Raw genomic sequence first — 110,011 nt, forward strand, 5'->3', positions numbered from 1 at the left:
GCGCCTGAAGGGCGACATTGGTCGTCTGGCGCGCTTGCATCGACCATCCGACGATGCGGCGCGAGAAGAGATCGAGCACGACCGCCAGGTAGGCGAAGCCTTCGTGCGTGCGGATGTAGGTGATGTCGGGCGTCTCAAGGAGGGCGGCGAGAATGCCAATGCGCTCGTCAAGGACCTATGCCAGAAACTCAAGTCAGACATCGCTCCCGAGACCCGCCGTGCGCTGCTACTGGCCGTCATCAGCGTAGCCGGCCGCCTCAAGGAGGGTGGCGAGGAAGTCAGTGCGCTCGTCGGGAACCTCCGCGACGAACTCACCAAGGGAGGCGATGAGCCCGAGACGCGCCGCACCCTGCTGTCAGCCGTCGCCAGCGTGGCCGGGCGCCTCAAGGAGGGCGGCGGCGGCGAGCACCTATCTGCGCGGCGACATGACCTGGTCGACGCCCGCGGGCGGGGGCGGGGCGACGGATTTCTCCGGGCTCACCGGCGCCGCGTCGCTGGCGCAGATACCCGCAGGCGGCGACACGACGAAATTCTTGCGCGGCGACAAATCGTGGGGCGTCCCGGCCGGCTCCTACCAGACGCCGTTCAACGTCAAGTTCCCGACCTACGTCGGCGCTGTCGCTGCGGCCGGCGACGGCGTGACCGACGACACCGCGGCGATCACCGCGACCGTGCGCGCGGCCTATGCGGCCGGCGGCGGTGTCGTGTTCTTCCCAGCCGGCGTCTACCTCATCAACACGACGACGGGGAACCCGCTCGGCAACATCCTCACGCAGAACCCGAACACGCAGGCGGGATCGGTGCGCATCGTCTTCGCCGGCGAGGGCATGGGCAATTCGATCCTGCGTTTCGCCAGCGGCGCGAACCCCGGATCGCCCGTGTTCATGCTGAGCAGCCCGACGGCGTTCAATTCGCTGATCGGCTGCGCCTTCTACGACCTCGGCTTTCAGGGCGTAGCGCCGGACGTCGACGGCGGCTGGGCCTATTCGTCGATCCGATCGAACACCTATTTCATGAAGCTGTCGGGCTTCGACAGCCCGAGCGTCCAGCCTCAGGCGTTCAAGTTCTTCCGCGTCGGCGTCTATGGTTTCGGGACGAACTTCTGGTTCGACGGCAACGCCGTCTGCTCCGAAATATACCATATGCAATGCGAGTATAAATTCGCGCAGAGGCACTACAACATCAGTAACGCGCAGTCGCTCAATCACGTGCATGTCGGCTGTTCTTGCGAGCTGATCATGGGACCGCTGGTCCAGATCAATCCGAACGGCAGCGGCTACAACCCCGGCCTCGGCGGCGGCGCGGTCCATTTCGTCGGCGGCTCCATCATCATGGGGAATTCGACGGGGCCGGGCGTCGATTTCTGGGCGCTCGACATGCCGTCGGCGCTGATCTCCGACGCCTGCTCGTTCAGCGACAACCGCTTCGAGCTGCGCGGGGCCAACGCCAAGCTCCTGCGCATCGCTGACCAGGGCATTCTCGCGGTCAGCTTCCGCAACATCACCATCCTCGAGACGGCGACGACGGCGAAAAGCGCTTGGTGCACGATCGGCCGCGGCGCGCGCGCCTCTTTCTCGAACATGCAGCTCAAGGCGGACTACCAATGCTCCTTCGTGGTCAACGCGGGCAGCGTGCAGGGCTGGGGCGGCTCGATCCTGTTCGACGAGTGCACGGTTCCTCAGGATTTCGCGACATGGTGCTCGTTCGCCGGCTTCGCTGGCGGCGTGATCTCCGGCACGCGCATGCGCGGCGTGAACAACAGCGGCGGCCTCGACACCTGGGCGAATGACTTTCAGGTCAGCGCGGCCGGCTCTTCGGGCGGCTTCACCTCCGCGCAGGCGGCGGGCGCGGGTGGGACGTCCGAGGCGCAGCCGCGCAAGAAATACGCCTACATCAAGAATTTCGCCCAGTACTGGCCGTCGAGTTCAGGCGACGAGAAGCGGCTTATCCTGCCGCCGGGCGCCGTCGTCACCGCGATCATCGGCAAGTTTCCGGCGTCCGGCTTCTCGGGCCTGACCGGCGCCTACCAGCCAATATGCGCGGCACGCGACAGCGACCACGAACGCCACCTCAGCGACCGTCGCCGTCTTCAGTTATGACTATGCTGCTGCCCCAGCGCAGGGTGGCGGGGCCACCATCGTGCAAGGCGGCAAGATCAAGATGGCGATCCGCGAGACGGGGACGCCATCTCAGATGATCAATATCGGCGCGCCTACGAACGCTATCAAGCTGGACCTTGATGTTTCCGTCGATGTTGTGACAAGCCTCGGCCTCGTGATTATGGGCCGCGCAGCTAAAAACTGCCTCGCCCGGGTGCGGATCGAATCAGACACTCCCGGCGCGATCAACTCCATCGGCGACCTGTTTGAGGCGGCCTCCGGTAATCGGTTTGAGGTTGAGAGCCATACGCTTACGAACCTGGATACCAGCATTGGCTCGTTGCGCGTTATCGAGGAAGATAGGGCCAACGCCTACAACAACATGCTCCTGTTCTGCGACCTCGCCACCGGGCGGAAACTTGAGACGTTCCGAAACGGGCTGGCGTTGCTGGAGCTTTCGAAGGAGGTACAGCTGACGGCCACTCCTGAAAGAGGTGCGCGTTGATGGGCTTCTTGTTCAATCCCCAGCCTGTGCCGATCTTCACCGCCGCAGGGGACTTCGCCCGCGGAGCGAAAGCGTTCTTCTATTCGGGCGCGACCACAGTGCCAATCGTCACATACCAGGACGCGGCGCTGGAAGTCGCGCACCCGTGGCCGGTCGTCGCCGACCTCTGCGGCGTCCTCCCGCCGATCTGGCTGCCCTACGGGCCCTATCGCCGCAAGATCACCACGGCGGGCGGCGCGCTCATCTCCGACGTCGGCGACATTCCGAACCCGGCCCCGCCGGACAGCGGCGGCGACGTCGTCGTCACTTCGGCGAGCCAGCTCCTCCAGACGGGACAGGCCATATGGATGCTGCGCAAGGGCACGCTGCCCGGCTTCGTGCGGATGAACGGCAACACCATCGGCAATCCGAACTCCGGCGCGACCGAGCTCGCCTCCGACGACGCGCAAGCCCTGTTCGCCTTCCTCTGGACGCAATGCGACGACGACGTCGCTCCGGTCACCGGCGGGCGCGGCGCGTCGGCCGGCGCGGACTGGGGCGCCTCGAAGAAGATCGTCGTCCCGACCATGCAGGCGCGCGTCGCCGCCGGCCTCGACGACATGGGCGGCTCGACGTCCGAGCACCTCGCGCAGGCCATCACCACCTGCACGGCGGACATCAGCTCGACCAAAGTGACGGTCGCGTCCGCCGACGGCCTCGCGGTCGGCATGTACGCCACGATCAAGGACAAGGCGCAGGGCAAGATCGCCGCGATTTCGGGGACGGAGGTCACGCTCGCCGCCGCGCCGACCGTCGCGGGCGCGAACCTGTCGTTCCGAGGCTCGTGGTTTCCCGACGCCCGCCGCGTCGGCGCGAGCGCCGGCGTCATGTCGCTCGCCCTCAAGACGGAATGGCTCCCCGCGCACAAGCACGCGATCGAGGACAAGCAGCACTCGCACGCGATCCACGGCCCGGCGAGTTCGGTCCCGCAGGGATCGGGCGACACGACGGCCGCCGCCTATGGCTCCGACAACACCGGGCTCTCCTACACCGGCATCACCGAGACGAAGGACGCCGGCGGCGGCCAGCCCACGCCGATGATCCAGCCGACGCGGCTGGGCACGTTTTACCTGAAGCTGTGAGGGCGCGATGTACGTCACGAATTTCGCGCAGCGCTCCAACGTCGAGACCTGGTTCGAGCAGGTCCTGCTGCGCACCGAGGACGACGCCTCGCCGCTCGATACGGCCGACGTCGGCGTCGCCATGCAGGTGTGGTTCAAGTCGCCGCGCGGCTACGGCGATCAGGGGTGTTTCTACGGCGGCTACGGCGCCTTCGCCTATGGCGTCCCGACGCCCTCGATCCCCGTGCTCCAGATCGACCTCGACGACGGAACCGGCCGCCTGCGGCTCGATAGCGGCGTCCTCTCGATCAACATCCCGCTCGCGCCCCTGCGCCTCATGCCCGGCTACTACGAGGCCGGCATGACGATCTGGGCGCGCCACGAACCCGAAATCATCCAGCAGCTCGCGATCGGGCTGCTGCCTATTTATGCAGGTGGAGCCTATGGCCGGTAATTCATTCAGCGTCGCGCCGCAACTGCCGGCCCAGATCATCGGCGACAGCCCGGTGAAGGTCGAAAAGCGCGGCCTCACCTATGAGATCGGCCTCGACGGGACGCAGATTCCGCATATCGGCGCCGACAGCCCCGTCGTCGTCGAGCACGCCGCCGACACGATGGACTGGACGGTGAAGCTCGACCCGACCAAGGCGCTCGTCCGCCTCCATGGCGGCGTCGACATCGGCGTCAGCACGGACCCCGGCGATCCGAATTCATGGACCCTCGACTACACCGGCTCGGGCGGCCCCGCGGTCACCGTGGAGGTCGTCGCCGTCTCGCCCTCGTCCGTCAACATCGGCAATCCGAAGCTGACCGGCGGCGCGCTGGTGATCGACGGGGTGACCATCGGCGACAAGGACGCCGTCCTGCTGCCGAACCAGAACAATCCCGTCGAGAACGGGCCGCGCATCTATGACATGACGTCGAACACCCTCGGGCGGCCGGACTCCTACGCGACCGGCGCGACGATCCGCCAGCCGTTCTACGTCGCCGCCGGCGACGACGGCGTGCTCTACGGCGGGACGACCTGGGCGCTGGCGTCGCCGTCCGTGGCCGTCGTCGACGCCGGCCCGACGACATGGGTTCAACGCCGACACCGGCGCTGGCCTGCAGGGCGCGGGCGCGGCGCTCATGGGGCCGTGGCAGCCCTATTACGGGCCGCGCGTCGCGACGCCGCGCAACCTGACCTCGTTCGACCTGCCGACCGACCGGCCCCGCTCCTCGGCGACCATCTATTTCCCGCGGACGATCTCGCGCGCCGTCAGCCGGGTCGGCTACGTCAGCGACTACATCAGCCCGTCGGGCGTGTGGTCGAACCAGGGCGCGCTGCTGGCGATGCTGAACGAGTACAACACCATCGTCATCGACCGGACGCTCTATTTCACCAGCGAGATCACCTTGCCGGCCGGCAAGCGCATCGAGTTCACGAGCTCGGGGCGCTATGGCCCGACGAAAATCCTCCAGTTCAATCCCGCCGCCTCGATCTTCACCCTCTCCTCCGACGTCGATATCCGCGGCCTGATGGTCGTCGAATACGTCTTCCGGTCGAACGCGGCGACGAAGGCGCTCAAGGGGGCCGCGAGCCGCGTGCGCATCGAGGCGTTGGAGGCGAAGGGCGTCGACTACGCGATCAACCTCTCCGGCGCGCTCGCCGACGTCTGGATCGGCTCGGTCGGCGTCGACAATATCGGGACCGACGTCCCGCTCTACATCGGCGCGTCCCCCGGCACGACGGGACAGGAGAGCGTGCGCTGCCAGCGCGTGCGCAACCAGCCGAACGTGACCACGGTCACGAACGCGAACAAGACCTACACGCCGCACCTCGACGGCCGCGTGCTCGTCTATTCCGGCGCCATGACCGCGAACCGCTCCGTCACCATCGCGAGCAACACCTGCATCGGCAGCGGCGAATTCCGCGTCTCGCATCAGGCGAGCGGCGGCTTCACCGTCGACGTCGCCGGGCTCAAGACCCTCTCGAACGGCCAGACCGCCCACGTCGGCTTCACCGGCGACGGCATCGCCACCCTTCTCGGCTGAGGAACAATCATGGGCGCGGCAACCTTCGACGTCTTCATTTATGGTTCGCATCCCGGCGCCATCGTGGCCGCCTGCGCGGCGGCGCAGCGCGGCGCGAAGGTCGGCATCGGCCACCACGCCTCCCATATCGGCGCGCCGTTCAGCGCGGGACTCGGGGTCACCGACCTCGGGCGCTACGGCTCGAAGATGCTCGGGAGCTGGATCCCGAACAGCTTCTTCACGCGCGTCACCGCGGCGTCCGGCGGCTCGCGGAACCTCACCCGGCAGGTCCCGTGGCTCTCCGAAGTCGTGTTCGGCGAGATGCTGCGCTTCTACGGCGTGACGCCCTTCTTCGGGCCGACCTATCGCGCCGTGAGCGTCGCGAAGACGGGCCAGACCACGAATTCCGTCACCTTCGCCAGCGGCGACGTGATCAGTTTCACGGTCGGGATCGACGGGACCGACGAGCAGGACCTGCTCGCGCTGGCCGGCTGCACGCTGGCGACGGGGCGCGAGAGCGCCGCGCAATATGGCGAGAACCTCGCCGGCTTCTACCCCGTGTGGGACACCTTCACGCCCGCCGACTGCTATGACGGCCTCGGCAACCTGATCAACGGCTACTCCGCCTATCCGGACGGGGCCAGCCCCGGCGACGCCGACGACACCATGCAGGTCGGCGGCTGGCGCCTTGCGCTGACGAGGCGGCCGGACAATGTGAAGCTCGTCGCCCAGCCGTCGAACTACGACCCCAGCCTGTTCGAATACCTGCGCCGCGGCGCGCCGCTCGGCGACCCGAACTGGCGTCCGTATGGCGTCTCCTGGACCAATTTCGGCAAGGGGGACATGAACGACGACACGGGCTTCGACTACATCAAGGGCTGGGGCGCGGGCGACGTCGCGGCGCGCTCCGCCATCTTCATGAAGATGTACGCCGAAAAGGCCGGGTGGCTGTGGTTCCTGCAGAACGACGCCTCGGTGAACCCGACGACGCAGGCCTATTGCCGTGCGCTCTCGCTCTGCCGCGACGAGCATCTCGACGGCACGGCGTCGTCGAGCATCTATGGCGTGACGCAGACCGGCTGGCCCTACCACATCTACCTGCGCGATAGCCGCCGCCTCGTCGGCCAGTACGTGATGAAGCAGGACGACCTGCAGGTGAACACGACGAAGGCGGACACGCTCAGCGTCGGCGCGTACAGCATTGACAACCACACCCACCGGCTGCTCGCGGTCACCAAGGCGGGCGTCGCCGGCTACATCCGCGACGGGCTCGGGGCCAACCCCGACACATCCGTCCGGCAGGTCGTCCCCGGCTATCAAATTCCCGCGCGCGCGGCGCGGCCGCTCAATTCCGAGAGCGTGAACCTGCTCACGATCACGCCGTCGGCGTCGGCCGTGGCGATGTCCTCGCTGCGCATCGACTTCTGGCGCATGGCGTTCGGCGCGGCGGTCGGCCGTTGGGCGGCCAAGGCCGTGATGGAGGCGACGGCGCTCGACAGCATCTCGATCCCCGCCTTGCAGACCGAGCTGACCGGGCTCGGCCATGTCATTTCCTACACCCCGTGAGGACTCCATGAAGCTCGGACCCGAGGGCGCCGCCCTCATCAAATCCTTCGAGGGCTGCAAGCTGGCGGCCTACCGCGACAGTGCTGGCGTGCCGACGATCGGTTGGGGCCACTCGTCCGCCGCCGGCGCGCCCGTCGTCAAGGCCGGCATGACGATCACGCAGGCGGAAGCCGACGCCATCTTCATGCGCGACGCGCAGCGCTTCGTCGACCGCGTGAACGCGCTCGTCAAGGTCCCGCTCAAGCAGAACGAGTTCGACGCGCTCGTCTCGTTCGATTTCAACACGGGGGCTCTCGACCGCTCGACGCTGCTCAAGCGCCTCAACGCGGGCCGCAAAGACCTCGTGCCGACCGAATTGATGGCGTGGACCAAGGCCGGAGGCAAGACATTGCGGGGGCTCGTCCGCAGGCGTCAGGCGGAGGTCGATCTGTTCACCGCCGAGACGAAGGACATTGGCGTCGCGACGCCGACCGTCGCCGTCGAGGTCGCCGCGCCCAAGGCGAGCATGGCGACGAGCAAGACGGGCAACGCCGCCATCGTCTCCGCGGCGGCGGCGACCATCCCGCTGGCTGACACGGTATCGCAGATCGCGACGGCGGCGACGAGCGCCCATGACTCTGTCGCAGGCGCGATCAAGGCGTTCGGCCTGCCGCTGCTCGCCTGCGTCGTCATCATTGGCGCCGGCGTCCTGATCTGGTTCCTGCGCCGTCAGCAGCTCAGGGAGGACGCGTCTTGATCGCGCTCCCCTCCTGGCTGACCCTGCGCGCGGCGCTGATCGGCGTCGGCGTGCTCGCCATCGCCTCGGCCGGCGGCTTCGCCGGCTTCAAGATCGGCCACGCGGCCGGTTATCGGGCGGGCTGGAGCGAGGGCCGCGCCGCGCTCGCCTCCGACACCCTCAAGCATCTGGACGACACCAATGCAGCCGCCGCCGAAATGGACGCTCGCGCTCGCGCTTGCCTCGACGATCCCGCTTGCCGGATGCGTGACGACGGGTGGCGCATCGACAAATGACATCTCCGCCCGCGTCTGCAAGGACTGGCGCGGCCAGCGCTGGGCCTCGACCGACCATCCGATCACGATCGAGGACGCCAAGGGGAACAATGCGCGCCGCGTCGCCTGGTGCGGCGCGCCGGCGGGGACGCGCTGACAATGGCCGAATCCCTGATGGGCTCCTGGTCGCACCTGATCTCCGGCGGCATCGGCACAGCCCTCGGGACGCTCGGCACCGTCGCCGTCGCGCTCATCCAGCGCAAGCCGATGCTCGACGGCATCATCGAGGCGCGCGTGCGCGACGTGCTCGAAGGCTACGACCGACAGGTCAAGAGCCTGTTCGCGGAGATTTCCGAGCTGCGCGGGGAGAACAGGGCGCTCAAGGCGGGCAATGCGGAGCTGGAGCGGCATGTCGGCGACCTCGAGCGCAAGGTGCGCAAGCTCGAGGCGCGGAGCGGCGACGGCCTCGCCGAGACGTGAGGCAGGCCATCGTTTTGGAAACCGTTCGGCAAACCGACGATTAATGGACGGCGGCCGATGACAGAAATGCCAATAGAAACAGTGGCTGGGGGACCTGGATTCGAACCAAGATTAACGGAGTCAGAGTCCGCTGTTCTACCGTTGAACTATCCCCCAACGGGCGAGGCCCGAAGGCGCTTCGGGCCGAAGCGAAGCCGTCATCTAGTGGCTCGCCCGCGCGCTGTCAACGCCCGTCCCGTCAGCGTCCGCCCGCGTCAGCCGCCGCGCGGGCGGCCTCTCCATTCAGCGGATTGGCGGGATCCCACGCGTAGCGCAGCGTCTCGACGCGCATGTCGAGCGCGTCGACGAGCATCAGTCGGCCGACGAGCCCCTCGCCGAAGCCGACGATCTCGCGGATCGTCTCGAGCGCCATCATCGAGCCCAGCACGCCGGCGAGCGCGCCGAGCACGCCGATCTCGGCGCAGGGCGGGGCGAAGCCTTCGGGCGGCGGCGCGGGAAACAGGCAGCGATAGGTCGGATTGGGCCGTCCGTCATTCCCCGATTCGTACGGGCGCAGCACCGTGAGCGAGCCGTCGAAGGCGCCGAGCGCCGCCGTGACGAGCGGCCGACGCTCGAAGAAGCAGGCGTCGGAGACGATGTAGCGCGTGGCGAAATTGTCCGAGCCGTCGGCGACGACGTCATAGCCGGCGACGAGGGCGCGGGCCTCGTCCGCGCCGAGGCGAAGCACGTGCGGCGTCGCGCGCACATGCGGGTTGAGGCGGGCGACCGCCTCGGCCGCGACCTGCGCCTTGGGCCGGCCGACGTCGGCCGTCGCGTAGAGCACCTGCCGCTGCAGGTTTGACAGCGACACCTCGTCGTCGTCGACGATCCCGATTTCGCCGACGCCGGCCGCCGCAAGATACTGGATGAGCGGAGCGCCGAGGCCGCCCGCGCCCACCGCCAGCACACGCGCCTCGCGCAGCTTGCGCTGCCCGGGGCCGCCGACGCCGCGCAGCACGATATGGCGGGCGTAGCGCTCGACCTCCTCGGGCGAGAAGGGCGGCGGCTCCGGCGCGGCGCTCACTCGTCCTCGCCGAACCTGTCCGCGACCAGCGCGTCGATGGCGTCGAGCGCTTCCTGCGCCTGGCGGCCGGTGACCGAGACGGTGATCTTCATGCCGAGCGCGGCGCCGAGCGTCAGTATGCCCATGATCGAGGTGCCGCCGACCATTTCGCCGCAACGTCCGACCAGCACGTCGGCGTCGAAGCGCTCGACGCAGCGAACGAACTTCGCCGTCGCGCGGGCGTGCAGGCCCTTGCGGTTGACGATGGTCATCTCGCGCACGAGGGCGCCGTCCGGCGGCGCGAAAGGCTCGTGCTCGCCGCAGCCGCAGGGATCCTCCTCTTCGAACGGGATTTCCGCCACGCTCATTTTCCGCTCAGCACCCGGCTTGCGACATAGACATACTTGCGTCCTGCGTCCTGCGCCTGGATCACCGCCTGCTCAAGGCTCGAGGCGTCGCGCACGGAGGCGAGCTTGATCAGCATCGGCAGGTTGACGCCGGCCACGACCTCGATCTGCGAGCCGTTCATGACCGAGATCGCGAGATTGGACGGCGTGCCGCCGAACATGTCGGTGAGAATGACGACGCCGCCGCCTGAATCGACCTCTTCGACCGCGTCTATGATGTCCTGGCGGCGGCGTTCTATGTCGTCGTCCGGGCCTATCGAGATCGTGGCGACCTGTTTTTGCGGGCCGACGACATGCTCGAGCGCCGCGCGGAATGCGGTGGCGAGGTGACCGTGGGTGACGAGCACCATGCCGATCACGGCGACGCCTCGCTGGCGGAATGTGACGGTCGGAAAGCGGCGCCTGCGGGCGAAACGATGCTCAAGGGGTAAAGTCCACGCGCTGCTCGCTCGCTCGGCCGGCCGTGCGGCCTGACGTCGAACCTACAGGTTTCAGATAGGGCCGATCAGAGCCAAGACTCTGATCTGCAAGCTCGTTCTCCGTCGTTGCGCGGCGTGGGAAGCTCCGCGAAACGCTTTAGTCGGCGTAGGCGGCTCATTTTGTGCGTCGCGGCCGCCTTGGCAAGTGAAATGAGGCGACTTGCGCGCTAATATGTAATTTTGTCGTCGCCGCTGTCAAAAATGTTGCATCCTTGTCGGAGGATGCGCCGGCCGCAGCCGCAGCAGAATCGCCGCCGCGAGCTCCCCCGGCGCGCCGGCGGGCAGACGCAGGAGCGGCAGCTCGATTCCCTCGAGGGCGGCGCGCGGCAGGCCGCTGAAGTCCCATCCGTCGTGATCGAGGCGATGGTCGTCCGGCCCGTCCGGCAGGCGCGACGCCTCGGCCGGCGGAACGAGGTCGATCAGGAGACGGACGACGGCGGCGGGCAGGGCCTCGACGGTCAGCACGCCGATTCCGCGCCGTTCGATCCGGCCGGCGATCGTCGGGTGCCCGCGCGCGATCAGCCGCCCATGCGCGGGCGAGAGCGCGATCCTGTCGTCGCCGACGAGGGCGGCGAAGGCGCCGGCGCGGCGCGCGGCCTCGATCAGGGCGAGCGCGAGCGCGCTCTTGCCGGCGCCCGAGGCGCCGCGGATGAGGACGCCCGATTCGCCGATCACGACGGCGCTCGCGTGGGAGAACGCCGCCGCGCGGGGCAAGTCCAGAGCCTCAGGCGCGCGAGCGCGGCAGCCAGATGACGAGGCGCGCGCCGAGCACGGGCGGCTCGTCGTCGTCCTCGGTCGGCTGCCCGAGGCGGTTCGAGGCGGTGATGCGCCCGCCGTGCGCTTCGATAATCTGGCGCGAGATGGACAGGCCAAGCCCGGAGTTCTGGCCGAAGCCCTGGCACGGGCGGTCGGTGTAGAAGCGCTCGAAGATTCGCTCGAAGGCGTCGGCGGGAATGCCCGGCCCGTCGTCGTCGACGGTGATCTCGAAGCCGTCGCGCGGGGGGCGGTCGCAGACGTCGTCCTCGCGCTCCTCCGCCGGGCGCAGATGCACGCGCACCCAGCCGCCGGAGCAGGAGAACGAGCGGGCGTTGTCGATCAGGTTGGTGAACACCTGGCCGAGGCGGGAATCGTGGCCGAGCACATGGAAGGCGCTGCGTCCGCGGTCGTGGTGACGCCCGCGCGCGACGGTGAAGCTGACGTGCGCGCCGTCGTCGCCCTTGATCTGGTTGGCGATGTCGACCACCGCCTTGAGGATCTGCTCGAGGTCGACGACGTCCATGTCGGCCCGCGCGAGCTCGGCGTCGAGGCGCGAGGCGTCGGAAATGTCGCTGATGAGCCGGTCGAGGCGTCTGACGTCGTGCTGGATGACCTCGAGCAGGCGCTCGCGCGATTCCGGTTTCTTGATGTTGGGCAGCGTCTCCACCGCGCTGCGTAGCGAGGTGAGAGGGTTCTTGAGCTCATGCGCGACGTCCGCGGCGAAGCTCTCGATCGCCGCGATCCGGTTGTAGAGCGCGCTGGTCATGTCGCGCAGCGCGCCGGACAGATGGCCGATCTCGTCGGAGCGGTCGGTGAAGTCGGGAATCTCGCGCCGAAGCTTGGTGCCGCGCCGCACCCGCTCGGCCGCCTCGGCGAGATGGCGGATCGGTTCGGCGATGGTGCCGGCGATGAACGACGACAGAAGGAACATGATGATCGCGGAGACGAGGAAGATCCGCACGATCGCCCAGCGCTCGGAGGCGATGATCTTGTCGATGTCGCCGCCCTGCGTCGAAAGCAGCACGGCGCCGCGCACCGTATGGAAGCGCTGGATCGGCGCCGCCACCGAAACGATCGTCTCGCCCTTCGCGTTGACGCGCGCGACCGACTGGGCCTGTCCGGAAAGCGCGCGCGCGACCTCCGGATAGATGTTGCCGTTGTCGACGCCGTCCTCCTCATAGGCGGGCAGGCCGGAACGCCAGAGCAGGCCCTTGGTCCTGATCCAGAGCCGTTCGAGCGCCGAGGGCTCCTCGCTCGCGGCGGGCGGAGGCAGGTCGAAGCGCAGGATGTTGGCGCGGCTCGCGAGCGAGCGCGAGTCGAGCAGGAGGTAGCCGTCGCGGTCGTAGATGCGCGCGCGCGTGCGCGTCGGCGAGGCGAGCCGGCGCAGCACGGGGCCGACGCGCTCGGGATTGATCGAGAACTCGAAGGAGGGCGCGGCGTCTTCGGAAAGCCCGTAGCTCTCGCCCGGCGCGAGCTGAAGCAGCTTCTCGGGATCGATGGTGATCGCGTCGGTGTCGGCGGTGGCGGAGGCTGCGATCGCCGCGGCGATGATCTCGGCTTGCGTCTGCAGGCTCTGCAACCGCGCGTCGATCAGGCCCTCGCGGAACTGGTTGAGATAGAGGAAGCCGAGGAGCAGGGCGACGAGGCCGCCGAGGTTCAGCACCACGATGCGGCGGGTCAGCGAGGACGAGAACCTCGAGGCGGCGGCGCGCAGCAGCGAGCGCGCGCGCGTCGAGACGCTGCGCCGCATGCGCTTGGCGCGTCGCGCGGCGATCTCCTCGCGGTCCGGCCCGGCGTCTTCCCGCAGCTCCAGCGTCATCCGCTAAGCCCCCTCGATCCGCCGGGCGTCACTCCTTGAATCGGTAGCCGACGCCGTAGAGGGTCTCAATCATCTCGAACTCGTCGTCCACCGCCTTGAACTTCTTGCGCAGCCGCTTGATGTGGCTGTCGATCGTCCGGTCGTCGACGTAGACTTGGTCGTCGTAGGCCGCGTCCATCAGGGCGTTGCGGCTCTTGACGACTCCAGGACGCGTCGCGAGCGCCTGAAGGATGAGGAATTCGGTGACGGTCAGGGTGACGGGATCGTCCTTCCACGTGCAGGCGTGGCGCTCGGGGTCCATCTTGAGGAGGCCGCGCTCCAGAATCTTGGCGTCCGCCTCCTTCTGCGCGGTGGCGTCCTTGGGGTTGGCGCGACGCAGGATGGCCTTGACGCGCTCGACCAGGAGACGCTGCGAGAAGGGTTTGCGGATGAAGTCGTCGGCGCCCATCTTGAGGCCGAACAGCTCGTCGATCTCCTCGTCCTTGGAGGTGAGGAAGATCACCGGCAGGTCGGATTTCTGGCGCAGCCGGCGCAAAAGCTCCATGCCGTCCATGCGCGGCATCTTGATGTCGAAGATGGCGAGGTCGGGCGGGTCGGAGCGCAATCCGTCGAGGGCGGTCGATCCGTCGGTGTAGGTCTGCACCCTGTAGCCTTCGCCTTCGAGGGCGATCGAGACGGACGTCAGGATGTTGCGGTCGTCGTCGACCAGCGCGATCATGGGCATGGGCGTTCCTGGTTTCGCAGGCGCGCGGGCGGCGCGGCGCTCTGTGCTCGCGCCGGCGCGGCGGGGACGGCTGGCGCGATTGGATCGGGGCGGGGAAGTCTCATCGTGGCGTCCTTAGCGCCCTTTTCTGGATCGGCCCGCGCGGGCCTGCGCAGCGCATGGCCGGCGCGGCGGCGATCGATGCGGCGCGCAAGCGAATTTGCGTCGCCGTCGAGACGGAGGGCGGCGGCGAACCGCCTCGGCGCCGCGCGATCCGGCGCCTCGCCGCCGAGCGCAGCGTTCAACGCCAAGGTGCGCCGCGAGCTTCAATCGTGTATAACAGGAAACTTAGGCGGCTAAAATAAGGCAGGGCGCCGGGCCGCCGCAATCGCCCGCTCGCGACGCGCTCCATTCACCTGACCAACGCCTCGAGGCTCTCGATCGCGTCGGCCTCGCGCGCCGGCTTGTCCCAGCGGATGCGGGAGATGCGCGGAAAGCGCATGGCGAGCCCGGACCGGTGCCGGCTCGAACGATTCAGCCCCTCGAAGGCGATCTCCAGCACGAGGCCCTGCGCTTCCCCATGGACGACCTCCCGCACCGGGCCGAAGCGGTTCGACGTGTTGTCGCGGACGTAGCGGTCGAGCTTGCGCAGCTCGGCGTCGGTGAAGCCGAAATAGGCCTTGCCGACCGGCGCGAGGCGCCGCCCGCCGTCCTCCTGCGCCCACACCCCGAAGGTGAAGTCGGAATAGAAAGAAGAGCGCTTGCCGTGGCCGCGCTGGGCGTACATCAGCACGGCGTCGATCAGGAATGGGTCACGCTTCCACTTGAACCAGAGGCCCTTCGGCCGGCCGGGGACATAGATCGAGTCCCGGCGCTTCAGCATCAGCCCCTCGATCGCCTCGGCGTCGACGCCGGCGCCGAACGCGGCGGGGTCGGCGCGCGCTTGCGCGAGCTCGTCGACGTCCGTGAAAGGCACGAGCGGCGAAAGGTCGAGGCGCGGCGAGGCGGCTTTGGCGACGAAGGCTTCGAGCCGGGCGCGCCGCTCGATGAAGGGCAGGGGGCGCAGATCCTCGCCTTCTAAGCTGAGGAGGTCATAGGCGCGGATATGGGCGGGAAATTCGGCGAGCAGCTTCGCCGAGATGGTCTTGCGGTTGAGCCTCTGCTGCAGCGCCCCGAACGGCTCGACGCGTCCCTCGCGCAGGATCAGAAGCTCGCCGTCGAGCGAGAAATCGGAGAATGGCAGGCTCGCGACGACCTCGGCGAGGTCGGGAAAAGAGTGCGAGACCTCCTCGCCGGCGCGCGAGAAGAGGCGCGCGATCCGCCGTCCCGAGGCGTCGGCGCCGCAGGCGGCCTGGACCCTGATTCCGTCCCATTTCCATTCGGCGCAGAACTCCGCCGGGACAAGCGCGGCGAGTTCGCGCTCCTCGATGGCGTGCGCCAGCATCGCCGGCCGGAACGGCGCCGGATCGCGCGAATCGGGCTTGCCCTCGCGGCCTTCGAGCCAGGCGAAAAGGTCGAGATAGGGCGGCTCGAGCCCGTGCCAGACGTCCTCGACCTCGTTCGGCGCCTTGCCGCCGAGCGCGGCGACGGCCGTCTTGGCGAGGCGCGCCGAGACGCCGACGCGCAGCGATCCGGTGATCAGCTTCAGGAGCGCCCAGCGTCCGGTCTCGTCGAGCGCGTCGAGCCAGGCGCCGAGCTTTCGCGCGAGGTCGAGCTTGCCACCGAGCCTGAGCTCGCGCACGACCTCGGAAAGCGGGGGCGGCGCGCCGGAGGACGCACCCTGCGCCGGCCAGAGCAGGGCGGCGGTCTCCGACAGATCGCCGACGTAATCGTAGGAGAGCGCGAACAGGACCGGATCGACGCGCTCGGCGATCAGGCCGCGCACGAGGCCGGGCTTGGCGTGCGGGAAAGTCAGCGCGCCGGTGAGGGCGGCGAGCGCGTAGCCGCGCTCGGGGTCCGGCGCGCGGCGGAAATAATCGTCCATCAGCCGCAGCTTGCCGAGACGCGACGGTTCGAAGGACAGGCGGTCGAGCAGTTCGGCGAAAGCCTTCAAGACGAAGCCTCCGCCTCCGCCTCCGCCGTCTCCGCTTCCTCATCTCCGTATCCGAGCAGATGCAGGGGCTCGGCCTCGAGCCCGGCGCCGCGCGCCCAATGGACGAGCGCCTCGGCCTCGCCATGGGTGACGAGGGTTTTCGCGCAGCCGGTCTCGAGGATGGTGCGGGTCAGATCGCTCCAGTCGGCGTGGTCGGAGATTACGAGCGGCAGCTCGACGCCGCGCTGGCGGGCGCGCGCCCGCACCCGCATCCAGCCGGAGGCGAAGACGGCGACGGGATCGGGAAATTTGCGCGACCATAGATCCTGCAGCGCGCCGGGCGGACAGAGCACGATCTCGCCGCCCATGTCTCCCCGGCTCCGGCCTGCGACGGGCTCGAGCGCGCCGAGTTCGACGCCCTGCGCCGCGTAGAAGGCGCACAGCTTCTCCATCGCGCCATGCAGATAGATCGGCCGCTCGTAGCCGGCGCGCCGCAGGAGGGCGATCAGACGCTGCGCCTTGCCCAGCGCATAGGCTCCGACGAGATGCGCGCGCTCGGGAAACAGGCGCAGGGAATCGAGGAGGCGGGCGATTTCGTCGCCGGCGGGCGGATGGCGGAACACCGGCAGGCCGAAAGTCGCTTCGGTGATGAACAGGTCGCAGGCGACGGGCTCGAAAGGGGCGCAGGTCGGGTCCTCCTCGCGCTTGTAGTCGCCCGAGGCGACGACGACGGCGCGGGAGTCGCTCATCCTGATCTGCGCGGAGCCCAGCACATGGCCGGCCGGATGCAGGCTGACGTCGATCGCCCCGACCCGCAGCGTTTCGCCGTAGGGGAGAGCCTGCGTCGAGCCGGCGAACTCGGGACCGAGCCGCAGCGCCATGATCGCGAGGGTCTCGCGCGTCGCGAGCACGGCGCCATGTCCGGCGCGGGCGTGGTCGGAATGCCCATGCGTGACGATCGCGCGCGGAACGGGACGGACGGGATCGACAAAGAAATCGCCCGCCGGACAATAAAGGCCGGCGGGCGTAAGGGAGAGGAAGTGAGCCGACGCCATGGACCCGAGATGGGGGAGAGGGCCGGACGCCGGCAAGCGCGGGACGGCGCGGCGCGCCGTCAGAAATTCTGGACGGCCGTCAGTCGTTGCAGACCAGGCCGCGGCTGACGTAGATGCGTCCGTCGGGACCGACGAGGCGCGTCACGCGCACGCAATCCTCGTCCTCGCCCGCCGCGGCGCGGCTGAGCTGAAGAGCGGGACCGGACGCGAGCGGCGCGTAATTCTGGGTGTAGGCGCTGCGATGCTCGACCATCGCCGAGGCCTGCGCGACCTTGGCTTTGGGAGTCATCGTCATCGGGGCCGCGATCACTGCGAAGCCGAGGCACGACGTCGCTACAGCGGCCATGGTGACCTTCAGCGCCTGCGTTCCGATCGTGGTGCGTGACTTCGACATGCGCTTATCTCCCCCCTCGGGCCGTCTGACGTTGAAGATGCTCCAACCCGACGCTCCGCGTTGTGCGGCAGCACACCTGTAACGCGGCCAGACGAACAAAGTTTCCGTGGGGCGCGCAAAAATTTAACAAAAAAGCAAGGGGTCCGAATCACTCGCGAAAAAGGCGTGGCCGATCAGCCACGCCCTTGTGTGTTCGTACGAAAAGTCAAGGGCTTAGTAGCAGATCCGCACCGCGCGGTAGCCGAGGAAGCGGCCCCATTGGTCATAGACCGGCTGGTTCCTGAGAGCGCAGCCGCCCCAGCCCGGCGCCGCGCCGGCCGCGAGCGTCCCTAGCGCGAGGCCGCCGACGAGCCCGGCCGCCGCGGGGCCGGCCCAGCCGCCGCCGTAGCCCCAGCCGGGACCCCAGCCGCCGCCCCAATAGGCGCCGCGCCATCCCGGACCCCAGCCCGGACGCGGTCCCCAACCCGGACGCGGACCCCAGCCCCCGCCGTGCCAGCCGCCACCGCGCCAGCCGCCGCCGTGCCAGCCGCCTCCATGCCAGCCGCCATGCCACCCCTGCGCCGACGCGCTCGTGCTTGTCGCGATGGGCGTCGCCAGCGTCAGGGCTGCGAGCGCGACCGCCGCGCCTTTTTTCAAGCTGCCGAACATCCGACGTCTCCCTTCAAGATCCTGAATGCGTCGCGCGTTTCGCGCATCCTCATGGTCAGCATATAGGCGCGGCGGCCTGAACCCGCCATGAACGGCGACGTGAACGGCGACGCTTGGCGCTCGTTCGCCAGACCGCGCCGCGCGCGGCGGACGCTCGAAACGTCTTTGCGCCGTTCCCATATTGCGCATGTCGGAGAAGTCCGGCGTCTGGAGCCGGGTTCCATGCCGGATTTGCTCTTGGAGCGCGCGTGACCGCGCCCGCCCTGCCGCCGCGCTTTCTCGCCTGGTTTTCGGCGCGCGGCTGGACGCCGCGGGCGCACCAGCTCGAGCTTCTTCGACGCGCCGCGCGCGAGGACGCGCTCCTCATCGCGCCGACCGGGGCCGGCAAGACGCTCGCCGGCTTTCTGCCGAGCCTCGTCGAGCTCGCGGAGCGCCGCGCGCCGCGCGCGCGCGGCGAGGCGCTCCACACGCTCTACGTGTCGCCGCTCAAGGCGCTCGCCGTCGACGTCCATCGCAACCTCGAGGCGCCGATCGCCGACATGCGCCTCGACATCCGCGTCGAGACGCGCACCGGCGACACCTCGACGGCCAGGCGCCAGCGCCAGCGCCGCGACCCGCCGGACATCCTCATCACGACGCCGGAGCAGCTCGCCCTGCTGCTCGCGGGCAAGGATGCGCGGACCCTGTTCAGCGGGCTGCGCCGCGTCCTGTTCGACGAATTGCACGCCATCGCCGGAACCAAGCGCGGCGACCTTCTCGCCCTCGGCCTCGCGCGGCTGCGCCGTCTCGCGCCGGAGCTGCGGGCGACCGGCCTTTCGGCGACCGTCCGCGACCCGGACGAACTGCGCCGCTGGCTCGCCGATCAGAACGGGCCGGCGCCGCTCGCCTCGCTCGTCGTCGCTCCGCCGGGGGCCGCGCCCGACCTGACGATCCTCGACTCGCGCGAGCGGCTGCCCTGGGCGGGCCACAGCGCGCGCCACGCCTTCGCCGAGATCTACGAGGCCGTGAAGGCGGCGCGCCTGACGCTGATCTTCGTCAACACGCGCGCGCAGGCCGAATATGTCTTTCAGGAGCTGTGGCGGCGCAACGACGACGGCCTGCCGATCGGCCTGCATCATGGTTCGCTCGACGTCGCCCAGCGCCGCAAGGTCGAGGCGGCGATGGCCGACGGACGGCTGAAGGCGGTCGTGTGCACCTCGACGCTCGACCTCGGCGTCGACTGGGGCGACGTCGACCTCGTCGTCAACGTCGGCGCGCCGAAAGGCGCGAGCCGCCTCATGCAGCGGATCGGCCGCGCCAACCATCGGCTCGACGAGCCCTCGCGCGCGATCCTCGTGCCGGCCAACCGCTTCGAGGCGCTCGAATGCCGCGCCGCGCTCGAGGCCGCGCGCGAAGGGGCGCAGGACACGGCGCCCGCGCGCTCCGGCGCGCTCGACGTTTTGTGCCAGCATATCCTCGGCATGGCCTGCGCCGAGCCGTTCCCGGCCGACGCGCTTCATGAAGAGGTCCGCGGCGCCGCGCCTTACGCCGACCTGACGCGCGAAAACTTCGACGCCGCGCTCGCCTTCGTCGCGACCGGCGGCTACGCGCTGAAGAGCTACGAGCGCTTCGCAAAAATCCGCAGGACGGCCGACGGAATGTGGCGCGTCGCGAACGGGCGCGTCGGGCAGACCTACCGGCTCAACGTCGGCGCGATCGTCGAGGCCGACATGCTGAAGGTCCGCCTCGCGCCCGGCGGCGGCAAGCCCTCCTCGGGCTACCAGGGCCCGTTGCGGCGCGGCGGACGCGTGCTCGGCGAGGTCGAGGAATCCTTCATCGAGATGCTCTCGCCGCGCGACACCTTCCTCTTCTCGGGCGAGGTGCTGCGTCTGGAAGCCGTCGTCGAAGATGAAGCGATCGTCTCGCGCGCCGACTCCGACCGGCCTTTCGCGCCCTCCTACGCCGGCGGCAAGTTCCCGCTCTCCACCCATCTCGCGATGCGCGTGCGCCGCCTCATCGCCGGGCGGGAGGGATGGGGGGAGCTGCCCGGGCAGATCGCCGAATGGCTCGACCTGCAGCGCGCGCGCTCCAGCCTGCCGCCGCCGGACGGGCTGCTCGTCGAGAGCTTTCCGCGGGGAGGGCGCCATTATCTCGCGCTTTACCTGTTCGAAGGCCGGCTCGCGCACACGACGCTCGGCATGCTGCTGACGCGGCGCATGGAGCGCGCGGGGCTGAAGCCGCAGGGCTTCGTCGCCAATGATTACGCGCTCTGCGTCTGGTCGCTGGGCGATCCTGCGAGCGCCTTCGCGCGCGGCGCGCCGCGCCTCGACGACCTCCTCAACGACGACATGCTCGGCGACGACCTCGAGGAATGGCTGGAAGAATCGGCGCTGATGAAGCGCACCTTCCGCAATTGCGCGATCGTCTCCGGCCTCATCGAGCGCAACCACCTGGGTCGGCGCAAGACGGGGCGGCAGGTGCGCATCTCGACCGACCTCATCTACAACGTCCTGCGCCGTTTCGAGCCGGACCACATCCTGCTCAAGGCGGCGCGCGCCGACGCCGCCTCGGGCCTGCTCGACCTCGAGCGTCTCGCCGATCTCCTGCGGCGCGCGCGCGGCCGGATCGTCCACCGCGCGCTCGACCGCGTCTCGCCGCTCGCCGTGCCGATCATGCTCGAAATCGGCCGCGAGACGGTCTATGGGGAGGCGCAGGACGAGACGCTGGCCGAGGCGGCCGCGGCGCTGGTGGCCGAGGTCATGGCCGATGCGCCGGCCGCGCCGGCGATGGCCGCGCGCGCGCTCCGTCGTCCGGCGCGATGAACGGGAGGCTGTCGAGGGATGCGGTCAGCCGCGACGACCGGCTCGGGGCGGGCGAGACTGACGGTCCGCGGCGAGGAGTTCGTCGCCGACGCGTCGGGCGCGCTCTACTGGCCGCGCGAAAAGCTCCTCGCCGTCGCCGATCTGCACTTCGAGAAGGGCTCGAGCTTCGCCGCGCGCGGCGTTTTCCTGCCGCCCTACGACACGCGGGCGACGCTTGCGGCCCTGGCGCGGCTCGTCGCCGCCTATCGTCCGCGCCGCGTCGTGGCGCTCGGCGATTCCTTTCACGATCCGCATGGCGCGGCCCGCCTCGCCGCCGACGACCGCGCGAGCCTCGCCGCGCTGCAACGCGGCCGCGACTGGCTCTGGATCGCCGGCAACCATGATCCCGCGCCGCCGGCGGGCCTTGGCGGCGACGCGGCGCAGGAGCTACTGATCGGCGCCGTCACGTTCCGCCACGAGCCGCGCCCTGGAGCGGGCGAGGGCGAGATCGCCGGCCATCTCCATCCCGCCGCGCGCGTCGTCGGCCGCGGCGGATCGGTGCGCGGACGCAGTTTCCTCAGCGACGGCGGGCGTTGCGTGCTGCCGGCGTTCGGCGCCTTCGCCGGCGGCCTCAACGTCCGCGACGCCGCCTTCTGCGCCCTGTTCGGCGCTGCGCCGGCGATCGCCCATGTCATCGGCCGCGCCGGCGTCTATGCTGTGCCGCGCCTTCTGTGCGCGCCGGACTGAGCGCGCCTCACCGGCCGACCTCGTTGACGCCGAGCGGACCCTGCTCGAGGGCGCGCAGCGCGGAGTCGCGCGCGGTGAGGGAAGGCGCGTCGAACAGCGTCGTGATGGGTTTGCGCGCCGGCGGCGCAGGAGCGGGCGGCGCGGCGGCTAGAGGGTCCGGCGCTAGAGAGCGCGCATCGGCGGGCGGAGCCGCTTCGGGCGCGGGAGCCTGCTCGTGCTCGTCGAGGCCGAGGTAATTCAGGACGAGCGCCGCGGACGGAAGGGCGACGCCGGTCCGGCCCGCCGCGCCGAGGGCGAGGAGCGCCGCCGCAAGCGACAGGACGGCGGCTCCTGCGAGCCACGCCGTCGCGCCGAAGCGCCGCCGCGCGCGCTCGCCCGGTCTGGCCGTCGCCTTGCGCGCGCGCTCCTGCGCCGCGCGCCGCGCCGTCGCGACGACGTCCGGATAGACGACGCAGGGCCGCTCATCGGGCCTGGCGACTGACGGTTTCGCGGGCCGGAATGGAAAACCGGAGCCCGGCTCGAGCAGGATGTCGTCGGCGGCCGCGGCGTCGCCGTCGTGCGGCGCTCGCGGCTTCGCCTCGAACGGCGGCGCGAAACGCGCCGATTCGTTCGACAGCGCGAGCTCTGACGCGGCGAGGCCGGCGCGCGCCCGCGCCTCCTCCGGGACGGCCTCGATGCGGGCGAGGCGCTCCGACAATTCGCCGAGCGAGCCTTGTACGGCGGTCAGCGCCGCCTCGAGCCGCGTTTTGGCTTCCGCGCGCGGGGGCTCGCCAGCGCCTTCGACCCGGCGGCTCTCGACAGGCGCGGCGCGCGTCCTCTCGATCTGATCGAGAAGACGCCGCGCGGCGGCCTCGAACGCCGCCATGAATGCGGTGTCCCGGTCCGCATCCTCGAGGCGGCGCGTGCGCGCAGCTAAGCCCCGCTCGTCGGCGTCGCGCCGCTCGGCCGCGTCGCGGTCGCGGCGCGCCTCGCCCGATTCGATGAGCTGGGCGAGGCTCGCGACGTCGCCACGCAGCGCGCTCATTTCGCGCGCGGCGGCGGCGAGGCCGCTCTCGAACCGGTCGGACGGGCGCGCTGGCGAGGAAGGACGGGGACCAGCGGCGGCGATCGTGCTGGCGGGCCGCGTCTTTCTGGCGGCGAGCGCGGCCTCGAGCGCTGCGACAGCCTTCGCGCACGCCTCGCGCCGCCCGGCGTCGAGCGCGCCGTCGATCTCGCGCAGGGCCGCGCGCAGCGCCTTCGCCTCGACGAGCGCCGCCGAACGCGCCGCGCGTTTCAGCGCGCGCACCCGCTCCTCGAGCGGATCGACAGGTTGCGAAGCCGCGGGAGACGGCGTCGCGGCGAGAGCGGCTTCGGACGGCCCGGAGCCGAGCCGAACAGGCTGCGGCGTGACGGCCGCGCCCGGACGGGCGGCCTCGGCGAGGACCGCCGCCATCGCCGCGAGGCTCGGCGAGACGTCGACCCCGGCGCGCGCCTGCGCCTTCTCGACGAGCTCGCGCATCGCCAGCCTCAGGCGCTCGTCCGGCGGCGCGCCGCTTTCGACATGCGCGGGCGTCTGCGGCGGCGCCGCGCGCGCAAATCCTGCAGGGATCTCATGAAGCGACATGGGCGGCTCCGCCGTTTGCTTATCCAAGGCCAAAAAGCGCGAGAGCTCAAGCGCGGGAGCCGCCGGCGCGACAGCCTGCCGCCGGGTCCGGCCATGGTTCAGGCCGACAGCATTCGGGCCTCGCCGTGAAGAAAAACTTAAATCGCCGACCTTGCCTTCAGCTTGAGGCCAGCTTGCCGCGCGACGTTCGACGTGCGGCGGCGCGTCGGCCGGCGCGTTGATCCTGGCGGAGGCTTGCATGGACTTAACGTTGACGCGCGAGGACCGCGACGCCGCGGGCTGTTCGCCTGACGCGGCGGGCGAAGCGGAGGAAGCGCGCGGGGAGTCGTTCGACAGAGCGGCCGGCGCGCGGCGCGCGGCGCGCGGCTCCGTCGTCCTGATCGCCGACATGGCGCGCGAATTCGGGGTGAGCGAGCGCGCCCTGCGCCTTTACGAGGACAAGGGCCTGCTGCGGCCGGCGCGCCGGGGCAGGACGCGTCTTTACGGAGCGCGCGAGCGCCGCGATCTCGCGATGATTTTGAAAGGCAAGCGCCTCGGCTTCACGCTGGCGGAGATCGCCGACATGCTGTCGTCGTCCGGCGCCGCCGCGCCCGGGGCGGACCTCGCCCTGCCGCCGGAGCGGATCGTCGCCCAGATCGGCTTTCTGGAGCGTCAGCGCCGGGACCTCGACGCGGCGATCCTTGCGCTGCGGCAGACGCATCTCCGGCTGCTCGAATCCGCGCGTTGCGCGGCGACCGCCTGACGTTCGTGCGAAATTCGCAACGCGAAGGCTTCGGGTCCGACCGGCTGGGCGGGGACCCTTACGTCAACGCCGAGGATATCGAAGTGACGGTCGCCAGCGGCGAGATCGCCCTGACGGGCGCGGCCGACGACCGCGAGCAGCGCCGTCGCGCCGAGATCGTCGCCGAGCGCGTCGCGGGGGTTTCGCACGTGCAGAACAACCTGCGCGTGAAGGATCGTCGGGTCGGGCGCCATGACCAGCGACGCAGCAAGGCGCGGCCGCGCAGTCCGGCTCATCCACCGGGCGACAGGCTCAACAGGATCGCGCATGAAAAAGGCGCTTCGGAAAGCGCCTTTCGCCTTTCTCGACCGACGACGGCGCCTTACTCGGCGGGCGCCTGCTCGGCCTTCTCCTTCGCCTCGAGGTCCTCGCCCGTCGCCTGGTCGACGTAGCGCATGGACAGGCGCACCTTGCCGCGGTCGTCGAAGCCGAGCAGCTTGACTTTCACCTTGTCGCCTTCCTTGACGACGTCGCCGGTCTTGGCGACGCGGCCCTTGGCGAGCTGCGAGATGTGGACGAGGCCGTCCTTGGAGCCGAAGAAGTTCACGAAGGCGCCGAACTCGACGACCTTGACGACCGTGCCCTCGTAGATCTGGCCGACTTCCGGATCGTTGGCGATCGACTTGATCCAGTTGATCGCGGCCTTGATCGAATCGCCGTCCGAAGAGGCGACCTTCACCGTGCCGTCGTCCTCGATGTTGATCTTGGCCCCGGTCTTCTCGACGATCTCGCGGATGACCTTGCCGCCCGTGCCGATGACCTCGCGGATCTTGTCGGTCGGGATCTTAAGCGTCTCGATGCGCGGCGCGAACTCGCCGAGCTCGGCGCGCGCGCCGGTCAGCGCCTTGGCCATCTCGCCGAGGATGTGCAAGCGGCCGTCCTTCGCCTGGCTGAGGGCGACGCGCATGATCTCCTCGGTGATGCCGGCGACCTTGATGTCCATCTGCAGCGAGGTCACGCCTTCCGACGTCCCGGCGACCTTGAAGTCCATGTCGCCGAGATGGTCCTCGTCGCCGAGAATGTCGGAGAGGACGGCGAAGCGCTCGCCCTCGAGGATGAGGCCCATGGCGATGCCGGCGGTCGGGCGCTTCAGCGGCACGCCCGCGTCCATCAGCGCGAGCGAGGAGCCGCAGACGGTGGCCATCGAGGACGAGCCGTTCGACTCGGTGATCTCCGACACGATGCGGATCGTGTAGGGGAACTCGGCCGCCGTCGGCAGCATCGGGCGGATGGCGCGCCAGGCGAGCTTGCCGTGGCCGATTTCGCGGCGGCCGGGCGAGCCCATGCGGCCGGTCTCGCCGACGGAGTAGGGAGGGAAGTTGTAGTGGAGCAGGAAGCGCTCCTTGTACGTCCCTTCGAGGCTGTCGATGAACTGCTCGTCCTCGCCGGTGCCGAGCGTCGCGACGACGAGGGCCTGCGTCTCGCCGCGCGTGAACAGCGCCGAGCCGTGGGTGCGCGGCAGGACGCCGACCTCGGCGAGGATCGGACGCACCGTCTTCACGTCGCGCCCGTCGATGCGGATCCCGTCGTCGAGGATGTTCCAGCGCACGACCTTGGCCTGCAGGTCGTGGAAGGCTTCGCCGACCTGCTCCTTGGTGAAGCGCGGCTCGCCGCCCTCGGGCAGCAGGGCCGCGGCGACCTTCGCCTTGACGGCGTCGACGGCCTTGTAGCGCTCCTGCTTGGCGGTGATCTTGTAGGCGTCGCGCAGCTCGGCTTCGGCGACGTCGCGCACGGCGGCCTCGACCGCGGTCTTGTCGGCGAGGGCGAGGTCGCGCGGCTCCTTGGCCGCCTTCTCGGCGAGGCGGATGATCGCGTCGATCACCGGCTGGAAGCCGCGGTGGCCGGTCATCACCGCCTCGAGCATCAGGCTCTCGGACAGCTCCTTGGCCTCGGATTCGACCATCAGCACGGCCTCTCCGGTGCCGGCGACGACGAGGTCGAGCGCCGACTCCTTGAGCTCGTCGATGGTCGGATTGACCTTCAGCGCGCCGCCGACGTAGCCGACGCGGGCCGCTCCGACCGGACCCATGAAGGGCACGCCCGACAGGGTGAGCGCCGCCGAGGTCGCGACCATCGCGAGGATGTCGGGATCGTTCTCGAGGTCATGCGAGAGCACGGTGACGACGACCTGCGTGTCGTTGCGGTAGCCGTCGGGGAAGAGGGGGCGGATCGGCCGATCGATCAGGCGGGAGACCAGCGTCTCCTTCTCGGAGGGGCGGCCTTCGCGCTTGAAATAGCCGCCGGGAATGCGGCCGGCGGCGAACGCCTTCTCCTGATAATTGACGGTCAGCGGGAAGAAGTCGACGCCGGGCTTGGGCGCGCGCGCCGACACGACGGTCGCGAGAACGGTCGTCTCGCCATAGGTGGCGAGCACGGCGCCGTCCGCCTGGCGGGCGATGCGGCCGGTCTCGAGGGTCAGCGTGCGGCCGGCCCAGTCTAGGGTTTCGCGATGGATTTCGAACATGCTTGGTCTTTCTGCGTCTTTCATGAGGTGAAAGGCGAAGCAGCGGCCAGAGCAAGACGGCGAGGCGCTGTGCTTCCAGCGCCCGGCGATCCTGCCATGGCCCTTGCGCTTCGCCTTGCGGAGCGTGCGGCCGCATGCCGCCGCGCTCCTGGCGCGGGCGCCGCGACGCCTCGCGCTCCCGCCTTCGGAAGGTCCGCCGCCGCTGCCGCGGCGGCGCGTCTTGGCCGCGGAGCCGTTTTTCGCTCCGCGTGGGCGCGCCCTTCAGGCTCCGGGCGCGCCGGAGAGGCTCAGCGGCGGATGCCGAGGCGCTCGATCAGCGTCTTGTAGCGGGGCTCGTCGCGCTTCTTGACGTAGTCGAGAAGCTGGCGGCGCTGCGAGACGAGCTTCAGGAGCCCGCGCCGCGAGTGGTTGTCCTTGACGTGGGTCTTGAAGTGCTCGGTCAGGTTGGAGATCCGTTCGGTCAGGATCGCGACCTGCACTTCGGGCGAGCCCGTGTCGTTGGGCTTGACGGCGTATTCCTTGAGGAGCGCCTGCTTGCGCTCGGGCGTGATCGACATCGTGAGGCCTTTCGTAAGGGGTGAAGCTTGGGCCGCTTGCGGCCCGGAGCGTCCAAAGCGCAGCCGCGCCGGGATGTCGTCCAGCGGGGTCGCGTCGATGGGGAGCGCGATTTCGCGCGTCGCCCTTATACAGCAATGCGCCGCGAAGGGAAGCGCCGATCGGCGCCGAGCCGATCGCGCGCATTCGAGCGGAATGGGACACGGCTTCCTAAGCCCGCTGCGGCAAGGATCGCGCATCGCCCTCGCCCTCGCCCTTCGGCGGGGCGCCCTGAGCGGGAGCGCGGCCATGCTCGAGTCCAGCGTCGAATTCCTCGCCATGGCGACGCGAAGCCTGTCGGAGCCGGGGCGACAGAATTTTCTCGCATTGCTCCTTGGCGGCGCCGGCGCGCTGCTTGCAAGCTTCTGGGCTGCGGGACGGCTGCTGCGCCCCGGCTTCGCCTGGCGCGCGGAAGCTGCGCCGACGGAGGCCGAACGCGCCGGAGTGACGGCGGCGAGCCGTGAGGCGATCGAGGCGGCGCTGCGCGCCGAGGGGCTCGTCGCGCCGGAGCTCGACGGGCGCCTTGCGCAAGCGGTCGACGCGCTCGCCAGGCTGCGCACGCGCCTCGCCGAGACGAGCCCGCCGGCGCTCGAGGCGGTCGATCGCGGCGATTTCGCCGAGGCGCGCGCGATCCTGCGCGAGGGCGCGGGCCTTTCGCGCGGCGAGGCCGACCGCGCGCAGGTCGAGTTCGACGCGAAGCGCTTCGCCGCCGCCGGCGTCATCGACGAGATCAAGCTCGACTTTCGCGGCGCCGCCGAGAATTTCGACGCCGCCGCGACTCTGGTCGCGAAGATCGGCGAGGAGGCCGCGGCCGAGCGGGAGTGGCGGCTGCGCATGGAGCAGGCGAGGGCGCTCGTCGCCGACGCGACGGTCAAGGGCGCGCGCGACAGCATCGCGCCGGCGATCGCCGTCTGCGACAAGGCCCTGTCGCTCGCCCCGCGCGCCCGCGCGCCGCACGCCTGGGCGCAGACGCAGCTGCAGCGGGGCGACGCGCTGCTGGCGGCCGAGGAGCCCCACCTCGTCGAGGACGCCGTGCATTCCTACAGGGCGGCGCTCGAGGAGTGGACGCAGCGCTCGGCTCCGTTCGAATGGGCGCGGGCGCAGCACAATCTCGGCGAGGCGCTGAAGACTCTCGCCGAGCAGGACGACGGCGGCGTCGAGCGCCTGCGGCCGGCGGCCGACGCCTATCGCGCGGCGCTGAGGGCGTGGACGCGGGAGACCGCGCCCGATCTGTGGGCGCTCGCGCAAGGCAACCTCGGCGACGTGCTGGCGATGATCGGCGCGCGCACCGGCGACGTGACCAAGCTGCGCGAGGCGGTGGCGGCCTATCAGGCCGCGCTCGGCGAATTGCGCCGGGACATCGCCCCGCGCGAGTGGGCGCAGCTGCAGGACAGCCTCGGCGTCGCGCTCGAAGCCCTCGCCGAGCAGGAGTGCCGCGAGGGCGAATATGGCGGGCCCCTGACCCTCGCCGTCGAGGCGTTCCAGTCCGCGCTCGAGGAGCGTTCGGCGGAGAACGAGCCGGCGCAATACGCCGCGACGAGCGTGAGCCTCGGCGATTCCCTGCTCGCCCTCGGCGAGCATGAATCGAAGGCCAATCCCGACTATGGCGGCGGGCTGCTCGGGCGCGCCGCCGACTCCTACCGCAACGCCCTGAAGGCGCGCGAGGCCCTCGCCCCCGACGACGTCGCCCGGATCGAGATCAACCTCGCCTATGCGCTCGGCCTGATCTGGACGCGCCGGCGCGACGAGGCGCTGCTCGACGAGGCGCTCGCCCATGTCGAGGACGCCGCCGCGCTGCTGCGCGAGGGCGGCGATCCGCAGCATCTGCGCGCGGCCGAGGCGGCGCGCGCGAACCTCATCGAGGCGAGGCTGACGCAGGCGGCGTGAGCGCGCCCGCGCCGCGCCAGGCGCGCCAGCCCTTCTCGCGCAGCTCGCAGGCGGGGCAGCGGCCGCAGCCATAGCCCCAGTCATGGCGTTCGCCGCGCTCGCCGAGATAGCAGGTGTGGCTGTGCTCGACGATGATCTCGACGAGCGCCGGTCCGCCCAGGTCTTCGGCGAGCGCCCATGTCTGCGCCTTGTCGAGCCGCATCAGCGGCGTCTCGACGACGAAGCGCGCCTCCATGCCGAGGTTGAGCGCGAGCTGCATCGCCTTGACGGCGTCGTCGCGGCAATCGGGATAGCCGGAGAAATCCGTCTCGCACATGCCGGCGACGATGCGCGTCAGGCCGCGCCGATAGGCGAGGGCGCCGGCGAAGGCGAGGAACATCAGGTTGCGGCCGGGCACGAAGGTGTTCGGCAGGCCGTTCTCGGCCATGGCGACGTCAACCTCGCGCGTCAGCGCGGTCTGCGAAATCTCGCCGAGCGCAGCGAGGCCGATGAGATGGTCTTCGCCGAGCCGCGCCGCCCAGCGCGGAAAGGCGGCGGCGATCTTCTCGCGCAACAACGGGCGCTGGGCCAGCTCGACGGCGTGGCGCTGGCCGTAGTCGAAGCCGATCGTCTCGACATGCGCGTAGCGATCGAGCGCATAGGCGAGGCAGGTCGTCGAATCCTGGCCGCCGGAAAACAGGACGAGCGCGCGGCGCGAGGCCTCGCCCGTCATGGCGTCGCTTCATCCGCCCAGGCTGAGATGAGCAGATTGGCGATCGCGACCTTCGACGGGCAGGTGAGGCCATGGGGATGGGAGCGCAGCAGCATAAGCCGCACCTCCTCGCGCGAGAACCAGCGCGCGTCCTCGAGCTCATGGTCGCAGAAGGAGAGCTCGCGGGTCAGCGCCTCCGCGACGCAGCCGATCATCAGCGAGCTCGGGAACGGCCAGGGCTGCGAGGCGAGATAGGTGATCCGGCCGACGGCGACGCCCGCCTCCTCGGCGACCTCGCGGCGCACGGCGTCCTCGATCGTCTCGCCGGACTCCATGAAGCCTGCGAGGCAGGAGAACATCTTCGGCGCGAAATTGGCCTGGCGTCCGAGCAGGCAGTCGTCGCCGTCGACGACGAGCATGATCACCGCCGGATCGGTGCGCGGAAAATGCTGCGCGCCGCAGACCCCGCAGCCGCGCCGCCAGCCCCCGGCGAGCGGACGGGTCGGCGCGCCGCAATTGGAGCAGAAGCGGTGCCGCGCATGCCAGGACAGGAGGCTCTTCGCCTCGCCCAGCGGGCCGATCACCGAGGCCGGCAGCAGCCCCTGCGTGGCGATCAACCTTATGTCGAGGAAGGCGATGTGCGGCTCCGCCGGCCTGTCGTCCGGCCTTTCGATCAGGCTCGCGAACACGGCGGACGACTCGTCGCAGCCAAGGAACGCCGTTTCGCGCACGACGCCGAGCTCGGCCGCCTCCGCCAGGGTGAAGAAGGGGTCGAATTCGTCCCCGCGGCGCTTGACGACGGGAAATTCGCCGGCGAGCACCAGCGTGCGCGCGCCCTCCGAATCCTGCAGGCCGCGCAGGAATTCGACGTCGTGCCGACGCATTGACATGCGGTCGAGCGAGTTGACCGAGAAGCCGGCGGCCGAGGACCGGTCGGCTTTGACGGATGGTGGCGGCGCGCTTCCGTGCATCATGTTTCCCTGAGGCGCCAGGGGAGGATACGTCGTCGAGGACACGCCGTCCGCCCGGCCGTGGCCTTCGCAGCGGACGCAAGCTCTATCATGTTTCTTAACGATGGGGCGGAAAACCTCACTGGGCCTGCGAAGGGAGTAGGGCGATGTTTCGTCGAAAGCATGGCGGCGCGCAAAAGGGTTGCGTCGGCGCGCGCGAGGGACGATATAGGGTCCGGGAGGTTGGCGGTGGACGCACCACTCGCCAACCGGGTCAGGTCCGGAAGGAAGCAGCCCTAACGAGACCGGGCGGGTCTCTGTCCAGCCTCCCACCCGATCGGCCGCGCCGACCGGCAAGCGGGTCGAGCCTCATCCGGCGACGGACCTCAAGCCAGAGCCCCAGATGGACGATCCCCGCGACGACGTCCGCTCCGCCGCGGCGGACGCCGACAGTCCTGCGGCTCCCGCAAAGGCGCCGCGTCCCGCCGACGAGGTCGGCGCGCCTTACCGCGTCCTCGCCCGCAAATATCGTCCCGCCCGTTTCGAGGATCTGATCGGGCAGGAGGCGATGGTGCGCACCCTGTCGAACGCCTTCGCGCTCGGACGCGTCCATCAGGCCTATCTCCTGACCGGGGTGCGCGGCGTCGGCAAGACGACGACCGCGCGCATCCTCGCCCGCGCCTTCAATTTCGAGCGCGAGGCGAAGGACGGCTTTCCCGCCGTCTCGCGCCCGACCATCGAGCTCGACCCGCCCGGCGTCCATTGCCAGGCGATCATGGAGTCGCGCCATGTCGACGTCGTCGAGATGGACGCCGCCTCCCACACCGGCGTCGACGACGTGCGCGAGATCATCGAGGGCGCGCGCTACAGCCCGGTGATGGCGCGCTTCAAGGTCTATATCATCGACGAAGTGCACATGCTCTCGAAGAGCGCCTTCAACGCGCTGCTGAAGACGCTCGAGGAGCCGCCGGACCACGTCAAGTTCCTGTTCGCGACGACCGAGGTCGAAAAGGTTCCGGTCACCGTGCGCTCGCGCTGCCAGCGTTTCGACCTGCGCCGCGTCGAGCCGGGCGCGCTCGCCGCCCATCTCGCCTCGATCTGCGCCAGCGAAAATGTCTTCGCCGAGGAGGAGGCGCTCGCCGTCCTCGCGCGCGCCGCCGAAGGCTCGGTGCGCGACGCGCTCTCGCTGCTCGACCAGGCGATCGCCCATGGCGGCGGCGAATCGGGCGGCGGCGTCGAGGTGAGCGCCGAGTCGGCGCGCGCCATGCTCGGGATCGCCGACCGCGGCCGCGTCGTCGATCTGTTCGAGGACGTCATGGGCGGGCGCATCGCGCCGGCGCTCGCTTCGCTGAAGGCGCTTTACGACGACGGCGCGGATCCCGCCGCGATCGTGCTCGAGCTCGCCGAGTTCGCCCATCTCGTCACACGCATCAAGATCGTCCCTTCGGCCGCCGAGGACGCCTCTGTGACGCCGGTGGAGCGCCGTCGCGGCGTTGAGCTCGCGCAGGCGCTTTCGATGGCGGTGCTGACGCGGGCGTGGCAGCTTCTCTCGAAGGGCCTCGCGGAGGTGCGCGAGTCGCCGCGCCCGCTCGCCGCCGCCGACATGGCGCTGGTGCGGCTCGCCTACGCCGCCGACCTGCCGACCCCGGAGGAGACGCTGCGCCGCCTCGGCTCGGGCGCCGCGTCGCCGCGTCCCGCGCCGGCCCGGGACGCCGGACCGTCGGAAGGAGCGCGTGCGCAGGGGGCTGCGCTGGCGGCGCAGGCGTCCCATGCGCGTCCAATTGTCGCGCCGCCCGCGCCGGCTTCCGCGCCTGACGACGCTCCGCGCCTCGCGCGATTCGAGGAGGTCGTCGCGCTCGCCGCCGCGCGCCGCGACATTCAGCTCAAGCTGGCGCTCGAACGCGACGTCCGGCTGGTGCGTTTCGAAGAAGGCTCGATCGAGTTCGCGCCCGGGCCGGACGCCTCGCCGCAGCTCGCGCAGACTTTGACGCGACGCCTGCAAGAGTGGACGGGACGGCGCTGGATCGTCGCCGTGTCGAGGGAGGATGGGTCGGCGACGCTGAAGGAGCGGGCCGACGCGCAGGCCGCGCGGGAGATGGAGGGCGTGATGGCCGATCCCGCGGTGCGCCGGGCGCTCGAGCTGTTTCCGGGCGCCGAGATCACGGTGCGTCCGAAGGAGGAGCGCGAGCCGTCGGCCGCCTCCGGCGCGGGCGCCATGGAGGACGACGTCGGCTTTCCCGACGAGATCGACGGCGAGCCCGATTTTTGAGGTGATTTGCGGCGCGGCGGCGGGACCGAGCTTCGCGCCGCCCGGACGCGACAGGGGAAGGAGACTGGTCATGCGCGACATGCTGGGCCTGATGAAGCAGGCGCAAGCCATGCAGGAGAAGATTCAGGCGATGCAGGCCGAATTCGAGCGGCTCGACGTCGAGGGCCAGTCCGGCGGCGGCATGGTGCGCGTGACGATGAGCGCGAAGGGCAATCTGCGCGACGTCGCGATCGATCCTTCGCTGCTGAATCCCGACGAGCGCCAGATCCTCGAGGACCTCATCGTCACCGCGCATGAGGACGCGCGGCGCAAGGCCGAGCGGCTGATGGAGGAGAAGATGCAGGGGCTGACCGCCGGGCTTTCGCTGCCGCCCGGCGTGAAGCTGCCGTTCTGAGCCCGGACTGAATGGCCGAGCGCATTTGCGGCGCCGAGATCGAGCGTCTGATCCAGCTTCTCGCCCGCCTGCCGGGCCTCGGGCCGCGCTCGGCGCGCCGCGCCGCGCTGCATTTGATGCGCCGGCGCGATGAGCTGCTCGCGCCGCTCGCCGACGCCATGCGCGTCGCGCGCGAGACGATCGTCACCTGCTCGGTCTGCGGCAATATCGACAGCTGCGATCCCTGCGCCATCTGCCGCGACGAGCGGCGCGATCCGCGCGCGCTCGTCGTGGTCGAGACGGTCGGCGACCTCTGGGCGCTCGAACGGGCCAGGGCCGTCGCCGGACGCTACCATGTCCTTGGCGGCGTGCTTTCGCCGCTCGACGGGATCGGCCCCAGGGACCTCAACCTCGCGAGCCTCGTCGAGCGCGTCGCGCAGGGCGGCGTCGAGGAGGTGATCCTCGCCGTCAACGCCACCATGGACGGACAGACGACGGCGCATTACGTCACCGACCTGCTTGCGGGGTTCAACGTCAGGATGACGCGGCTCGCCCACGGCGTTCCGGTCGGCGGCGAGCTCGACTATCTCGACGAGGGCACGCTCGCCGCGGCGATGCGCGCGAGGACGGCTTTCTAACCCTCCTTCGGGACGCGGTTGATCATGAACACGCCGGCGCCGATCAGCGCGCCGCCGAGCAGCTGCGCCGGCGCGATATGCGAGCCGAGCATGAGCGCCGAGAGCGCGACGGTGAACAGGGGCGCGAGGAACAGATAGCCGCTCGAGCGCGTCGCTCCGCCCTTCGTCAGCGCCAGGAACCACAGGCCGAACGAGGCCGTCGAGCCCGGAATGGCGAGGAAGGCGAACCAGCCCCAGCCTGAAAGAGGAAAGTCCGCGGGCCAGCGTTCTCCCCGCGCGAAGGCGACGGCGAGCAGGGCGAACGCTCCGATTCCCATCTGCCAGGTGGTCAGCGCCCAGGTCTCCATCGGCAGCCGCGCCCGTTTGTTGAGGAGCGTCGCGCCCGCCCATGACATGCCGGCGAAGAGGCCGAGCGCCTCGCCCTTGAGCGCCTCGCCGCTGAGCGTGAAGCCGCCGCCGAGCGCCAGCGCGACGCCGGCGATCCCGAGCGCGAGGCCGGCGAGGCGCAGCCCTGACAGGCGCTCGCCGAGCAGCGCATGGCCGACGAGCGCCACCCACAGCGGATTGGTGAACAGGAGAATGGCCGCAGTCGGCGGCGCGATCGTCTCCATGGCCCAGAACAGGAGCCCCATCGCCATCGAGGTCTGCAGCGCGCCGATGGCGGCGACCGTCAGCCAGTCGACGGCCTCGAGCCGGCGCGGGAAAAGGGCCGCGCGAAAGCCGTCGGTCGTCGCGTACAGCGTCGCGGCGGCCGCGCCCGCGGCGACGACGAAGCGCGCGCCGACGAGAAGGAAGGCGGGAACCCCGAGGGCGAGCAGGACTTTTCCCGCGATGAAGCTCGAGGCCATCAGAAAAGTGGCGCAGACGAGGATTAGATAATAGGAGGCGCCGGCCGGCGGCCTCGAAGGCGTCAGCCGCATGACTGGAGCCGGCCCGGGCGTGGAGAGAAGACGGCGGGCGCTCGCGCGGAGCGGGCGCCGCGGGCGTCAAGGAGAGGACTCATGGGCAATCCTTTTGTGCATGTTGAGCTGTCGACGGGCGACGTCGACGCGGCCAAGGCCTTCTACAAGGCCCTTCTTTCATGGGAGCTGTCCGATCGGGAGATGGCCCCGGGCTTCACTTACACGCTTGTCGACGTCGGGGAGGGGACGGGAGGAGGCATGATGAAGACGCCGGCCGAGGGCGCGCCTGCAGCGTGGACTCCTTATGTCCTCGTCGACGACGTCGTCGCGACGACGGCGAAGGCGAAGGAGCTCGGCGCGCAGGTCTGCGTCGACGTGACGCCGGTGGCGGACATGGGGACCATGGCCATGATCAAGGATCCGACCGGAGCGATGATCGGCTTCTGGCAGCCCAAAGGGAAGTGACGCGCGGGGCGCTCATTCGGCGGCCTTCAACGCGGGCGGGGGGAACTCCAGCTCGTCGATCCGCTCGCCGGCGCGCGCGGCGCGCTCGGCGCCGGAGAGGATTTGCGCGAGGTCCTGCCGCGCCGCGTTGAAATGCGCGTCGAGCCGGCGCGCGCCGTCGCGCAGCCGGGCGAGGTCCTCGACGAGGCGGCGCGTCTCGCTCTGGATCGCCTGCGCCTCCTCGCGCACGCGCGCGTCGCGGGCGATCGCCTGCATCAGCTGCATCGCCATGGCGAGCAGCGTCGGCGAGACGATCAGCACGCGATGGCGGTGCGCCTTCTGCGTCACGTCCTCGAAATGCTCGGCGATGTCGGCGTAAAGCGATTCGGAGGGCACGAACATCAGCGCGAGGTCCTGCGTCTCCTCGCACGGGAGGTAGCGTTCGGCGATGTCGCGGACATGCTTGCCGAGATCGCTCCGCGCTCTTGCGGCGGCGTGGCGGCGCGCCTCGGCGTCGCCCGCGGCCTTGAGCGCGTTGAACGCCTCGAGCGGAAATTTCGCGTCGACGACGAGGAGCCGCGGATCGCCCGGCAGGCGGATGACGCAGTCCGGCCGCGTCCCGTTCGACAGCCTGTGCTGGAAGGCGTAGGCGGAGGCGGGCAGGGCGTCGCGCACGATCGCCTCCATGCGTCCCTGGCCGAAGGCGCCGCGCGCCTGCTTGTTTCCGAGAATCTCCTTGAGGCCGACGACCTCCTGGGACAGGCGCGTGAGGCGCGCCTGCGCCGCGTCGATGACGGCGAGGCGCTCGTTGAGCATGGCGAGCTGCTGCTCCGACGCGCGGCCGGAGGCTTCGACGTCGGCGCCGACGCGCGAGCCGACCGCGTCGAGGCGAGCGGCGACGAAGCGGGCGAGGTCGGACTGGCGCTGATCGACGCTTTCGGCGAGCGCCCGCATCCGCCCGGAAAGTTCGGCGTTCTGGCGCGCGAGCGCGGAAAGGCCCTGCTCGAGGCGCCGCGGCCCCGGCCCGCGCCGGAAAAAGCGCAGCAGCGCGATCAGCGCGAAGACGAAAACGGCGAGGCCGAGCCCGAGGAGAATTTGCGCGCTCGCTCCGGCCGGGGCATTGAGCGAAGCGGCGAGGCGGTCCAAGAAGGGCGCTGTGGCGGGTCCTTGCGGACTCATGAGATAAACCCTTTCGGGAAAATCCCTTGCGGGAGAGCCCTCGGGACGGTCTTCGACATTCGCGCCGGGCGCGGCGACTCGCGGCGAGGCGAACGAATCTAGAACGACAGGCGCGGGCGGCGCAAGGCCGCCCGGCCGCGGGCGTGTTGACGGGCGCGTCGCGTTCGTCGGGAGATCGGGGCCGATGTGGGCTACGGCGAAAACCCTCTACGAAGCGGCCATGAAGTTCGTGGAGGACGACGGCTGGGCGATCTCGAGCCATATCGCCCTCTCCATCCTCACCTCGATGTTCCCGTTCCTCATCTTCGTCACCGCGCTCGCGGGCTTCTTCGGCACGGAGGGGCTCGCCGACGAGGCGGTGAAGCTTCTGTTCCAGGCGTGGCCGGAACGGGTCGCCGCGCCCGTCGCGGCGGAGGTGCACAACGTTCTGACCCATACGCGAGGGGGCCTGCTCACCATCGGCGGCGTGCTCTCCGTGTATTTCTCCTCGAGCGGCGTCGAGGCGCTGCGCATCGGCCTCAATCGCGCCTACACCGTGCCCGAGACGCGCCCATGGTACGTGCTGCGTCTCGAATCGATCGCCTATGTGCTTATCGGCGCGGTGGCCCTGCTCACCCTCACCCTGTCGGTCGTCGTCGCGCCGCTCGTCTGGAACATCGCCCTGCGCTATGCGCCGCATCTTGAATCGATCGACCGGCTCGTGACGCTGAGCCGCTTCGGCGTCGCGACGCTCGTGCTGCTGCTCGCCCTTCTCGTCGTGCACAAGTTCCTGCCGGCCGGCCAGCGCCGGCTGCGCGACGTCGCGCCGGGGATCATCTTCACCTTCGTCGTCTGGGTGGCGGCGGGCGCGCTGTTCGGCTCCTATCTCGCCGAATTCGCGCGCAACTACGTCTCGACCTACGCCGGCCTCGCCTCGGTGATGATCGCGCTGGTGTTTCTTTACATCGTCTCGTCGATCTTCCTCGCCGGCGGCGAGCTCAACGCCTCGATGATGCGCACGCGGGCGCGCCGGGCGAAGCAGTCGGCGATCGACGCCGCCAACGAGGCCGCGCGCGTCGCGCTTTCAAGGCGCGCCGGGGACGACGACGGCGCCGATCCGGGCGTCGGGCGGCGTCGCGAGAGCTAGAAGCTGCAGGACCTGGCCGGCGGCCGGCCGGCCGGCGAGCTCGCGCACGCCGTCCTCGAGCGCCGGCATGGGCGCCGCGGCGGCGACGGCGACGATGAGGTCGGCGCCATAGGGCGGGCGGGCGCCGAAGCTCGCGCGAAAGGTCGGCTCGGCGACGACGCGGGGCTCGCCCCCCAGCGGATAGAGCTCGCGCACGACGCCCTCGCCCGAGACGGAGAACAGCACCAGCGCGCGCCCCGCGACGCCCGAAACCTCGATCTGCGCCGCCTCCGATCCGTGGCGCGTCCCGGAGCCGGTCACGCGCACGGGCAGGGAGCGCTGCGCGAAGGCGCGCGGCAGCGCCTCGCCGAGCGCGAAGCGGTCGACGACGGCGGCGACCTCGTCCGCGCCGACGTCGCGGGCGATGATTTCCCCGCGCGCACGCACGAGGCGGGCGGCAATGTCGACGACGAGATCGGGGTTCTGCGACGGCTCGACAATCTCGATGGGCGCGGCGCGCGGCGTCAGGCGTTCAAGGGCGCCGGCCTCGCCCTCGGCGGCGACGCGCACCGGCGCAAGCTGCGGCGCCTTGTCGGACCCGGGCGCGCCGGGACGCGAGAAGCGGAAGGCGTCGAGCGGCGCCATCTCCTCGCCCGGCGCGAGCAGCCGCACGCCGCTTCGCGCCGGACCGGCCGCGACAAGCGCGAGCGCGGCGGCGCAGGCCAGCGTCAAACCCGGACAGGCGCGCATCTTCCTCCTCCGATGCTCGTCATGTCGCATGTTCGCGCCGCGCGCTTAAGCCCGTTTCGCCGAAAAACGCCCGGCGCCATGAAAACCGCGCGACGGCCGGCCGCGCGGCGGCGGCGTTGATCTTGCCTGTGGAAACTGGAACAAGACAGCCGGCCGCCTCCGCGCGCCGACAAACCGCGACCCGCACACGACAAGGACACGTTCATGGCTTCAGCCTGCACGCAAGGGCTCGACACAGGCTTCGTGGCGCTCGGCTACGCCCGCGCGGCGGCGCTCGGCGTCGTCCAGGGGATCACCGAGCTCATGCCGATCTCCTCGACCGCGCATATGCGCGTCGTGCCGGCGTTCCTCGGCTGGCCGGACCCGGGCTCGGCCTTTTCGGCGGCGATGCAGACGGCGGCGCTCGCCGCCGTCGTCAGCTATTTCTGGAAGGACGTGCGCGGCCTCGTCATGGGCTCGATCGAAGCCGTGACGCGGCGCGACTTTACGAACTGGGACTTTCGCTTCGCCGTCTGGATCGTGCTCGCGACCTTGCCGATCGTCGTCGCCGGCGTGCTGCTCGCCCCGCTGCTCAACGCCTGCGGCTCGCCGCTGCGCACGCTCAACGTGATCGGCTGGTCCTGCATCATCATGTCGATCCTGTTCGTGCTCGCCGAATATTACGCGCGCCCCAAGCGCACGGTGGAGCAGGGCACGCTGACCGACGCCATGATCGTCGGGCTCGCGCAGGTCGGCGCCCTGATTCCGGGCGTCTCGCGCTCCGGCTCGACGCTGACGGCCGCCCTGTTCCGCGACTTCAAGCGCGAGGAGGCGGCGCGGTTCTCGTTCCTGCTCGGACTGCCGGCGATCGCCGCGGCCGGCCTGCACGAGCTCTGGGCCCTGCACAAGTCGGGGCTCGACGCGCACGGCTGGTCGGTGCTGTTCGTTGGCCTCGTCGTCGCCTCGATCTCGGCCTTCGCCGCGATCTGGGGCCTGCTGCGCATCCTCGAGCGCTTCTCGACGTGGCCGTTCATCGTCTACCGGGCCGTGCTCGGCGTTTTCCTGCTGCTCGCCGTGGCGATGGGCTGGCTGCCGAACTGACGCCTGAGGCCGGGGTCAGCGCGCCTCTTCGCCGAGCATCAGCTCCGGGCGCACGAGCGCGTCATAGGCGGCGGCGTCGACGAGGCCGGACGCCAGCGCCTCCTCGCGCAGCGTCGTGCCCTTGTGATGCGCGGCCTTGGCGATGCGCGCCGCCGCGTCGTAGCCGATCTTCGGCGCGAGGGCGGTGACGAGCATCAGCGAGCGGCGCAGGAGGTCGGCGATGCGCGCCTCGTCGGCCTTGAGCCCTTCGAGGCAATGCGCCCTGAAGCTGTCGCACGCGTCGGCGAGCAGCCGCGCGCTCTCCAGAAACGCCGCGACGATCACCGGCTTCATGACGTTGAGCTCGAAATGGCCCTGCGAGCCGGAAAAGGCGATCGTCGCCTCATTGCCGAACACCCGCGCGCAGACCATGGTCATCGCCTCGACCTGGGTCGGATTGACCTTGCCGGGCATGATCGAGGAGCCGGGCTCGTTCTCCGGCAGGACGAGCTCGCCGAGTCCCGAGCGCGGGCCGCTGCCGGCGAGTCTGATGTCGGAGGCGATCTTGTACAGCGAGACGGCGAGCGCGTTGAGCGCGCCATGCGCGAACACGAGCGCGTCATGGCTCGCCAGCGCCTCGAATTTGTTGGGCGCCGAGATGAAAGGCAGGCCGGTCGCGCCGGCGATGCGCTCGGCCATGGCCTCGCCGAAGCCCGGCGCCGCGTTGAGCCCGGTGCCGACGGCGGTGCCGCCCTGCGCGAGGCGGTAGAGGCCCGGCAGCGTCGCCTCGATCCGCTCCATGGCGTAGCCGATCTGCGCGGCGTAGCCCGAGAACTCCTGGCCGAGAGAGACCGGCGTCGCATCCTGCAGATGTGTGCGCCCGATCTTGACGATGGAGGCGAAGCCCCGCGCCTTCGCCTCGAGCGCAGACCTGAACCTCTCGAGCGAGGGAAGCAGCCGCTCCTTCAGCTCGCGCGCCGAGGCGATGTGCATCGCGGTCGGGAAGCTGTCGTTCGACGACTGCCCCATGTTGACGTGGTCGTTGGGATGGACCGGCGATTTCGCGCCGAGCTCGCCGCCCAGCGCCTGATTGGCGCGGTTGGCGACGACCTCGTTGACGTTCATGTTGGTCTGCGTCCCCGAGCCGGTCTGCCAGACCGAGAGCGGGAATTCGCCGTCGAGCCGCCCTTCCTCGACTTCGCGCGCCGCCGCCTCGATGGCCCGCGCGAGGTCGGGCCTCAAAAGCCCGGCCCTCTCGTTGACCTCGGCCGCCGCGCGCTTGACGAGCGCGAGGGCGTGGACGACCTCGACCGGCATCCTGTGGTCGCCGATGGCGAAGAAGACGCGCGAGCGCTCCGTCTGCGCGCCCCACAGGCGATCGGCGGGAACCTCGATCTCGCCGAAGCTGTCGCGCTCCCTTCGCTTGGTCATGGACGCTCGCCCGTCAGGCTCATTCGCCGCCGCCGCGCGAATAGCGCTGGCCGGCGAGAAGCGGATCGGTCGCCTGCCAGTCGCCGTCGTCGCCGAACTCGCTGGAGGAGCTGATCGAGAGCAGGTCGGCGAGACGGCTGCGCGCGCGGTTGACGCGGCTCTTCATGGTGCCGACGGCGCAGCCGCAGACGCCCGCCGCCTCCTCGTAGGAGAGGCCGGAGCCGCCGATCAGGATCAGCGCCTCGCGCTGGTCGGCCGGAAGGCGCTGCAGAGCCTCGCGGAAGTCCAGCATGTCCATGTGGCTGTTCTGCGCCGGGGCGGTCGCGAGCTTGCCGGCGATCGCGCCGTCGGAGTCCGCCACCTCGCGGCGGCGCTTGCGGTATTCGGAATAGTAGATGTTGCGCAGGATGGTGAAGAGCCACGCGCGCAGGTTGGTGCCCTCGACGAAGGAGCCGAGCTTGCTCCACGCCTTGACGAGGGTTTCCTGAACGAGGTCGTCGGCGCGGTCGAGGTTGCCGCAAAGCGACACGGCGAAGGCGCGAAGATTGGGGATCACGGCCAGCATGTCGGCCGTCATCTGCGCGCTGGCGACGGGCGGCGCCGGCGCGTCCGCCGGGTCGTCGTCTTCGAGCAGGTCTTTTTCGAGCAGGTCTTTCTGGTCGACGGTCACTGCGCGTCCTTCTTGCCTCTGGGCCCGGCCGTCTCGAGCTGCCGCAGCAGGTCGAAGAATCGGTCGGGCACCGGCTGTGCCAGCACGTCATTATAAGCCGTGCGCAGGCTGAGGCCGATCTGGTCGACGAGGCCTCTCGCCTCGTCGCAAGAGCCGCGGCCGAACGTGGAGGAAAAGCGCAGCGGGAGAATTTCGGCGTCTTCGAGCAGGGCCTCCGCCGCGCCGCCGCTTTTCGAGCGTTCAAGTCCGGATTTAGGCAGTTTCGTCACGATCTCAACCCTTGCTCGACCACATCCGGGCCTGTGCGCTCGCCGCGCGGCGTTTCGGGTCTGTGCCGCCCGCGCCGCCCGCCAAGCCTCGGCTGCCCAACGCGGCGGGGTCGCGAAGGTTCCTGACGCGGGAACCATTTCGGCGGCGCCGGCATTTCCGAAGAGCAACTGCTGCGGCGCAGTTTCGTCCGCGGCCGCCCGCAGCGCTCTCATCCGGTAGAGGCGTAGATTTATGTCGATATCCCAGGCGATCTCCTCGCATATTCCCTATCTGCGCCGGTTCTCCCGCGCGCTGACGGGATCGCAGGCGGGCGGAGATGCTTACGTGCTGGCGACGCTCGAGGCGATCGTCGCCGACCCGTCCGAATTCGAGGGCGCGGACGATGTCCGGACCGCCCTGTATCGTCTGTTCCTCAAGGTGTGGCGCTCGGCGCCGGTCAACGATCATGTCGACGACCTCGATTTCTCCGCCGACGAGCGCGGCGCGCATCGAAATCTCGAGGCGATCACGCTGCGTCCGCGCATCGCCTTCCTGCTCAGCTCGCTCGAAGGCTTCTCGACGGCCGAAACGGCGCAAGCGCTGGGCTGCACGGTCGAGGAGGCCGGCGCGCTCATCGACGCCGCCGGCAAGGAGATCGCCAACCAGATCCGCACCGACGTCGTGATCATCGAGGACGAGCCGTTCATCGCGCTCGACCTGCAGACCCTCGTCGAGGAGCAGGGCCATCGCGTGATCGCCGTCGCGCGCACGCACAGGGAGGCCGTGGAGGCGGTGGCTAGGGAGCGGCCCGGGCTCATCCTCGCCGACATCCAGCTCGCCGACGGAAGCTCGGGGCTCGAGGCCGTCAACGAAATCCTCGGCTCCTTCTCCGTGCCGGTGATCTTCATCACCGCCTATCCCGAGCGCTTCCTGACCGGCGCGCCGCCGGAGCCCGCCTTCCTCATCACCAAGCCCTTCGGCGTCGACAGCCTGAAGGCGGTGATCAGCCAGGCGCTGTTTTTCGACCGCAAGTCGCATCGCAAGGAGGAGCCGAAGTCGAGCGTGCCGGCCTGATCCAAAGGACCTCGCAGAAACGGAAAGGCCGGCGCGGGCGCCGGCCTTTTGTTTATGGCGGGAGCGCCGCAGCGCCCAATCAGAACAGCTTTCTCTTCGTCGTCATGGTGCGCCCGAGAAAGACTCCTGCGCCGACGGCGGCCAGAATCAGGGCGTAGGGCGGCAGGGTCTTGGCCACCTCGCCTCCCGCCTCGACCGCCTGCGCCTCCTTCTGCATGCCGGCCTCGCGCATGGCGCTGACGACCGGAGCGACGGCCGCGTCGATGTTGGCCGCGAACTGCGCCCGCGACGGCCGCGCCGAGGAGGAGCGGACGTCGAACAGGCGCGGCGCCTCGCCCGGCTGCGCGGCCGCCGCAGGCTTCGCGAAGGCGGCGACCCTGGGGGCGTCGGCCGCCGGCGGCGCGTCGACCGGATCGGCGCGCTTCGCGGGCTTGCGGAACGCCACGATGAAGAAGATCAACGCGAGAACCAGATAGACCGCCGCGACCGCTCCGGCCGCGACGATCGTGCTCGACACGCTTTCGAGATACAGAAACAGGTCTGCGGTCAGGAACGCCAAGGCGGCGATGACGCAGCCGACCGCCATGGCGACGAAGGCGAAGGACATGACGAGCCGGCCGAGCATGTCCTCGACCGGTTGCGCGGCCTCGCCGGCGAGACTTTTCAGATAGGCTTTCACGTGAGGACCTTCGCTTGGGCGCGGCGTTCGCGCCGGCGTCATTTGCCGCGGCTGATCAGTCCGATGACGAGGCCGGTCGCCAGCGCGATCAACACCGCCATGAGCGGGTTGCGCTCGATCGAGGCCTCGAGCTCGGCGCTCGCGTCGGACAGCTTGCCCTTGGCGTCCGAAGCGCCGTCGGAAAGCTTCTGCTTGGCGTTGTCCATGACGCCATACACTGTCTCGGACTTCGCGGCGGCTTCATTCTTGATGATCTGCGACACCGACGCCGTGAGCTTGGCGATGTCCTCGCGCAGCGCTGCGAGGTCGGCGGCGAAATCCTTGGAGGCTTCTTCGAGGGGGCGAGTGTCGATCATAAGTCGATCCATGCCTTTGCATGTAAGGGAGACGGGCGGGAGAATTTGCGCCGGGCCGCCTGCGGGCCGCCCGGCGCCGCGAGGCTTATACGCCGCCGCGCGTCAGGATGACGATAATAAGGATGACGACGATCACCCCTAGCACGCCGGACGGGCCGTAGCCCCAGCTTCGGCTGTAGCCCCAGGAGGGGAAAGCGCCGATCAGCATCAATATGAGAATGATCAGAAGAATGGTGGTGAGCGGCACGGACGCCCTCCATTTGTGTGCGGGATCGACCAGCAAACGGGCGGCCGGAAGTTTTGGTTCCGCGTCCGCCGGAGGTTGGATGCGCGCTCATACGCGCAGCGGCGGGGACTGCGGATCAGCCGGGTCGGGCGGAACGGGATCCGTGATCGGCGGCAGCGGCGCGTCGCCCGGAATCTCCGCCGGAATGGGCGCGGGATCGGGCGGGGGGATGTCGGGGCCTTTCGGCGGCTCCGGGATGTTGGGCGTCACGTCCGGCCCGGGAAAGGGGGGCGTCGGCGGCTGCGGCGCGGCGGGGGAAACGGCGAATGTCGTCAAGGCGCGGGCCTCCGTGTCGGGAGGAGCGCCAACTCGCCGGACGCGCGGGGGTTCCGGCGCTCAGGCGCTCCTCAGGTCGCGCCGGCGAAGGATTTGGGCGCCGGGCTGACCGGGGTCGTCGCGCCGGAGGCGATCTCGAGCACGGAAAGTCCCCGCTCGTTCGCGCCGTCCGGCTGGAAGCGGAACACGCCGTCGGCGCCGTTGAAGCCCGCGCGGTTGGTCAGCGTCGCCTCGGAATAGCGCTGGCCGCCCTGCGTGTGGGCGAGCGCCGCGGCGAGCGAGACCGCGTCATAGCCGAGCGTCGCGATGCGGGCCGGATCGGAGCCGTACTTGGCCTTGTAGCGGGTGATGAAGGCGTTGTAGCCGCCGTTTTCGGGGGCCGAGAACCAGGCGCCCTGCAGCGCGGGAAGCTTCAGCACGCGCGCGTCGTTCCATAGTCCGGTGCCGAGAATCTGCGCCTTCTTTCCGTTCACCCCGGCGGAGGTCAGGGCCTGCGAGACGGCCGGCATGGCGTCGGCCTGCTCGGGGATGAACAGGGCGTCGATCTGGTCGCCGAGCCCGGCGATCTTCGCCGCCGCCGCGTCGAGGGTCTGCGGCGTATAGTGCTCGATCGCCATGACCCGCATGTTGTTGCGCGCCGCGGCCTGCTGGAAGGCGGCCTCGGCGACGCGCCCGTAGTCGTTCTCGGGAACGAGGGCGGCGATCGACTTCTTGCCGCGCGAGGCGGCGTAGTCGATCACGCGGTCGACGTAGGTGTCGGGCAGGAACGACAGGAGGTAGACGCCGCCGCCGGCGGTCGAAGAGTCGGTCGAGAAGGCGATCACCGGCTTGCCGGCGCCGCGCGCGACGCGGCCGACCTCGCGCACGCTCGGGCTGAACAGCGGGCCGACGATCAGGTCCGCGCCCTCGCCCAGCGCCTCTTGCGCTGCGGCCCGCGCGCCGTCGGCGCTCGACCTGTCGTCCTTGACGATGAGGGTGATGTCGTCGGCGCCCGCCTCGGTCAGGGCGAGCTCGGCGGCGTTGCGCAACGAGGTTCCGACGACGCTCGGCGCGCCGGTCGATTGCGTCAGCGGCAGCACGAGGCCGACCTTGACCGGACCGGAGCCGATCTTTTCGCTTGGTGCCGCAGGCGCGGCGGGAGACGCTGGCGGCAATGGACTTTGGGCGACCGGCCCGACGGGCGCTCGCGCGAGCGGAGAGCCGCCGTTCGGACCGCAGGCGGCGAGGAGCGCGCACAGCCCGAGCGCGCCGCCAAGACGCGCGCCTGCACGGGCCGCCCGAGCCGCGAGGCGTCGCGAAGCCGTCATCGAGCCATACTCATGAGGCCGTCCACATCCAGTTCGCCAGGAGCCGGCCTCGCGCCGGCCCTGCGACAGTTTCAGTCATAAAATCGCGGCGGACGCAACCGATAGAGCATGCGGGCGCATTGCGCGATCCGCGACGCTGTTCTATAAACAGAACACACGATATGAAATAACGAACGACAGAACCGGCGTTCACCTAAATTCAGCGGCGCGAGGCGAACCATGGACATCGTCGGGACGGAACGCGGCGTCGAGGCCGTGGAGAAAGGCCGCGGCTCCGGCGCCTTCACCGCCTTCGGCCTGCGCGCCGAGGTCGAGCCCATCCGCAAGGGACTCCACGTCGTCGCGACGCCGATCGGCAATCTCGGCGACATCTCCTTCCGGGCGCTGTCGACCCTCGCCGCGGCAGACGCGGTGATCGCCGAAGACACGCGGGTGACGAAGACCCTGCTCGCCCATTACGGCATCGCCACGCCGCTCGTCGCCTATCACGAGCACAACGCCGCGGTCATGCGTCCGCACCTGCTCGCGCGCCTCGCGTCCGGCGCGGCGCTCGCGCTCGTCTCGGACGCCGGCACGCCGCTCGTCTCCGATCCGGGCTATCGGCTCGTCGCCGGGGCGCTGGCCCAGAACGTCGAGGTGATCTCCGTGCCCGGCGCCTCGGCCGTGCTCGCCGCCCTCGTCGTCGCCGGCCTGCCGACCGACCGCTTCTTCTTCGAGGGCTTCCTGCCGCCGAAATCGGCCGCGCGGCGCGAGCGCCTCTCCGCGCTTTCCGCCATTCCCGGAACGCTGGTGTTCTTCGAATCGCCGCGCCGCGTCGTCGAGATGGTCGCCGACCTCGCCGAGGCGCTCGGCCCGCGCGACGCCGCGCTCGCGCGCGAGCTGACCAAATATTATGAGACCGTGCGCCGCGCGCCGCTGCCCGAGCTCGCCGCCGCGCTGCAGGCGGAGGGGCCGCCGAAGGGCGAGATCGTCGTGCTCGTTGGTCCTCCGCAGGAGCGTGAGGCGCTCGACCCGGCCGAAATCGACGCGCGGCTCGGCGAGGCGCTCGAGACGCTGTCGGTCAAGGACGCGGCCGCCGCGGTGGCGGCGGCGACCGGAGAGCCGCGGCGCAAGATCTACGCGCGGGCGATCGAGCTCGCCGGACAGCGGCGCTAGGCCGATGCGCGACGCGGCGGCGCGCCGCCTTTCGTTGCGCCAGGGGCTCCTCGCCGAGCGGGCCGCGATCCTCTGGCTGCGCCTGAAATTCTACGCGATCCTCGACCGCCGCTTCGCCGTGAAGGGCGGCGAGATCGACGTCGTCGCGCGGCGGGGACGCACCATCGCCTTCGTCGAGGTCAAGGCGCGCGCCGAGCTCGAGGCCGCGCGGCTCTCGATCACGCCGCAGAAGCGGCGGCGGATCAACCGCGCCGTCCGCGCATGGCTCGCGGCCCATCCGGAGGCGGCGGCCATGACCCTGCGCGCCGACGCCGTCTATGTCGCGCCCTGGCGGCGGCCTCGCCACGCGCCGGCGGCGTTCGAGCTCGACCTCGGCTGAGGGCGTCGTCGCCGCGCCCGCTTCCGGCGTCCCGACGCCTCGTCGCCGGAAACCGCTGCCGCTTTTCCGGCGGATGCTCTAGAATTGCTCGAAATCGTCTTCGCCGCCGCCCGTCGGCGCGGGACGAGATCGGCCTCACCGGCTTTCACGGCATGTCGACCATTACGCAGGAAGAGCTTTTCTCGACGGAGCCCGATTCGCCCGCCGGCGCGGAGAACGGCGTCGCAGTCGACCTCATCGCGGTGATCGTCGCGGTCACGAGCGGCGACCCGCGCGTGCTCGTCATCGACCAGCGCGCCCTGCCGTCGGGCCCGTTCCAGGTCGGCCATCGCTCCCTGCAGTCGGGCCTGCGCGCCTGGGTCGAACATCAGACCCGCCTGCCGCTCGGCTATGTCGAGCAGCTCTACACCTTCGCCGACCGCGACCGCGGCGGCGCCGGCGGGCAGGCGATCTCGATCAGCTATCTCGGCCTGACGCGCGAGCAGCGCGCCGGCGGCGTCGCCGACGCCGCGTGGGGAAGCTGGTACGCCTATTTTCCGTGGGAGGATCGCCGCGACGGCGCCCCGGCGATGATCGCCGGCGTGCTCGAGCCGCATCTGCGCCGCTGGATCTTCTCGACGCGCGACGGCGGCCCGCGCGAGCGCAGGCGCCAGCGCGCCGCGATCGCCTTCGGACTCGACGATCGCCCGTGGAACGAGGAGCTGGTGCTGCAGCGCTACGAGCTTCTCTACGAGAGCGGCTTCATCGCCGAGGCGGGGTGCGACGCGGGCGAGCCGCCCGACGCGCGCGGCGGACGCTGGATGATCCTCGACCATCGCCGCATTCTGGCGACGGGGATCGCGCGCCTGCGCGCCAAGATCAAATATCACCCCGTGGTCTTCGAGCTGATGCCCGAGACGTTCACGCTGCTGCAGCTGCAGCGCTGCGTCGAGGCGCTCGCCGGGCGTCTTGTCCACAAGCAGAATTTCCGCCGCCTGATCGAGCAGCAAGAGCTGGTCGAGGAGACCGGCGAAGCGGCGCAGGACACCGGAGGACGGCCGGCCAAGCTGTTCCGCTTCCGCCGCGCCGTCGTCGCCGAGCGCGCCGTCGTCGGAACCAAGCTGCCGATTTCACGGGCTTGACAAAACTTATGCTCATCCCCAGCATATAGGGCAATAATGCTCAAGGGGAGTATAAGCCTATGGCTTCGCCGGCGGAGACTGCGCGCATCGATTCCCGCGGCGGCGCCGCGCTCGCTCTCAAGAGCCGTCCGGCGGCGCCCGCGTCGCGCGATCTCTATGCGCGGGTGAGCCACGCGATTCCCGCCGTCGAGTGGCCCGTATACGCCGCCGACATCGACGCCATCATGACGCTCAAGCGCCAGCGCAACGCCGTCGTGCTGGCGCACAACTACCAGACGCCGGAAATCTTCCATTGCGTCTCGGACATCGTCGGCGACAGCCTCGCCCTGGCGCGCGAGGCGATGAAGGTCGACGCCGACGTCATCGTGCTCGCCGGCGTGCATTTCATGGCCGAGACGGCGAAGCTGATGAATCCCGAGAAGACCGTGCTGATCCCCGACATGGCGGCCGGCTGCTCGCTCGCCGAATCGATCACGCCCGAGGACGTCCGCCGCCTGCGCGCCCGCCATCCGCGCGTCCCGGTCGTGACCTACGTCAACACCTCCGCGGCGGTGAAGGCCGAATCCGACGTGTGCTGCACCTCGGGCAACGCCAGGGAGGTGGTGGAGTCGCTCGGGGTTCCGCGCGTCATCATGATCCCGGACGAATATCTCGCCCGCAACGTCGCGGCGCAGACCGGCGTCGAGATCATTCCGTGGCGCGGGCGCTGCGAGGTGCACGAGCTGTTCACCGCGGCCGACGTGCGCGAGTTGCGCGAGGACTATCCGGGCGTCGTCGTGCTGGCGCATCCTGAATGCGCGCCCGAGGTCGTCGCCGAGGCGGATTTCTCCGGCTCGACCGCGGCCATGCAGGCCTATGTCGGACGCGAGCGGCCGGAGCGGCTGGTGCTGCTCACCGAATGCTCGATGAGCGACAACCTCGCCCTGCTGAACCCGAGCCTCGACTTCGTGCGGCCGTGCAACCTGTGCCCGCACATGAAGCGGATCTCGCTCAAGAACATTCGCCGCGCGCTCGAGAACATGGAGCACGAGGTGACGATCGACCCCACCGTCGCCGAGCGCGCGCGACTCTCCGTCGAGCGGATGCTCCAGGTCAAGTAAGCGCAAATGAGTGGCGAGCGCGCCGCCTTCTTTTCCTTCAGGACCAACGCGATGGACGCGACGGGCGCATGCATCATCATCGGCGCGGGCCTCGCCGGGCTCTCGACCGCGCTCGCGCTCGCGCCGGCGCCGGTCGTCCTCCTGAGCAAGGAGGCGCTGGGCGCGCAGGCCTCCAGCGTGCTGGCCCAGGGCGGCGTCGCGGCCAGCGTCGGCCCCGACGACGACGTCGAGCTGCATCTTTCCGACACGCTGAAGGCCGGCGACGGCCTCGTCGACGCTGAAGCCGCGCGAAAAATCCTTTCCGCCGCGCCGGCGGCGATCGAGCGTCTCGCGCGGCTCGGCGCGCCCTTCGACCGCGACGCCGCCGGCCGCCTGGCGCTCGGGCTCGAAGCCGCCCATTCGCGTCGCCGCATCGTCCACGCGGGCCATGATTCGAGCGGACGCGAGATCATGCGCGCCCTCATCGCCAAGGCGCGGGCGACGCCCTCGATCACGCTGCTCGAGAATGTCGAGGCGCTGCGCCTGATCGTCGAGGACGGCGCCGTCGCCGGCGTGCTCGCGCAGGGCGAAGGCGCGCCCTTCGCGATCGCCAGTAGCCGCGTCGTCGTCGCGACGGGCGGCGTCGGCGGCCTCTATCTGCACGGCACCAATCCGGTCGGCTCGTTCGGGCAGGGCCTCGCGCTCGCGGCGCGGGCGGGGGCGGAGATGGCCGACCTCGAATTCGTGCAGTTCCATCCGACCGCGCTCGACGGCCCGCAGTTCCCGCTGAAGCTCGTCAGCGAGACGGTTCGCGGCGAAGGCGCGATCCTGATCGACGACCGCGGGCGCAGGTTCATGGAGGGCGCGCCGGGCGCGGAGCTTGCGCCGCGCGACGTGGTGGCCCGCGCCGTGTTCCGCGAATTGTCGGCCGGGCGAAAAGTCTTCCTCGACGCGCGCGCCTCGGTCGGGACCGCCTTCGCGGAAAAATTTCCGGCGATCGCCGGCTTCTGCCTCGCCAACGGCGTCGACCCGGCGACGCAGCCGATTCCGATCCGCCCGGCGGCGCATTACCACATGGGCGGAATCAAGGTCGACCTCGACGGGAGGAGCTCGGTCGAGGGCCTGTGGGCCTGCGGCGAGGCCGCCTGCACCGGGCTGCACGGGGCGAACCGGCTCGCCAGCAACTCCCTGCTCGAGGCCGTCGTCTGCGGCGAGTTCGTCGCGCGCAGCGTCGCGGGGACGCCGGCCCGTCCGTCGCGCGCGTCGCTCGCCGCGCCCGGCCGCCCTCTCGCGCGCGACGCGGCGCCGGTGCGGGAAATCATGTCGCGGCACGTCGGCGTGCTGCGCGACGGCGCGGGGCTGCGCGAGGCGGCCGGCGCGCTGCTCGCCCTGTCGCGCGCCAACGAGCGCGCGAGCGATCCGGCGCTCGTCGCCCTGATGATCGCGGTGGCGGCGCTGCGTCGGGAGGAGAGCAGGGGAGCGCACGCCCGTCTCGATTACCCGGGCCAGGCCGCCGTCGCGCGCCGCGGCGCGCTGCGTCTCGACGAGGCGATCGAAGAGGCCGAGCGGCTGCCGGCCCGGCTCGTCGCCTGAACCCCGTGCGCGAGGGCAACCGCATGAATTTCGCGCCGTCGCTCGCGCCGCCGCACAGGCTCCTCCTCGAGCCGCTCGTGCGCAGCGCGCTCCTCGAGGATCTCGGCCGCGCCGGCGACGTCACCTCGGACGCCATCGCGCCGCCCGACGCGCGGGCGCGCGCCGTCCTCGCCGCGCGGCAGAAGGGGGTGATCGCCGGGCTCGAGCTCGCGCGCCTCGCCTTCGAGCTCGTCGATCCGCGCGTGAGCTTCATCGTCGAGCATGACGACGGCGCCCATGTCGCGGCGGGGGCGCGGCTCGCGACGCTGGAGGGGCCGGCGCGCGCCATCCTGACCGCCGAGCGCACGGCGCTCAATTTTCTCTCGCATCTCAGCGGGATCGCCACCGTCACGGCTTCGATCGTCGCCGCCGTGTCAGGCTCGAACGCCCGCGTCGTATGCACCCGCAAGACGACGCCGGGACTGCGCGCGGTCGAGAAATACGCCGTGCGCGCGGGCGGCGGCGCGAACCATCGCTTCGGCCTCGACGACGCGATGCTCATCAAGGACAATCATGTCGCGCTCGCCGGCTCGGTCGGGGAGGCGGTGCGGCGCGCCAAGGCGGCCGCCGGCCATCTTGTGAAAATCGAGCTCGAGGTCGACACGCTGGAGCAGCTCGCCGAGGCGCTCGACCAAGGCGTCGACGCCGTGCTGCTCGACAACATGACCCCTGACGCGCTGCGCGAGGCGGTGACGCTCATCGACGGACGGGCGATCTCGGAAGCTTCAGGACGCATCACGGCGCAGACCGCCGCGGCGGTGGCCGCGACGGGAGTCGACGTCATCTCGGTCGGCTGGCTGACGCACAGCGCGCCGATCCTCGACATCGGCCTCGATTTCGAGGCGGATCAGCCGGCCTGATCGAAGGCGACGCCGATCTGCGCCGGCGCGCAGGGCGTGTCCGAGCCGATCGGAAACATGGCGGCGTCGGCGGGCGCGCAGGCGCCGAGCCAATGGCTGGTCAGCGCGCTGCGCCCTTCGGTGAGGGCCATCGCCGAACCGAGGTCCTGAAGCGGGGCGGCGTAGACCGGCGCTTCGGCGCCCAGCGGAAATTCCGCGGCGCGCGCGACCGTCGCCGCGCCAAAGACCAGTCCCGACGCGACCAGCGCCTTCAAAGCCGTTGCGGCCATCTCGTCCTCCCCTGAAACCTGACGCGGCGCGAACGCGCCGGCGAACAGTCAACCCGGAGCTGCGCCGAAAGTTTCCACTCAAGCTCGACCGGCGCGCGGCGCAGGCGCCTCGCGCAGATCCTTGCGCAATATCTTGCCGACAGGGGATTTTGGCAACTGCTCGCGGAACTCGATCTGCTTCGGCGTCTTGTAGGCGGCGAGCCGCGTCTTGCAGAAGGCGCGCAGCGCCTCGGCGTCGAGGCTCCTGTCGTCGAGGACGACATAGGCCTTGACGGCCTCTCCGCTCAGCGGATCGGCCACTCCGACCACGGCGCATTCGCGCACGCCCGGATGGTCGCCGAGCGCAGCCTCGACCTCGTTCGGATAGACGTTGAATCCCGAGACGAGGATCATGTCCTTGCGGCGGTCGACGAGCGTGACGTAGCCTTCCTCGTCCATCGTGGCGATGTCGCCGGTGTAGAGCCAGCCGTCCTTGAGCGCGAGCGCCGTCTCCTCCGGCTGGCGCCAGTAGCCGGCCATGATCTGCGGCCCACGCACGATGAGCTCGCCGGGCTCGCCGGACGCCGCGTCCCGCCCGGCCGCGTCGACCACGCGCGCCTGCGTCCAGGGCAGGGGCACGCCGATCGTGCCCGGCTTCACGCGCAGCACGGGATTGAACGTGACCACGGGCGAGGCTTCGCTGAGCCCGTAGCCTTCGATCAGCGGCGTCAGCGTCACCCGCTCCCAGCGCTTGGCGACCGAATCCTGCAGCGCCATGCCTCCGGCGACGGAGAGGCGCAGGCTCTTTGGCGGCGCGTCGACGAACCAGCGCTCGTGCAGCAGGCCGTTGAACAGCGTGTTGACGCCGGTGACGAAGGAGATCGGCGCGCGGGCGAAGGCCTTGCGCAGGTTGGAGAGCGGACGCGGATTGGGAATGAGCACGTTGGCCGCGCCGCGGAAGAAGAAGCCCAGCATGTTCACCGTGAAGGCGAAGCAATGGTAGAGCGGCAGGACGGTCAGCACATGGTCGTCCTCGCGGATCGCCGAGCCGACGAAGCAGAGGAACTGGCTGACGTTCATGATGAGGTTGCGATGGCTCAGCATCGCCGCCTTGGCGATCCCGGTGGTGCCGCCGGTGTACTGCAGGCAGGCGGTCGAGTCCGGCGTGAGGCCGGCGACATAGGCGCGAAGGCTGACGCCGCGGGCGACGCGCCGCGCGCCCCTCGCCAGCGCCTCCGCGAACGGGATCGCGGGAAAGTCCGGCGTCGGGATCTCCTTGCGCAGACGCTTCTGCGCCCAGCCGACGAGGAGGCGCTCCGGCGCCGGAAACAGGCTCGCCGCCTGCGTCAGCACGATATGCGGCTTCACATGCGCCGCCTCGGGCCGGGCCAGCGCCTGCGCGAGCCTGTCGGCGAACATGTCGATGGCGACGACGACGTCGGGCGAGGAATCGCCAAGCGCGAAGGCCGTCTCGGCCGGAGTGTAGAGCGGATTGACGTTGACGAGCACGCAGCCGGCCTTGAACACGCCGAAGACGACGACCGGATAGGCGAGGCCGTTCGGCGCCTGCAGCGCGACGCGCGCGCCCTGACGCAGGCGAAGCTCTTCGCGCAGGAACGCGGCGAAGGTGTCGGACAGGCGGTCCACCTCGGCGAAGGAGAGGCGCCCGTTGAAGCCGTTCGGCAGGATCGTCCAGAAGGCCGTGGCGTTCGCGCGCCGCGCCGCGAGGTCGGCGGGCGCTTCGCCGAGCAGGCGGTAGCGCGGCGGGTCCGTCGCCGGCGGGACGCCGGAGGGATAGAATCTGGTCCAGGGCGCGGGAAAATCTCCAGACGCGAGATCTTCGGGGCGAATGTCTGCGGGCTGAAGATCGCCGCGCGTCGTAACCATAAGCGTCTCGCCTCGTCGCCGGTCCGCGAACCCGTCAATCAAGCGCGCCATCGCCCCGGCCTTGCCCGCCGCGCCCTTATGATATAGTGGCGAGGCCGGCTTGCCTACCGCCGTCCGGCGCGCTGGCGGGTCCCGCCCACTGGAGAGCTTCGACTTGGCGCAACCCGGGAGCACGGCGCAGCCGAAGACCGCGACCGGCGCGAACGCGCCGGCGCGCCCTGACGCCGAAAAGCCGCTCAATCTGCTTCACCTCTCGACCCTCGTCGCCGTCGCCGTCCTCGTCGGCACGGAGATGGTCGGCGCGTCCTGGGCGGCCGGATGGGCGATCGGCGGCCTGCTGCAGCTCGATCCCTGGGTCGGGCGCGCCTTCGAGATCGTGTTCACCCTTATCGGCTTCGTGCTTCTCTATTTCTTCATGCGCATCGCGATTCGCCACGAGCCGATCCGCGGCTGACTTGAGAAAGGCCGGCGCGGCGTCCAGACCACAATCCGACCGTTAGGACGAGACATGACGGCCTTCGACCGTAGAACGGTGCTCAAGGCGGCCGCCGCCCTTGGCTTCGGCGCCGCAGGCTTGAGCGAGGCGGCCGCGCTCGAAGGGCTGAAGCTCGGCCCTGCGCGGCCCTTCTCCTTTGATCTCCTCAAGGAGACGGCCAGGCGCATGGCCGGCGAGGCCTATGTCCCGCCGCCGCGGCCCGCGCCCGAGATCGTCGGCAAGATCGACTACGAGGCCTGGGGCAAGATCGCCTTCGATATGGACCACGCGCTGTTCGCCGACGGTCCCGGGCGCTTTCCGGTCAGCTTCTTCCATCTCGGCATGTTCTTCCAGAAGGCCGTCGAGATGAACGTCGTCGAGGGCGGACAGGCGCGCGAGATCGTCTACGACCAGAGCTATTTCTCGATGCCGGCCGATTCGCCGGCGCGCAAGCTGCCGCAGGGGGCCGGCTTCGCCGGCCTGCGCGTCCAGGAGCCGCGCGGCGGCGCGCTCGACTGGCGCAAGAACGACTGGGTCGCCTTCCTCGGCGCGGCCTATTTCCGCTCGATCGGCGCGCTGCGGCAGTACGGGCTCTCGGCGCGCGCCGTCGCCCTCGACGTCGCCGTCGCCGGCAAGCCGGAGGAGTTCCCGGACTTCACGAAGTTTTACATCGACGGGACCGGGACGGGCGATTCGATCACCATTTACGCGCTGCTCGACGGGCCCTCGATCGCCGGCGCGTGCCGTTTCGTGATGACGCGCGCCAAGGGCGTCACGATGGACGTCGAGCAGGCGCTGTTCCTGCGCGCCGACGTCGCGCGCTTCGGCCTCGCGCCGGTCACCTCGATGTACTGGTTCTCCGAAACGAAGAAGGAGACCGGGATCGACTGGCGCCCGGAAGTGCATGATTCGGACGGGCTCGCCATGTGGACGGGCGCGGGCGAGCATATCTGGCGCCCGCTCAACAACCCGCCGCGCATCATGGCCTCGGCTTTCGCGGACGAAAACCCGCGCGGCTTCGGCCTCCTGCAGCGCGACCGCAATTTCGACCACTACCTCGACGGCGTCCATTACGAGCGCCGCCCGAGCCTCTGGGTCGAGCCGCAGGGCCCGTGGGGCGCGGGCGCGGTCGAGCTGGTCGAGATCCCGACCGACGACGAGATTCACGACAACATCGTCGCCATGTGGACGCCGGCGCGCCCGGCCCGCGCGGGCTCGGACTTCAGCCTGAAATACCGGCTCCACTGGGAGGCGGACGAGCCCTTCCCGACCGATCTCGCGCGCTGCGTGGCGACGCGCCTCGGCAACGGCGGCCAGCCGGGCCAGCCGCGTCCCAAGGGCGTGCGCAAGTTCATGGTCGAGTTCTACGGCGGCCCGCTCAAGGATCTGCCGTTCGGCGTCAAGCCCGAGCCGGTGCTGTGGGCCTCGCGCGGAACCTTCTCCTACGTCTTCACCGAGGCGGTGCCGAACGACGAACCGGGCCTGTGGCGGGCGCAATTCGACCTCACCGCCGCGCCCGGCCCCGATCCGGTCGAGATGCGGCTGTTCCTGCGGGCGGGCGAACGCATCCTGAGCGAGACCTGGATTTTCCAGTATCACGTGTTCTGACCGCCGGGCGCCTCGTCGAAATGTCGCGGGCGGCTGGCATAATGAAGGGCGAAGCGCGGCGCCGCCGCGCGTCTGACGCGGAGCCGGCTCATGCTGACGTTGATCTCCACGGCTTCGCGCCGGACCTTCGACGCCGACCTCGACTCCGACGTCCTGCCCGAAGGCGTCAACTGGATCGACGCGTTCCGCCCCGATGAGCGCGAGGCCGCCTATCTCGAACGGGCCATGAAGATCGCCGTGCCGACCTATGCGCGGCTCTCGGAGATCGAGACCTCGAGCCGGCTGTACCGCGACAAGGACCATCTCTACATGAGCCTTCCGGCGATCGTGCGCCTCTCCAGCGGCTCGCCGCAGACCTCGCCGCTCGGCTTCGTGCTCAACAAGGACCTGCTGCTGACCATCCGCTACAAGCAGATGAAGGCCTGCGAGGACCTTCATTACGCGCAGCCGGTCAACAACCGCCGCGCGGCGGACGGGCCGAGCGCGCTCATCACCTTGCTCGAGGCGATCATCGACCGCGCCGCCGACGAGCTCGAGAAGATCCACGCCGAGCTCGACTCGCTGTCGGCCTCGGTGTTCGCCGACAACCAGTCGAAGGGGCCCGAGAAGACGACGGACGACCTTCGCCGCATCATCACCCGCGTCGGGCGGGCCGGCGACCTCACCTCGAAGATCGCCGACGTGCTGCTCGGCGTCGGCCGCATGGCGCCTTTCGTCGCGACCGAGGCGGCGGACTATCTCACCGCCGACGAGCGCGCCAAGATCAAGAGCCTGTCGCGCGACATCGCCTCTCTCAACGACTACGAGACGCGCCAGACCGACAAGATCCAGTTCCTGCTCGACGCGACGCTCGGGCTCACCGGCATCGAGCAGAACGTCATCTTCCGCATCCTCACCATCGTCTCGGTGATGGTCGGCCCGCCCACCGTCGTCGCCGGCGTCTACGGCATGAACTTCAAGTACATGCCCGAGCTCGAATGGCCGTTCGGCTACGCCTTCGGCCTCGCCATGGTGTTCGTCAGCGCGCTCATCCCGTTCATATGGTTCAAGAAGCGCGGCTGGCTTTGAGCGGCGACACGGCGGGCGGGATCATCGACCGGCTGCTTTATCGCGACGCGATGATGCTTGTCGTCGACAAGCCGGCCGGCCTGCCGGCGCATCGCGGCCCGAAGGGCGGGGCCAACCTCGAGGAGACGTTCGGCGCGCTGCGCTTCGGCCTGCCGCGCGATCCGGCGCTCGCCCACCGCCTCGACAGGGACACCTCCGGCTGCCTCGTGCTCGGCCGCCACCACAAGGCGCTCGAAAAGCTCGGCCTGCTGTTCAGGCAGGGGCGCGTCGGCAAGCGCTACGTGGCGCTCGTCGAGGGCGGCCCGGCGCAGGAGGAGGGGCTCATCGACCTGCCGCTCGCGCGCCTCGATCCCTCGCGCGGCTGGCGCATGAAGGCGGACCCCTCCGGCCGGCCCGCGCAGACGCGCTGGCGCGTGATCGGGCGGGGCGAGGGCGTCAGCCTGCTCGAGCTGTCGCCGCTGACCGGGCGCACGCATCAACTGCGCGTCCATTGCGCGGCGCTGGGCTTTCCGATCGTCGGCGATCCGGTCTATGGCGCGGCAGGCGCGCATCCGTTGCAGCTGCACGCCCGCAGCGTCGAAATCCCGCTCTACAAGAACAGGGACGCGGTCAAGGTCGAGGCGCCCGTCCCGCCGCACATGCGCGCGGCGCTCGCCGACTTCGGGCTCGAGGACGCGGTCTGACCCAAGTCACCGCCCGACGTGGCGGCGCACCGCCGCCTCGACCTGCTCCTTCTCCTTCGGCGAGAGCTTGGCGAGCTCGCCGTCGAGCCAGGCGTCCTTGATCCCCGCGGCGCGCGCGAGAATGTGCCATTTCATCGCCTCGACGGGATTGCGCGGCGCCCCGCGCCCGACCGTGAGGATGCGCGCGGCCCGGTTCTGCGCCACCGGATTGTCGCGCTCGGCGGCCTTCAGGAAGAGCCGCGCCGCCGCAGCCTCGTCCTTCGCAACGCCGACGCCGTTGAACAGCATGACGGCGTATTCGACCTGGCCCGCGAGGTTGTCGGCCTTCGCCGCGCGGCCCATCCAGTAGGCGGCGCGCTCGTCGCTTTTCTCGACGCCCGATCCGTTGCGGTAGAGGATCGCCAGCGCATAGGCGGCGTCGGGATCGCCGAGCTCGGCCGCCTTCTGGAAATCGGCGGCGGCGGTCGCGAAATCGGGAATGACCGGATTGGCCTCGATCGCCAGCACGCCGAGATTGTAGAGCGCGCCGGGATGGCCCTGCGCCGCGGCCTTCTCGAACAGCTTCGTCGCGCCGTCGCGGTCCTTCTCGACGCCGTCGCCGGTCAGCTTGGCGAGGCCGAGCTTGAAGGTCGCCTGCCGGTCGCCGCGCTCGCTCGCGAGTCTGTACCAGCGCGCGGCCTCCGCCGGATCGCGGCGCACGGCGAGCCCCTGCGCGTAGAGCTCACCGACGAGGGTCATCGCCGCGGCGTCGCCGTCGTCCGCGCTGATGCGCTTCATCGCTTCGGCGAGCGCCGTGACGTAATAGCCGCGCTGGTAGGCGCCGAAGGCGAGGTCGGGCGGCGCGGGTTTGGCCGCCGCCGCCTTCGCCGCGTCGGGAGTTTTGGCGTCAGAGGTCTTGGCTTCATCTTGCGCCTGCGCCGCGCCGGCGGCGAGGGCGAAGACCAGAGAGGCCGCGAGCCGCCTAGCGCGCATTCGCGTCGATCCTCGCCCGATGCGCCGTCTCCAGCGCCTCCCGCGCCTCGCAAAGCGCGGCCGCGCCCCCACGCGGATCGCCAAAGCAGGCTTCGCCGAGAGCGACGAACTCCGCGGCGGCGCAAACGAGCGGGCCGACCTCTTCGAGCCCGTGGGCGTAGCCGACGCAGGGCACGTTGAAGATCTGCGCCCACCAGGCGACCAGCTCGAGCGTGCGCCCGGGCTCGGGCGATTCGTCCGGTCCGCCGAACATCAGATAGTCGACGCCGGCCTCGCCCGCCGACATCGCGGCGTCGCGCGTCGCGAGGGGGCCGGCGCCGACGATGCGGTCGGGCTTCAGCGCCTTCAGCGCGGCTTCGAGGTCGCCGCCCGCCACATGGCACCCGTCGGCGCCGGCGCGCAGCGCGAGCTGCGGGTCGTCCGGAACGAGGGCGGCGACGCCCCTGGCCTGCGCCGCCCCGGCGAGCGCGCGCGCTATTCTTTGCGCGGCCCGAGGCTCGCGCGTATCGGGGCGGATGAGGAGGCAGGCGACGTCGCAGGCGTCAAGCGCTTCCGCGAGCCGCGGCGCGAAGCTTTCGGCGTCGGAAATCCTTGGGGTGACGAGAAAGAAACGGGGCGTGTCTTGGAGCGTGTCTTGCGTCATGGCCTGCGCGAAAAGCCGCCCGACGAGGGCGCGAGCGCTTCTATCGCACGATCGGACGGGAAATCATTGAGCTTTTTGGCCTCCGGCGGCGATATTGAAGCCGCCTTGTCGGACCTGGTGTTCCGTGCTACCGGGCGGACCCGAGGAGAACGAAATTATGGCGAACGGAAACGGAGCGGAGCCGGCCAACGACGCCGCCCCCGCGATCAATGCGATGGCGCAATACACCAAGGATTTCTCGTTCGAGAATCCCAATGCGCCGCGCTCGCTCGGGCCGCAGGAGAAGGCCCCGAACATCCAGATTCAGGTCAACGTCAACGCCAAGCAGGTCGGCGAGACTGATTTCGAGGTGGACATCCTCCTCGAAGGCTCCGCCAAGACCGAGGCCGACACGCTGTTCAAGTTCGAGCTTGATTACGCGGGCCTGTTCCGCCTCATCAACATTCCGCCGACCGACCAGCATCCGGTCGTGATGATCGAATGCCCGCGCCTGCTGTTCCCCTTCGCGCGGCAGATCATCGCCGACGCCGTGCGCGGCGGCGGCTTCCCGCCGCTCTATATCGACCCGATCGACTTCGCGGCGCTCTATCGCCAGCGCATGACCGAAATGGCCTCGCAGCAGGACGCGCCGACGACGGCGTGAGCGACGCCTCAATCAGGGAAAGCGAGGCGCCGCGGCCATGCCCGGCGCCTTTTTCATGCGGCGCCGCCTCAGCGCAGCGCCGCCGCCTTCTTCTTCGTCGCGCGCGCCGGCGTCGCCGTCTCGCTGAACAGCTCGGCGAGCTTCTCGGTCATCACGCCGCCAAGCTCCTCGGCGTCGACGATGGTCACCGCGCGGCGGTAATAGCGCGTCACGTCATGGCCGATGCCGATGGCGATTAGCTCGACGGGCGAGCGCGTCTCGATCTGCTCGATCATCCGGCGCAGGTGCTTCTCGAGATAGTTGCCGGGATTGACCGAGAGGGTCGAATCGTCCACCGGCGCGCCGTCCGAGATCATCATCAGAATCTTGCGCTGCTCGGGCCGCGCTAGAAGACGCTTGTGCGCCCAGTCGAGCGCCTCGCCGTCGATGTTCTCCTTGAGCAGCCCCTCGCGCATCATCAGGCCGAGATGCTTGCGCGCGCGCCGCCAGGGCGCGTCGGCGGCCTTGTAGATGATATGGCGCAGATCGTTGAGCCTGCCGGGCGCGGCCGGCTTGCCCGCCTGCAGCCATGCCTCGCGCGACTGGCCGCCCTTCCAGGCCCGCGTGGTGAAGCCCAGAATCTCGACCTTGACGCCGCAGCGCTCGAGCGTGCGGGCGAGAATGTCGGCGCAGGTCGCGGCCACGGTGATCGGACGCCCGCGCATCGAGCCGGAATTGTCGATGAGCAGCGTGACCACCGTGTCGCGAAAGTCGGCGTCCTTCTCCATCTTGAAGGACAGCGGCTGCTGCGGGTCGACGATCACGCGCGGCAGGCGCGCGGGATCGAGAATCCCTTCCTCGCGGTCGAACTCCCATGAGCGGCTCTGCTGCGCCATCAGCCGGCGCTGCAGCCGGTTGGCGAGCCGGGCGACGACCGACGAAAGATTGTGCAGCTGCTTGTCGAGAAAGGCGCGCAGCCGCTCGAGCTCTTCGGGGTCGCAGAGCTCCTCGGCCGAGACGATCTCGTCGAAACGCTTGGTGAAGGCCTTGTACTCCGGGGCGCGCTGATCGGCGCGCAGCGGCGGGGGCGGGCGGCGCGGATCGGCCGCCTGCTCGGAGTCGGAGAAATCGGCCTCCTCCTCGAACTCGCCGGTCGGCGCCTCGGCGGCGTCGGCGTCGGCTTCCTCGAGCGCGTCGGCGTCCGCCTCGCTCTTCTCGAGCTCGCGCGCGTCGCCCTGCTCCTCGCGCCGGTCCTTCTCGCCTTCGACGTCGGCGTCGCCCTCGTCGGCCTCGTCGGTCGTCTCGTCCTCGTCGTCGGGATTTTCGTCGAGGCTCGCCTCGTCGAGCAATTCGAGCGAGGTCAGGAGCTTGTGGACGCCATGGCTGAACGCCCGCTGGTCTTCGACGTCGCGCAGGAGGCCGTCGAGCGCGGCGCCGGCCTTCTCCTCGATCAACGGGCGCCACAGCTCGACGAGGCGCGCGCCGTTGCGGCCGGGCTTGCGGCCGGTGAGCCGCTCGCGCACGATCAGCGACAGCGCCTCCTCGATCGGCGCGTCGGCGCGGGTCTCGGCGTCGGCGTAGCGGGCGCGCCGGAAGCGGTCGTCGAGCATGGCGTCGATATTGTCGCCGACGCCCTCCATGCGGCGCGAGCCGACCGCCTCGACGCGGGCCTGCTCCACCGCGTCGAACGCCGAACGCGCGGCGGCGGCCTGCGGCGACAGGCGCCGGTGCAGCTCGACGTTGTGGCAGGCGAGGCGCAGGGCCATGGCGTCGGCGCAGCCGCGCAGCACGGCGGCCTCGCGTGCGTCGAGCTTGCGCGGCGGCTCGGGCAGGCGCGCCTTGGCGCCGGCGCCGGACCTGATGAGGCTCGGCCGTTCGGGCGCGAACGAGACTTCGAGGCCCGGCGTGCGCGCCATGGCGCGCATGCAGGAGGCGACGGCGCGCTTGAACGGCTCTTGCAGCGCCTGCGCCTTCTGCTGCGGCTTCTGGTTTGAGCCGGACATTCGCCTTACGTCATCGCCACGTTGACGGCGCTCTCGGGAAGCTCCTTGCCGAAGCAGCGCTGGTAGAATTCGGCGACGAGCGAGCGCTCGAGCTCGTCGCATTTGTTGAGGAAGGTCACGCGGAAGGCGAAGCCGACGTCGCCGAAGATGTCGGCGTTCTCCGCCCAGGTGATGACCGTGCGCGGGCTCATCACGGTCGAGAGGTCGCCGGCGACGAAGGCGTTGCGTGTCAGATCCGCGACGCGCACCATCCTGCCGATCTGGTCGCGCCCCTCCTTGGTCTTCTGGAACTTCTTGACCTTGGCCAGCACGATGTCGACCTCTTTGTCGTGCGGCAGGTAGTTCAGCGTGGCGACGATCGACCAGCGGTCCATCTGGCCCTGGTTGATCTGCTGCGTGCCGTGATAGAGGCCGGAGGTGTCGCCAAGGCCGATGGTGTTCGTGGTCGAGAACAGGCGGAAGGCGGGATGCGGCCGGATCACCCGGCTCTGGTCGAGCAGGGTGAGGCGGCCCGAGACCTCCAGCACGCGCTGGATCACGAACATCACGTCCGGGCGCCCGGCGTCATATTCGTCGAAGCACAGCGCGATGTTGTTCTGCAGCGCCCAGGGCAGGATGCCGTCCTTGAACTCGGTGACCTGCTGTCCGTCCTTGAGGACGATGGCGTCCTTGCCGACGAGGTCGACGCGCGAGACGTGGCTGTCGAGGTTGATGCGCACGCAGGGCCAGTTGAGGCGGGCGGCGACCTGCTCGATATGGGTCGACTTGCCGGTGCCGTGATAGCCGGTGACCATCACGCGGCGGTTGTGCGCGAAGCCGGCGAGGATGGCGAGCGTCGTGTCGCGGTCGAACAGATAGTCGGGATCGAGGTCGGGCACATGCGGATCGGCCGTCGAGTAGGCCGGCGCCTCCATGTCGGTGTCGACGCCGAACGCCTGCCGGACGGAGATCTTCATGTCCGGCATGCCGGCGACGGGCGCGCCGTCCTCGAGCGTTGCGCTTTGCATTCTTCCTCCGTCGCGGCCGCGCCGCCTTCCTCTGGCCGCACCGGCCCCGCTCGCCGCCGGCGTCGCGCCGACCGGATCGGGCGCGGCCTCAGGCGCGCGTCCCCCGTCCGGCGGCCGATCGCCCTTTTGCGGCCGAAACGCCCGTCGCGTCAACGCAGCCGCGCCGAGCTGAGATATTTATAGGCGCGGATGATCTCGCGCAGCCTGTCCTCGTTCGACCGGTCGCCGCCGTTGGCGTCCGGGTGCAAACGCTTGACCAGATCCTTGTAGCGCGCCTTGACGGCGTCGGCGTCGGCGCCTTCGTCGAGCCCGAGCGTATCGAGCGCGCGCAGGGCGGCCGCGCCGAGGCGGGGCCGCTCCGGCTGCGACCGCGCGGCGCGGAAACGCGGGCCTTCTCCTGCCGGATCGAATCCGTCGTCGGCGCGAAAGCTGCGGCCGCCGCGCAGGGCGCCCATGGTCCAGGTCGGGCGATGGCCGGTCAGCGCGTCGCGCTGGTAGAGGGCGACGTCCTCGGCGCTCATGCCCGTGAAATAATTGTAGCCTGCGTTGTATTCACGCACATGGTCGAGGCAGAAGCAGAAATACTGCCCCTCGCGCAGCCGGCCCATCGGCGCGCGGTGAAGACCTGCGGCCGCGCAGCCGGGAAAGTCGCAGCGCGGCTGTCCGGGCCCCGCCTCTTCCTCCTTCGCTTCGCGCCTGACCCTGATGCGGTCGAAGATGCGGGAATTCAAATCCATGGCCGTCGCATTATGAGGTTCTTTGGAGTGGCCGCAAGCAGGGGCGCGGGGTAAACTCGCGCTACGGACAAACGTGAGCGCCGCCTTGGACGGCGCGGGAGTCGGACATGAGCAAACTTCAGCGCGCGCCGGCGGAGGAAGGTCCCGCAGCCGCCTCGATCAGGGCGAAGCTCGAGGCGGCGTTCGCTCCCGATTCCGTGGAGGTGATTGACGAATCGCACAAGCACGCCGGCCATGCGCATGTCATGGCGCATCGGCCCGGACACGCCGGCCAGACGGGCGCCACCCATTTCAAGGTCAAGGTGGTCTCGCAGGCCTTCTCCGGCAAGAGCCGGGTCGACCGCCACCGCGCGGTCAACGCCGCGCTGGCGCAGGAGCTCGACAACGGGGTTCATGCGCTGGCCATCGACGCGCGCGCGCCGGGGGAATAGGGACGCCGCGAAGGCGCTGGTGGGCCGGGCAGGACTCGAACCTGCAACCAGACCGTTATGAGCGGCCGGCTCTAACCATTGAGCTACCGGCCCGGAGCGTGGATTTTCCTCGCGCCGGAAGCCGCATTAGGCATGATTCTTCGCAAGGCGCAACGCGGCCGCGCGGCTCAGCGCGGCGCGCGTTTGGCCAAAATCCGCTGCAGCGTGCGCCGATGCATGTTGAGGCGCCTCGCCGTCTCCGAGACGTTGCGCCCGCACAATTCATAGACGCGCTGGATGTGCTCCCAGCGCACCCGGTCGGCTGACATCGGATTTTCCGGCAGCTCGGCCTTGTCGTGCTGGATCGCCATCAGCGCGTTGTAGATCTCGTCGGCGTCCGCGGGCTTGGCGAGATAGTCGAAGGCGCCTGATTTCACCGCCGTGACGGCGGTGACGATGTTGCCGTAGCCGGTCAGGATCACGCCGCGCGCCTCGGGACGCTTGGCCTTGAGCTCGGCGATCACGTCGAGGCCGTTGCCGTCGCCGAGCCGCATGTCGATCACCGCGAAGGCCGGCGGGTCGCTGGCGATCGCGGCGAGCCCCTCGGCGACCGAATCGGCGCTGCGGACCGTGAAGCCGCGGCTTTCCATGGCGCGCGTCAGGCGAGTGAGGAAAGGCTTGTCGTCGTCGACGATGAGAAGGCTGCGGTCGCCCTCGGGGACGTCCGCCGGAGCGCTTGCGCTGTCCTCGTCCATCGCCCCCGAAGCTCCTTGGTTGAGTATCCGGCCGAAGCCGCCGGGCGCGACATTAGTGCGTCCACGCGCGATCGCCAACCTCGCCTGCGACAGGATGCGCGTCGGCGCGGGTCAGGCGCCGGACCCCTCCGGCGGGCGCGGACGCGTCCCGCGCTCGAAAGCCTGGCGTCTCCACTCGACGCTGATGCGCGCGCCCGTCTCGGGCGGAGGCGCGTTCTGCGCGACGACGGTCGCGCCGGAGCGCTCGAGCAGCGTCTTGGCGATGAACAGGCCGAGGCCGAGCCCGGATCCGTCTTCCGTCTTGGCGCGCCGGTCGGTCTTCGTCGTCACATAGGGCGCGCCGATGCGGCTCGCCACCTCCGGCGAGAAGCCGGGGCCGTCGTCCTCGATGACGATGCGCGCGTTCCAGGCGTCCCAGCTCGCCTGGATGCGCACTTCCGCAGCCGCGAAGTCGATCGCGTTCTCGATGAGATTGCCGAGGCCGTAAAGGACGCCGGGGTTGCGCCGTAGGACCGGCTCGCGCCCCTCGCCGGCGGTTCTGATCGAGATATTGACGCCGAAGTCGCGTTGCGGCGCCACCACCTCCTCGAGCATGACCGTCATGGTCATCTCGTCAAGGACATTGCCTTCGTCGTCGCCGAGCGAGGTGAGCTTGCCGAGGATGCCCCGGCAACGGGCGACCTCCTGCGACAGCACCGCGACGTCGTCGGCGAGCACGCTTCCCGACGGCGCCTGCCGCTCGAGGTCCTTGACGATCAGCGTGATCGTGGCGAGAGGCGTGCCGAGCTCATGCGCCGCCGCGGCGGCGAGGCCGTCGAGCTGGGTCAGGTGCTGCTCGCGCGCGAGCACCAGCTCGGTCGCGTTCAGCGCGTCGGCGAGCTCGCTCATCTCGAGCGCGACGAGCCATGCGTAGACGGCGATGAAGGCCGCGCTGACGACATGCGCGACCCAGACGCCCGCGGAGTAGACGAACGGAAGCGTGAAGGTCTCCCCGGGCCGCCAGGGCAGGGGATAGTGGTCGAGGGTGAGGAAAGTCGCGGCGAGGATGGCGAAGGTGGTGAGGGCGGCCGTCGTCTTGCCGGACAGCGACATCGCGGACACCATGATCGGCGCGAGGAACAGCATGGAGAACGGATTCTCCATGCCGCCGGTCAGGAACAGGAGGGCCGTGAGCTGCGCGATGTCGTAGGCGAGGACCGCCGCCGCCGGCTTCTCGTTCAGGCGGTCGACGCGCCCGTAACGCACGCGCAGGGCGACGTTGAGAATCGCCGACAGCGCGATGATGGCGAGGCAGGACGCGAGCGGCAGGGAGAAGCCGAGCCCGAACGCGGTGAACAGGACCGCGGCGGCCTGGCCGCTCAGCGCCAGCCAGCGCAGCCGCACGAGCGTGTCGACGTGGAGGCGGCCCCGCACGCCGCCGCGCCCCAGATCGAAATCGCGGATCATCGGCCGTCCTCGCGATCCGTTCCCTGACGCAAGGCGCTATGACGAGGGTCGTAGTTGATGATTTCCGGCGGCACGCGCGTTCCGATTGCGTTTGACGAAGGCTCCTAGAGCTTAGCGCTTAAGCTCGGACGTCCAAACACGAAGTGCGGGATCGACGCCACATGGCTAAATAAAATGCAAATTAAACCATATGGGCAGTGGCGCGGGGCGCGCCCGCGCGCGTATTCTGCCGCCCCTTCGCCCGGGAGGCGGGGCTGGCTGCGCGCTTGAGGCGGCAGGCGATATATATTGAAAATATAAGAGAGCGGACCATGCCTCCTTTCGCTTACGAACTGCATGAAATCTCGCATTTCGCCATGGCGCCGGCGCGGGCTATGACCGACATCGCCCAGGCTTGGCTGAAGAGCCCCGCGAACCTCTTCTCCTATACGCACGTCGGCAAGAAGATGATGGCGACGGTGGAGCTGTTCGAGCGGCTGACCCGACGCTACGGCAAGCCCGGCTTCAACCTCTCGAGCACGCTCGTCGCCGGCCAGCGCGTTCCGATCGTCGAAAAGACCGTCTGGGAGCGCCCGTTCTGCCGCCTGGTGCATTTCGAGCGCCAGTTCGAAGGAAATTTCGACGGCGAGCCGCCGCGGCAGGCGAAGCTCCTCATCGTGGCGCCCCTGTCAGGCCATTACGCCACGCTGCTGCGCGGCACGGTCGACGCGTTCCTGCCCTTTCACGACGTCTACGTCACCGACTGGGCCGACGCCAAGACGCAGCCGATCTCGGCCGGACGGTTCGATCTCGACGACTACATCGACTATCTCGTCGCCATCTGCGCCCACCTCAGCAAGGAGCGCGACGGGCGCGACCTGCACACCCTTGGCGTGTGTCAGCCCGCCGTGCCGCTGTTCGCCGCCGTGGCCCTCATGGAGGGGGAGCGCAGCCCGCATTCGCCGGCGTCGATGACGCTGATGGGCGGTCCGATCGACACGCGGCGCAGCCCGACCAAGGTCAACAAGCTCGCCGAGGAGCGCGGCGTCGACTGGTTCAAGCAGCATTGCATCAGCGCGGTGCCGCTCGGCTACCGCGGCGCCGGCCGCGAGGTCTATCCCGGCTTCCTGCAGCTCGCCGGCTTCATGGGCATGAACCTCGACCGGCACGTCAACGCCCATCTCGAGCTGTTCAACCAGCTCGTCGAAGGCGACGGCGACTCGGCTGAAAAGCATCGCGAATTCTACGACGAATATCTTTCGGTGCTCGACCTCACCGCCGAATTCTACCTGCAGACCGTCGACGCCGTCTTCGTCAAGCATCTGCTGCCGCGCGGCGAGATGACCCATCGCGGCGTCAAGGTCGATCCGGCCGCGATCCGGCGCACGGCGCTCCTCACCGTCGAGGGCGAGAACGACGACATCTCCGGCGTCGGCCAGACGCTCGCCGCCCATGACCTTTGCGTCAACCTGCCCGATTCGATGAAGGCCAACTACCTTCAGGAGAAGGTCGGCCATTACGGCGTGTTCAACGGCTCGCGCTTCCGCAACCAGATCGTGCCGCGCATCCTCGAGTTCCAGGCCGCCGGCAAGACCGCGGGGCGCGCCCTTTCCGTCGTCTGAGCTTGAGGCGATGCGCCGGCCGCGCGCTTGCGCTAGGCTGGCCGCCGATGCTTCGACGTTTCTTCGCGCCAGCGCCTCCGACGCTCGACGGCGCCTTTCTCGAGATCCGCCACGACGGCGCGGTGTACCGCGTCGCCCTGCGTCGCTCACGCGCCGCGCGGCGCTTCACCCTGCGCGTGCGCGCCGGCGCTCGCGACGTGGTGCTGACCGCGCCGGCGCGGGCGAGCCTTTGCGAGGCGAAATCCTTCGTCGAGCGCCACGCGGCATGGGTCGGCGCGCGCCTGAAGCGCCTGCCGGAAGTCGTTCCTTTCGCGCCGGGGGCGCTCGTTCCCCTGCGGGGCGAGCCGCATGTCGTGGAGCTGGCTCGCCTGCCGCGCGGGCGCGGGCCGGTCATGGCGACGGCCGCCGCCGCCGGGGCGCCGCCGCGTCTGCTCGTCGGCGGCGAGGCGGAGTTCGTTCCGCGCCGCCTGCGCGACTTTCTGGTGAAGGAGGCCCGCCGCGACCTCGAGGCGGCGGTCGCGCGCCACGCGGGCCGGCTACAGGTCGTCCCGCGCCGGATCGCCCTGCGCGACACGACGAGCCGCTGGGGCTCGTGTTCGGCCGCGGGCACGCTCAACTTCTCATGGCGGCTGATTCTCGCGCCGCCCTTCGTGCTCGACTATCTCGCCGCGCACGAAGTCTCGCATCTCGTCCACATGGACCACTCGCCAGCGTTCTGGAGCGTGGTCGGCCGGCTGATCCCCGACCATGAGAAGGCGGAAGCCTGGCTGCGCGCCAACGGGACGGGCCTCCTGCGCTTCGGAGCGCAGGAGGGTTAGCCTCGCTTCAAAAAAAAAGCGCGGGACGAATCGTCCCGCGCCCGAATCGGCCGTCTGCGCGTGGAGAGGCGTTCAGCCCTCGGCGCGCTTCTTGAGAATCTCGCGCTTGACCGCGCGCGCGCCGATCGACAGCTCGTCGTCGCCGGCCTTCGTCAGGAAGGCGTCGATGCCGCCGCGATGCTCGACCGAGCGCAGCGAGGCCGCGGCGACGCGGAAGCGCAGCTTGCGCTGCAGCACGTCGGACAGGAGCGTTACATTGACGAGGTTCGGCAGGAAACGCGTCCGCGTCTTGTGATTGGAGTGGCTGACCAGATTGCCGGTCTGCACGGCCTTGCCGGTCAGTTCGCAACGGCGGGACATCGTTCTATCCTCTTCAGACTTCAAGCGCGGCGGGCTCGCGGCCCTGGCGGGCGCGGCGCATCCTTCATGCGGCGCGGCGGTGAAGCCGCAGCAGATAGCGCTCCGCCCGCGCCGCGTCAAGATCGGAGCCCGTTCCGCGCGCCGGCCATAAGGTTAAAGGCGCTTTAACCCGCCGCCGCTAGTTTGCGCAAGCCTGGCGGCTTCGGCCGCAGGCGAAGCTCAACTCTCTGCGGGGGCGAGATGCGGACGACGACTAGCATGACGGCGCTCGACGTCGTTCCCGAGCGGCTCAAGGCCTTCGCCGCGCGCCGCGGCGCCGAGCTTTCGGGCCTTTGCGTGGTCGGCGCGCTCGCCGCCGTCGTCGTCGCGCTGGCGTCCTGGTCGGTCGAGGATCCGAGCTTCAACCACGCCACCTCGGGGCCGGTGCGCAACCTGCTCGGCGCGCCCGGCGCGGTCGCCGCCGATCTCCTGATGCAGATGTTCGGCGTCGCAGTCGTCGCGGTGCTCGCGCCGCCGGCGTTCTGGGCGCTGCGCCTTCTCACCGCGCGCCGGCTGGAGCGTCCCGCCGCGCGGATCGGCCTTTGGGCTGCGGGCGGCGTGCTGTGCGCCGGCGTCGCCGCCTTCCTGCCGCCGACGGCGCGCTGGCCGCTGCCGACGGGGCTCGGCGGCGTCTTCGGCGACGCGCTCGCGGCGATTCCGCGCGCGCTCTTCGGCGGCTTTCAGCTCGGCCTGTCGATCGTCGCGATCATCTTCGCCGCCGGCGCCGTCCTCGCGCTGTCGGCGAGCGTCACCCTGCGCGACCGCTTCGAGGAGGACGACGACGAAGAGGGGGGCGAACCCGTCCGCCGCGCCGACGCGGAGGAGGACGCCGGCCCCGGCTTCGCCATGGTGGCGCTGGGCGCGGCGCTGCACGGCGTCCTGACGCTCAAGGGCGCGATCGCCCGCCAGATCGCCAAGCGCCGCGCCGCGCGCGCGCCGGCCGAGCGTCCGGCGCCCTGGAAGACGGCGCCGCAATTCGCGCTGCGCGACTTCGACCCGCCCTTCGCCGCCTTCGACTTCTCCGGCGACGAGAAGGGACGCGGCCCGGCGCAGCCTTTCGACCTGCGCGGCGTCGAGCCGGACGAGGACGACCAGCCGATTTCCGAGCCGAGCTTCGACGCCACCGCCTACGCCCCGCCTGCGGCCAGAGCCGCCGCGCGGCGCGGCAAGGACGCGCCGGCGCCTTCCGCTCCCTCGCAGGCTGAAGAGGAGCCCGACGAGGACGAGATCTTCGCGCCCGAGCCGGTTCGCGCGCCGCCGCGCGCGCCGGAGCCCGCGCGCGCCTTCGTGACGCCGGCGGCCGAGCCCGTGCGTCCGTCTGCGCGCGCCCGCGCCGAGGCCGCCTCGCGCGGGCGGCCGCCGCGCGGCGCCTATGAGCTTCCCCCGCTCGCCATGCTGGCCGAGCCGAAGCGGCTTCCCAACGGGCAATTGTCCGAGGACGCGCTGTCGCAGAACGCCCGCCTGCTCGAAGGCGTGCTCGAGGATTTCGGCGTCAAGGGCGAGATCATCAACGTGCGGCCCGGACCTGTTGTGACGCTCTACGAGCTCGAGCCCGCGCCGGGCATCAAGAGCAGCCGCGTCATCGGCCTCGCCGACGACATCGCCCGCTCGATGTCGGCGATCTCGGCCCGCGTCGCCGTCGTGCAGGGCCGCAACGCCATCGGCGTCGAACTGCCGAACCAGCGGCGCGAGACGGTGTTCCTGCGCGAGCTTCTGGGCTCGGAGGATTTCGAGCAGTCGAAGCATCGCCTCGCCATCGCGCTCGGCAAGACGATCGGCGGCGAGCCGATCATCGTCGATCTCGCGCGCATGCCGCATCTGCTCGTCGCCGGCACCACCGGCTCCGGCAAGTCGGTCGCCATCAACACCATGATTCTGTCGCTGCTCTACCGGCTGAAGCCGGAGGAGTGCCGCCTCATCATGGTCGATCCCAAGATGCTCGAGCTCTCCGTCTACGACGGCATTCCGCATCTCCTCACGCCCGTCGTCACCGATCCGAAGAAGGCGGTGGTCGCGCTCAAATGGGCGGTGCGCGAGATGGAGGACCGCTACAAGAAGATGTCGAAGCTCGGGGTTCGCAACATCGACGGCTTCAACGCCCGCGTCGCCGAGGCGGCGGCGCGCGGCGAGACGCTGATGCGCACGGTGCAGACCGGCTACGACCGGGAGACCGGCGAGGCGGTCTACGAGCACGAGCCGATGGACCTCTCGCCGCTGCCCTTCATCGTCGTCATCGTCGACGAGATGGCCGACCTGATGATGGTCGCCGGCAAGGACATCGAGGGCGCGATCCAGCGCCTCGCGCAGATGGCCCGCGCCGCCGGCATCCACCTCATCATGGCGACGCAGCGCCCTTCGGTCGACGTCATCACCGGCACGATCAAGGCCAATTTCCCGACGCGCATCTCCTTCCAGGTGACCTCGAAGATCGACAGCCGCACGATCCTCGGCGAGCAGGGCGCCGAGCAGCTGCTAGGGCAGGGCGACATGCTCTACATGGCCGGCGGCGGGCGCATCTCGCGCGTGCACGGCCCGTTCGTGTCGGACGGCGAGGTCGAGCGCATCGTCGGCCATCTCAAGATGCAGGGCGAGCCGCAGTATCTCGAAGCCATAACGAGCGAGGACGAGCCGGGCGAGGCGGAGGAGGGAGGCGGATCGCCGGGGAGCATGGACGCCGAGGAGCAGGGCGACCTCTACGACCGCGCCGTCGCCATCGTGCTGCGCGACCGCAAATGCTCGACGAGCTACATCCAGCGGCGCCTGTCTGTCGGCTACAACAAGGCGGCCTCGCTCGTCGAGCGCATGGAGCAGGAGGGCGTCGTCGGCGCGCCGAACCATTCGGGCAAGCGCGCGATCCTCGTCGGCGGCGGCGTCGACCGCGGCGCCTTCGACCTCGCCGCCGAAGGGTAGGCGCGGGCCGACGGAGGCCATTCCGATATTGTCGCCCCTCTTCGCCGGATCATGACGGACGGCGGGCTCGCCCTGCTTCAGCCGACGCTTGTCGCCTCGTCGGCGTCCACCTTCGACTTCAGCCTGACGGGGCGCAGCAGAAACATCGGCACGTGATCGCCCATGCCGACGACCGGCGCGTCGTCCTCCTCGCGCCCGCGTCGGCGGTCGCGGGGGGGCTCGCGATAGTCCTCGCGCGGAGCCGGGCGGGCGGGCGCGCGGCCCGAAGCGCCGGAAGCGGGCGAACTCGAATCACGCGACGAATCACGCGGCCTGGCTTCGGGCGCCCGATTTTCGGGAGACTTTGCGGCCCGCGGCTCGGCCTCTTCGCGACGTTCGCGCCGGCGGCTTTTCGGCTCGGCTTTCGCGTCCTCTCGCCTTTCGCCGCGGCGGCGGCGTCCGCCGTCCCCGTCGCGCGCGCTTTCCCCGCCTTCGGGAAGTTCAGTCAGGGCGGCCCCTTCGAGGTAATCGATCTTGCGGCTGATCAGCCGCTCGATATCGGCGAGATGCTTCTCGTCTCCCGAAGTGACGATGGAGATGGCGACGCCGCTCTTGCCGGCGCGGCCGGTGCGCCCGATGCGGTGCACATAGTCCTCGGCGTGGGTCGGCACGTCGAAGTTGAAGACGTGGCTGACGTCGGGAATGTCGAGGCCGCGCGCCGCGACGTCCGAGCACACGATCAGCGCCACCTCGCCGGACTTGAAGGCGTCGAGGGAGGCCATGCGCGCCCGCTGGTCCATGTCGCCGTGCAGGGCGCCGGCCGAGAAGCCATGCTTCTGCAGCGATTTGTGCAGCAGCGCCACGTCGCGCTTGCGGTTGCAGAAGATGATCGCGTTCTTGAAGTCGGCCGCCTCGCGGATCAGACGGCGCAGCGTCTGGCGCTTGTCGGCGCCGCCATGCGAGGCGACGAGGCTCTGGGCGATGGTCGAGGCGGTGGTGGCGGCGCGCGCCACCTCGACGCGGGCCGGATTGTGCAGGAAGGTCTCGGTCAGCCGCGTGATCTCGGGCGGCATGGTCGCCGAGAAGAACAGGGTCTGGCGCGTGAACGGCACAAGCTTGCAGATGCGCTCGATGTCGGGGATGAAGCCCATGTCGAGCATGCGGTCGGCCTCGTCGATGACGAGAATCTCGATGCCCGTCAGCAGCAGCTTGCCGCGCTCGGCGAAGTCGAGGAGACGTCCGGGCGTGGCGATCAGCACGTCGGCGCCGCGGGTGATCTTCGCCTCCTGGTCGGCGAAGGAGACGCCGCCGATCAGCAGGGCGACGTTGAGCTTGTGGTTCACGCCGTAGCGGATGAAGCTCTCCTCGACCTGCGCGGCGAGCTCGCGCGTCGGCTCGAGGATGAGCGTGCGCGGCATCCTGGCGCGGGCGCGGCCCTGCTCGAGGCGTGAAAGCATCGGGAGGGTGAAGGCGGCCGTCTTGCCGGTGCCCGTCTGGGCGATGCCAAGGACGTCCCGCCCGGCGAGGGCGAAGGGGATGGCCTGCGCCTGAATCGGCGTCGGCGTCGTATAACCGGTCGCTTCGACCGCCTGCAGCACTTTGGCGCTCAGGCCAAGTTCCTCAAAAGTCATTTCTATCCTGAAACGGGCCTTGCGCCCTGCGACTGCGCGCCGCGCCCAACGGGCGACGGCGCGGATGAGCCTTCGGGACCACCGCCCTGCAAGGCTCGGAACGGACTGGCTTTTCGCCGAACTTACAGGCTCGCGCGGTCCAAAGGAATTTCAGGAGCCGCAACCTGACGTCCATTTATTCCGGCGCGGCCGCGCCGGAACGTAAGGCGATATCAGGTCTTCTCTTGCATCAAAACGACGCGCGAAGCAACGCAATTGCGCCGCATGCGCCGGATTTACGAGATAAATCGTCGTTTCTCTGGAAAGCGACGCGGATCTGCTTGAAACGCAGGCGGATCGGGCGCGAAGGTCTAGAGACGCTCGCGCAGCGCCGCCCAGAATCTGCGCCGATCCGAGCGCCGCAACACGTCGATCGCGACGATCTTGTCGATCCTGTCGGCGTCGAGAAGGCGCAGGAGGTCGCCGGCGCTCGAAACCTGCGCGCCGTCGACGCCAAGCACGATGTCGCCGGTCAGCAGGCCGGCGTGGTCGGCGGGGCTGTCCTTCTCGACCTGGCTCACGACGGCGCCGCGCGTCTGCTCGAGGCCGAGGCGTAGCGCGATCCGGCGCGGCAGCGCGATCGTGCCCGCGCCGACGCCGAGATACGCGCGCCGCACGCGCCCGTGCATGACGAGCTCGCCGAGCACGAATCGCGCGGTGTTCGCCGCCACCGCGAAGCAGATGCCCTGCGCGCCGGCGATGATCGCCGTATTGATCCCGACCACCTCGCCGCTCGAGGCGACGAGCGGGCCGCCGGAGTTGCCGGGGTTGAGCGCGGCGTCGGTCTGGATGACGTCGTCGATCATGCGTCCGTTGGTCGAGCGCAGCGAGCGCCCGAGCGCCGAGACGACGCCGGCCGTCACGCTCATGTCGAAGCCGAGCGGATTGCCGATGGCGACCGCGATCTCGCCCGGCCTGAGGCGCTTCGAATCGCCGAGGCGCGCCGCCGGCAGCGTGACGTTCTCGTCGACGCGCACGAGCGCGAGGTCGGTGTCGGGGTCGTCGCCGAGCACGCGGCCGGACAGCGTGCGCCCGTCGAGCGTCAGGACGCTCGCGCGCCGCGCGCCGCCGACCACATGGCTGTTCGTGAGGATGAGCCCGTCGGGCGAGACGATCACGCCCGAGCCCGAGCCGCCGCGCCGCTCGCCATGGCTGACGTCGAGGCGCACGACGCTCGGACCGACTTCCTCGACGATCCGGGTCACGCGGCGCGAGTAGGCGTCGAGCAGGCCGTCGTCGGCCGGGGCGGACGTCGGCGCGACGGGAGCGAGGCCCGCCTCTTCGGCGTCGTCGCGGGCTTCGTCAAGAACGTGGGAAGAATAGAACTCCATATGCGGAAACCTTCGGAGGATTTCCACGCATATGGGGACGGGACGACGAAGTTAAAGGGAAGACGATGCGGCGTCGTCAGAGCGTCGCGGCGGCGAGGCGGCGGGATTTCGCCAGCACGATATTGTCGAGGAATTGCCGCGCGCTGTTCGCCCAGGTGAAGCTCGACGCGTGATTTAGAGCCTTTTCGCGCGGGATGTCGAGCGCCCTGAGGCACGCCGCGCGCAGGTCCGCGTCGAGCGCGCCGGCGCCGCTCGTTCCGATCACGTCGAGGGGCCCGGCGACGGGAAGCGCAGCGACGGGCAGGCCGCAGGCCATCGCCTCGACCAGCACCATGCCGAACGTGTCGGTGCGGCTTGGAAACACCAGCGCGTCGCTGGCGGCGTAATAGGAGGCGAGCTCGGCGGGGGACTTCGCGCCCACGAAGCGCGCGGCCGGGAAGGCGGCCTCGAGCCCCTTGCGCGAAGGGCCGTCGCCGACGACGAGCTTCGAGCCCGGAAGGTCGAGCGCGAGGAACGCCTCGATGTTCTTCTCGGGAGCGAGCCGCCCGGCGTAGAGGAAGAGCGGCCGCGGCAGGTCGAGCTTGCGCGCCTTGTCCGGCGAGAACAGCCGGTGGTCGACGCCGCGCGACCAGTGCATCAGCCGCTCGAAGCCGCGCCTCCTGAGGTCTGAGGCGACCGAGGCGGTCGCCACCATGACGCCCGCGCCGGAATTGTGGAAGCGCCGCAGTACGGCGTAGGTGACCGCCGCGGGCAGCCTGATGCGCGTCTCGATATATTCGGGAAAGCGCGTGTGGTAGCTCGTCGTGAAGGTCTTGCCCTCGCGCAGGCAGTAGCGGCGCGCCGCGAAGCCGATCGGGCCTTCCGTGGCGATATGGATGTGGTCGATCGGCGCGTCGGCGAGCCGCTTTCTGATCGAGGCGGCGCTGGCGAAGGCGAGCCTGATCTCCTCATAGGTCGGCAGCGGCGCCGAGGCGAAGCCCTGCGGCGTCAGGAACTCGACCTCCGCGCCGAACTCGCGCAGCGCGGTCGACACCGATTCGAGCGAGCGCACCACCCCGTTGACCTGCGGCTTCCAGGCGTCCGTGGCGATGAGGATGCGCATCAGGCGGCCGCCCGGCGCGCGCCGCGCGCCGCGTGGGCCGCCCGTTCGGCGGCGGTCGCCTGCCAGCGCAGGATTTCGAGCCGCCCGTCCGCATGTTCGGCGACGGCGGTGCAGGATTCGACGAAATCGCCCGTGTTCACGTAAAGCACGCCGTCGATGTCGCGGATGGCCGCGTGATGGATGTGGCCGCAGACGATCCCGTCCGCGTGGGCGCGCCGCGCCGCGTCGGCCAGCGCGACCTCGTAGTCGCCGATGAAGCTGACCGCATTCTTGACCTTGAGCTTGGCCCAGGACGACAGCGACCAGTAGGGAAATCCCAGCCAGCGCCGCGCCTTGTTGAACCAGCGGTTCAGCGTCAGCGCCGTCTCATACGCCCAGTCGCCGAGGAAAGCGAGCCAGCGGGCGTGCTGGACGACGACGTCGAACTGGTCGCCATGCAGCACGAGGAGACGCTTGCCGTCGGCGGTGACGTGCGTCGCCCGGTCGGCCACCTCGACGCCGCCGAAGAAGGCGCCGACGAAATCGCGCGCGAACTCGTCGTGGTTGCCGGGGGCGAAGACGATCCTGACGCCCTTGCGCGCCTGCCGCAGCAGCTTCTGCACGACGTCGTTGTGCGACTGCGGCCAGTACCAGCCTTTCTTGAGGCGCCATCCGTCGATGATGTCGCCGACGAGGTAGATCTGCTCCGCCTCATTGTGCTTCAGGAAGTCGAGCAGGAGCTCGGCCTGGCAGCCCTTCGTTCCGAGATGGACGTCGGAAAGAAACAGCGTGCGGTAACGGACCGGATCATGCGCCTCGCTCACGCGCTCGTCCTTCGCTGCAGGCTCGTTCATGGCCGAAGCTAAATCAGATTCTCGTAACCGTTGGATGACGCCGCCGAGCGGCTTCGCTTGCGTCGCCGGCGCATCGTTCGTTATAAAAAACGCATTCCCGGATTCCGTCGAACGGCGTCCGGAAGGCGGTCGAGCGACGGGCGGGCGAATGGGCGTCGAGGGACGGGACAAGGTCAAGGCCCTCGAGGCCGGCGCGCTCGCCCTGTCCGGGCAGCTCGGCAAGACCGTGCAGCGCCTGCGCAAGGCCTATAATCTCTCGCTGTCCGAGCTCTCCGAGCATTCGGGCGTGGCGAAGTCGATCATCAGCCAGATCGAGCGCAACGAGACCAATCCGACGCTCGCCACGATCTGGCGCCTCTCGCAGGCGCTCGACGTGTCGATCGAGCGCGTTCTTCAGGCGAACGACGACGAGCCCTTCCTCGAGAAGACCGCGCGGCACGACACGCCGCTGCTCGTCTCCGACGACGGCCGCTGCCGCCTGTCGATCATCGGCTGGATCAAGACCGTCGAATGGCTGCAATGGTACGAATTCTGCGCCGAGCCCGGCGGCGTGCTGGAGTCCGAGGCGCATCAGCGCGGCTCGGTGGAGAGTCTTTCGCTGCTCGACGGCGAGCTTGAGGTCGAGGTCGCGGGCGTGGTCGAGCGCGTGCGCGCCGGCGAGACGCTGCGCTACCGCTGCGACCGGCCGCACCTGATCCGCAACGCCTCGAACGCCCCGGCCACCGCGCTGATGGTCTGCATTCTCAAAGCCGCGGCGATGGAGTGACGCGGGCGGCCGGCCCGGCGGGGCCGCTCGCGGACGCCGGAGCCCCGACGCAGGGTTGGAGCGACGGTCCGGCGCTCGCCCTCGTCGCCTTCCTCCTGTTCCTGCCGCTCGGGCTGCACCTTCCCTATTTTCCCGTCTGGCTCGCCGCCCGCGGCCTGTCGCAGGCGGAAATCGCCGCCGCGCTGGCGACGCCGCTCGTCCTGCGCGTCCTCGCGACGCCGCTCGTCGCCCATTTCGCCGACCGGCGCGGCGTCGGGCTCGCGCTTTTCTGCTGCGCGCTGGCGCTGACCGGCGCCTATCTGCAGCTCTTCGCGGCGCGCGGCTTCGCGCCCGTCTTTTTCGGAGCGGTCGTCGTCTCGCTCGCCATGGGCTCCATGCCGGCGCTCGCCGACGCGCTGACGATCTCGACGATCCGCCTCGCCGAGGCGGAAGGCGGACGCGCTCCGGCCTACGGCCATGTGCGCGTGTGGACCTCGATCGGCGTGCTCCTCGTCATGCTCGCGGCCGGCGGGCTCGCGCGCGCCTTTCCGGGCGAGCGGCTCATTCTGCCGCTGATCGGCCTTTCCGGCTTCACGCTGCTCGCCGGCGCTTTCGCGGCGGCGCGCCTCAACCGGCCGCACGCCCTTGGCGCGCGCAAGGGAGGGCGGCTGACGGAGGACACGGCGCGCCTGCGGCTCGCCGTCACGGTGATCGCGGCGGCTTCGCTGATCCAGGCGAGCCACGCGCAGGTCTACGCCTTCGGCACCCTCGAATGGCGCGCCGCCGGCCTGTCCGCAGGAGCGATCGGCCTCGCCTGGGCGATCGGCGTCGCCTCAGAGAGCGTGCTGTTCCTCGCCGCCGGCCGGCTGTTCCGCTCGCCGCGCTGCGCCGTCGCACTTTTGCTCGCCGGCGCCGCGGGCGGGGCGCTGCGCTGGACGGCGATGAGCTTCAGCCCGCCGGGCGCGCTCGTCATCGCCCTGCAGACGCTGCACGCGCTGAGCTTCGGCGCGACGACCGTCGGCGCCGTGCTGTTGCTCGGAAGCCTGTCCTCGCCGACCCATCGCGCGCGCATGCAGGGCTGGCTCGCTTCGGCGTCGGCGCTCAGCCTCGCCGCGGCGACCTTCGCGGCGGGCGCGCTGACCTCCGCCTTTGGCGCGCGCGCCTATCTGGCGATGGCCGGGCTCGCCGCGGCGGGAGGGGCGGCGGCGCTGGTCGCGAGCCGACTCAAGGCGCGGCTGCCGCCGGCCGGCGCGCCGGAGCGCTATTCGGCGGCGGCGTCGTAGAGCTTGAGCTTCGGCGGCTCGCGCCGGACGCCCCGATGGTCGCGCGCGATGAAAGTGTAGACCGCCGGCGTCACGAACAGGGTGAACAGCGTGCCGACGCTCATGCCCGACGCGATGACCGCGCCGATGGCGAACCTGCTGCGCGCGCCGGCTCCTTCGGCGAGGATCAGCGGGATCATGCCGACGACCATCGCCGCCGTCGTCATCAGGATCGGACGCAGGCGCACGGCGGCGGCGTGCTCGATCGCCTCGCGCCGGCTCATGCCCTCCTCGACCTGCAGCGCGTTGGCGAACTCCACCATCAGGATGCCGTGCTTGGCGATCAGGCCGATCAGCGTCACGAGCCCGATCTGCGAATAGATGTTCATGCTCGCCGCGCCGACGACGCCGAGGATGTTGAGCGGCAGGAGCGCGCCGAACATCGAGGTCGGCAGCGCGATCAGGATGATGAACGGATCGCGGAAGCTCTCGAACTGGGCCGCCAGCACGAGGAAGATGACGATGAGCGCGAAGACGAAGGTCACGAGCAGCGTGTCGCCTTCCTTCACATATTGTCGGCTCTCGCCTTGATAATCGACGGTGAAGCCGGCGGGCAGGATCTCCTTGGCCTTGGCCTGCAGGAAGGCGATCGCCTCGCCCATGGTGCGGCCGGGGAAAGGCACCCCCTGCAGCGTCGCGGAATTGAGCTGCTGGAAGGTCGGCAGGCCGTTCGGCTGCACGCTGTTCTCGACCGTGGCGATCGAGGCGAGCGGGGTCAGTTCGCCGCTCGCCGTGCGCACCTGGTAGCGGGTCAGCCAGTCCGGCGTCAGGCGGAAGTCGCGCGGAACCTGGGCGATGACCTCGTAGCTGCGCCCGTTCATGTTGAAGCGGTTGATGTAATTGCCGCCGAGCAGGGTCGCGAGCGAGGAGCCGATCTCGGCCATGTTGAGGCCGAGGCGGTTCGCCTTGTCGGCGTCGATCTTGAGCTCGATCTGCGGCAGGTCGAAGCGCAGGTCCGTGTCGGTGAAGATGAACATGCCGCTGTCGCGCGCCGCCGCCTGCAGCTTCTCCATGGATTCGACGATCTCGCGGTAGTCGCCGAGCGAGCGGATCACGAACTGGATCGGCGGCCCGCCCGTCGAGCCGGGCAGGGCGGGCGGCGCGAAGGCGAGGATTTGCGCGCCGGTCGCCCGCGCGAGCTTGGGCTGCAGGTCGGCGAGCACGCTCGCCTGGCTGCGCGTCCGCTTGTCCCACGGCTTCAGGATGACGCCGCCGAACGCCTGCGAGGCGCCGTCCGAGCCGTTGATGAGGAAGACGTGGTCCTTTTCGGGGATCGCGTCGGCGGCCGTCTGGACCTGCGCCGTCGCGTGCTCGAGATAGTCGAGATTGGCGTATTGCGGCGCCTTGACGAGCGCGAAGATCGCGCCCTGGTCTTCTTCCGGCGCGAGCTCGCGCGGCGTCGTCATGAACATCAGCGCGGTCAGGACCAGCGTTCCGGCGAGGACGAGCAGCGTCAGCGCGCGAAAATTCAGGCTGCGGCGCAGGAGCGAGAGGTAGCCCCGGCGCAGCCGCGCGAAGACGCGGTCGATGAGGGCGGCGAAGCCGCGCCCTTCGGCCGGCGGCGGCTTGAGCAAAAAGGCGCACATCATCGGCGAGAGGGTGAGCGCGATCAGCCCCGACACGACGACGGCGCCCGCCAGCGTGAAGGCGAATTCGCGGAACAGCGCGCCGGTCAGCCCCGAGACGAAGCCGATCGGGGCGTAGACGGCGGCGAGCGTGATGGTCATCGAGACGACCGGGCCGGCGATCTCGCGCGCCCCGCGCAGCGCCGCCTCGCGCGGCGCCTGGCCCTCCTCAATGTGGCGATAGATGTTCTCGACCACGACGATGGCGTCGTCGACGACGAGGCCGATCGCCAGCACGAGCGCGAGCAGGGTGAGGAGGTTGATCGAATAGCCGAGCGCCAGCAGGAAGATCATCACCCCGATCAGCGACAGCGGGATGGTCACGACCGGCACGATGGTCGCGCGCAGGCTGCCGAGGAACAGGAAGATCACCGCAATGACGACGAGCGCGGCCTCGAGCAGCGTCTTCTCGACCTCGAAGATCGAGGCGCGGATGAAGTCCGTCGCGTCATAGGCGATCGCCGCGTCGAGGCCGACCGGAAGCTGCGCCTTGAGCTCGGGGAAGGCCGCGCGCACGTTGTTGATGACGTCGAGCGGATTGGCGGTCGGCGTCGCGTAGACGCCGACGAACACCGCCTTCAGCCCGTCGAACATCGACGAGGAGTCGGCCGAGGAGGGGCCGAGCTCGACGTCGGCGACGGCGCCGAGGCGGATCAGCGCGTCGCCTTTCGCGGCCACGACGAGATTGGCGAAGGCCTTGGCCGAATCGAGCGAGGTCTGCGCGTTGATGCCGGTCTGGACGAAGTCGCCCTTGATCTGGCCGGCGGCGGACACGAAATTGTTGGCCGCCAGCGCCGTCCGCACGTCGTTCGGCGTGACGCCGCGCGCGGCCATCTTGTTCGGGTCGAGCCAGACGCGCATGGCGAAGGTCTGCCCGCCGAGGATTTCGGCGTTGGCGACGCCCTCGATGGTCTGCAGCTTCGGCTGCACGACGCGGGTCAGGTAGTCCGTGATCTGCGAGGGCGTCATGACCTTCGAATTGAAGGACATGTAGAGCAGGGCGTTCGATTCGCCGGTCTGCTTGACGACGCTCGGGTCGAGCGCCTCGCGCGGGAGCTGGTATTTGACCTGGTTGATCTTCGAGAGCACGTCGGCGACGGCGCGGTCGGCGTCGGCGTTGAGCAGCAGGTTGAGCGTGACGATCGAGACGTTCTGGCGCGAGTTGGTGACCAGCGTGTCGACGCCCTCGGCGCTCGCGACCGCCTGCGCGATCGGGGTGGTGATGAAGCCCTTGACGACGTCGGCGTTGGCGCCGGGATAGCTGGTCGTCACGGTGATCGTCGTCGAGGACAGCTCCGGATATTGCCGCACCTGCAGCCTGAAGGCCGCGTAGGAGCCGGTGAGCAGGATCAGCAGGCTGACGACGCTTGCAAGGACCGGGCGGCGGATGAAAATATCCGTGAACGACATTTCATTCCTTTGGACGGATGGGCTGCGGCGTCAGCGCCGATTTGCGGTCGACGAACACTGAATCTCCCGCCGCGACCTTGATCTGGCCTTCGCTCACCACGAGCTCGCCGGGCTTCACCCCGTCGAGCGCGGCGACGTCCGCCCCGCGCGCCTCGCCGAGCCGCACGAAGCGCCGCTCGAGCTTCATCTTCGCGTCGGCGCCGGGCGTCGCGGGCGCGGCCTGCGCGGCTCCGGCGGGAGGATCAAGCGGAACCGCGACGAACACGCTGTCTCCGTAGAGCGAATAAGTGACGGCGGTGCGCGGGACGACGACCACGGCGGCGGGCTCGCCGGCCTCCACCACTGCGTTGGCGAACATTCCCGGCAGCAGCGCCTTGTCCCTGTTCTCGAACAGGCCGCGCACGAGCACGTTGCGGCTCTCGGCCGCGACGCGGGCGTCGATCGTCTCGATCTTGCCGCGGAAGACGCGTCCTGGATGGGAGTCGACCTCGACGTCGATCGTCTGGCCGGGCTTCAGCCTGTCGAGCCACTGCTCAGGGGCCGGAAAGTCGACGTAGATGGGGTCGAGCTGCTGCAGCGTCACGAGGCTCGCGCCGGGCGAGACATATTGTCCGACGTCGATCTTGCGGATGCCGAGCCGGCCGGCGAAAGGCGCGGCGATCTGTTTCTGGGTGATGATCGCGCGCACCCGCTCGACCGCGGCGGCGGCCTGGTCGCGGGCCGCTTCGGCGGCGTCGAAGCTCGCCTTCGTCGTATTGCCGGAATCGGTGAGCTGGCGCTGGCGCGCGAGCGCGAGCTCGGCGTTCTTCATCACCGCCAGGTTGCTCTTGAGCTCCGCCTGCTCGACGAAATTGTCGATCTCGAACAGGGGGGCGCCCTTGGCCACGTCCTCGCCGGAGCGGGCCGGCGTCGCGACCACCACGCCGCCGACCTGCGGCGAGACGTCGACCCCCTGATAGGCGCGAAAGCTGCCGATCGCCGGCAGGCGCGGAGTCCACGTCTCGAGCCGGGCGGGGACGACGGCGACCGTCGTCGGCGCGGCGTCGGCCTGGGCGATGAACTGGCGGATCATCGCCGGCTTCACGATGAACTGGAAATAGCCGAGGCCGCCGGCGAGGCCGGCGAGAACCAGAAAGACGAGGCTTAAGACGATCGCGCGTTTCAAGGGCCTGACCGGAGTGCGTCGCATGAACGTTCCGGCGCGAGCTGGAACGAGACGCGTGCAGAGGGCGTCGAGTCGGGCGCCATGAACCAGTCCCACGTGGCCTTTGCGTCTGAAGCCGGGCCGCCGCGACGATCGGCGTCCGGCTCGTGAATGGCGCTCAACGCCGAGATAATCACTTTGACCCGCCCGGTAAAGACGGCGCCGCAGCGCAGAAAGAGACAACTTTTAAGGATTTGATAAGAAGACGCAAGAAATGCGCGCGGCCGTCTCGTGATACGCTCATCGCGGGAGACTGGATCGTCCGTCTCCCTTTCACATCGCCGGCGCGCATTTGCGCCGGCCGCTTCGTGCCCTGTCTAACCGGGGAGCATAAAAATGCATTGGAAACATCGGTTTTTCAGTATCTTCGCTTTGCTCGCCGCCAGCGCGGCTCCTGTCGCCGCCTGCGACATTCCCGCCGCGACGGTCGGCAGAATTCAGGGCAAGCTCGCGTCCGTCGTCACGCGTCCGGACGCCAACGGCGGCATCTTCAAGCCGAACCGCATGTGGTCGGCGATCGTCGACCGCAAGGGCGAACTGTGCTCGATCGTCAGCGTCGGCGACGCCTGGCCGGGCAGCCGCGCCATCGCCATCGCCAAGGCGGCTACGGCCAACGACTTCAGCAACGACGCGCTGGCGCTCTCGACCGCCAATCTCTACGCCGCGACGCAGCCCGGCGGCTCCCTCTACGGGCTGAACAACTCCAATCCCTTCAATCCCGACTATCTCGTCCAGACGGGGACGGGCGGCGATCCCGCGATCGGCAAGACCCCCGGCGGAATCATCACTTTCGGCGGCGGGCTCGCGCTCTATGGCGGCGGCAAGGTGATCGGCGGCCTCGGCGTCAGCGGCGACAGCTCCTGCGCCGACCACGCCATCGCCTGGCGCATGCGCAAGCTCGCAGGCTATGACCATATTCCGGCCGGAGCGGGGCTCAACGGCACCGACAACATCGTATACGCCAAAGCTGGATCCGCGCCGACCGGGTTCGAGCAGCCGCACTGCTTCCCGAGCGACATCACGCCCTGAAAAAAGCGCGTCTTCCCCGAGGGGAAGACGCGCCCCTGGCGAAACGCCGGGAGACCGGTCAGCGCTTGACCGCGTCCGCAGCCTTGCGGCCGGCGTCCTTGACGTCGCCGATCATCTGGCGGGCGGCGCCCTCGGCCTTGTCGGCCTTGCCTTCCGCGACGAGGCGGTCGCTTCCGGTCGCGTTGCCGATCGTCTCCTTGACCGCGCCCTTCACCTTCTCGGCCGCGCCCTTGATATGCTCCTTGTCCACCATGCGTCGCTCCTCTCGATGGGATGCGCGGCGAACGGCGCCGGCCGAGAAAGGTTCCTCGCGGACGCGCCCCCGGCGCCGACCGCGCCGCCGCGTTGACGAAGCCTGCCCAAACTGGTCTACATCCGCCGCCTCGCGCCGTCCTCCGACGGCGCGACGCGTCAGTTTGCGGGCAGGGCGAATAGACATGAGGCTGGCGGAGCCATTCGAAAACGCGTTGCGCTACCAGGAGCTGATCCGCGCCGTCGTGCGCCGCGAGCTCGCCGTGCGCTTCCGCGGCTCGATCCTTGGCTGGCTCTGGGCGATTTTCGGCCCGCTCATCATGCTCAGCGCCTATACGGTGGTGTTCTCCAGCGCCGTCGGCGTGCCGAACTCGGCGAAGAACCTCGGCGTCGGCGGCTACGCGCTGTCGATCTTCGCCGGCCTCATCGTCTTCAACCTGTTCAGCGAGATCGCCTACCGCTCCCCGGCGATGCTGCACGAGCAGGCCTCGCTCATCAAGAAATCGATCTTCCCGAGCGAGACGCTGGCCTGGACCGCCGTCATCCGCGGCTCGGTCTACGCGCTGATCAGCCTCGCCGTGCTGCTCGTCTTCAAGCTCGCGGCGACCTGGTCGCTGCCGGCGACGACGCTGCTCATCCCGCTTGTCGCCGCTCCCTTCTTCCTGCTGCTGCTCGGCCTCGCCTGGTTCCTGATGGCGCTCGGCTCGTTCACGCGCGACGTCGCGCATCTGATGATCTCGATCGTCCCGGTGTTCATGTTCGCGACGCCGATCTTCTATTCGATCCAGGACGTGCCGCCTCATTTGCGCCTTTACGTGCATTTAAATCCGATCGGCAACTATGTTGAGCTGACCCGCGACCTGCTCATCGCCGGCAGGATTCCGGACGCCGCGCTTTATCTTGGGACTGTCGCCGCCTCGCTCTTCATGTTCTACTTCGGTTATCGCTTCTTCACGCAGTACAAGGCCGTTTTCGTCGATGTCATCTGAAACCGTCATCACTTGCGAGCACGTCGGCAAGGCGTTTCAGCTGTATCTGCACCGTAACGACCAGCTCAAGCAGACCCTGTTCGGCCGCTGGAGGCGCTTCCACCATCAGCACTGGGTGCTGCGCGACGTCAGCTTCAAGGTCGCCCGCGGCGAGCGGGTCGGGATCATCGGCCGCAACGGCGCCGGCAAGACGACCCTTCTGCAGATCATCTGCGGCATCACCAAGCCGACCGTCGGCGAGGTCGAGGTCAAGGGGCGCGTCGCGCCGATCCTCGCGCTCGGCTCGGGCTTCGACCACGAGCTGACCGGCCGCGAGAACGCCCTCATCGGCGGCGCCATCCTCGGCGTGAAGCGCAAGCTGATCGAGGAGCGCCTGCCGCTCGTCGAGGCCTTCGCCGACATCGGCGAGTTCTTTTATCAGCCGCTCAAGATGTATTCGACCGGCATGGCGGCGCGGCTCGCCTTCGCCGTCTGCGCCTACGCCGACGCCGACATCCTCATCGTCGACGAGGCGCTGTCGGTCGGCGACGCGGCGTTCCAGGCGAAATGCGACGCCTTCATCCAGGACTTCGCCAAGCGCGGAACCATCCTCGTCGTCTCGCACGACCTGACCATGCTGTCGCATCTGTGCGACCGCGTGGTGTGGATCGAGGACGGCGCCGTGCGCGACGTCGGCCCCTCGCAGGACGTGGTCGAGGACTATCGCGACGCGATCGAGGGCAGGGCCAAGGTCGCGCAGGCGGCGTCCGCCTGACGCCGCGACGCGCCGGCGCTCACCCTGCGAGCGTCTCCTCCAGCATGATGCGCGTCGAGCGCAGCGCGCAGATGAAGGCCTGCGACAGCGGCGACGGATGGTCGGCTTCGCAGGCGAACAGCGCCTGCGCCTGCGCCGGATCGGCGACGAGATCGCCGATCAGCGTCTCGTCGCTGGCTCGCGCGAGCGGGCAGCCGACGCACATCGACCGGTCGAGGCAGCGTTCGCACAGACGCATAACGCTGTCGAAGGCGGGCGCGAGAAGGCCGCAGTCGCTGCGCTCGAGCGCGCAGTAGAGGCTGGGCTGAGCGGGGAGGCCGCCGTCGCGGGCCGCGCGCCAGCTTCGCGCGGCTTCTGTGACGACGGCGCGCAGACGATCGGCGCGAGGCGCGCTGGCGAGATCTTGCATTCGCTTGCGTCCAAGGCGGCTGCGGCGTCCGCCCGAAAGCCGCAGATTTTCCGGATCGAGCGGACGCGCAAAACAAAGGATATGGAGCAAGAGCCCGGTCGAGGCCGGGCGCAAGGCGCTCCCAGAGCCTGAGCCTCGCACGTAACGGCGATGGACGCAACAACAATCTATTGAATTAGTAGAATTATAATCGGCGCTCGACCGGTCTCCTATCCAGGCGCTCCGGCCGGCGCGGCCGCCTCGGCGACCGCCGGAAATTCGGCGTTGAGCCGCAGGATCAGGATGACGGCGACGATGATCTCGAAGGCGATGGCGCCGGCCACGGCCCAGATCAGCGCCGGATTCTCGCGCACGAGCGATTCCGAGCCGACGAGAAAGGCGATGTGCAGCAGCGGCAGGACGAGGATGGTCGAGACGGTCGCCGCCGCGCCGCGTCCCGTCGCCGCGGCGACGCTCAGCACCAGCCCGATCGCGAACAGCGTGTGGCTGAAGGCGAGCAGGGGGATGAGGAAGCGCTTGGCCGCCTCGCTCATCCATTCCGCATAGCCGCGCTGGTCCCAGTTCGGATTGGGGCGCGCGCCCAGGAACTCGCCGAGCGGCAGTTCGAACACGCCGCGCCAGTCGCGCTTGGGCAGGCCGCCGGCGCCCTGCATGTCGACGGGAATGGCGTATTGCTCGAAATTGGCGTTGCGCATCGAGGTCGCGCCGGCCGGCAGCGTCTGGATCGAGCCGTGGTTCAGCGCGATCACGACGCCCGTCTCGTTGCGGCGAAACTCGGCCTCGTCGGCGTTGATGATCTGCTCCTCGTCCTTCTCGGCCGAATGCTGGTGGATGAACATGCCGGCGGCGACGTCGGCCGTCTTCCAGCGGCGGAAGAAGATCGTCCGCGCGCCCTTGTCGAAGGTGTAGAAATGCGCCGGCTCGAGCATGCGGTGATTGAGCGAGTTGCGGATGACGTGGATCACGTCGTGCATCTGGCCGACGTAGGACGGCGCGAAATAGCAGGAGAGCGCGTAGCCCGCGGCGACCCCGCCGAGCGCGACGATCGCCGCCGGCTTGCAGATCGCCCAGACCGAAAGGCGCATCGAATAGAGCACCGCGATCATGCCTTCCGAGGCCATGCGCGAGAATTCGAGCGCGACGGCGACGCTGACGGCGAGCGGCAGGGCGAGGAACATCGCCGTCGGCAGCGTGCCGAGCAGCGCCGGCCACAGGAGGCCGCCGCGCACCGCCGCCGCCGGCAGGGTCTGGAACAACGAGGTCATCACCAGCGGCACGCACAGGAGCGCTTCGAACAGAAGCGCCGCGAGAGCGATGCGCCTGGCGAAATAGCGGGTGAGCAGCGGCGGCATGCGTGCGCCTTCAGCCTGCGGCGCGGCGACGCCCTGCGCCGCAGGCGCAAGGCGCGCGGCGTTTCACGAGCGCGAGGAGGCCGCAAGGCGCGCCTGCGCCTTGCGGGCGTAGTCGAGCCACGCCGCGTCGAACACGCGGCGCTTGGGGAGCGACACGGCGCCGGCCCAATGAGCGAAGAAGATGCGGTTCTTCGCGCCGTCGAGCGGCAGGCCGTCGGCGTCGAAGGTCACGTCCTGCGCCTTGTAGAAGCTCTCGTCCGAGGCGCCTTCGACGCGCTCGGCGAGCGAGGCGATCTTGAGGCCGCGCCGGTGCGTCACGAAATTGGACAGCGGCTGGGCGAACAGCATGCCGTGCTTGCGCACATCGTGGAAGATCGCCTCGTCCTGGTCGATCACCTCGAAGAAATGCTGAAGCGCCAGGATCTTGTTCGAGGTGATGAAGAAGCCGTCGTTGAACAGGCGCACGTCCTTGAGGAAATCATATTTGTCGCGGCGCCTGTTGTAGACATATTCCTCGCTGGTCGAGGCCATGATGAAGTCGGCCGCGCCCGGCTCTAGGCGGCCGAACAGCTCGGCGACGTCGCGGAAAAGGACGGTGTCGACGTCGATGTAGAGCACCTCGTCGAGCGGCAGCGCGAGCGACATGAACTTGCGCAGCCGCCGCCGGTGTCCGGGAAAGAGCGGGTAAAGCCGGCTCGCGAGCCTGTCGAGCTCGCGCGAGTCCTCGGTCACGAGATGGACGCCGTAGATCTCGCAGGCGCGCCGCGTCAGCGACAGGTTGTCGTCATAGGGAATGAGATAGAGAGGCGTCGAGGAGCTCGTCTCCTTGTAGCTCTCGAGGAAGGGCAGCAGCCAGTCGGCGATCTTGTCGTTGGCGACGACGGCTACGCCCCGCGCCGGAGCGGCCTGCGCCCGCGCCGCCTTCCGTTCCGTCCCCTCGGCCGCCAATTCTGTCGTCGGATCGGTCACGCGAAGTCCCGGTTTGGCGCGCCGGACGAGCCCAGTCTGCGCGCGGCCTCAAGCCAAAACGCGGCCCTCATAGCGCACGGCGCGGATGAAGTAAAATCGCGCCGGCGGCCGATAGGCATCGGCTTCGAGAAGCTCTATGAGGTCGGCGATGAGCGAATTTCCGCCAAAGGACGCCGCCGCGATCGATCAGGCCGAGGCCGCGCCCCCGCGCCCGCTCGCCGGCGCCTGCGTTCTCATCGTCCATCCCGCCTGGCACTCCTGCGGCAGCCATCAGGTGTTCGTCTCGCAGGCGGCCGCCTATCGGGCGCTCGGGGCGCGCGTCGTCACCCTCGCGCTCGCCGACTCGCCGGGCTCCGTCGCCGGCTCGGGCGCGCAAAAGGCCTATGACGCCGCGACCCGAGACCTCCTCGCCGACCGGCGCTTCTATTCCGGGATGCCGCTCGGCCGCGTGGCGCGGCCCTCCTTCCTCGGCGCCGCGCAGGCCTGGCTGCACGGCGACTTCGCCCGCATCCTCGTCGAGAGCGCGCGGCTCGCGCCGATCCCGGACGGGCTCGAGGAGGAGGAGCGCATCGACCTCGTCCATTGCAATCATTTCTTCTGCATGCCGGCCGCCGTCGAGATCCGGCGCCGGCGCGGCGCGCCGATCGTCGCCGACACGCACGACCTGCAGGCGCGCCAGTACGCGCTGCGCAACGAGCGCGGCTGGACGCTGCCGCCCGCCGCGCGCTTCGACGACATGCTCGCCGTCGAGCTCGCCGAGCTCGCCCGGGCCGACGCGCTGATCCACCTCAACGACGAGGAGGCGGCGAGCTTCAGGATGCTGCTGCCGCAAAACCGCCACGAGCTGATCTATCCCGCCGTGGCGCCGACCCCGGCCGGATGCGGCGGAGGCGACCTGATCCTCGTCGCCAGCGCCAACTACGCCAATTACCTCAGCGTCGAATGGCTCCTCGAGGAGGTCATGCCGCGCGCCGGCGACGTCGAGATCAGGATCCTCGGCAACATCGACCGCGAGGCGCGCGCCCGCGCTCCCGCGCTGGCGCGCCGCTTCGAGCGCTTCTTCCTCGGCCGCGTCGACGACCTCGGGGCGGCTTACGCCAGCGCCCGCGCCGTGCTGCTGCCGACGACGCAGGGACACGGAATCTCGATCAAGACCATCGAGGCGATGTCCTGCGGTGCGCCGCTCGTCGCGACGCCGCACGCCTTCCGCGGCATGCGGCTCGATCCCGCTTCGCTCGGCAATGTGACGCTCGCCTCCGACGCCGCGAGCTTCGCCGCGGCGCTGCGGCGCGCGCAGGCGGCGGCCTCTGGAGCGGACGAGGATCGCGCCGCGGCGCCGACGCGGCGCGCTTACGAGGCGCATTTCTCCTTTCCGGCCTATCGCGACGCGCTTTGGCGCCTCGCCGCCTGCGTCATGCCGGCTCGCGCAAGCATATAAAGACTTGCTTATGTCTTTATTGCATTGGGCCGGCGACGCTGTTATAGGAGGCGGCGAAGAATTGCGGAGCGCGCCATGACCCATGCCCCGAACGACTACGCCGTCGCCGACATCTCCCTCGCCGGCTGGGGCCGCCGCGAGCTCGACATCGCCGAGACCGAGATGCCCGGCCTGATGGCGCTGCGGGCGGAGTTCGGCCCGAGCCAGCCGCTGAAGGGCGCGCGCATCGCCGGCTCGCTGCACATGACGATCCAGACGGCGGCGCTGATCGAGACGCTGAAGGCGCTCGGCGCCGACATCCGCTGGGCCTCCTGCAACATCTACTCGACGCAGGACCACGCGGCCGCCGCGATCGCCGCCGCCGGCGTTCCCGTCTTCGCGCGCAAGGGCGAGAGCCTCGTCGACTACTGGGAGTACACCCACAAGATCTTCGAGTGGGACGACGGCGGCGCGCCGAACCTCATCCTCGACGACGGCGGCGACGCCACCATGCTCGTGCATCTCGGCCTGCGCGCCGAGCAGGGCGATACGGCCTTCCTCGACAAGGCCTCGAACGAAGAAGAGGAAGTGCTGTTCGCGGCGATCAAGCGCCGCCTCGCCTCGAGCCCGGGCGTCTATACGAAATACGCGCAGGCCATCAAGGGCGTCTCCGAGGAGACGACGACCGGGGTGCATCGCCTCTATCTGATGGAGAAGGAGGGCAAGCTCCTCTGGCCGGCGATCAACGTCAACGACTCGGTCACCAAGTCGAAATTCGACAATCTCTACGGCTGCCGCGAGTCGCTCGTCGACGGCATCCGCCGCGGCACCGACGTGATGATGGCCGGCAAGGTGGCGATGGTCGCCGGCTTCGGCGACGTCGGCAAGGGCTCGGCCGCCTCGCTGCGCAACGCCGGCGCGCGTGTGCTCGTGTCCGAGGTCGATCCGATCTGCGCCCTGCAGGCGGCGATGGAGGGCTATGAGGTCACGACCATGGAGGACGCCGCGCCGCGCGCCGACATCTTCGTGACCGCGACCGGCAACGTCGACGTCATCACGCTCGACCATATGCGGGCGATGAAGGACCGCGCCATCGTCTGCAACATCGGCCATTTCGACTCCGAGATCCAGGTCGCCGGCCTGCGCAACTTCAAGTGGGAGAACGTCAAGCCGCAGGTCGACGAGATCGAGTTCCCCGACGGCAAGCGCATCATTCTCCTGTCCGAGGGCCGGCTCGTGAACCTCGGCAACGCCACCGGCCACCCGTCCTTCGTGATGTCGGCCTCCTTCGCCAACCAGACGCTGGCGCAGATGGAGCTGTGGGCGAAGCAGGGCGAGCTCGAGCGCAAGGTCTACACGCTGCCGAAGCGCCTCGACGAGAAGGTCGCGGCGCTGCACCTCGGCAAGATCGGCGTCAAGCTGACGCAGCTTTCGGCCGAGCAGGCGAGCTACCTCGGCCTGCCGCAGGAAGGGCCGTTCAAGCCGGACCATTACCGCTACTGAGGCTTGAGATTTTCCATCGGGAAAGGCCGTCCGCAAGAGCGGCCTTTTTGTTGACGGCGCGGATTTCTCCATGCTTCTCCGTCGCTCATTTCTGTTCCGATGCTATAGGCTGACCCAAATCCGTCCGCGGAGACCGAGAGTCGATCCGCAAGGCGTTCGTCGAGCCATAACGGCGCCGGGAGAAAACATGTCGCAAACGCGCTCGCCCCTCCATCGCTGGGCTCGGGCCAGCCTCTCCTTCGCGCTCGCCGCGGCGCTCGCCGCAGCTCCCGCGCTCGCCGAGGCGCAGAGCGGGGCGGCCTCGCCCCCGGCCGAACCCTCGCCCCCAGCCGAATCCGCGCCGCCCGCCGCGCCTGAACCCGCGCCCCCGTCTTCCGCGACTCCCGCCGCGCCTGCGTCCTCCGCCGCCCCGCAAGAGCCGGCGCCAGCCGCTGACGCCCCTTCGGCGCCCGCGGCTCCGGCGACAGCCGCCGCGCCGGCGGCTCCTGACCAGTCACGCTTCAGTCACGACGAGCTCCTGAAGCTGGTCGCGCCGATCGCCCTTTATCCCGACCCGCTGCTCGCCCAGCTGTTTCCCGCGAGCGCCTATCCGCTGCAGATCGTCGAGGCGCAGCGCTGGCTCGACAAGAACAAGGCGGCGGTCAAGAAGAAGGATTTCTCCGGCGTCGACAAGAAGACGTGGGATCCCTCGGTCAAGGCGCTCGCGCGCTTTCCCGACGTCATCGCCAAGCTCAACGCCGATCTGACCTGGACCGGCGACCTCGGCGACGCGATCGTCAACCAGCCGCAGGACGTCGCGGCCGCGATCCAGGAATTGCGCGCGAGGGCCGAGAAGTCCGGAGCGCTCAAGACGACGCCGCAGCACACCGTCAAGCGGGTGACCTCGACGGCGCCGACCGGCGAACAGACCGACATCGTCATCATGCCGACGGATCCTTCGACGATCTACGTCCCGACCTATGATCCGGGCCTCGTCTACGGCGAGACGTCGATCGTCGCGCCTCTCGTCACCTTCGGCGCCGGCGTCGCGCTCGGCGCGCTCGCCACGGGGGCGTACTGGAACTGGCGGAGCGGGGCGATCTATCCGCCCGTGTGGGGCGGCTATCCGGGCTGGCGACCGCCCTATCCGGGCTGGCGGCCGGGCATGCCTCCGCCCCCCGGCGGCTTCCCGCCCGGCCAGCCGCCGGGCGGTCCGGGCGGCCCGTGGCGCCCGGGCGGCGATTATCGTCCGGGGCAGGGCAACAAGCCGGGAATTGGCCGGCCGGGCGGCCCCGGCGGCGTCGGCAGGCCCGGAGGGCCGGGCGGCGTCGGCGGTCCGGGTGGAATCGGAAAGCCCGGGGGACCGGGCGGCGTCGGTGGTCCGGGTGGCGTTGGCAAGCCCGGAGGACCGGGAGGCGTAGGCAAACCCGGCGCCGGCAGACCGGGCGCAGGCAAGCCTTCTCGTCCCGGCGGCGGCGCAAGGCCCGGAGCGCGGCCTGGAACTCGTCCCGTCGGCGCGAGGCCGGCTGCGCGTCCCGCGGGGCGGCCTTCGCCGGGCCCGGCCATGCGTCCCGGCGGCGGCCGAGGCGGCGGCTACGCCGGCCCTCGCGCCGGCGGCTATCCGGGCGGCGGGCGTCCGGCTTACGCCGGCGGCGGCCGGGGCGGATTCCACGGCGGAGGCGGTGGGCGAGGCGGATATCACGGCGGCGGAGGCCGCGGCGGATATCACGGCGGGGGCGGCCGGGGCGGCGGGCGTCGTTCAGACATGCGCCTCAAGCACGACATCGTCCTGCTCGGACGCCTGAACGACGGGCTGGGCTTCTACCGCTTCGTCTACAACGGCGGGCGCGTCGCCTACGTCGGCGTCATGGCGCAGGAAGTCGAGACGGTCATGCCGGAGGCCGTCACGCGCGGCGCGGACGGCTATCTGCGCGTGTCCTACGAGCGGCTCGGAGCGCCGTTCGAGACCTATGAGCGGTGGGTCGCGAACGGATCGCATCTGCCGGACGTAAGGCGGCGCGGCGCAAGCTACTGAGCGGGCGCGATCTTCAGGGTCGCGCCGAAGCGCTTGACGACTGAAGGCTCGCCCTCCCACGGGCGCCACAGCTTCAGGGAGATCGTCGTCGTCCCGGCCTCGCGCGGGCGGATCGTCCAGATGGCTTCGCCGCCCGCCCCGACCATGCCCGACTTCGCGGTGAACGGGCCCTGTTCGACCTCGACCAGCTCGGCGTCGAAGGGCTCCAGCGTCCAGGAATAGCCGGTCGAGGGATTTTCCGGCAGGCGCAGCACGATCGCCGAGCCGACGCGCGCGGGAACCTCGCCGCCGTCGTCGGCCTCGGTCATGATCTTCTGGCCGTATCTCTCGCCCGTGCGCGCGGCGGGCGCGAGGAAGAAGATCGCCGCCAGCGCGCCGATCGCCGACGCGGCGACGCTCAGGCTGACGTATTTGCGTTTCATCGCGCGAGCATAGCAGACCGTGCGACGCGCGTCAGACTTTGCTCGGAACCGTCTGGAAAATCGTTCCCATCCTGAAGAGCCGCGGACGCGGCGTCTCGAAGGACGACGAAACAGTCTCTCAGACGCCGCCCATCGCGCACACGATCTTCCATTCTTCGTCCGTCACCGGCTGGACGGAGAGGCGCGACTGCTTCACGAGCGCCATCTCCTCGAGGCGCGGCTCGTCTCTGATCGCCTTGAGCGCGACGGGCGTCTTCAACGGCTTCACCGCGGCGAAGTCGACCATGCCGAAGCGTCCGCTCTCGTCGGAAGGGTCGGGATAATAGGGCTTGACGACCTTGACGATCCCGACGATCTCCTTGCCCTCGTTGGAGTGGTAGAAGAACGCCCGCTCGCCGACCTTCATCGCCATCAGGTTGAGCTTGGCCGAATGGTTGCGCACGCCGTTCCAGAACGTGCCCTTTTCGCCCGCCGCGACCTGCTGGTCCCACGACCATTTCGACGGCTCGCTCTTCACCAGCCAATGCGCCATGCGTCCGCCTCCCGCGCGGCTCGACCGCAAGCTGCGCCGTGGGACTATAGCGCCTCAACCTTCCGGTTTCGAGGGTCGGGCGAGCAGCTCGGCGATGGCCTCGTCGACGCCGACGCGCTCGGCGAGCACCGCGTCGACGGCGGCGGAGATCGGCATGTCCACCTCGGCCGCCCGCGCGAGGTCGAGCATCACGCCGCAGGTGAAGGCGCCTTCCGCGAGCCCCGTCTTCTCCGTCGCCTCCTCGACGCTCGCGCCTTCGCCGAGGGCGAAGCCGAAGGAGAAATTGCGCGACATCGCCGAGCCGCAGGTGAGCACGAGGTCGCCGAGGCCCGAAAGGCCGGCGAGCGTCGCCGGCTCGGCGTCATAAGCGCGCCCGAAGCGCGACAGCTCGGCGAAGCCGCGGGCGACGAGCGCCGCCCCCGCGCTGGCGCCGAGGCCGCGTCCGGCGGCGACGCCGCTCGCGATGGCGAGCACGTTCTTGGCCGCGCCGCCGATCTCGACGCCGCGCACGTCGCTCGACGAGTAGACCCGGAAGGTCGGGCCGGCGATCATCGCCGCGAGCGCTGCGGCGACCACGCCGTCGCGGGCGGCGAGCGTCACCGCGGTCGGCAGGCCGTGCGCGACGTCCCTGGCGAAGCTCGGGCCGGACAGGATCGCCGCAGGGGAGCGCGGCATGACCTCGTTGACGATCTCCGTGACGAAGCGGCCCGTGCCGCGCTCGATGCCCTTGGCGCAGACGACGACGGGCGGCGCGCCCTCGACGAGGGGGGCGATCGCCGTCAGCGTCTCGCGCAGCGCCTGCGTCGGGACGGCGGCGAGGATGACGTCGGCCTTCGCGGCGGCGGCGGGATCGGCTGTCGGCGCGACGTTGGAGAGCAGCGGCACGCCGGGCAGGCGGCGCGCGTTGACGCCGGTCGCCGCCATCTCGACGACATGCCCGGGATCACGCGCGCAGAGCAGCACGCGCGCGTCCTCGCCGCGCGCGGCGAGATTGGCGAGCGCCGTGCCCCAGGCGCCTGCTCCCAGCACCGCCACGACGCGAATAGCCATTCTCGTTCCGCTCCGACTCGCCTCAACGCTCTAGATGCCGCCAAACGCCGTCGACCGGCAAGGGCGGCGCGGCTATGGTCGCGCCCGGTCACGGGACTTTTTCCAGGGGATTCGTCCATGCAGGCGGAATCGGGCGGCCCGCCCCCGGGGCGCATCGGCGTGCGCGTCTATTATGAGGACACCGATTTCTCCGGCGTCGTCTACCACGCCTCCTACCTGCGCTTCCTCGAGCGCGGACGCACCGAGTTCCTGCGCGCGCGGGGCGTCGGCCATCGCGAGCTGTTCGAGGCGGGGGCCGGCGTTCACTTCGCCGTGCGGGCGATGACCATCGACTTCCGTCGCCCGGCGCTCATGGACGACCTGCTCGAGATCGAGACGGCGCTGGAGGCGGTCGGCGGCGCCTCCATCGACATGCGCCAGATGGTTTTTCGCGGGGGAGAGGCGCTCGTTTGCGCGAACGTGCGGGTCGCAGTCGTCGCGGGAGGGCGCGCGGCGCGCCTGCCGGAGGATTTGCGGCGCAGGCTTTCGGGGACCGGCTAACCGGGCGTTAACCGAGTTCGCCGCTAGATGCGGGAAGGCGCGCCGCGCATAAGCCGCAGAAATGACCGATTCGCGGGCCAGAAGTCAGGCTTGCGCACTGACTTGACCCAAGGCTGGCGCTTTTGGCGCCTTAGGGCCGACAAGGACGAAATTTCAATGAATCCTGCCGATATCGCGGCGACCGGCGCCGCCGCCGCCGGCCTCGCGCCGGGCTCCGAGATCACTTTGTGGTCGATGTTCTGGTCGGCGCATATCGTCGTCAAGATCGTCATGATCGGCCTGCTCGCCGCCTCGGTGTGGTGCTGGGCGATCGTCGTCAACAAGGTGCTGCAGCTGCGCCGCACGCAGAAGGCGATGAACCAGTTCGAGGACGCCTTCTGGTCGGGCGCCTCGCTCGACGACCTCTACCAGACGGTCTCGCAGCGTCCCGCCCCGGGCACGGCCACCCTGTTCGTCGCGGCGATGCGCGAATGGCGCCGCTCCGCCTCGACGGCCGCGCATTCCTCCTTCATGGGCCTGCAGGCGCGCATCGAGAAGGTGCTCGACGTCTCCATCGCGCGCGAGGTCGAGAAGCTCGAATCCAATCTCCTCGTGCTGGCGACGGTCGCCTCGGCGAGCCCCTTCATCGGCCTGTTCGGCACGGTCTGGGGCATCATGAGCTCGTTCCGCTCGATCGCCGCCTCGCGCAACACCTCGCTCGCCGTCGTCGCGCCGGGCATCGCCGAGGCGCTGTTCGCCACGGCGATCGGCCTCTTCGCCGCCATTCCGGCGCTGATCGCCTACAACAAGCTGCAGGGCGACGTCGCCAAGAAGCAGGCGCAGCTCGAAGGCTTCGCAGACGAGTTCTCCTCGATCCTGTCGCGGCAGATCGACCAGCGCGCCGCGCACGACCAGGCCGCCTGAACGGCGAAGCGGAAGGAGCGATCCCATGGCGATGGCGACGATGGCGAGCCGCAAGAGCGGACGCGGACGGCGCGGCGCGCCGCGCGCCCGACCCCTCGTTGACCGCAACAAGACGCCGGTCATCGACGTCATGGGGGTGCTGCGCCACATCGTCATGGTGGCCGCGCCCCTGCTCGCGACCGGCGTGCCGATCGACCTGCCGCAGACCAAGGCGGCCGCGCTCAACATCGAGCAGAAGCCGCTCTCCGTCGCCGTCGACGACAAGGGCGCGATCTTCGTCATGGACGAGCCGGTGGAGGCGGGCAAGCTCGCCGACAAGCTCAGGGAGATCGCCAAGGCCGGCGCCGACGAGCGCATCTACGTGCGCGGCGCCAATCAGGTGAACTACGGCAAGATCGCCGAGGTGATGTCGATCATCACGGGCGCGGGATTCAAGAAGGTCGCGCTCGTCACCGATCCGAGCAAGTCCTGACGGCGATGTCCCTGCGCGACGCCATGTCCCTGCGCGAGGCTCCCGGCGCGGCGGTCTCGGGCGCCGCGCATCTGGCGCTGCTGGCGGCGATGCTGTGGTCGTTCTCGGGCGCCGCAAGCGTCGAGGACGCGCAGGAAGCCATCCCGATCGAGACGCTGACCGCCTCGCAGTTCAACGAGATCATGAAGGGCGAGAAGACGGGCAAGCTCAGCCAGACGCCGCGCCTGCGGGCCGAGAAGCGCGCCGAGGCTTCCGAGCCCAAGCCCGTCTCGGCGCTTGCGCCCGGGAAGATCGACGTCCCCACGCCGCCGCCGCGCGGCAAGCCGGTCGAGGACCCCGGCCACGCCGAAGAGGCGAAGCCTGCGCCTGCGCCGACGCCGCCGGAGCGGCCGGTCGAAACGGCGAAGCTCGAGGCGAAGCCCGAGCCGAAGGCGGAAGCGAAGCCGGAGCCCGTCAATCCGGACGCCGAGGCGCTGGACAAGAAGCCTGTTCCAAAGCCGAAGGTCGAGGCGAAAAAGCCCGTCGAGCCGCCGAAGAAGCCCGAGCCTAAATTCAAGCCGGACGAGGTCGCGAAGCTTCTCGCCGAGAAGAAGCCCGACGAGCCGAAGCCCGATCAGAAGCCCGCGCCGAAGCCGCGGTCGGGCGAGGCCGACGCCGATCCCTCGCAGAAGTTCGACGTCGGCGCGATCAGCCGCCTTCTCAACAAGGACGCGCCGCAGCGCAAGGCGGCGACCGGGCGCGACCTCGCGCAGACGGCTTCGCTCGGCGCGCCCAACGCCAGCGCGGCGCGGATGGCGCCGTCGCTGTGGGCGCAGCTCGACGGCCTGCTGCAGGACCAGTACCGCCATTGCTGGACTTTCGTCGGCCTCGCCGGGCAGGAGAAATATGTGCCGCAGATCCGCGTGCAGCTGGCGCAGGACGGCTCGCTCGTCGGCCAGCCCGAGCTTCTCAACCCGCCGCCGGACCCGAACCTGCGCAGCCTCGCCGAAAGCGCGCTGCGCGCGACGCGGCGCTGCAATCCGCTGCGCATTCCCGCGCAGTTCCAGCCCTATTACGAGCAATGGAAGGGCCGGATCGTCCGCTTCGATCCTGAGGACATGCTTTGAACGAGCCTGAATTCATCGTTTCGCGCCGCGCCGTCGCGTTGGCCCTCCTTTGCGCCTGCGCCGCGGCGCCTCTGGCGACGCTCCTGCCGCCTCTCCCCGCCGCGCGCGCGCAGGACCGCGTGCTCGACGTGCGGCGCGGCGACTTCACGCCGGTCGTCATCGCGGTCGCCCCGTTCGGCGGCGACGCCGGTCCGGCGGCGCAGGTCAGCGGCGTCATCGTCAACAATTTCAAGCGCTCGACCTTCCTGTCGCCGCTCGATCCGGCGAGCTTCGCCGGGACGAGCCTCAATCCCGACCAGACGCCGGACATGGCGCCGTGGCGCGCGCTCAACGCGCAGTTTCTCGTCACCGGGCGCAGCAAGCGCAACCCCGACGGGCGCCTGCAGACCGAGTTCCGCCTGTGGGACGTCGCGACGGGCCAGCAGACGGCTGGCCAGCAATATGTGACCGATCCGAACAACGTCCGCCGCGTCGCGCATATCATCTCGGACGCGATCTTCACCCGCGTCACGGGGGAAGGCGGCTTCTTCGACACGCGCGTCGTCTTCGTCGACGAGACGGGGCCGGCGGAGCGCCGGCGCAAGCGCCTCGCCATCATGGACCAGGACGGCGCGAACGTACGCTACCTCTCGCGCGGCGACGACCTCGTGGTGACGCCGCGCTTCTCGCCGTCCTCGCAGGACGTCACCTACATGTCGTTCGGCTCGGCCGATCCGAAGGTGCTGCTGCTCAACATCGAGACGGGCCAGCGCGAGGTCGTCGGCAATTTTCCCGGCATGACCTTCGCGCCGCGCTTCTCGCCGGACGGGCAGCGCATCGTCATGTCGCTGGCGCAGGGCGCGGCGACCAACCTCTACGCCATGGACGTCAGGTCGCGCACCACGACGCGGCTCACCGATTCCGGGGCCATCGACACCTCGCCGTCCTATTCGCCCGACGGGACGAAGATCGTCTTCGAATCCGACCGCGGCGGCACGCAGCAGCTTTACGTGATGCCTGCGGGCGGCGGCGGAACGCCGCAGCGCATCTCCTTCGGCGAGGGGCGCTATTCGACTCCGGTCTGGTCGCCCAAGGGCGACTTCATCGCCTTCACCAAGCAGAAGGGCTCGACCTTCGCCATCGGCGTCATGCGGCCGGACGGCTCGGGCGAGCGCATCCTGACCGAAGGCTTCCACAACGAAGGGCCGACCTGGGCGCCGAACGGGCTGTTCCTGATGTTCTTCCGCGACCCCGGCGGCTCGAGCGGCCCGAAGCTCTACATGATGGACGTGTTCGGCCGCAACGAATTCACCGTGCCGACGCCGAGCTACGCCTCCGACCCGACCTGGAGCCCGCTGCTCAACTGAGCGGGCGCCGGAGCGCTCAGGCGCGCACGTTCACTCGAAAGACTCTTCCGCCGCGTTACGCGGCCGGTTCAGCCGCGAATGACGCAGCGGCGACGGCGGGGGGCGCACGCCGGGCCGTATGTCCGGAGGCTGGTCGAGGGCGGCGACCGCGTTTTCCGACGGCGAATTGAGGTCGGCGTCGCGTGGGGCGAGCTCGAGCGTCGCCTGCCGCTCCTCCCGCTCGACCACCGCGAGCCGCGGCTCGACCGAACGCACGGTCCAGCCGTCCTGCGCGTCCTCGCCGACGCGCGCGCGCGTGATTTTGCCGGAGGGGTCGGAAAACAGGCCGATCTCCACCCCTTCGCCATGGACGACGCCGATCAGCTTGAACTGCGGCGGCTCGGGCTCGGCCGGCGGGGGCGGGGGAGGCGGCGGCGCCTCGGGCGCGGCGGCGGCGACCGCCCGCGGCGGCGGCGGGCGGCGGGAAGGCGAGAACAGCGGGCGCTCGCGCGTCGCGCCGAGCTCGTCGAGAGAGACGGCGGACAGCGGATTGATCGCGCTCGCGCGCGGACGATAGGCCGGACGCTCCGCGGCCGCTTCGGGCGCCGCTTCTTCGGCTTCTTGCGCGGGCCCGGCCGGAGCGGCGCGCGCGGGAGCCATGGCGCCAGGCGCGAAGAGGTCGTTGCGCGAGGCGTCGGCCTTCGGCGCGGCCTGCGCCGCGGCGAGCGGCAAGGCGAGCGCGAGGAGGGCGGCCGCGCGCCTCACTTGCGCACCTGCCATTGCCCGGCGACGTCGATCTGCACGCGCATCTTCCTTCCTTCCGCAGCGGACTGCGCCCCCGCGCTCAGCGGCGACTGGACCACCAGCTGCTCGACGAACAGCAGCGGCGCGCCCGCCTCAAGATCATACAACAAAGGCTGCAACGCGTCTTGCGCCACCTCGAAATTCGTCGAGACGAGAACGAATCCCTCGTTCGCCTGCGAACCCTGCAGGTCGATCTGCGACGACAGCACGTTGCCGCCCGCCGCCGTCACCGCCTCCGCGACGCGCCGCTGCAGGTCGGCGCCGGCGACGGTCACGGTCGGCCCGTCGAGGAAAGGCGAACCCGGATCCTCGCCGCTCTCGCCGCCTGCGGGCTTGCGCGCGGCGAGAGCGGCGAGCCGCTCCTGCGCGCCGCGATAGTCCGCATAAGAGTCGGCGAGGCCCGCGAGCGTCGTCCACAGCGTCGCCGCCAGCAGCAGCGCCGCCCCCGCATAGGCGGCGAGCGCAAGGGCGCCGGAGCGCGTGAAGCTTTTCCTGAGGCCGTCGAAAGTCATCGCCGCCTCACCGTTCGGACGGGCGCGCGAGGCCCGGATTGACATGCGCCTCAATGAAGAAATGCTGGCGCGTCTCGGACGGCGACTTGGTCGTCGGCGCGTAGAACACGGCGTGCGCGAAGCGCTTCGAGCGCTCGATGAGGCCGATCAGCGCGCTGGCGTCGCTGGCGATCCCGGCGAGCTGAACCTTGTCGCCCTGAAGGCGCAGCTCCGTCAGATAGGCGTCGTCGGGCAGGATGCGCGACAATTCGTCGTAGACGAGCACGGCGGGCGCGCCCTCGCTCTTGCGCTGGCGCAGGGCGCCCGCGGCGGCGCTCGTCGCGTCGTCGCTGCGCATGAGCGCGGCGCGCCGGCTTCTGATCTCCCCGGCGATCTCCTCCTGGCGCGACTGGAGCGCTTGCGTGACGAAGCTCGAGGCGACGAGGGCGAGCGCGCAGGCGAGGCCGAGCCCGACGAGGGCGCCGGTCAGGATGCGCTTCAGCCCGCGCGCGTCGAGCGCGCCGCCGAGCTGCTGCTCCATCACCCGGATGGCGTCGCCTTCGGCCGGCGCGGCGGGCGCGGCGCTGATCACCAGCGTCTCGACGCCGAGGCCGCGCGCCGCCTCTACATAGGGCGAAAGCACGCGCTTCGAGGTGGCCGCGACAGTGACCAGCATGCGCTCGCCTGCGGTCTCGCGCTCCGGCCGGAAGCCGAAGGCGGCCTCGGCCGGGCTCCAGGGCGTCAGGCGGTCGATCTGCGAGCGCACGATGCCTTCGAGGAAATCGGCGGCGCGGCGCGGCAGTTGCAGCGGGCGGAACAGGAAGCGGTCGGAGCGCAGGGCGAGCTCGACCCGCGCGCCCGAGAGGGCGGCCGCAAGCGCTGGGGCGCGGTCGCCGACGAGGGCGCCGTTCTCGAAGCGCGCCCGGCCGCCGGCGGCGGCGAGGTCGGCGCGCGCGGGCGCGGGCGACTGCGCGGCGAGGAGGAAGGAGCCGTCGGCCTCCTCGACGAGGCGCGCCGCCTTCTGCGGCCGCAGGCCGCGCATGACGCCGAGGATGGCGTCGGCGGTCTCGTCGAGCCAGCGCGAGGCTTTGGCGGAAACGGCGTCGAAGGCGTTCATCTGCGGCCCCGTAGGGGACAAATCGCGCCATTTTGCGTCATGCGCGCCCTTAAATCATTAGCGCCGCCATGCCCGCCGGGCCTTGCGCGAAAGCACATCGGCGACGTCGGCCTCACAGCGCGCCGTCGAAATCGTCGCGCCAGAAGAGAATCTTATAGGGGTCGGCGTCCTTGTCGGCGAGCAGGATGACGGCTTCGGCGCGTATCCGCCGGCCGGAGGAAACGCGCGCGTCGACCTTCACGCGCATCGTCTTGCCCGGCTCGGCCGCGACGTTCTCGGAGGCGCGCCCGAGCAGGCTCTGCAGCGCCTTCATCGGAACCGCGCCACGCTGGTCGAGCACCGCGGCGGCGGCGTCCGGGGAGAGGTTCGGGAGGGCCTGGATCACCATCGGCTCGGCGGCGAGCACGTCGACATGCGGCCCGCCGCTGAACACGGTCACATAAGGCAGGGCCGCCGCGACGATGTCGGGCGGCAGGTTGAGGACGAAGGGCAGCTCGGCGAGCGACTGGAACGGCGCCTCGCGCGGCAGGTAGCCGGCGCCGGCGTCCTTGTAGAGGTCGCCCTCCTTGTCCTGGTTCGCTACTTGCCCCTTCTTGCGCCAGCCGATCACCCGGTCGGCGTAGGATTCGGCGTCGTCGGGCTTTGCGCCGAGCGCCGCGAAGAGCCCGACGAGCAGCGGCTTCGGCGCGGCGTTGAGGTCGATCCGCGCGGCCTCGTTGCGGAATTCGACTTTGGCGCGGCCGCCGCCGAGCTCGAACGAGAAGTCGCCGACGCTGCGCCAGTCGTTCTCGCCGCGTCCCTGCGCCTGCAGCGCGACGAGCTCCAGCGCCGAGACGACCAGCGCCTCGGCCTGCAGCCGGTCGGAGGAGACGCGCGCGGACACTGCGGTCGTCGCCGCGTAATAGGCGAAGACGCCGGCGAAGGCGGCGAGCGCCGCGAGAATCCACAACACGGCGACGATGATGAAGCCGTCGTCGCCGCGGGCGGGCGCCCTCACAGCGTCGCCCCGCGCGGCGCGCCCGATCCCGGCGAGCGCTCGGCGTCCGCCGGCTGGCCGCCGCTCTTGTCGTCCTTGGGCTGCGCGCCGAGGCAGTTGGCGTCGCCGCCGATGACGCAGGCCGGCGCCTCGACATGGAGCAGCACGGCGGTCGAGGCGGCCGCGACCTCGCCCGCGCCGTCGCGCACCGTTATCCTCACCGCCGTGGGAAGGCTCGTCGGGTTCGACCACCGGTCCGCCCAGGCGCGGTCGGGCCCGGCGTAGCCGAAGGAGACTTCGAGCGGCGGGCGCAGCAGCAGGCTCGAATCCTCGAATTCGAAATCGTCGGAGTTGGCGGAAACGCTCGTCTTCGGCGTGAAGCGCGCGCGCGAGCGCTTGAGCCCGTCGTCGTCCGCCGCATAGCGGACGATTTCGAGGCCCCCGGGGCCGGCGCCGGCCGGCGCCGGGCCGAGCGGGGAGCGGGTGAAGGTGACGGATTTCTCCGCCCCGTAGAACAGCGCGCCGTCGCCGCCTATGGGCGTGACGAATTGCGCCGCGGCGAGGTCGGCGGCGACCCGGTCGAGCGCGAGCCCGACGAGCTCGGCCCGTTCGAGCTTGTCGAAGCCGTAGCGCCAGCGCGGCAGCCATTGGCCGGCGACGACCGCGACGACCGACATGATGAAGGCCGCGAGGGCGAGCGCGACGAGCGCCTCGATCAGGGAGAAGCCCGCCTGACCCGCGGCGCGGGCGCGGATTGCGCGGACGGTCATGGCGTCACGACCGGGACGAGCCGCAAGGTTTCGATCTCCATGGCCGAACCGGACCCGCCGGCGATGCGCAGAACGAGCTTTTGCGGCGTCCACATCGCCGGCTCCCTGGCGGAGCGGGGCGGCGAGGGGTCGGGGATCGGCGTGGAGCGCAACGAGAAGTCGAGGCCGTTCATCTGCCCGGAGATGTCGGCGTCGACGAGGCGCGCGCGCTCCGGCAGCGCCGTCTCGACCTTGCGCAGGGTCGAGACGATCGCGAGCCGCTCGTCGACGCGGCGCACGGCGCGCAGGCTCGACGCGACGAGGGCGCCGATGGCGGAAAGGCATATTCCGACGACGGCGAGGGCGACCAGCGATTCAACGAGGGTGAAGCCGTCTTCGCCTGCGTCGGGACGTCTCGCCTTAAAACGTCTTCTTGGGGACAATTTCGACGCCTCCGGTCAGCCAGGCGACGCGCACCTCGAGCGTTTCGCCAAGGCGCGACAGGGAGATCGTGCCGCCGCAGGAGAGGCCCGAGGGGAAGAAGGAGATCGTCGAGCCTGCGTCGCGGCCGCCGCAGCTTTCGGCGAGAAGCGCGCTGAAGGCTATGTCGGGCGGCGCCGTCACGACGCGCCCGCCGGAGCCCGAGCGGATCACGTGGCCGATCGGGTCGATCGCCGTCGAAACCGTCTCGCCGCCGCGCATCGCCGCGACGCGGTCGGCCTTGAGCAGGGCCGCCGCCGCCGTCGCCACGGCGTAGAATTGCGCCCGCGAGGCGCCGCGCGGCATCGCCGGCAGCGCGACGGCGGCGATCAGCGCGACGATGGCGACGATGCAGACGACTTCCAGCAGGGTGAAGCCGGCCTCGCCGCATGTCTCGTCGTGCCGGAGGATCATCGCCGTTCGGCTTTCTTCACGGTGCCGATCTCGGTGCTCTTTATGTCGGCGGCGAGGCCCGCGCCGCCCTCCTGTCCGTCGGCGCCGTAGGAGGTGATCTCGTAGGGCGCGCGGTCGGCCGGGGAGCGGTAGACATAGGCGTGGCCCCACGGGTCGAGCGGCACGCCATTGCCCTTGAGGTAGGGGCCGTTCCAGGCGCTCGCGCCGCCAGGGCGCTGCACCAGCGCGTCGAGGCCCTGAGCGCTCGTCGGATAGCGGCCGTTGTCGAGGAAATAGAGGTCGAGCGCGCCGGCGAGGCTCTCGATCTGGATCGTCGCCGCCTTGACCTTCGATTCCGAGAGATAATTGAGCACGCGCGGCCCGACGAGGCCCATGATCAGGCCGATGATGGTGATGACGACGAGAATCTCGACGAGGGTGAAGCCGGCCTCGCCGGTCCGCGGCCCCGCGGCGCGGGCGCGCCGACGGGTGGCGAACCGGAGAAGGGACGCGCTGAGCATGTTCATGGCCGATCTCTCATGGCTGCGCCGCGGCCGCCGCGGCCGCGCCGTGCGCCTGTTATATAAACGCTTCCTGACAATCCAATGCGTCTAAACAATGAGCCTCGCCCGCAGCTTGCGACGCTCACATTTTCGCGCGCGGGGCCTGCGCCTCCCTGTCGTCAGCCGACGACCTGGCTCACCGACATGAGGGCGGTCATGATCGAGACGATCAGCCCGCCGACGATGAGGCTGATGAACACGATCGCCGCCGGGCCGATGATCCCGACGACGCGGTCGAGGCTGCGCTGCAGCTTGACCTCGTAATAGCCCGAGACGCGCTCGGCGAGCAGGGGAAGCTGGCCCGATTCCTCGCCGAGCCGCAGGGTTCGCGCCGCCATCGGCGGCAGGGCCTTCGTCTCGTTCAGCGCCTCCGAGAGCTTGCCGCCGTGGCGCACGAGATCGACGGTCCTGGCCCAGGCCGGCGAGCCGCCCGCCGCGCTCATCATGTCGGCGAGGATGCGCAGGCTCGCCGTCAGCGTGACGCCGGCGCCGAGCAGCACGCCGAGGTTGCGGCAGAACAGCGAGGTCTGGTGGTAGCTCATCACCTCCCTGACGTAGGGCAGGCGGGCGAGGCCGCGCAGCAGCGTCGCGCGCACGCCCGGCCGGCGCAGGATCAGGAAGGCGCCGAGCCCGACGCCGGCGAGGGTGAGGCCGATGGCCGCCTTGTTGGCCGAGAAGAAATCCGACAGCGACAGGAACGTGCTCACCACGGGATCGAGCTTGGCGTTGAAGTCGCGCAGCACCGCGCCGAACTGCGGCAGCACGAAGGTCAGGAAGAACAGCAGCACCGCGCCCGCCGCGGCGAGCACGAAGGCCGGATAGCGCAGCGCGTCGGTGACCTTGCGCCGCAGCCCCTCGGCGCGCGCGCGCTCGGAGGCGAGCGCCTCGAGCACGGGCGCGAGATTGCCCGAGGTTTCGCCGACGCGCACGAGCGCGACGTACATGGGCGCAAAGAGGTCGGGGTGGCGCGCGAGCGCGTCGGCGAAGCTGTCGCCGCCCAGAATGGCGTCGACGAGCTTGGCGATGGTCGGCCGCAGCCGTCCGACGTCGGCGTCGGTCGCGACGAGCTCCAGCGCCTCGTTGATGCGCGCGCCGGTGCGCAGCAGCAGCGCGAGGTCGCCGGTGAAGAAGGTGATCTCCTCGAAGCGCGGCTTGACGCCGAAGCTGAGGCCGAAGCGCGCGCCGGCCGAGCCCTTCTTCTCGGGCGCGGCGTCGACGAGGATGAGGCCGAGATATTCGACCCGCATCACGACCTCGGCCGCGCTCTCGGCCGCGATCACGCCGCTGACCATCTCGCCGGCCTGGGTCATCGCGGAGTAGCGGAAATTGGTCATGGCTTTCGATTCTGTGAAAGAACGTCGACTCGACGCGGCGCGCGCGATCGGTCCCTTTTCGCATTCCGCGAAGGCGTCCCATCGCAGCATAGCCGAGCGAAATCCGCCTGCCCATGATTTCCGCGCCGCGTAAGCCGAAAGCGCCCGTCGAGGCGGCGCTCACGACGCCTTGCGCGCGCGCTCCTCGATCGCGCGGCCGAAACGCTCCAGCTCCAGCGCGTAGCAGAAAAGCGCGAACAGCAGCGTCATCACGCCCAGGGTCTTGGCGATCGCCCGCCCGGGCGGCGGCGGCGCGTCGAGTTGCGGCGCATGATGGAAGAAGAGCGCCGAAAACAGCGCGCCGCCGAAGAAGAAGCTGACGCGGCCGGCGAACATCACGACATGGCCCGCGACCGCGCCGCCCCGGAGCGCCGCGACCGGCATATGCCTGCGCCTCGTCCAGTAGCAGCCCTGCGTCGCGAGCGTCGCGGCCAGCGCCATGACCGCCGTCGACGTCTCCAGAGGCTGGGGCTCGCCGGATCGCGAGACGATTTGCTGGAAGAGGGGAAAGACGACGGCGAGGAGCGCGCCGGCGGCGGTGTGAACCGCGAGCAGGGTGAGATAGGCGGACGGCCGCCAGACGTCGGGCCCCGGCGTCACGGCGCGTCGTCGCCGCGGGCGTGGATCAGGTCGCCGACGCCGCGCGCGATCAAGTCCGTCGCGAGTGAACGGCCGACGATCATCCTCCCGGCTCATGATCCCGACGGCTTGCGTCGCCTTGAGGAGAAAGAGGTTTTCGCCTGAGCCGGCGCCCTATCTGATCGTCGTCACGCGCAGCACCTCGGCCGTCGAGGTGACGCCGGCGCGGCATTTGGCCACCGCGTCCTCGACCATGGTGACCATGCCGGCGCGGCGGGCGGCGGCGTCGACGCCGCCCGCGTCGGTGTTGGGCCCGACCAGCTCATAGGCCTCGCCGCGAAGCTCGAGGATCTCGAAGATGCCGTTGCGCCCACGGTAGCCCGTGCCGCCGCAACGTTCGCAGCCCGCCGGCTCGTAGATGGCGTCGCCGCAGGAGAGGCCGAGCGCGGACAGACGGGGGTCCGCTTCAAGGTCCTCCGCGCCCAGCACGCGCTTCTTCTTGCAGCGCTCGCACAACACGCGCACGAGGCGCTGGGCGATCACCGCTCTCAACGTGGACTTGAGGAGAAAGCCCTCGACGCCGAGGTCGAGCAGGCGCGGAATGGCGGCGGCGGCCGATTCGGTGTGCAGCGTGGTCAGCACCAGATGGCCGGTCAGGGCGGCGTTGACGGCGATGCTCGCGGTCTCCGAATCGCGCACCTCGCCGACCATGATGACGTCGGGGTCCTGGCGCACGAAGGCGCGCATCGCCGAGGCGAAGGTGAGGCCGATCGAGGCCTTGACCTGGCTCTGGTTGACGCCCGGCAGCTCGTATTCGACCGGATCCTCGATGGTGAGGATTTTTCGCGAGGGCGTGTTGAGGATCGACAGCATGGTGGCGAGCGAGGTCGTCTTGCCGCTGCCGGTCGGGCCGGTGACGACGATGAGCCCGTGCGGCAGCTCGAGCAGCCGCGCCAGAATCTTCTCGTCGCGCGTCGAGAGGCCGAGCTTTGCGACGTCGAGCAAGCCGCGGTCTTGCGGCAGCAGGCGAAGCACGGCCGATTCGCCATACTGGGTCGGCATGGTGGCGACGCGCATGTCGATGTCGGAGCGTCCGATCCGCTGGCGCGCGGCGCCGTCCTGGGGCAGCCGCCGCTCGGCGATGTTGAGCCCGGCGAGAATCTTTATGCGCGACAGGATGGCCTGAGGGGACGCCTCGGCGGGCGCCGGCACCTGCCGCAGGAGGCCGTCGACGCGCATGCGCACGGTGAGCGCGTTGCGGAACGGCTCGATGTGGATGTCGCTCGCGCGCAGCTCCATCGCCTTCTCGAACAGGTCGTTGACGGCGCGCACCACCGGCGCGCCGCTCGCAAGGTCGCGCAGGCTCTCGATGTCGTCCTCGCCGCCTCCGCCGGCGTGGCGCTCCTCCTGCGCCGGCGCGTCGGCGCCGAGGCGCTCGGCGAGCGCGATGGCGATGTCCTCGAACGAGGCGACCGCGATCTCGACCGGACGGCCGAGCACGATCTCGGCGGCGCGCACGGCGGCGGTCTCGCTCGGATCGGCGAGCGCGAGGCGCGGCGCTCCGTCCTCGCCGGAGAAGGGGAACACGCTGGTTTCGCGCAGGAAGCGCGAGGAGAAGCGATCGGCGAGCGACGGGGCGGCGACGAGCTCGGGCAGGCCGAGACGCGGCGCGCCATAAAAATGCGCGACTTCATCGGCAAAGCCGTTCGCTGAAAGTTCCGTCGCCTCCCAGATCTTGCGCAAGGTCGGCTCGCCGCCCTCGGCCGAGGCGAAGCTGGCGAGCGAGGCGTCGGCGGGCAGGTGGTTCTTTTGAGCGAGGCGCCGGGTGAATTCGTCCAGAAGATGAGAGGTCATCGTTTGCGTCCGACCGTGGAACCGCCGCAGGCTGATTGTAAAGCCGTCCGACGCGCGTCATGAGCGCAAGGTCACGTCGGAGCCGGCTTCGCCTTGACCTCTTCCGCGGCGACGGCGAGATTATGACATCCTATCAGGACAGGTCGTTTTCCGCTAAGCGTTCAGGGGTTCGCCTCGCGTCATGGCTTCCCGCCCGGCCGGGCCTTTAATTGAGTGGTGTGCT

Annotated in this window: 112 protein-coding genes, 2 tRNA genes, 1 other RNA gene and 1 pseudogene (1 of these 116 cut by a window edge); 51 read left to right on the forward strand and 65 right to left on the reverse strand. The window is 69.9% G+C overall.

Annotation, left to right across the window (positions count from 1 at the left end):
* Positions 1-127, reverse strand: a pseudogene (locus tag ACE3OG_RS09130) (DDE-type integrase/transposase/recombinase); the annotation flags it as partial.
* Positions 128-425: 298 nt separating this feature from the next.
* Between ACE3OG_RS09130 and ACE3OG_RS09135 the strand changes: the two are divergent.
* From ACE3OG_RS09135 to ACE3OG_RS09150, 4 genes are all read left to right on the forward strand, one after another.
* A complete protein-coding gene (locus ACE3OG_RS09135; RefSeq protein ID WP_374307838.1) occupies positions 426-2,099 on the forward strand; it encodes a glycosyl hydrolase family 28-related protein in 1,674 nt (557 codons plus the stop codon).
* A 61-nt stretch (positions 2,100-2,160) separates the two neighbouring features.
* Positions 2,161-2,604: a hypothetical protein gene (locus ACE3OG_RS09140; RefSeq protein ID WP_374307840.1), complete on the forward strand. Its 444-nt coding sequence runs from the start codon at positions 2,161-2,163 to the stop codon at positions 2,602-2,604.
* Positions 2,604-3,725 (forward strand): hypothetical protein, encoded by a 1,122-nt coding sequence (locus ACE3OG_RS09145; protein ID WP_374307842.1) that lies wholly within the window; start codon positions 2,604-2,606, stop codon positions 3,723-3,725. Before ACE3OG_RS09140 ends, ACE3OG_RS09145 begins: the two co-directional genes overlap by 1 nt.
* 7 nt (positions 3,726-3,732) lie before the next feature.
* Positions 3,733-4,158 carry a hypothetical protein gene (locus tag ACE3OG_RS09150; RefSeq protein ID WP_374307844.1) on the forward strand — a complete coding sequence of 142 codons (426 nt, stop codon included), beginning with the start codon at positions 3,733-3,735 and terminating at the stop codon, positions 4,156-4,158.
* A gap of 1 nt (position 4,159) precedes the next feature.
* Here the strand turns inward: ACE3OG_RS09150 and ACE3OG_RS09155 are convergent, their stop codons facing one another.
* Positions 4,160-4,369: a hypothetical protein gene (locus ACE3OG_RS09155; RefSeq protein WP_374307846.1), complete on the reverse strand. Its 210-nt coding sequence runs from the start codon at positions 4,367-4,369 to the stop codon at positions 4,160-4,162.
* A gap of 59 nt (positions 4,370-4,428) precedes the next feature.
* Complete coding sequence (locus ACE3OG_RS09160; protein ID WP_374307848.1) at positions 4,429-4,557, reverse strand: hypothetical protein; 129 nt, start codon at positions 4,555-4,557, stop codon at positions 4,429-4,431.
* A gap of 275 nt (positions 4,558-4,832) precedes the next feature.
* Between ACE3OG_RS09160 and ACE3OG_RS09165 the strand changes: the two genes are divergently transcribed.
* The 5 genes from ACE3OG_RS09165 to ACE3OG_RS09185 all read left to right on the forward strand — a co-directional run bounded on the left by ACE3OG_RS09165 (position 4,833) and on the right by ACE3OG_RS09185 (position 8,753).
* A complete protein-coding gene (locus ACE3OG_RS09165; RefSeq protein ID WP_374307850.1) occupies positions 4,833-5,738 on the forward strand; it encodes a hypothetical protein in 906 nt (301 codons plus the stop codon).
* A 9-nt stretch (positions 5,739-5,747) separates the two neighbouring features.
* Entirely contained in the window at positions 5,748-7,283 is a 1,536-nt protein-coding gene (locus ACE3OG_RS09170) for an FAD-dependent oxidoreductase (RefSeq protein WP_374307852.1), read from the forward strand.
* A gap of 7 nt (positions 7,284-7,290) precedes the next feature.
* Entirely contained in the window at positions 7,291-8,019 is a 729-nt protein-coding gene (locus ACE3OG_RS09175) for a lysozyme (RefSeq protein ID WP_374307854.1), read from the forward strand.
* Positions 8,016-8,294 (forward strand): hypothetical protein, encoded by a 279-nt coding sequence (locus ACE3OG_RS09180; protein WP_374307856.1) that lies wholly within the window; start codon positions 8,016-8,018, stop codon positions 8,292-8,294. Before ACE3OG_RS09175 ends, ACE3OG_RS09180 begins: the two co-directional genes overlap by 4 nt.
* A 138-nt stretch (positions 8,295-8,432) precedes the next feature.
* Positions 8,433-8,753 (forward strand): hypothetical protein, encoded by a 321-nt coding sequence (locus ACE3OG_RS09185; RefSeq protein ID WP_374307857.1) that lies wholly within the window; start codon positions 8,433-8,435, stop codon positions 8,751-8,753.
* 82 nt (positions 8,754-8,835) lie between these two features.
* Here the strand turns inward: ACE3OG_RS09185 and ACE3OG_RS09190 are convergent.
* The 11 genes from ACE3OG_RS09190 to ACE3OG_RS09240 all read right to left on the reverse strand — a co-directional run bounded on the left by ACE3OG_RS09190 (position 8,836) and on the right by ACE3OG_RS09240 (position 18,088).
* A tRNA-Gln gene (locus tag ACE3OG_RS09190) sits at positions 8,836-8,909 on the reverse strand.
* Between the two features lie 82 nt (positions 8,910-8,991).
* Complete coding sequence (locus ACE3OG_RS09195; protein ID WP_374307859.1) at positions 8,992-9,816, reverse strand: ThiF family adenylyltransferase; 825 nt, start codon at positions 9,814-9,816, stop codon at positions 8,992-8,994.
* A complete protein-coding gene (locus ACE3OG_RS09200) occupies positions 9,813-10,067 on the reverse strand; it encodes an HPr family phosphocarrier protein (protein WP_374308128.1) in 255 nt (84 codons plus the stop codon). The genes ACE3OG_RS09195 and ACE3OG_RS09200 overlap by 4 nt, the downstream gene beginning before the upstream one ends.
* Positions 10,068-10,159: 92 nt before the next feature.
* On the reverse strand, positions 10,160-10,561 hold the full coding sequence (locus ACE3OG_RS09205) for a PTS sugar transporter subunit IIA (protein ID WP_374307861.1): 402 nt from the start codon (positions 10,559-10,561) through the stop codon (positions 10,160-10,162).
* Positions 10,562-10,876: 315 nt separating this feature from the next.
* Positions 10,877-11,395 (reverse strand): HPr kinase/phosphorylase, encoded by a 519-nt coding sequence (locus ACE3OG_RS09210; RefSeq protein ID WP_374307862.1) that lies wholly within the window; start codon positions 11,393-11,395, stop codon positions 10,877-10,879.
* 10 nt (positions 11,396-11,405) lie between these two features.
* Positions 11,406-13,256 carry a stimulus-sensing domain-containing protein gene (locus ACE3OG_RS09215; protein ID WP_374307864.1) on the reverse strand — a complete coding sequence of 617 codons (1,851 nt, stop codon included), beginning with the start codon at positions 13,254-13,256 and terminating at the stop codon, positions 11,406-11,408.
* 28 nt (positions 13,257-13,284) lie between these two features.
* Positions 13,285-13,980, reverse strand: coding sequence for a response regulator (locus tag ACE3OG_RS09220; protein WP_374307866.1), 696 nt, complete (start codon positions 13,978-13,980; stop codon positions 13,285-13,287).
* Between the two features lie 391 nt (positions 13,981-14,371).
* Positions 14,372-16,012, reverse strand: coding sequence for a cisplatin damage response ATP-dependent DNA ligase (locus tag ACE3OG_RS09225; RefSeq protein ID WP_374307868.1), 1,641 nt, complete (start codon positions 16,010-16,012; stop codon positions 14,372-14,374).
* The gene (locus ACE3OG_RS09230) at positions 16,009-17,046 is read right to left on the reverse strand and encodes a ligase-associated DNA damage response exonuclease (RefSeq protein ID WP_374307870.1); all 1,038 of its coding nucleotides are present in this window, start codon (positions 17,044-17,046) and stop codon (positions 16,009-16,011) included. Before ACE3OG_RS09230 ends, ACE3OG_RS09225 begins: the two co-directional genes overlap by 4 nt.
* Before the next feature lie 79 nt (positions 17,047-17,125).
* Positions 17,126-17,440: a hypothetical protein gene (locus ACE3OG_RS09235; protein WP_374307871.1), complete on the reverse strand. Its 315-nt coding sequence runs from the start codon at positions 17,438-17,440 to the stop codon at positions 17,126-17,128.
* A gap of 213 nt (positions 17,441-17,653) precedes the next feature.
* Positions 17,654-18,088, reverse strand: coding sequence for a hypothetical protein (locus tag ACE3OG_RS09240; RefSeq protein WP_374307873.1), 435 nt, complete (start codon positions 18,086-18,088; stop codon positions 17,654-17,656).
* Positions 18,089-18,336: 248 nt separating this feature from the next.
* Between ACE3OG_RS09240 and ACE3OG_RS09245 the strand changes: the two genes are divergently transcribed.
* The gene (locus ACE3OG_RS09245) at positions 18,337-20,889 is read left to right on the forward strand and encodes a ligase-associated DNA damage response DEXH box helicase (RefSeq protein WP_374307875.1); all 2,553 of its coding nucleotides are present in this window, start codon (positions 18,337-18,339) and stop codon (positions 20,887-20,889) included.
* Positions 20,890-20,907: 18 nt separating this feature from the next.
* Complete coding sequence (gene pdeM, locus ACE3OG_RS09250) at positions 20,908-21,615, forward strand: ligase-associated DNA damage response endonuclease PdeM (RefSeq protein WP_374307877.1); 708 nt, start codon at positions 20,908-20,910, stop codon at positions 21,613-21,615.
* 7 nt (positions 21,616-21,622) lie between these two features.
* On the opposite strand, the gene ACE3OG_RS09255 is transcribed toward pdeM, so the two are convergent.
* The gene (locus ACE3OG_RS09255) at positions 21,623-23,218 is read right to left on the reverse strand and encodes a hypothetical protein (protein WP_374307879.1); all 1,596 of its coding nucleotides are present in this window, start codon (positions 23,216-23,218) and stop codon (positions 21,623-21,625) included.
* Between the two features lie 238 nt (positions 23,219-23,456).
* On the opposite strand from ACE3OG_RS09255, the gene ACE3OG_RS09260 reads away from it, so the two are divergent.
* Together ACE3OG_RS09260 and ACE3OG_RS09265 are read left to right on the forward strand one after the other, a co-directional pair.
* The gene (locus ACE3OG_RS09260) at positions 23,457-23,960 is read left to right on the forward strand and encodes a MerR family transcriptional regulator (RefSeq protein ID WP_374307881.1); all 504 of its coding nucleotides are present in this window, start codon (positions 23,457-23,459) and stop codon (positions 23,958-23,960) included.
* A 5-nt stretch (positions 23,961-23,965) separates the two neighbouring features.
* Positions 23,966-24,391 carry a BON domain-containing protein gene (locus ACE3OG_RS09265; RefSeq protein WP_374307883.1) on the forward strand — a complete coding sequence of 142 codons (426 nt, stop codon included), beginning with the start codon at positions 23,966-23,968 and terminating at the stop codon, positions 24,389-24,391.
* Here ACE3OG_RS09265 and pnp read toward each other — a convergent pair.
* Positions 24,322-26,463, reverse strand: a complete 2,142-nt coding sequence (gene pnp / locus ACE3OG_RS09270; RefSeq protein WP_374307885.1) for a polyribonucleotide nucleotidyltransferase — start codon at positions 26,461-26,463, stop codon at positions 24,322-24,324. The two genes, ACE3OG_RS09265 and pnp, sit on opposite strands and share 70 nt — an antisense overlap.
* Before the next feature lie 287 nt (positions 26,464-26,750).
* Positions 26,751-27,020 carry a 30S ribosomal protein S15 gene (rpsO, locus tag ACE3OG_RS09275; RefSeq protein ID WP_374307887.1) on the reverse strand — a complete coding sequence of 90 codons (270 nt, stop codon included), beginning with the start codon at positions 27,018-27,020 and terminating at the stop codon, positions 26,751-26,753.
* Positions 27,021-27,306: 286 nt separating this feature from the next.
* Here rpsO and ACE3OG_RS09280 point away from each other — a divergent pair, with 286 nt between their 5' ends.
* Entirely contained in the window at positions 27,307-28,944 is a 1,638-nt protein-coding gene (locus tag ACE3OG_RS09280) for a hypothetical protein (protein WP_374307889.1), read from the forward strand.
* On the opposite strand, the gene queC is transcribed toward ACE3OG_RS09280, so the two are convergent.
* Complete coding sequence (gene queC / locus ACE3OG_RS09285; protein ID WP_374307891.1) at positions 28,913-29,656, reverse strand: 7-cyano-7-deazaguanine synthase QueC; 744 nt, start codon at positions 29,654-29,656, stop codon at positions 28,913-28,915. The two genes, ACE3OG_RS09280 and queC, sit on opposite strands and share 32 nt — an antisense overlap.
* A complete protein-coding gene (gene nudC / locus ACE3OG_RS09290) occupies positions 29,653-30,609 on the reverse strand; it encodes an NAD(+) diphosphatase (protein WP_374307892.1) in 957 nt (318 codons plus the stop codon). Before nudC ends, queC begins: the two co-directional genes overlap by 4 nt.
* Positions 30,610-30,822: 213 nt before the next feature.
* On the opposite strand from nudC, the gene ffs reads away from it, so the two are divergent.
* The 4 genes from ffs to recR all read left to right on the forward strand — a co-directional run bounded on the left by ffs (position 30,823) and on the right by recR (position 33,865).
* An RNA gene (gene ffs, locus ACE3OG_RS09295) (signal recognition particle sRNA small type) lies at positions 30,823-30,919 on the forward strand.
* A gap of 69 nt (positions 30,920-30,988) precedes the next feature.
* Positions 30,989-32,854 carry a DNA polymerase III subunit gamma/tau gene (locus ACE3OG_RS09300; RefSeq protein ID WP_374307895.1) on the forward strand — a complete coding sequence of 622 codons (1,866 nt, stop codon included), beginning with the start codon at positions 30,989-30,991 and terminating at the stop codon, positions 32,852-32,854.
* 70 nt (positions 32,855-32,924) lie between these two features.
* Entirely contained in the window at positions 32,925-33,248 is a 324-nt protein-coding gene (locus ACE3OG_RS09305; RefSeq protein WP_374307897.1) for a YbaB/EbfC family nucleoid-associated protein, read from the forward strand.
* 11 nt (positions 33,249-33,259) lie between these two features.
* Positions 33,260-33,865, forward strand: coding sequence for a recombination mediator RecR (gene recR / locus ACE3OG_RS09310; protein ID WP_374307899.1), 606 nt, complete (start codon positions 33,260-33,262; stop codon positions 33,863-33,865).
* On the opposite strand, the gene ACE3OG_RS09315 is transcribed toward recR, so the two are convergent.
* A complete protein-coding gene (locus ACE3OG_RS09315) occupies positions 33,862-34,785 on the reverse strand; it encodes a DMT family transporter (protein WP_374307901.1) in 924 nt (307 codons plus the stop codon). The genes recR and ACE3OG_RS09315 overlap by 4 nt on opposite strands.
* Before the next feature lie 81 nt (positions 34,786-34,866).
* Between ACE3OG_RS09315 and ACE3OG_RS09320 the strand changes: the two genes are divergently transcribed.
* The gene (locus ACE3OG_RS09320) at positions 34,867-35,232 is read left to right on the forward strand and encodes a VOC family protein (protein ID WP_374307902.1); all 366 of its coding nucleotides are present in this window, start codon (positions 34,867-34,869) and stop codon (positions 35,230-35,232) included.
* Between the two features lie 12 nt (positions 35,233-35,244).
* On the opposite strand, the gene ACE3OG_RS09325 is transcribed toward ACE3OG_RS09320, so the two are convergent.
* Positions 35,245-36,357 carry a DNA recombination protein RmuC gene (locus ACE3OG_RS09325; RefSeq protein WP_374307904.1) on the reverse strand — a complete coding sequence of 371 codons (1,113 nt, stop codon included), beginning with the start codon at positions 36,355-36,357 and terminating at the stop codon, positions 35,245-35,247.
* 253 nt (positions 36,358-36,610) lie between these two features.
* Here ACE3OG_RS09325 and ACE3OG_RS09330 point away from each other — a divergent pair, with 253 nt between their 5' ends.
* Positions 36,611-37,516, forward strand: coding sequence for a YihY/virulence factor BrkB family protein (locus ACE3OG_RS09330; protein ID WP_374307905.1), 906 nt, complete (start codon positions 36,611-36,613; stop codon positions 37,514-37,516).
* Here ACE3OG_RS09330 and ACE3OG_RS09335 read toward each other — a convergent pair.
* Positions 37,454-38,245, reverse strand: coding sequence for a hypothetical protein (locus ACE3OG_RS09335; protein WP_374307907.1), 792 nt, complete (start codon positions 38,243-38,245; stop codon positions 37,454-37,456). The genes ACE3OG_RS09330 and ACE3OG_RS09335 overlap by 63 nt on opposite strands.
* Before the next feature lie 204 nt (positions 38,246-38,449).
* Here ACE3OG_RS09335 and ACE3OG_RS09340 point away from each other — a divergent pair, with 204 nt between their 5' ends.
* Positions 38,450-39,325, forward strand: a complete 876-nt coding sequence (locus ACE3OG_RS09340; RefSeq protein ID WP_374307909.1) for an undecaprenyl-diphosphate phosphatase — start codon at positions 38,450-38,452, stop codon at positions 39,323-39,325.
* A 15-nt stretch (positions 39,326-39,340) separates the two neighbouring features.
* Here ACE3OG_RS09340 and fumC read toward each other — a convergent pair whose 3' ends face one another.
* The 3 genes from fumC to ACE3OG_RS09355 all read right to left on the reverse strand — a co-directional run bounded on the left by fumC (position 39,341) and on the right by ACE3OG_RS09355 (position 41,674).
* A complete protein-coding gene (gene fumC, locus ACE3OG_RS09345; protein WP_374307910.1) occupies positions 39,341-40,735 on the reverse strand; it encodes a class II fumarate hydratase in 1,395 nt (464 codons plus the stop codon).
* Between the two features lie 19 nt (positions 40,736-40,754).
* Positions 40,755-41,312, reverse strand: a complete 558-nt coding sequence (locus ACE3OG_RS09350) for a sigma-70 family RNA polymerase sigma factor (protein ID WP_374308130.1) — start codon at positions 41,310-41,312, stop codon at positions 40,755-40,757.
* 89 nt (positions 41,313-41,401) lie between these two features.
* A complete protein-coding gene (locus tag ACE3OG_RS09355; protein ID WP_374307912.1) occupies positions 41,402-41,674 on the reverse strand; it encodes a NepR family anti-sigma factor in 273 nt (90 codons plus the stop codon).
* 232 nt (positions 41,675-41,906) lie between these two features.
* Between ACE3OG_RS09355 and ACE3OG_RS09360 the strand changes: the two genes are divergently transcribed.
* Positions 41,907-42,728, forward strand: coding sequence for a response regulator (locus tag ACE3OG_RS09360; protein ID WP_374307914.1), 822 nt, complete (start codon positions 41,907-41,909; stop codon positions 42,726-42,728).
* 79 nt (positions 42,729-42,807) lie between these two features.
* On the opposite strand, the gene ACE3OG_RS09365 is transcribed toward ACE3OG_RS09360, so the two are convergent.
* The 5 genes from ACE3OG_RS09365 to ACE3OG_RS09385 all read right to left on the reverse strand — a co-directional run bounded on the left by ACE3OG_RS09365 (position 42,808) and on the right by ACE3OG_RS09385 (position 45,632).
* On the reverse strand, positions 42,808-43,407 hold the full coding sequence (locus ACE3OG_RS09365; protein ID WP_374307916.1) for a hypothetical protein: 600 nt from the start codon (positions 43,405-43,407) through the stop codon (positions 42,808-42,810).
* Between the two features lie 38 nt (positions 43,408-43,445).
* Positions 43,446-43,763 (reverse strand): YqjD family protein, encoded by a 318-nt coding sequence (locus ACE3OG_RS09370; protein ID WP_374307917.1) that lies wholly within the window; start codon positions 43,761-43,763, stop codon positions 43,446-43,448.
* A gap of 85 nt (positions 43,764-43,848) precedes the next feature.
* Entirely contained in the window at positions 43,849-44,010 is a 162-nt protein-coding gene (locus tag ACE3OG_RS09375; RefSeq protein WP_374307919.1) for a DUF3309 family protein, read from the reverse strand.
* A gap of 87 nt (positions 44,011-44,097) precedes the next feature.
* Positions 44,098-44,325: a hypothetical protein gene (locus ACE3OG_RS09380; RefSeq protein ID WP_374307921.1), complete on the reverse strand. Its 228-nt coding sequence runs from the start codon at positions 44,323-44,325 to the stop codon at positions 44,098-44,100.
* A gap of 71 nt (positions 44,326-44,396) precedes the next feature.
* Complete coding sequence (locus ACE3OG_RS09385) at positions 44,397-45,632, reverse strand: penicillin-binding protein activator (protein ID WP_374307923.1); 1,236 nt, start codon at positions 45,630-45,632, stop codon at positions 44,397-44,399.
* A 219-nt stretch (positions 45,633-45,851) separates the two neighbouring features.
* Between ACE3OG_RS09385 and rsmI the strand changes: the two genes are divergently transcribed.
* The 6 genes from rsmI (at position 45,852) to nadC (ending at position 51,858) form a co-directional block, all read left to right on the forward strand.
* Positions 45,852-46,787 (forward strand): 16S rRNA (cytidine(1402)-2'-O)-methyltransferase, encoded by a 936-nt coding sequence (gene rsmI / locus ACE3OG_RS09390; protein WP_374307924.1) that lies wholly within the window; start codon positions 45,852-45,854, stop codon positions 46,785-46,787.
* A 4-nt stretch (positions 46,788-46,791) separates the two neighbouring features.
* A complete protein-coding gene (locus ACE3OG_RS09395; protein WP_374307926.1) occupies positions 46,792-47,166 on the forward strand; it encodes a YraN family protein in 375 nt (124 codons plus the stop codon).
* Positions 47,167-47,318: 152 nt separating this feature from the next.
* Positions 47,319-48,287 (forward strand): hypothetical protein, encoded by a 969-nt coding sequence (locus ACE3OG_RS09400; protein ID WP_374307928.1) that lies wholly within the window; start codon positions 47,319-47,321, stop codon positions 48,285-48,287.
* Positions 48,288-48,346: 59 nt separating this feature from the next.
* Entirely contained in the window at positions 48,347-49,387 is a 1,041-nt protein-coding gene (gene nadA, locus ACE3OG_RS09405; RefSeq protein WP_374307930.1) for a quinolinate synthase NadA, read from the forward strand.
* A gap of 6 nt (positions 49,388-49,393) precedes the next feature.
* Positions 49,394-50,959 carry an L-aspartate oxidase gene (locus ACE3OG_RS09410; protein WP_374307932.1) on the forward strand — a complete coding sequence of 522 codons (1,566 nt, stop codon included), beginning with the start codon at positions 49,394-49,396 and terminating at the stop codon, positions 50,957-50,959.
* 23 nt (positions 50,960-50,982) lie between these two features.
* Positions 50,983-51,858 (forward strand): carboxylating nicotinate-nucleotide diphosphorylase, encoded by an 876-nt coding sequence (gene nadC, locus ACE3OG_RS09415; RefSeq protein WP_374307934.1) that lies wholly within the window; start codon positions 50,983-50,985, stop codon positions 51,856-51,858.
* Here the strand turns inward: nadC and ACE3OG_RS09420 are convergent.
* Complete coding sequence (locus ACE3OG_RS09420) at positions 51,846-52,127, reverse strand: hypothetical protein (protein WP_374307936.1); 282 nt, start codon at positions 52,125-52,127, stop codon at positions 51,846-51,848. The two genes, nadC and ACE3OG_RS09420, sit on opposite strands and share 13 nt — an antisense overlap.
* Before the next feature lie 78 nt (positions 52,128-52,205).
* Positions 52,206-53,993 carry an AMP-binding protein gene (locus ACE3OG_RS09425; protein WP_374307937.1) on the reverse strand — a complete coding sequence of 596 codons (1,788 nt, stop codon included), beginning with the start codon at positions 53,991-53,993 and terminating at the stop codon, positions 52,206-52,208.
* Between the two features lie 154 nt (positions 53,994-54,147).
* On the opposite strand from ACE3OG_RS09425, the gene ACE3OG_RS09430 reads away from it, so the two are divergent.
* From ACE3OG_RS09430 to ACE3OG_RS09445, 4 genes are all read left to right on the forward strand, one after another.
* The gene (locus ACE3OG_RS09430; RefSeq protein ID WP_374307939.1) at positions 54,148-54,447 is read left to right on the forward strand and encodes a hypothetical protein; all 300 of its coding nucleotides are present in this window, start codon (positions 54,148-54,150) and stop codon (positions 54,445-54,447) included.
* 54 nt (positions 54,448-54,501) lie between these two features.
* A complete protein-coding gene (locus tag ACE3OG_RS09435) occupies positions 54,502-56,076 on the forward strand; it encodes a glucan biosynthesis protein (RefSeq protein ID WP_374307941.1) in 1,575 nt (524 codons plus the stop codon).
* 90 nt (positions 56,077-56,166) lie between these two features.
* Positions 56,167-57,144, forward strand: coding sequence for a magnesium transporter CorA family protein (locus ACE3OG_RS09440; protein WP_374307943.1), 978 nt, complete (start codon positions 56,167-56,169; stop codon positions 57,142-57,144).
* Between the two features lie 50 nt (positions 57,145-57,194).
* The gene (locus ACE3OG_RS09445; protein ID WP_374308132.1) at positions 57,195-57,827 is read left to right on the forward strand and encodes an RluA family pseudouridine synthase; all 633 of its coding nucleotides are present in this window, start codon (positions 57,195-57,197) and stop codon (positions 57,825-57,827) included.
* Between the two features lie 6 nt (positions 57,828-57,833).
* Here ACE3OG_RS09445 and ACE3OG_RS09450 read toward each other — a convergent pair whose 3' ends face one another.
* Both ACE3OG_RS09450 and ACE3OG_RS09455 read right to left on the reverse strand, forming a co-directional pair.
* Positions 57,834-58,799 carry a tetratricopeptide repeat protein gene (locus tag ACE3OG_RS09450; protein ID WP_374307945.1) on the reverse strand — a complete coding sequence of 322 codons (966 nt, stop codon included), beginning with the start codon at positions 58,797-58,799 and terminating at the stop codon, positions 57,834-57,836.
* Complete coding sequence (locus tag ACE3OG_RS09455; protein ID WP_374307946.1) at positions 58,789-59,442, reverse strand: thiamine phosphate synthase; 654 nt, start codon at positions 59,440-59,442, stop codon at positions 58,789-58,791. The genes ACE3OG_RS09450 and ACE3OG_RS09455 overlap by 11 nt, the downstream gene beginning before the upstream one ends.
* A gap of 157 nt (positions 59,443-59,599) precedes the next feature.
* Here ACE3OG_RS09455 and secB point away from each other — a divergent pair, with 157 nt between their 5' ends.
* On the forward strand, positions 59,600-60,085 hold the full coding sequence (secB, locus tag ACE3OG_RS09460) for a protein-export chaperone SecB (RefSeq protein ID WP_374307948.1): 486 nt from the start codon (positions 59,600-59,602) through the stop codon (positions 60,083-60,085).
* 68 nt (positions 60,086-60,153) lie between these two features.
* Here secB and cobT read toward each other — a convergent pair whose 3' ends face one another.
* The 3 genes from cobT to ACE3OG_RS09475 form a co-directional block, all read right to left on the reverse strand.
* On the reverse strand, positions 60,154-62,067 hold the full coding sequence (cobT, locus tag ACE3OG_RS09465) for a cobaltochelatase subunit CobT (protein ID WP_374307950.1): 1,914 nt from the start codon (positions 62,065-62,067) through the stop codon (positions 60,154-60,156).
* A gap of 5 nt (positions 62,068-62,072) precedes the next feature.
* Complete coding sequence (gene cobS / locus ACE3OG_RS09470; RefSeq protein ID WP_374307952.1) at positions 62,073-63,074, reverse strand: cobaltochelatase subunit CobS; 1,002 nt, start codon at positions 63,072-63,074, stop codon at positions 62,073-62,075.
* A gap of 149 nt (positions 63,075-63,223) precedes the next feature.
* Positions 63,224-63,811, reverse strand: coding sequence for a J domain-containing protein (locus ACE3OG_RS09475; protein ID WP_374307954.1), 588 nt, complete (start codon positions 63,809-63,811; stop codon positions 63,224-63,226).
* A 107-nt stretch (positions 63,812-63,918) separates the two neighbouring features.
* Between ACE3OG_RS09475 and ACE3OG_RS09480 the strand changes: the two genes are divergently transcribed.
* Complete coding sequence (locus tag ACE3OG_RS09480; RefSeq protein WP_374307956.1) at positions 63,919-64,242, forward strand: BolA family protein; 324 nt, start codon at positions 63,919-63,921, stop codon at positions 64,240-64,242.
* A gap of 17 nt (positions 64,243-64,259) precedes the next feature.
* Here ACE3OG_RS09480 and ACE3OG_RS09485 read toward each other — a convergent pair.
* The 3 genes from ACE3OG_RS09485 to ACE3OG_RS09495 form a co-directional block, all read right to left on the reverse strand.
* Positions 64,260-64,335 (reverse strand) — tRNA-Ile (locus tag ACE3OG_RS09485).
* Between the two features lie 74 nt (positions 64,336-64,409).
* Positions 64,410-64,976, reverse strand: a complete 567-nt coding sequence (locus ACE3OG_RS09490; protein ID WP_374307958.1) for an ActR/PrrA/RegA family redox response regulator transcription factor — start codon at positions 64,974-64,976, stop codon at positions 64,410-64,412.
* A gap of 111 nt (positions 64,977-65,087) precedes the next feature.
* On the reverse strand, positions 65,088-66,422 hold the full coding sequence (locus tag ACE3OG_RS09495) for an ActS/PrrB/RegB family redox-sensitive histidine kinase (RefSeq protein ID WP_374307960.1): 1,335 nt from the start codon (positions 66,420-66,422) through the stop codon (positions 65,088-65,090).
* A gap of 311 nt (positions 66,423-66,733) precedes the next feature.
* On the opposite strand from ACE3OG_RS09495, the gene ACE3OG_RS09500 reads away from it, so the two are divergent.
* Positions 66,734-68,023 (forward strand): polyhydroxyalkanoate depolymerase, encoded by a 1,290-nt coding sequence (locus tag ACE3OG_RS09500; protein ID WP_374307962.1) that lies wholly within the window; start codon positions 66,734-66,736, stop codon positions 68,021-68,023.
* A gap of 47 nt (positions 68,024-68,070) precedes the next feature.
* Positions 68,071-68,841, forward strand: coding sequence for a M48 family metallopeptidase (locus tag ACE3OG_RS09505; RefSeq protein WP_374307964.1), 771 nt, complete (start codon positions 68,071-68,073; stop codon positions 68,839-68,841).
* Positions 68,842-68,913: 72 nt separating this feature from the next.
* Here ACE3OG_RS09505 and rpmB read toward each other — a convergent pair whose 3' ends face one another.
* A complete protein-coding gene (gene rpmB, locus ACE3OG_RS09510) occupies positions 68,914-69,201 on the reverse strand; it encodes a 50S ribosomal protein L28 (RefSeq protein ID WP_374307965.1) in 288 nt (95 codons plus the stop codon).
* Between the two features lie 240 nt (positions 69,202-69,441).
* Between rpmB and ACE3OG_RS09515 the strand changes: the two genes are divergently transcribed.
* The gene (locus ACE3OG_RS09515; protein WP_374307967.1) at positions 69,442-72,150 is read left to right on the forward strand and encodes a DNA translocase FtsK; all 2,709 of its coding nucleotides are present in this window, start codon (positions 69,442-69,444) and stop codon (positions 72,148-72,150) included.
* A 77-nt stretch (positions 72,151-72,227) separates the two neighbouring features.
* Here the strand turns inward: ACE3OG_RS09515 and ACE3OG_RS09520 are convergent, their stop codons facing one another.
* The 4 genes from ACE3OG_RS09520 to ACE3OG_RS09535 form a co-directional block, all read right to left on the reverse strand.
* Entirely contained in the window at positions 72,228-73,760 is a 1,533-nt protein-coding gene (locus tag ACE3OG_RS09520; RefSeq protein ID WP_374307969.1) for a DEAD/DEAH box helicase, read from the reverse strand.
* A gap of 350 nt (positions 73,761-74,110) precedes the next feature.
* Positions 74,111-75,130: a S1C family serine protease gene (locus tag ACE3OG_RS09525; protein WP_374307971.1), complete on the reverse strand. Its 1,020-nt coding sequence runs from the start codon at positions 75,128-75,130 to the stop codon at positions 74,111-74,113.
* 76 nt (positions 75,131-75,206) lie between these two features.
* A complete protein-coding gene (locus ACE3OG_RS09530) occupies positions 75,207-76,232 on the reverse strand; it encodes a glycosyltransferase family 4 protein (RefSeq protein WP_374307973.1) in 1,026 nt (341 codons plus the stop codon).
* On the reverse strand, positions 76,232-77,065 hold the full coding sequence (locus tag ACE3OG_RS09535; protein ID WP_374307974.1) for a UDP-2,3-diacylglucosamine diphosphatase: 834 nt from the start codon (positions 77,063-77,065) through the stop codon (positions 76,232-76,234). Before ACE3OG_RS09535 ends, ACE3OG_RS09530 begins: the two co-directional genes overlap by 1 nt.
* A gap of 148 nt (positions 77,066-77,213) precedes the next feature.
* Between ACE3OG_RS09535 and ACE3OG_RS09540 the strand changes: the two genes are divergently transcribed.
* Positions 77,214-77,831: a helix-turn-helix domain-containing protein gene (locus ACE3OG_RS09540; RefSeq protein WP_374307975.1), complete on the forward strand. Its 618-nt coding sequence runs from the start codon at positions 77,214-77,216 to the stop codon at positions 77,829-77,831.
* Positions 77,828-79,093: an MFS transporter gene (locus tag ACE3OG_RS09545; RefSeq protein WP_374307977.1), complete on the forward strand. Its 1,266-nt coding sequence runs from the start codon at positions 77,828-77,830 to the stop codon at positions 79,091-79,093. The genes ACE3OG_RS09540 and ACE3OG_RS09545 overlap by 4 nt, the downstream gene beginning before the upstream one ends.
* On the opposite strand, the gene ACE3OG_RS09550 is transcribed toward ACE3OG_RS09545, so the two are convergent.
* The gene (locus ACE3OG_RS09550) at positions 79,072-82,167 is read right to left on the reverse strand and encodes an efflux RND transporter permease subunit (protein WP_374307979.1); all 3,096 of its coding nucleotides are present in this window, start codon (positions 82,165-82,167) and stop codon (positions 79,072-79,074) included. The two genes, ACE3OG_RS09545 and ACE3OG_RS09550, sit on opposite strands and share 22 nt — an antisense overlap.
* A gap of 1 nt (position 82,168) precedes the next feature.
* Positions 82,169-83,356, reverse strand: a complete 1,188-nt coding sequence (locus ACE3OG_RS09555) for an efflux RND transporter periplasmic adaptor subunit (protein ID WP_374307981.1) — start codon at positions 83,354-83,356, stop codon at positions 82,169-82,171.
* A 387-nt stretch (positions 83,357-83,743) separates the two neighbouring features.
* On the opposite strand from ACE3OG_RS09555, the gene ACE3OG_RS09560 reads away from it, so the two are divergent.
* Positions 83,744-84,400, forward strand: coding sequence for a heme-binding protein (locus ACE3OG_RS09560; RefSeq protein ID WP_374307983.1), 657 nt, complete (start codon positions 83,744-83,746; stop codon positions 84,398-84,400).
* A 58-nt stretch (positions 84,401-84,458) separates the two neighbouring features.
* Here the strand turns inward: ACE3OG_RS09560 and ACE3OG_RS09565 are convergent, their stop codons facing one another.
* Entirely contained in the window at positions 84,459-84,653 is a 195-nt protein-coding gene (locus tag ACE3OG_RS09565; protein WP_374307985.1) for a CsbD family protein, read from the reverse strand.
* A gap of 184 nt (positions 84,654-84,837) precedes the next feature.
* On the opposite strand from ACE3OG_RS09565, the gene ACE3OG_RS09570 reads away from it, so the two are divergent.
* Both ACE3OG_RS09570 and ACE3OG_RS09575 read left to right on the forward strand, forming a co-directional pair.
* On the forward strand, positions 84,838-85,641 hold the full coding sequence (locus ACE3OG_RS09570; RefSeq protein WP_374307987.1) for an ABC transporter permease: 804 nt from the start codon (positions 84,838-84,840) through the stop codon (positions 85,639-85,641).
* Entirely contained in the window at positions 85,631-86,395 is a 765-nt protein-coding gene (locus ACE3OG_RS09575; protein ID WP_374307988.1) for an ABC transporter ATP-binding protein, read from the forward strand. The genes ACE3OG_RS09570 and ACE3OG_RS09575 overlap by 11 nt, the downstream gene beginning before the upstream one ends.
* A 19-nt stretch (positions 86,396-86,414) precedes the next feature.
* Here the strand turns inward: ACE3OG_RS09575 and ACE3OG_RS09580 are convergent, their stop codons facing one another.
* From ACE3OG_RS09580 to ACE3OG_RS09590, 3 genes are all read right to left on the reverse strand, one after another.
* A complete protein-coding gene (locus ACE3OG_RS09580; RefSeq protein WP_374307990.1) occupies positions 86,415-86,804 on the reverse strand; it encodes a hypothetical protein in 390 nt (129 codons plus the stop codon).
* 209 nt (positions 86,805-87,013) lie between these two features.
* On the reverse strand, positions 87,014-88,156 hold the full coding sequence (locus ACE3OG_RS09585) for an LptF/LptG family permease (protein ID WP_374307992.1): 1,143 nt from the start codon (positions 88,154-88,156) through the stop codon (positions 87,014-87,016).
* A gap of 63 nt (positions 88,157-88,219) precedes the next feature.
* A complete protein-coding gene (locus ACE3OG_RS09590; protein ID WP_374307994.1) occupies positions 88,220-89,125 on the reverse strand; it encodes a hypothetical protein in 906 nt (301 codons plus the stop codon).
* Positions 89,126-89,273: 148 nt separating this feature from the next.
* Between ACE3OG_RS09590 and ACE3OG_RS09595 the strand changes: the two genes are divergently transcribed.
* The 3 genes from ACE3OG_RS09595 (at position 89,274) to ACE3OG_RS09605 (ending at position 94,059) form a co-directional block, all read left to right on the forward strand.
* Entirely contained in the window at positions 89,274-90,563 is a 1,290-nt protein-coding gene (locus tag ACE3OG_RS09595) for a glycosyltransferase (RefSeq protein WP_374307996.1), read from the forward strand.
* Positions 90,564-90,638: 75 nt separating this feature from the next.
* Positions 90,639-92,045 carry an adenosylhomocysteinase gene (gene ahcY, locus ACE3OG_RS09600; protein ID WP_374307998.1) on the forward strand — a complete coding sequence of 469 codons (1,407 nt, stop codon included), beginning with the start codon at positions 90,639-90,641 and terminating at the stop codon, positions 92,043-92,045.
* A gap of 187 nt (positions 92,046-92,232) precedes the next feature.
* Entirely contained in the window at positions 92,233-94,059 is a 1,827-nt protein-coding gene (locus ACE3OG_RS09605; RefSeq protein WP_374307999.1) for a DUF3300 domain-containing protein, read from the forward strand.
* Here the strand turns inward: ACE3OG_RS09605 and ACE3OG_RS09610 are convergent.
* The 3 genes from ACE3OG_RS09610 to ACE3OG_RS09620 all read right to left on the reverse strand — a co-directional run bounded on the left by ACE3OG_RS09610 (position 94,053) and on the right by ACE3OG_RS09620 (position 96,063).
* Positions 94,053-94,481, reverse strand: a complete 429-nt coding sequence (locus ACE3OG_RS09610; RefSeq protein WP_374308001.1) for a protease inhibitor I42 family protein — start codon at positions 94,479-94,481, stop codon at positions 94,053-94,055. The two genes, ACE3OG_RS09605 and ACE3OG_RS09610, sit on opposite strands and share 7 nt — an antisense overlap.
* Before the next feature lie 118 nt (positions 94,482-94,599).
* The gene (locus ACE3OG_RS09615) at positions 94,600-95,013 is read right to left on the reverse strand and encodes an EVE domain-containing protein (protein WP_374308003.1); all 414 of its coding nucleotides are present in this window, start codon (positions 95,011-95,013) and stop codon (positions 94,600-94,602) included.
* 54 nt (positions 95,014-95,067) lie between these two features.
* Positions 95,068-96,063 carry an NAD(P)H-dependent glycerol-3-phosphate dehydrogenase gene (locus tag ACE3OG_RS09620; RefSeq protein ID WP_374308004.1) on the reverse strand — a complete coding sequence of 332 codons (996 nt, stop codon included), beginning with the start codon at positions 96,061-96,063 and terminating at the stop codon, positions 95,068-95,070.
* 117 nt (positions 96,064-96,180) lie between these two features.
* On the opposite strand from ACE3OG_RS09620, the gene ybgC reads away from it, so the two are divergent.
* From ybgC to tolB, 5 genes are all read left to right on the forward strand, one after another.
* Positions 96,181-96,603, forward strand: coding sequence for a tol-pal system-associated acyl-CoA thioesterase (gene ybgC, locus ACE3OG_RS09625; RefSeq protein ID WP_374308006.1), 423 nt, complete (start codon positions 96,181-96,183; stop codon positions 96,601-96,603).
* Positions 96,604-96,759: 156 nt separating this feature from the next.
* Positions 96,760-97,506 carry a protein TolQ gene (tolQ, locus tag ACE3OG_RS09630; protein WP_374308008.1) on the forward strand — a complete coding sequence of 249 codons (747 nt, stop codon included), beginning with the start codon at positions 96,760-96,762 and terminating at the stop codon, positions 97,504-97,506.
* Between the two features lie 25 nt (positions 97,507-97,531).
* Positions 97,532-97,978 (forward strand): biopolymer transporter ExbD, encoded by a 447-nt coding sequence (locus ACE3OG_RS09635; RefSeq protein ID WP_374308010.1) that lies wholly within the window; start codon positions 97,532-97,534, stop codon positions 97,976-97,978.
* 5 nt (positions 97,979-97,983) lie between these two features.
* Positions 97,984-99,084 (forward strand): cell envelope biogenesis protein TolA, encoded by a 1,101-nt coding sequence (locus tag ACE3OG_RS09640; protein ID WP_374308011.1) that lies wholly within the window; start codon positions 97,984-97,986, stop codon positions 99,082-99,084.
* A gap of 14 nt (positions 99,085-99,098) precedes the next feature.
* A complete protein-coding gene (gene tolB / locus ACE3OG_RS09645; protein WP_374308134.1) occupies positions 99,099-100,430 on the forward strand; it encodes a Tol-Pal system beta propeller repeat protein TolB in 1,332 nt (443 codons plus the stop codon).
* Between the two features lie 30 nt (positions 100,431-100,460).
* Here tolB and ACE3OG_RS09650 read toward each other — a convergent pair whose 3' ends face one another.
* From ACE3OG_RS09650 to ACE3OG_RS09700, 11 genes are all read right to left on the reverse strand, one after another.
* On the reverse strand, positions 100,461-101,174 hold the full coding sequence (locus ACE3OG_RS09650; protein ID WP_374308013.1) for a hypothetical protein: 714 nt from the start codon (positions 101,172-101,174) through the stop codon (positions 100,461-100,463).
* Positions 101,171-101,725, reverse strand: a complete 555-nt coding sequence (gspM, locus tag ACE3OG_RS09655) for a type II secretion system protein GspM (RefSeq protein ID WP_374308016.1) — start codon at positions 101,723-101,725, stop codon at positions 101,171-101,173. Before gspM ends, ACE3OG_RS09650 begins: the two co-directional genes overlap by 4 nt.
* A 7-nt stretch (positions 101,726-101,732) precedes the next feature.
* A complete protein-coding gene (locus ACE3OG_RS09660) occupies positions 101,733-102,821 on the reverse strand; it encodes a PilN domain-containing protein (RefSeq protein WP_374308018.1) in 1,089 nt (362 codons plus the stop codon).
* A 112-nt stretch (positions 102,822-102,933) separates the two neighbouring features.
* Entirely contained in the window at positions 102,934-103,818 is an 885-nt protein-coding gene (locus ACE3OG_RS09665) for a general secretion pathway protein GspK (RefSeq protein WP_374308020.1), read from the reverse strand.
* The gene (locus ACE3OG_RS09670) at positions 103,815-104,567 is read right to left on the reverse strand and encodes a type II secretion system protein J (RefSeq protein ID WP_374308022.1); all 753 of its coding nucleotides are present in this window, start codon (positions 104,565-104,567) and stop codon (positions 103,815-103,817) included. Before ACE3OG_RS09670 ends, ACE3OG_RS09665 begins: the two co-directional genes overlap by 4 nt.
* Positions 104,564-104,989, reverse strand: a complete 426-nt coding sequence (locus ACE3OG_RS09675; protein WP_374308024.1) for a type II secretion system protein — start codon at positions 104,987-104,989, stop codon at positions 104,564-104,566. The genes ACE3OG_RS09670 and ACE3OG_RS09675 overlap by 4 nt, the downstream gene beginning before the upstream one ends.
* On the reverse strand, positions 104,967-105,440 hold the full coding sequence (locus ACE3OG_RS09680) for a type II secretion system protein GspH (protein ID WP_374308026.1): 474 nt from the start codon (positions 105,438-105,440) through the stop codon (positions 104,967-104,969). The genes ACE3OG_RS09675 and ACE3OG_RS09680 overlap by 23 nt, the downstream gene beginning before the upstream one ends.
* Complete coding sequence (gene gspG / locus ACE3OG_RS09685) at positions 105,437-105,940, reverse strand: type II secretion system major pseudopilin GspG (protein WP_374308136.1); 504 nt, start codon at positions 105,938-105,940, stop codon at positions 105,437-105,439. Before gspG ends, ACE3OG_RS09680 begins: the two co-directional genes overlap by 4 nt.
* 161 nt (positions 105,941-106,101) lie before the next feature.
* Positions 106,102-107,316 carry a type II secretion system F family protein gene (locus ACE3OG_RS09690; protein ID WP_374308027.1) on the reverse strand — a complete coding sequence of 405 codons (1,215 nt, stop codon included), beginning with the start codon at positions 107,314-107,316 and terminating at the stop codon, positions 106,102-106,104.
* A 159-nt stretch (positions 107,317-107,475) separates the two neighbouring features.
* Complete coding sequence (locus ACE3OG_RS09695; protein ID WP_374308029.1) at positions 107,476-107,955, reverse strand: hypothetical protein; 480 nt, start codon at positions 107,953-107,955, stop codon at positions 107,476-107,478.
* A gap of 153 nt (positions 107,956-108,108) precedes the next feature.
* Positions 108,109-109,788 carry a GspE/PulE family protein gene (locus ACE3OG_RS09700; protein ID WP_374308031.1) on the reverse strand — a complete coding sequence of 560 codons (1,680 nt, stop codon included), beginning with the start codon at positions 109,786-109,788 and terminating at the stop codon, positions 108,109-108,111.
* A gap of 222 nt (positions 109,789-110,010) precedes the next feature.
* On the opposite strand from ACE3OG_RS09700, the gene gspD reads away from it, so the two are divergent.
* Position 110,011 carries a 1-nt sliver of a type II secretion system secretin GspD gene (gene gspD / locus ACE3OG_RS09705; protein WP_374308033.1) on the forward strand. 2,414 nt of this gene lie beyond the right edge of the window, so only 1 of the gene's 2,415 nt is visible here; its start codon straddles the right edge of the window (only 1 of its three bases is visible, at position 110,011); its stop codon lies off the right edge, out of view.

It is taken from the genome of Methylocella sp. (assembly GCF_041905455.1).
Taxonomy (GTDB): domain Bacteria; phylum Pseudomonadota; class Alphaproteobacteria; order Rhizobiales; family Beijerinckiaceae; genus Methylocapsa.

Coding starts and splice junctions, on each gene's coding strand:
- ACE3OG_RS09135 (WP_374307838.1), top strand. CDS start 426: ATGACCTGGTCGACGCCCGCGGGCGGGGGCGGGGCGACGGATTTCTCC.
- ACE3OG_RS09140 (WP_374307840.1), top strand. CDS start 2,161: ATGGCGATCCGCGAGACGGGGACGCCATCTCAGATGATCAATATCGGC.
- ACE3OG_RS09145 (WP_374307842.1), top strand. CDS start 2,604: ATGGGCTTCTTGTTCAATCCCCAGCCTGTGCCGATCTTCACCGCCGCA.
- ACE3OG_RS09150 (WP_374307844.1), top strand. CDS start 3,733: ATGTACGTCACGAATTTCGCGCAGCGCTCCAACGTCGAGACCTGGTTC.
- ACE3OG_RS09155 (WP_374307846.1), bottom strand. CDS start 4,369: ATGGAGGCGGACGAGCGCCTTGGTCGGGTCGAGCTTCACCGTCCAGTC.
- ACE3OG_RS09165 (WP_374307850.1), top strand. CDS start 4,833: ATGGGGCCGTGGCAGCCCTATTACGGGCCGCGCGTCGCGACGCCGCGC.
- ACE3OG_RS09170 (WP_374307852.1), top strand. CDS start 5,748: ATGGGCGCGGCAACCTTCGACGTCTTCATTTATGGTTCGCATCCCGGC.
- ACE3OG_RS09175 (WP_374307854.1), top strand. CDS start 7,291: ATGAAGCTCGGACCCGAGGGCGCCGCCCTCATCAAATCCTTCGAGGGC.
- ACE3OG_RS09185 (WP_374307857.1), top strand. CDS start 8,433: ATGGCCGAATCCCTGATGGGCTCCTGGTCGCACCTGATCTCCGGCGGC.
- ACE3OG_RS09200 (WP_374308128.1), bottom strand. CDS start 10,067: ATGACCATCGTCAACCGCAAGGGCCTGCACGCCCGCGCGACGGCGAAG.
- ACE3OG_RS09215 (WP_374307864.1), bottom strand. CDS start 13,256: ATGACGCTGGAGCTGCGGGAAGACGCCGGGCCGGACCGCGAGGAGATC.
- ACE3OG_RS09220 (WP_374307866.1), bottom strand. CDS start 13,980: ATGCCCATGATCGCGCTGGTCGACGACGACCGCAACATCCTGACGTCC.
- ACE3OG_RS09230 (WP_374307870.1), bottom strand. CDS start 17,046: ATGGCGTCGGCTCACTTCCTCTCCCTTACGCCCGCCGGCCTTTATTGT.
- ACE3OG_RS09235 (WP_374307871.1), bottom strand. CDS start 17,440: ATGTCGAAGTCACGCACCACGATCGGAACGCAGGCGCTGAAGGTCACC.
- ACE3OG_RS09240 (WP_374307873.1), bottom strand. CDS start 18,088: ATGTTCGGCAGCTTGAAAAAAGGCGCGGCGGTCGCGCTCGCAGCCCTG.
- pdeM (WP_374307877.1), top strand. CDS start 20,908: ATGCGGTCAGCCGCGACGACCGGCTCGGGGCGGGCGAGACTGACGGTC.
- ACE3OG_RS09255 (WP_374307879.1), bottom strand. CDS start 23,218: ATGTCGCTTCATGAGATCCCTGCAGGATTTGCGCGCGCGGCGCCGCCG.
- ACE3OG_RS09260 (WP_374307881.1), top strand. CDS start 23,457: ATGGACTTAACGTTGACGCGCGAGGACCGCGACGCCGCGGGCTGTTCG.
- pnp (WP_374307885.1), bottom strand. CDS start 26,463: ATGTTCGAAATCCATCGCGAAACCCTAGACTGGGCCGGCCGCACGCTG.
- rpsO (WP_374307887.1), bottom strand. CDS start 27,020: ATGTCGATCACGCCCGAGCGCAAGCAGGCGCTCCTCAAGGAATACGCC.
- ACE3OG_RS09280 (WP_374307889.1), top strand. CDS start 27,307: ATGCTCGAGTCCAGCGTCGAATTCCTCGCCATGGCGACGCGAAGCCTG.
- queC (WP_374307891.1), bottom strand. CDS start 29,656: ATGACGGGCGAGGCCTCGCGCCGCGCGCTCGTCCTGTTTTCCGGCGGC.
- nudC (WP_374307892.1), bottom strand. CDS start 30,609: ATGATGCACGGAAGCGCGCCGCCACCATCCGTCAAAGCCGACCGGTCC.
- ACE3OG_RS09300 (WP_374307895.1), top strand. CDS start 30,989: ATGGACGATCCCCGCGACGACGTCCGCTCCGCCGCGGCGGACGCCGAC.
- ACE3OG_RS09305 (WP_374307897.1), top strand. CDS start 32,925: ATGCGCGACATGCTGGGCCTGATGAAGCAGGCGCAAGCCATGCAGGAG.
- recR (WP_374307899.1), top strand. CDS start 33,260: ATGGCCGAGCGCATTTGCGGCGCCGAGATCGAGCGTCTGATCCAGCTT.
- ACE3OG_RS09315 (WP_374307901.1), bottom strand. CDS start 34,785: ATGCGGCTGACGCCTTCGAGGCCGCCGGCCGGCGCCTCCTATTATCTA.
- ACE3OG_RS09320 (WP_374307902.1), top strand. CDS start 34,867: ATGGGCAATCCTTTTGTGCATGTTGAGCTGTCGACGGGCGACGTCGAC.
- ACE3OG_RS09330 (WP_374307905.1), top strand. CDS start 36,611: ATGAAGTTCGTGGAGGACGACGGCTGGGCGATCTCGAGCCATATCGCC.
- ACE3OG_RS09335 (WP_374307907.1), bottom strand. CDS start 38,245: ATGCGCGCCTGTCCGGGTTTGACGCTGGCCTGCGCCGCCGCGCTCGCG.
- ACE3OG_RS09340 (WP_374307909.1), top strand. CDS start 38,450: ATGGCTTCAGCCTGCACGCAAGGGCTCGACACAGGCTTCGTGGCGCTC.
- fumC (WP_374307910.1), bottom strand. CDS start 40,735: ATGACCAAGCGAAGGGAGCGCGACAGCTTCGGCGAGATCGAGGTTCCC.
- ACE3OG_RS09350 (WP_374308130.1), bottom strand. CDS start 41,312: ATGACGGCCGACATGCTGGCCGTGATCCCCAATCTTCGCGCCTTCGCC.
- ACE3OG_RS09360 (WP_374307914.1), top strand. CDS start 41,907: ATGTCGATATCCCAGGCGATCTCCTCGCATATTCCCTATCTGCGCCGG.
- ACE3OG_RS09370 (WP_374307917.1), bottom strand. CDS start 43,763: ATGATCGACACTCGCCCCCTCGAAGAAGCCTCCAAGGATTTCGCCGCC.
- ACE3OG_RS09385 (WP_374307923.1), bottom strand. CDS start 45,632: ATGACGGCTTCGCGACGCCTCGCGGCTCGGGCGGCCCGTGCAGGCGCG.
- rsmI (WP_374307924.1), top strand. CDS start 45,852: ATGGACATCGTCGGGACGGAACGCGGCGTCGAGGCCGTGGAGAAAGGC.
- ACE3OG_RS09395 (WP_374307926.1), top strand. CDS start 46,792: ATGCGCGACGCGGCGGCGCGCCGCCTTTCGTTGCGCCAGGGGCTCCTC.
- ACE3OG_RS09400 (WP_374307928.1), top strand. CDS start 47,319: ATGTCGACCATTACGCAGGAAGAGCTTTTCTCGACGGAGCCCGATTCG.
- nadA (WP_374307930.1), top strand. CDS start 48,347: ATGGCTTCGCCGGCGGAGACTGCGCGCATCGATTCCCGCGGCGGCGCC.
- ACE3OG_RS09410 (WP_374307932.1), top strand. CDS start 49,394: ATGAGTGGCGAGCGCGCCGCCTTCTTTTCCTTCAGGACCAACGCGATG.
- nadC (WP_374307934.1), top strand. CDS start 50,983: ATGAATTTCGCGCCGTCGCTCGCGCCGCCGCACAGGCTCCTCCTCGAG.
- ACE3OG_RS09420 (WP_374307936.1), bottom strand. CDS start 52,127: ATGGCCGCAACGGCTTTGAAGGCGCTGGTCGCGTCGGGACTGGTCTTT.
- ACE3OG_RS09425 (WP_374307937.1), bottom strand. CDS start 53,993: ATGGTTACGACGCGCGGCGATCTTCAGCCCGCAGACATTCGCCCCGAA.
- ACE3OG_RS09435 (WP_374307941.1), top strand. CDS start 54,502: ATGACGGCCTTCGACCGTAGAACGGTGCTCAAGGCGGCCGCCGCCCTT.
- ACE3OG_RS09440 (WP_374307943.1), top strand. CDS start 56,167: ATGCTGACGTTGATCTCCACGGCTTCGCGCCGGACCTTCGACGCCGAC.
- ACE3OG_RS09445 (WP_374308132.1), top strand. CDS start 57,195: ATGATGCTTGTCGTCGACAAGCCGGCCGGCCTGCCGGCGCATCGCGGC.
- ACE3OG_RS09450 (WP_374307945.1), bottom strand. CDS start 58,799: ATGCGCGCTAGGCGGCTCGCGGCCTCTCTGGTCTTCGCCCTCGCCGCC.
- ACE3OG_RS09455 (WP_374307946.1), bottom strand. CDS start 59,442: ATGACGCAAGACACGCTCCAAGACACGCCCCGTTTCTTTCTCGTCACC.
- secB (WP_374307948.1), top strand. CDS start 59,600: ATGGCGAACGGAAACGGAGCGGAGCCGGCCAACGACGCCGCCCCCGCG.
- cobT (WP_374307950.1), bottom strand. CDS start 62,067: ATGTCCGGCTCAAACCAGAAGCCGCAGCAGAAGGCGCAGGCGCTGCAA.
- cobS (WP_374307952.1), bottom strand. CDS start 63,074: ATGCAAAGCGCAACGCTCGAGGACGGCGCGCCCGTCGCCGGCATGCCG.
- ACE3OG_RS09475 (WP_374307954.1), bottom strand. CDS start 63,811: ATGGATTTGAATTCCCGCATCTTCGACCGCATCAGGGTCAGGCGCGAA.
- ACE3OG_RS09480 (WP_374307956.1), top strand. CDS start 63,919: ATGAGCAAACTTCAGCGCGCGCCGGCGGAGGAAGGTCCCGCAGCCGCC.
- ACE3OG_RS09490 (WP_374307958.1), bottom strand. CDS start 64,976: ATGGACGAGGACAGCGCAAGCGCTCCGGCGGACGTCCCCGAGGGCGAC.
- ACE3OG_RS09495 (WP_374307960.1), bottom strand. CDS start 66,422: ATGATCCGCGATTTCGATCTGGGGCGCGGCGGCGTGCGGGGCCGCCTC.
- ACE3OG_RS09500 (WP_374307962.1), top strand. CDS start 66,734: ATGCCTCCTTTCGCTTACGAACTGCATGAAATCTCGCATTTCGCCATG.
- ACE3OG_RS09505 (WP_374307964.1), top strand. CDS start 68,071: ATGCTTCGACGTTTCTTCGCGCCAGCGCCTCCGACGCTCGACGGCGCC.
- rpmB (WP_374307965.1), bottom strand. CDS start 69,201: ATGTCCCGCCGTTGCGAACTGACCGGCAAGGCCGTGCAGACCGGCAAT.
- ACE3OG_RS09515 (WP_374307967.1), top strand. CDS start 69,442: ATGCGGACGACGACTAGCATGACGGCGCTCGACGTCGTTCCCGAGCGG.
- ACE3OG_RS09520 (WP_374307969.1), bottom strand. CDS start 73,760: ATGACTTTTGAGGAACTTGGCCTGAGCGCCAAAGTGCTGCAGGCGGTC.
- ACE3OG_RS09525 (WP_374307971.1), bottom strand. CDS start 75,130: ATGGAGTTCTATTCTTCCCACGTTCTTGACGAAGCCCGCGACGACGCC.
- ACE3OG_RS09530 (WP_374307973.1), bottom strand. CDS start 76,232: ATGCGCATCCTCATCGCCACGGACGCCTGGAAGCCGCAGGTCAACGGG.
- ACE3OG_RS09535 (WP_374307974.1), bottom strand. CDS start 77,065: ATGAACGAGCCTGCAGCGAAGGACGAGCGCGTGAGCGAGGCGCATGAT.
- ACE3OG_RS09540 (WP_374307975.1), top strand. CDS start 77,214: ATGGGCGTCGAGGGACGGGACAAGGTCAAGGCCCTCGAGGCCGGCGCG.
- ACE3OG_RS09550 (WP_374307979.1), bottom strand. CDS start 82,167: ATGTCGTTCACGGATATTTTCATCCGCCGCCCGGTCCTTGCAAGCGTC.
- ACE3OG_RS09555 (WP_374307981.1), bottom strand. CDS start 83,356: ATGCGACGCACTCCGGTCAGGCCCTTGAAACGCGCGATCGTCTTAAGC.
- ACE3OG_RS09565 (WP_374307985.1), bottom strand. CDS start 84,653: ATGGTGGACAAGGAGCATATCAAGGGCGCGGCCGAGAAGGTGAAGGGC.
- ACE3OG_RS09570 (WP_374307987.1), top strand. CDS start 84,838: ATGAGGCTGGCGGAGCCATTCGAAAACGCGTTGCGCTACCAGGAGCTG.
- ACE3OG_RS09575 (WP_374307988.1), top strand. CDS start 85,631: ATGTCATCTGAAACCGTCATCACTTGCGAGCACGTCGGCAAGGCGTTT.
- ACE3OG_RS09580 (WP_374307990.1), bottom strand. CDS start 86,804: ATGCAAGATCTCGCCAGCGCGCCTCGCGCCGATCGTCTGCGCGCCGTC.
- ACE3OG_RS09585 (WP_374307992.1), bottom strand. CDS start 88,156: ATGCCGCCGCTGCTCACCCGCTATTTCGCCAGGCGCATCGCTCTCGCG.
- ACE3OG_RS09595 (WP_374307996.1), top strand. CDS start 89,274: ATGAGCGAATTTCCGCCAAAGGACGCCGCCGCGATCGATCAGGCCGAG.
- ahcY (WP_374307998.1), top strand. CDS start 90,639: ATGACCCATGCCCCGAACGACTACGCCGTCGCCGACATCTCCCTCGCC.
- ACE3OG_RS09605 (WP_374307999.1), top strand. CDS start 92,233: ATGTCGCAAACGCGCTCGCCCCTCCATCGCTGGGCTCGGGCCAGCCTC.
- ACE3OG_RS09610 (WP_374308001.1), bottom strand. CDS start 94,481: ATGAAACGCAAATACGTCAGCCTGAGCGTCGCCGCGTCGGCGATCGGC.
- ACE3OG_RS09615 (WP_374308003.1), bottom strand. CDS start 95,013: ATGGCGCATTGGCTGGTGAAGAGCGAGCCGTCGAAATGGTCGTGGGAC.
- ACE3OG_RS09620 (WP_374308004.1), bottom strand. CDS start 96,063: ATGGCTATTCGCGTCGTGGCGGTGCTGGGAGCAGGCGCCTGGGGCACG.
- ybgC (WP_374308006.1), top strand. CDS start 96,181: ATGCAGGCGGAATCGGGCGGCCCGCCCCCGGGGCGCATCGGCGTGCGC.
- tolQ (WP_374308008.1), top strand. CDS start 96,760: ATGAATCCTGCCGATATCGCGGCGACCGGCGCCGCCGCCGCCGGCCTC.
- ACE3OG_RS09635 (WP_374308010.1), top strand. CDS start 97,532: ATGGCGATGGCGACGATGGCGAGCCGCAAGAGCGGACGCGGACGGCGC.
- ACE3OG_RS09640 (WP_374308011.1), top strand. CDS start 97,984: ATGTCCCTGCGCGACGCCATGTCCCTGCGCGAGGCTCCCGGCGCGGCG.
- gspM (WP_374308016.1), bottom strand. CDS start 101,725: ATGACTTTCGACGGCCTCAGGAAAAGCTTCACGCGCTCCGGCGCCCTT.
- ACE3OG_RS09660 (WP_374308018.1), bottom strand. CDS start 102,821: ATGAACGCCTTCGACGCCGTTTCCGCCAAAGCCTCGCGCTGGCTCGAC.
- ACE3OG_RS09670 (WP_374308022.1), bottom strand. CDS start 104,567: ATGACCGTCCGCGCAATCCGCGCCCGCGCCGCGGGTCAGGCGGGCTTC.
- ACE3OG_RS09680 (WP_374308026.1), bottom strand. CDS start 105,440: ATGATCCTCCGGCACGACGAGACATGCGGCGAGGCCGGCTTCACCCTG.
- gspG (WP_374308136.1), bottom strand. CDS start 105,940: ATGCTCAGCGCGTCCCTTCTCCGGTTCGCCACCCGTCGGCGCGCCCGC.
- ACE3OG_RS09690 (WP_374308027.1), bottom strand. CDS start 107,316: ATGACCAATTTCCGCTACTCCGCGATGACCCAGGCCGGCGAGATGGTC.
- ACE3OG_RS09700 (WP_374308031.1), bottom strand. CDS start 109,788: ATGACCTCTCATCTTCTGGACGAATTCACCCGGCGCCTCGCTCAAAAG.